Source organism: Faecalicatena sp. Marseille-Q4148, assembly GCA_018228665.1.
Classification (GTDB): domain Bacteria; phylum Bacillota; class Clostridia; order Lachnospirales; family Lachnospiraceae; genus UBA9414.
In genome coordinates this window covers 1,211,100-1,314,038 of record CP073692.1, presented here as the reverse complement: position 1 = coordinate 1,314,038, position 102,939 = coordinate 1,211,100, and the positions used below count along the sequence as shown (strand labels likewise).

87 protein-coding genes and 2 pseudogenes (1 of these 89 cut by a window edge) are annotated in these 102,939 nt (G+C 46.2%); 79 read left to right on the top strand and 10 right to left on the bottom strand.

Annotation, left to right across the window (positions count from 1 at the left end; translation table 11 throughout):
* Positions 1–491 precede the first annotated feature (491 nt).
* The 12 genes from nifJ to KFE17_06175 all read left to right on the top strand — a co-directional run bounded on the left by nifJ (position 492) and on the right by KFE17_06175 (position 20,532).
* Positions 492–4,031, top strand: a complete 3,540-nt coding sequence (nifJ, locus tag KFE17_06230; GenBank protein QUO33322.1) for a pyruvate:ferredoxin (flavodoxin) oxidoreductase — start codon at positions 492–494, stop codon at positions 4,029–4,031.
* Between the two features lie 154 nt (positions 4,032–4,185).
* On the top strand, positions 4,186–7,110 hold the full coding sequence (locus KFE17_06225) for an insulinase family protein (GenBank protein ID QUO33646.1): 2,925 nt from the start codon (positions 4,186–4,188) through the stop codon (positions 7,108–7,110).
* Between the two features lie 10 nt (positions 7,111–7,120).
* A complete protein-coding gene (era, locus tag KFE17_06220) occupies positions 7,121–8,020 on the top strand; it encodes a GTPase Era (GenBank protein QUO33321.1) in 900 nt (299 codons plus the stop codon).
* 280 nt (positions 8,021–8,300) lie between these two features.
* Complete coding sequence (gene recO, locus KFE17_06215) at positions 8,301–9,026, top strand: DNA repair protein RecO (GenBank protein QUO33645.1); 726 nt, start codon at positions 8,301–8,303, stop codon at positions 9,024–9,026.
* A gap of 155 nt (positions 9,027–9,181) precedes the next feature.
* Positions 9,182–10,570, top strand: coding sequence for a glycine--tRNA ligase (locus KFE17_06210; GenBank protein ID QUO33320.1), 1,389 nt, complete (start codon positions 9,182–9,184; stop codon positions 10,568–10,570).
* 176 nt (positions 10,571–10,746) lie between these two features.
* The gene (locus KFE17_06205) at positions 10,747–11,445 is read left to right on the top strand and encodes a response regulator transcription factor (GenBank protein QUO33319.1); all 699 of its coding nucleotides are present in this window, start codon (positions 10,747–10,749) and stop codon (positions 11,443–11,445) included.
* 81 nt (positions 11,446–11,526) lie between these two features.
* Positions 11,527–12,192, top strand: coding sequence for a GHKL domain-containing protein (locus tag KFE17_06200; GenBank protein ID QUO33318.1), 666 nt, complete (start codon positions 11,527–11,529; stop codon positions 12,190–12,192).
* A gap of 140 nt (positions 12,193–12,332) precedes the next feature.
* Positions 12,333–14,180, top strand: a complete 1,848-nt coding sequence (locus KFE17_06195) for an ABC transporter ATP-binding protein (protein ID QUO33317.1) — start codon at positions 12,333–12,335, stop codon at positions 14,178–14,180.
* Complete coding sequence (locus KFE17_06190) at positions 14,161–16,026, top strand: ABC transporter ATP-binding protein (GenBank protein QUO33316.1); 1,866 nt, start codon at positions 14,161–14,163, stop codon at positions 16,024–16,026. Before KFE17_06195 ends, KFE17_06190 begins: the two co-directional genes overlap by 20 nt.
* Before the next feature lie 147 nt (positions 16,027–16,173).
* Positions 16,174–17,568, top strand: a complete 1,395-nt coding sequence (locus KFE17_06185) for an aminopeptidase (protein QUO33315.1) — start codon at positions 16,174–16,176, stop codon at positions 17,566–17,568.
* 149 nt (positions 17,569–17,717) lie between these two features.
* A complete protein-coding gene (gene trkA, locus KFE17_06180) occupies positions 17,718–19,097 on the top strand; it encodes a Trk system potassium transporter TrkA (GenBank protein ID QUO33314.1) in 1,380 nt (459 codons plus the stop codon).
* Entirely contained in the window at positions 19,087–20,532 is a 1,446-nt protein-coding gene (locus KFE17_06175; protein QUO33313.1) for a TrkH family potassium uptake protein, read from the top strand. The genes trkA and KFE17_06175 overlap by 11 nt, the downstream gene beginning before the upstream one ends.
* Positions 20,533–20,558: 26 nt before the next feature.
* Here KFE17_06175 and KFE17_06170 read toward each other — a convergent pair whose 3' ends face one another.
* Positions 20,559–21,515 carry a helix-turn-helix transcriptional regulator gene (locus KFE17_06170; protein QUO33312.1) on the bottom strand — a complete coding sequence of 319 codons (957 nt, stop codon included), beginning with the start codon at positions 21,513–21,515 and terminating at the stop codon, positions 20,559–20,561.
* Positions 21,516–21,740: 225 nt separating this feature from the next.
* Between KFE17_06170 and KFE17_06165 the strand changes: the two genes are divergently transcribed.
* From KFE17_06165 to KFE17_06150, 4 genes are all read left to right on the top strand, one after another.
* A complete protein-coding gene (locus KFE17_06165; protein ID QUO33311.1) occupies positions 21,741–23,627 on the top strand; it encodes a hypothetical protein in 1,887 nt (628 codons plus the stop codon).
* A gap of 327 nt (positions 23,628–23,954) precedes the next feature.
* Positions 23,955–25,253 (top strand): extracellular solute-binding protein, encoded by a 1,299-nt coding sequence (locus KFE17_06160; GenBank protein ID QUO33310.1) that lies wholly within the window; start codon positions 23,955–23,957, stop codon positions 25,251–25,253.
* 23 nt (positions 25,254–25,276) lie between these two features.
* Positions 25,277–26,203 (top strand): sugar ABC transporter permease, encoded by a 927-nt coding sequence (locus tag KFE17_06155; protein ID QUO33309.1) that lies wholly within the window; start codon positions 25,277–25,279, stop codon positions 26,201–26,203.
* Between the two features lie 20 nt (positions 26,204–26,223).
* Positions 26,224–27,042, top strand: a complete 819-nt coding sequence (locus KFE17_06150) for a carbohydrate ABC transporter permease (GenBank protein QUO33308.1) — start codon at positions 26,224–26,226, stop codon at positions 27,040–27,042.
* 145 nt (positions 27,043–27,187) lie between these two features.
* Here the strand turns inward: KFE17_06150 and KFE17_06145 are convergent, their stop codons facing one another.
* From KFE17_06145 to KFE17_06135, 3 genes are read right to left on the bottom strand one after another with little or no spacing between them, the layout of a single operon-like run.
* Positions 27,188–28,015, bottom strand: coding sequence for a carbohydrate ABC transporter permease (locus KFE17_06145; protein QUO33307.1), 828 nt, complete (start codon positions 28,013–28,015; stop codon positions 27,188–27,190).
* A gap of 18 nt (positions 28,016–28,033) precedes the next feature.
* Positions 28,034–28,963 carry a sugar ABC transporter permease gene (locus tag KFE17_06140; GenBank protein QUO33306.1) on the bottom strand — a complete coding sequence of 310 codons (930 nt, stop codon included), beginning with the start codon at positions 28,961–28,963 and terminating at the stop codon, positions 28,034–28,036.
* A 30-nt stretch (positions 28,964–28,993) separates the two neighbouring features.
* Entirely contained in the window at positions 28,994–30,277 is a 1,284-nt protein-coding gene (locus tag KFE17_06135) for an extracellular solute-binding protein (GenBank protein QUO33305.1), read from the bottom strand.
* 649 nt (positions 30,278–30,926) lie between these two features.
* Here KFE17_06135 and KFE17_06130 point away from each other — a divergent pair.
* The 28 genes and pseudogenes from KFE17_06130 (at position 30,927) to KFE17_05995 (ending at position 61,869) form a co-directional block, all read left to right on the top strand.
* A complete protein-coding gene (locus KFE17_06130) occupies positions 30,927–31,448 on the top strand; it encodes an addiction module toxin RelE (GenBank protein ID QUO33304.1) in 522 nt (173 codons plus the stop codon).
* A gap of 29 nt (positions 31,449–31,477) precedes the next feature.
* On the top strand, positions 31,478–32,359 hold the full coding sequence (locus tag KFE17_06125; GenBank protein QUO33303.1) for a helix-turn-helix domain-containing protein: 882 nt from the start codon (positions 31,478–31,480) through the stop codon (positions 32,357–32,359).
* A 77-nt stretch (positions 32,360–32,436) separates the two neighbouring features.
* Entirely contained in the window at positions 32,437–33,417 is a 981-nt protein-coding gene (locus tag KFE17_06120) for a toprim domain-containing protein (protein QUO33302.1), read from the top strand.
* Between the two features lie 14 nt (positions 33,418–33,431).
* Positions 33,432–33,713 (top strand): XRE family transcriptional regulator, encoded by a 282-nt coding sequence (locus tag KFE17_06115; GenBank protein ID QUO33301.1) that lies wholly within the window; start codon positions 33,432–33,434, stop codon positions 33,711–33,713.
* A 15-nt stretch (positions 33,714–33,728) separates the two neighbouring features.
* Complete coding sequence (locus KFE17_06110; protein ID QUO33644.1) at positions 33,729–34,631, top strand: hypothetical protein; 903 nt, start codon at positions 33,729–33,731, stop codon at positions 34,629–34,631.
* 30 nt (positions 34,632–34,661) lie between these two features.
* Complete coding sequence (locus KFE17_06105; GenBank protein QUO33300.1) at positions 34,662–36,686, top strand: hypothetical protein; 2,025 nt, start codon at positions 34,662–34,664, stop codon at positions 36,684–36,686.
* 11 nt (positions 36,687–36,697) lie between these two features.
* Positions 36,698–37,528, top strand: a complete 831-nt coding sequence (locus KFE17_06100; protein QUO33299.1) for a hypothetical protein — start codon at positions 36,698–36,700, stop codon at positions 37,526–37,528.
* Positions 37,525–38,637 (top strand): DUF3846 domain-containing protein, encoded by a 1,113-nt coding sequence (locus KFE17_06095; GenBank protein ID QUO33298.1) that lies wholly within the window; start codon positions 37,525–37,527, stop codon positions 38,635–38,637. The genes KFE17_06100 and KFE17_06095 overlap by 4 nt, the downstream gene beginning before the upstream one ends.
* Before the next feature lie 5 nt (positions 38,638–38,642).
* Entirely contained in the window at positions 38,643–39,443 is an 801-nt protein-coding gene (locus KFE17_06090) for a hypothetical protein (GenBank protein ID QUO33297.1), read from the top strand.
* A gap of 50 nt (positions 39,444–39,493) precedes the next feature.
* Positions 39,494–39,964, top strand: a complete 471-nt coding sequence (locus tag KFE17_06085; GenBank protein ID QUO33296.1) for a PcfB family protein — start codon at positions 39,494–39,496, stop codon at positions 39,962–39,964.
* Positions 39,961–41,805 carry a type IV secretory system conjugative DNA transfer family protein gene (locus KFE17_06080; GenBank protein QUO33295.1) on the top strand — a complete coding sequence of 615 codons (1,845 nt, stop codon included), beginning with the start codon at positions 39,961–39,963 and terminating at the stop codon, positions 41,803–41,805. Before KFE17_06085 ends, KFE17_06080 begins: the two co-directional genes overlap by 4 nt.
* A 239-nt stretch (positions 41,806–42,044) precedes the next feature.
* Positions 42,045–42,260, top strand: a complete 216-nt coding sequence (locus tag KFE17_06075) for a Maff2 family protein (GenBank protein ID QUO33294.1) — start codon at positions 42,045–42,047, stop codon at positions 42,258–42,260.
* Positions 42,261–42,270: 10 nt separating this feature from the next.
* A complete protein-coding gene (locus KFE17_06070; GenBank protein ID QUO33293.1) occupies positions 42,271–43,134 on the top strand; it encodes a hypothetical protein in 864 nt (287 codons plus the stop codon).
* 36 nt (positions 43,135–43,170) lie between these two features.
* On the top strand, positions 43,171–43,623 hold the full coding sequence (locus KFE17_06065) for a SpoVG family protein (GenBank protein QUO33292.1): 453 nt from the start codon (positions 43,171–43,173) through the stop codon (positions 43,621–43,623).
* Complete coding sequence (locus KFE17_06060) at positions 43,623–44,180, top strand: DNA methyltransferase (GenBank protein QUO33291.1); 558 nt, start codon at positions 43,623–43,625, stop codon at positions 44,178–44,180. Before KFE17_06065 ends, KFE17_06060 begins: the two co-directional genes overlap by 1 nt.
* Before the next feature lie 32 nt (positions 44,181–44,212).
* Positions 44,213–44,911 (top strand): hypothetical protein, encoded by a 699-nt coding sequence (locus tag KFE17_06055; GenBank protein QUO33643.1) that lies wholly within the window; start codon positions 44,213–44,215, stop codon positions 44,909–44,911.
* A 31-nt stretch (positions 44,912–44,942) separates the two neighbouring features.
* Positions 44,943–45,377 carry a PrgI family protein gene (locus tag KFE17_06050; GenBank protein ID QUO33290.1) on the top strand — a complete coding sequence of 145 codons (435 nt, stop codon included), beginning with the start codon at positions 44,943–44,945 and terminating at the stop codon, positions 45,375–45,377.
* Positions 45,277–47,514, top strand: a pseudogene (locus KFE17_06045) (ATP-binding protein). Before KFE17_06050 ends, KFE17_06045 begins: the two are co-directional and overlap by 101 nt.
* Positions 47,515–48,261: 747 nt before the next feature.
* Positions 48,262–50,145: a group II intron reverse transcriptase/maturase gene (gene ltrA / locus KFE17_06040; GenBank protein ID QUO33289.1), complete on the top strand. Its 1,884-nt coding sequence runs from the start codon at positions 48,262–48,264 to the stop codon at positions 50,143–50,145.
* Positions 50,146–50,306: 161 nt separating this feature from the next.
* A pseudogene (locus KFE17_06035) lies at positions 50,307–50,540 on the top strand (conjugal transfer protein TraE).
* A gap of 84 nt (positions 50,541–50,624) precedes the next feature.
* The gene (locus KFE17_06030) at positions 50,625–53,225 is read left to right on the top strand and encodes a peptidoglycan DD-metalloendopeptidase family protein (protein ID QUO33288.1); all 2,601 of its coding nucleotides are present in this window, start codon (positions 50,625–50,627) and stop codon (positions 53,223–53,225) included.
* Between the two features lie 18 nt (positions 53,226–53,243).
* On the top strand, positions 53,244–53,489 hold the full coding sequence (locus KFE17_06025; protein ID QUO33287.1) for a DUF4315 family protein: 246 nt from the start codon (positions 53,244–53,246) through the stop codon (positions 53,487–53,489).
* Positions 53,479–54,768, top strand: a complete 1,290-nt coding sequence (locus tag KFE17_06020; GenBank protein QUO33286.1) for a DUF4366 domain-containing protein — start codon at positions 53,479–53,481, stop codon at positions 54,766–54,768. The genes KFE17_06025 and KFE17_06020 overlap by 11 nt, the downstream gene beginning before the upstream one ends.
* A gap of 50 nt (positions 54,769–54,818) precedes the next feature.
* Entirely contained in the window at positions 54,819–59,738 is a 4,920-nt protein-coding gene (gene srtB / locus KFE17_06015; GenBank protein QUO33285.1) for a class B sortase, read from the top strand.
* 70 nt (positions 59,739–59,808) lie between these two features.
* On the top strand, positions 59,809–60,291 hold the full coding sequence (locus KFE17_06010; GenBank protein ID QUO33284.1) for a hypothetical protein: 483 nt from the start codon (positions 59,809–59,811) through the stop codon (positions 60,289–60,291).
* Between the two features lie 87 nt (positions 60,292–60,378).
* The gene (locus KFE17_06005; GenBank protein ID QUO33642.1) at positions 60,379–60,705 is read left to right on the top strand and encodes a hypothetical protein; all 327 of its coding nucleotides are present in this window, start codon (positions 60,379–60,381) and stop codon (positions 60,703–60,705) included.
* A gap of 46 nt (positions 60,706–60,751) precedes the next feature.
* Positions 60,752–61,459: an FAD-dependent thymidylate synthase gene (locus tag KFE17_06000; protein QUO33641.1), complete on the top strand. Its 708-nt coding sequence runs from the start codon at positions 60,752–60,754 to the stop codon at positions 61,457–61,459.
* A complete protein-coding gene (locus KFE17_05995; GenBank protein ID QUO33640.1) occupies positions 61,456–61,869 on the top strand; it encodes a deoxyuridine 5'-triphosphate nucleotidohydrolase in 414 nt (137 codons plus the stop codon). The genes KFE17_06000 and KFE17_05995 overlap by 4 nt, the downstream gene beginning before the upstream one ends.
* A 131-nt stretch (positions 61,870–62,000) precedes the next feature.
* On the opposite strand, the gene KFE17_05990 is transcribed toward KFE17_05995, so the two are convergent.
* From KFE17_05990 to KFE17_05980, 3 genes are all read right to left on the bottom strand, one after another.
* The gene (locus KFE17_05990) at positions 62,001–62,267 is read right to left on the bottom strand and encodes a type II toxin-antitoxin system mRNA interferase toxin, RelE/StbE family (GenBank protein QUO33283.1); all 267 of its coding nucleotides are present in this window, start codon (positions 62,265–62,267) and stop codon (positions 62,001–62,003) included.
* Complete coding sequence (locus KFE17_05985) at positions 62,267–62,527, bottom strand: AbrB/MazE/SpoVT family DNA-binding domain-containing protein (protein ID QUO33282.1); 261 nt, start codon at positions 62,525–62,527, stop codon at positions 62,267–62,269. Before KFE17_05985 ends, KFE17_05990 begins: the two co-directional genes overlap by 1 nt.
* Positions 62,528–62,667: 140 nt before the next feature.
* Positions 62,668–62,982 carry a helix-turn-helix transcriptional regulator gene (locus KFE17_05980; protein ID QUO33281.1) on the bottom strand — a complete coding sequence of 105 codons (315 nt, stop codon included), beginning with the start codon at positions 62,980–62,982 and terminating at the stop codon, positions 62,668–62,670.
* A gap of 149 nt (positions 62,983–63,131) precedes the next feature.
* Here KFE17_05980 and KFE17_05975 point away from each other — a divergent pair, with 149 nt between their 5' ends.
* From KFE17_05975 to KFE17_05875, 21 genes are all read left to right on the top strand, one after another.
* Complete coding sequence (locus KFE17_05975) at positions 63,132–63,617, top strand: DUF1273 family protein (protein QUO33280.1); 486 nt, start codon at positions 63,132–63,134, stop codon at positions 63,615–63,617.
* A gap of 32 nt (positions 63,618–63,649) precedes the next feature.
* Positions 63,650–63,790 (top strand): hypothetical protein, encoded by a 141-nt coding sequence (locus KFE17_05970; GenBank protein ID QUO33639.1) that lies wholly within the window; start codon positions 63,650–63,652, stop codon positions 63,788–63,790.
* A gap of 4 nt (positions 63,791–63,794) precedes the next feature.
* Positions 63,795–64,793: a 23S rRNA (adenine(2503)-C(2))-methyltransferase RlmN gene (locus KFE17_05965; GenBank protein ID QUO33279.1), complete on the top strand. Its 999-nt coding sequence runs from the start codon at positions 63,795–63,797 to the stop codon at positions 64,791–64,793.
* Between the two features lie 317 nt (positions 64,794–65,110).
* Positions 65,111–65,245: a DUF3789 domain-containing protein gene (locus KFE17_05960; protein QUO33278.1), complete on the top strand. Its 135-nt coding sequence runs from the start codon at positions 65,111–65,113 to the stop codon at positions 65,243–65,245.
* Positions 65,242–67,350, top strand: a complete 2,109-nt coding sequence (locus KFE17_05955) for a DNA topoisomerase 3 (protein QUO33277.1) — start codon at positions 65,242–65,244, stop codon at positions 67,348–67,350. The genes KFE17_05960 and KFE17_05955 overlap by 4 nt, the downstream gene beginning before the upstream one ends.
* Complete coding sequence (locus KFE17_05950; GenBank protein ID QUO33276.1) at positions 67,347–67,721, top strand: cysteine-rich VLP protein; 375 nt, start codon at positions 67,347–67,349, stop codon at positions 67,719–67,721. The genes KFE17_05955 and KFE17_05950 overlap by 4 nt, the downstream gene beginning before the upstream one ends.
* Before the next feature lie 139 nt (positions 67,722–67,860).
* On the top strand, positions 67,861–68,385 hold the full coding sequence (locus KFE17_05945) for a hypothetical protein (protein ID QUO33275.1): 525 nt from the start codon (positions 67,861–67,863) through the stop codon (positions 68,383–68,385).
* A 12-nt stretch (positions 68,386–68,397) separates the two neighbouring features.
* Positions 68,398–69,036: a hypothetical protein gene (locus tag KFE17_05940; GenBank protein QUO33274.1), complete on the top strand. Its 639-nt coding sequence runs from the start codon at positions 68,398–68,400 to the stop codon at positions 69,034–69,036.
* Positions 69,037–69,047: 11 nt separating this feature from the next.
* On the top strand, positions 69,048–69,980 hold the full coding sequence (locus tag KFE17_05935) for a DUF4316 domain-containing protein (GenBank protein QUO33273.1): 933 nt from the start codon (positions 69,048–69,050) through the stop codon (positions 69,978–69,980).
* The gene (locus tag KFE17_05930) at positions 69,980–70,681 is read left to right on the top strand and encodes a hypothetical protein (GenBank protein QUO33272.1); all 702 of its coding nucleotides are present in this window, start codon (positions 69,980–69,982) and stop codon (positions 70,679–70,681) included. Before KFE17_05935 ends, KFE17_05930 begins: the two co-directional genes overlap by 1 nt.
* On the top strand, positions 70,678–71,022 hold the full coding sequence (gene mobC, locus KFE17_05925) for a plasmid mobilization relaxosome protein MobC (protein QUO33271.1): 345 nt from the start codon (positions 70,678–70,680) through the stop codon (positions 71,020–71,022). Before KFE17_05930 ends, mobC begins: the two co-directional genes overlap by 4 nt.
* A gap of 87 nt (positions 71,023–71,109) precedes the next feature.
* Positions 71,110–71,400: a hypothetical protein gene (locus tag KFE17_05920; GenBank protein ID QUO33270.1), complete on the top strand. Its 291-nt coding sequence runs from the start codon at positions 71,110–71,112 to the stop codon at positions 71,398–71,400.
* 89 nt (positions 71,401–71,489) lie between these two features.
* A complete protein-coding gene (locus KFE17_05915) occupies positions 71,490–72,002 on the top strand; it encodes a DUF3849 domain-containing protein (GenBank protein ID QUO33269.1) in 513 nt (170 codons plus the stop codon).
* A 32-nt stretch (positions 72,003–72,034) separates the two neighbouring features.
* On the top strand, positions 72,035–73,444 hold the full coding sequence (locus KFE17_05910) for a relaxase/mobilization nuclease domain-containing protein (GenBank protein ID QUO33268.1): 1,410 nt from the start codon (positions 72,035–72,037) through the stop codon (positions 73,442–73,444).
* 506 nt (positions 73,445–73,950) lie between these two features.
* Positions 73,951–75,171: an MFS transporter gene (locus tag KFE17_05905; GenBank protein ID QUO33267.1), complete on the top strand. Its 1,221-nt coding sequence runs from the start codon at positions 73,951–73,953 to the stop codon at positions 75,169–75,171.
* Positions 75,172–75,366: 195 nt separating this feature from the next.
* Entirely contained in the window at positions 75,367–75,831 is a 465-nt protein-coding gene (locus tag KFE17_05900; GenBank protein ID QUO33638.1) for a response regulator transcription factor, read from the top strand.
* 521 nt (positions 75,832–76,352) lie between these two features.
* On the top strand, positions 76,353–76,775 hold the full coding sequence (locus tag KFE17_05895) for a sigma-70 family RNA polymerase sigma factor (protein ID QUO33266.1): 423 nt from the start codon (positions 76,353–76,355) through the stop codon (positions 76,773–76,775).
* A 596-nt stretch (positions 76,776–77,371) separates the two neighbouring features.
* The gene (locus tag KFE17_05890; protein QUO33637.1) at positions 77,372–77,587 is read left to right on the top strand and encodes a hypothetical protein; all 216 of its coding nucleotides are present in this window, start codon (positions 77,372–77,374) and stop codon (positions 77,585–77,587) included.
* A gap of 139 nt (positions 77,588–77,726) precedes the next feature.
* Complete coding sequence (locus KFE17_05885; GenBank protein ID QUO33636.1) at positions 77,727–79,355, top strand: recombinase family protein; 1,629 nt, start codon at positions 77,727–77,729, stop codon at positions 79,353–79,355.
* Positions 79,356–81,008, top strand: coding sequence for a recombinase family protein (locus tag KFE17_05880; GenBank protein QUO33265.1), 1,653 nt, complete (start codon positions 79,356–79,358; stop codon positions 81,006–81,008).
* Positions 80,990–82,534, top strand: a complete 1,545-nt coding sequence (locus KFE17_05875; protein ID QUO33264.1) for a recombinase family protein — start codon at positions 80,990–80,992, stop codon at positions 82,532–82,534. The genes KFE17_05880 and KFE17_05875 overlap by 19 nt, the downstream gene beginning before the upstream one ends.
* A 26-nt stretch (positions 82,535–82,560) precedes the next feature.
* Here the strand turns inward: KFE17_05875 and KFE17_05870 are convergent, their stop codons facing one another.
* Positions 82,561–83,535 carry a site-specific integrase gene (locus KFE17_05870; protein ID QUO33263.1) on the bottom strand — a complete coding sequence of 325 codons (975 nt, stop codon included), beginning with the start codon at positions 83,533–83,535 and terminating at the stop codon, positions 82,561–82,563.
* Positions 83,536–83,786: 251 nt separating this feature from the next.
* Here KFE17_05870 and KFE17_05865 point away from each other — a divergent pair, with 251 nt between their 5' ends.
* Genes KFE17_05865 through KFE17_05855 form a run of 3 tightly spaced genes read left to right on the top strand, consistent with a single transcriptional unit; the run spans position 83,787 to position 89,082 of the window.
* A complete protein-coding gene (locus tag KFE17_05865) occupies positions 83,787–85,877 on the top strand; it encodes a diguanylate cyclase (GenBank protein QUO33262.1) in 2,091 nt (696 codons plus the stop codon).
* Positions 85,878–85,907: 30 nt separating this feature from the next.
* On the top strand, positions 85,908–86,273 hold the full coding sequence (locus tag KFE17_05860; protein QUO33261.1) for an Hpt domain-containing protein: 366 nt from the start codon (positions 85,908–85,910) through the stop codon (positions 86,271–86,273).
* Positions 86,263–89,082, top strand: coding sequence for a response regulator (locus tag KFE17_05855; GenBank protein ID QUO33260.1), 2,820 nt, complete (start codon positions 86,263–86,265; stop codon positions 89,080–89,082). Before KFE17_05860 ends, KFE17_05855 begins: the two co-directional genes overlap by 11 nt.
* A gap of 95 nt (positions 89,083–89,177) precedes the next feature.
* On the opposite strand, the gene KFE17_05850 is transcribed toward KFE17_05855, so the two are convergent.
* A complete protein-coding gene (locus KFE17_05850; protein ID QUO33259.1) occupies positions 89,178–89,849 on the bottom strand; it encodes a YesL family protein in 672 nt (223 codons plus the stop codon).
* A 282-nt stretch (positions 89,850–90,131) separates the two neighbouring features.
* Here KFE17_05850 and ppdK point away from each other — a divergent pair, with 282 nt between their 5' ends.
* From ppdK to KFE17_05835, 3 genes are all read left to right on the top strand, one after another.
* Entirely contained in the window at positions 90,132–92,765 is a 2,634-nt protein-coding gene (gene ppdK, locus KFE17_05845; protein QUO33258.1) for a pyruvate, phosphate dikinase, read from the top strand.
* 155 nt (positions 92,766–92,920) lie between these two features.
* A complete protein-coding gene (locus tag KFE17_05840) occupies positions 92,921–93,799 on the top strand; it encodes an MBL fold metallo-hydrolase (GenBank protein ID QUO33257.1) in 879 nt (292 codons plus the stop codon).
* Positions 93,800–93,811: 12 nt separating this feature from the next.
* The gene (locus tag KFE17_05835; protein ID QUO33256.1) at positions 93,812–94,522 is read left to right on the top strand and encodes a polyphosphate polymerase domain-containing protein; all 711 of its coding nucleotides are present in this window, start codon (positions 93,812–93,814) and stop codon (positions 94,520–94,522) included.
* Between the two features lie 111 nt (positions 94,523–94,633).
* Here KFE17_05835 and KFE17_05830 read toward each other — a convergent pair whose 3' ends face one another.
* A complete protein-coding gene (locus tag KFE17_05830) occupies positions 94,634–96,106 on the bottom strand; it encodes a transposase (GenBank protein ID QUO33255.1) in 1,473 nt (490 codons plus the stop codon).
* Positions 96,107–96,193: 87 nt separating this feature from the next.
* Here KFE17_05830 and KFE17_05825 point away from each other — a divergent pair, with 87 nt between their 5' ends.
* The 8 genes from KFE17_05825 to KFE17_05790 form a co-directional block, all read left to right on the top strand.
* Positions 96,194–96,343, top strand: coding sequence for a hypothetical protein (locus KFE17_05825; protein ID QUO33254.1), 150 nt, complete (start codon positions 96,194–96,196; stop codon positions 96,341–96,343).
* Positions 96,337–97,005, top strand: a complete 669-nt coding sequence (locus KFE17_05820) for a DUF4956 domain-containing protein (GenBank protein ID QUO33253.1) — start codon at positions 96,337–96,339, stop codon at positions 97,003–97,005. The genes KFE17_05825 and KFE17_05820 overlap by 7 nt, the downstream gene beginning before the upstream one ends.
* Before the next feature lie 33 nt (positions 97,006–97,038).
* Positions 97,039–97,614 carry an RNA polymerase sigma factor gene (locus tag KFE17_05815; GenBank protein QUO33252.1) on the top strand — a complete coding sequence of 192 codons (576 nt, stop codon included), beginning with the start codon at positions 97,039–97,041 and terminating at the stop codon, positions 97,612–97,614.
* Complete coding sequence (locus tag KFE17_05810) at positions 97,611–98,582, top strand: hypothetical protein (protein QUO33251.1); 972 nt, start codon at positions 97,611–97,613, stop codon at positions 98,580–98,582. Before KFE17_05815 ends, KFE17_05810 begins: the two co-directional genes overlap by 4 nt.
* A gap of 148 nt (positions 98,583–98,730) precedes the next feature.
* Positions 98,731–100,464: an ABC transporter ATP-binding protein/permease gene (locus KFE17_05805; protein QUO33250.1), complete on the top strand. Its 1,734-nt coding sequence runs from the start codon at positions 98,731–98,733 to the stop codon at positions 100,462–100,464.
* A gap of 31 nt (positions 100,465–100,495) precedes the next feature.
* Positions 100,496–102,133, top strand: a complete 1,638-nt coding sequence (gene cydC, locus KFE17_05800) for a thiol reductant ABC exporter subunit CydC (protein ID QUO33635.1) — start codon at positions 100,496–100,498, stop codon at positions 102,131–102,133.
* Positions 102,134–102,514 carry a YbaN family protein gene (locus KFE17_05795; GenBank protein ID QUO33249.1) on the top strand — a complete coding sequence of 127 codons (381 nt, stop codon included), beginning with the start codon at positions 102,134–102,136 and terminating at the stop codon, positions 102,512–102,514.
* Between the two features lie 74 nt (positions 102,515–102,588).
* A protein-coding gene (locus KFE17_05790; GenBank protein ID QUO33248.1) for a cation transporter crosses the window boundary here: on the top strand, positions 102,589–102,939 show its start. It continues 537 nt past the right edge of the window; only the first 351 of its 888 coding nucleotides appear in the window; its start codon is at positions 102,589–102,591; its stop codon lies off the right edge, out of view.

The window sequence follows — 102,939 nt, the reverse complement described above, 5'->3', positions numbered from 1 at the left end:
ATATTCAATTATCAAAAAAGTTTTTTGTCAAGTTTTTAAAAAACAAAAAAAGCCAGCATTTATGCTGACTGTGGCTGTTCCAAAACGGAATAAACTCCCAAATATTATAGTGCTAACTCCCAAAGACGGGATTTGTGAGGCTTCAGAGCAGAAAATACTCCTAAAGATTTCTAGTGCTAACTTCTAAAGACGGGAGCGAAGGAAAAAACGAAAGAAAAGAAGACAGGAAGAAGAAAGAGAGTTTCAGGAAACAGAAAAGATCTTAGAAGAAATCGAAAAATGGAAATAAACAGAGAGAAGAAGATGTGCAGAAAAGATGTACATCTTCTTTTGTTTGTAAAAAGGAACAAGATTTTTATGGACTTTTAAAAACGTAGGATATATAATATGATATATATGTAACAATATATAAAGTTATGACATGAACCGGCGGCGTTTGAGGAAGGACCGATCTCTCTGTCCGGTTTAGATAAAAAGGAGGACAAAAACCAATGGGAAGAAAAATGAAAACCATGGACGGTAATCATGCTGCAGCTCATGCATCATATGCATTTACAGATGTCGCAGCTATTTACCCAATTACACCATCATCTGTTATGGCTGAAGCTACAGATGAATGGGCAACACAAGGCAGAACTAACATTTTCGGACGTACAGTTCAGGTAACAGAGATGCAGTCAGAAGCTGGTGCAGCCGGTACTGTACACGGATCACTGGCAGCAGGTGCTCTTACAACAACTTACACAGCATCTCAGGGATTATTATTAATGATTCCTAACTTATACAAAGTTGCTGGTGAGCAGTTACCGGGTGTATTCAACGTATCTGCTCGTGCGATTGCAAGCCATGCATTATCAATCTTTGGTGATCACTCTGACGTTTATGCATGCCGCCAGACAGGATGCGCTATGCTTTGTGAATCAAGCGTACAGGAAGTTATGGACTTAACACCGGTTGCACATCTTGCTGCAATCAAAGGAAAAGTTCCATTTATCAACTTCTTTGATGGATTCCGTACATCTCATGAGATTCAGAAGATCGAGACATGGGATTACGAAGATTTAAAGGATATGGCAGATTTCGACGCAATCGCTGAATTCCGCAGACATGCCCTGAATCCTAACCATCCTTGCCAGAGAGGTTCAGCTCAGAACCCTGACATCTTCTTCCAGGCAAGAGAAGCATGTAACCCATACTACGATGCTCTTCCGGCAATCGTTCAGGAATACATGGACAAAGTCAATGCTAAAATTGGTACAGATTATAAATTATTCAACTACCATGGTGCTGCTGACGCTGAGAGCGTTATCGTTGCTATGGGATCTGCTTGTGATACAATCGATGAGACAATCGACTACCTGTTAGTACAGGGCAAGAAAGTCGGTGTTGTTAAAGTTCGTCTTTACAGACCATTCTGCGCACAGGCATTAGTTGATGTGATTCCGGATTCTGTAAAACGTATCTCTGTATTAGACAGAACAAAAGAGCCGGGAGCACTTGGCGAACCATTATACTTAGATGTAGTGGCAGCATTAAAAGGAACAAAATTCGATGCAGTTCCGATCTTCTCCGGACGTTACGGATTAGGTTCTAAAGATACAACACCTGCACAGATCGTAGCAGTATTCGAGAACGAAGACAGAGCTAAATTCACAATCGGTATCGAAGATGATGTTACACATCTGTCATTACCAGTAGGTGCACCGCTTGTTACAACACCGGAAGGAACAATTAACTGTAAATTCTGGGGATTAGGCGCTGATGGTACTGTTGGTGCTAACAAGAACTCTATCAAGATTATCGGTGATAATACAGATATGTATGCTCAGGCATACTTTGATTATGACTCTAAGAAATCAGGCGGTGTGACAATGTCTCACTTACGTTTCGGTAAGAGCCCGATCAAATCAACATACCTGATCAAGAAAGCTAACTTTGTAGCATGCCACAATCCGTCTTATATTGACAAATACAACATGGTTCAGGAATTAGTTGACGGTGGTACATTCCTTCTGAACTGCCCATGGGATGCAGAAGGACTTGAGAAACATTTACCAGGACAGGTAAAAGCATTCATCGCTAACCACAACATCAAATTCTATGTAATCGATGGTGTTAAGATCGGTATCGAGACAGGTATGGGACCTACACGTATCAACACAATTCTTCAGTCTGCATTCTTCAAACTGGCTGATATTATTCCGGAAGAGCAGGCAATCGAATTAATGAAAGCTGCTGCAAAAGCAACTTACGGAAGAAAAGGTGATGATATCGTTCAGAAGAACTGGGCAGCTATCGAAGCCGGTGCAAAACAGGTTGTAGAAGTTACAGTTCCGGAAAGCTGGAAAGATGCTGAAGATGAAGGATTATTCACACCAGAAGTGAAAGGCGGAAGAGAAGATGCTGTAAACTTCGTTAAAAATATTCAGTCTAAAGTAAATGCTCAGGAAGGTAACTCTTTACCGGTATCTGCATTTACAGAATATGTTGACGGTTCTACACCATCAGGAACATCTGCATTTGAGAAACGTGGTATTGCAGTAAATATTCCAGTATGGAAAGCAGAAAACTGTATCCAGTGTAACCGTTGTGCATACGTATGTCCGCACGCAGTTATCCGTCCGGTAGCTCTTACAGAAGAAGAAGCTGCTAACGCACCGGAAGGTATCGAAACACTTGATATGATTGGTATGCCGGGACTGAAATTCACAATGACTGTATCAGCTCTTGACTGTACAGGATGTGGATCTTGTGCTAACGTATGTCCAGGTAAGAAGGGTGAGAAAGCTCTTGTTATGGAGAACATGGAAGCAAATGTCGGAACTCAGAAATACTTTGATTTCGGACGTGAGATTCCGGTTAAACCAGAAGTTGTTGCTAAATTCAAAGAAACAACAGTTAAGGGAAGCCAGTTCAAACAGCCTCTTCTTGAGTTCTCAGGAGCTTGTGCAGGTTGTGGTGAAACACCTTACGCAAAATTAATCACACAGTTATTCGGTGACAGAATGTACATTGCTAACGCAACAGGATGTTCTTCTATCTGGGGTAACTCTTCACCATCTACACCATACACAGTAACACCGGAAGGAAAAGGACCGGCTTGGTCTAACTCTCTGTTTGAAGATAACGCTGAGTTTGGTTATGGTATGTTACTTGCTCAGAATGCAATCCGCGACGGCTTAAAAGCAAAAGTGGAATACCTTGCAGAAAATGCTAAGAATGAAGCAGTTGTTGCAGCAGCAAAAGAATATCTTGAAACATTTGGATGCGGCGCTACAAACGGAACAGCTACAGATAACTTAGTAGCAGCTCTGGAAGCATGTGATTGTGACTGTGAAGCTAAGAAAGAACTTCTTGAGAATAAAGACTTCCTTGCTAAGAAATCTCAGTGGATCTTCGGTGGTGACGGATGGGCTTACGACATCGGATTCGGCGGTGTTGACCATGTATTAGCAAGTGGTAAAGACATCAACATCATGGTATTTGATACAGAGGTTTACTCTAATACAGGTGGACAGTCTTCTAAAGCTACTAAGACTGGTGCAATCGCTCAGTTTGCAGCTGGCGGTAAAGAAGTGAAGAAGAAAGACCTTGCAAGTATCGCAATGAGCTACGGTTATGTATATGTAGCACAGATCGCTATGGGTGCTGACTTCAACCAGACAGTGAAAGCAATCGCAGAGGCAGAGGCATATCCGGGACCATCACTGATCATCGCTTATGCTCCATGTATCAACCATGGTATTAAGAAAGGTATGAGCAAAGCTCAGACAGAGGAACAGTTAGCAGTAGAATGTGGATACTGGAATAACTTCAGATTCAATCCGGCTGCAGAGAACAAGTTCACTCTTGACAGCAAAGCTCCTACAGGAGATTATCAGGAATTCTTAAATGGTGAAGTTCGTTACAATTCACTTGTAAGACAGAATCCTGAAAAAGCAAAAGTATTATTTGCTAAGAACGAGCAGGAAGCAAAAGAGAGATACGAATACCTCAGCAAACTTGTTGCTCTGTACGGAAAAACAGAATAAGATTCTTCGGGATTTTTGAAAATATTTTAGAAAGGGCGTCTTTGGACGCTCTTTCTTTTTTAATGCACTCATGTTATACTATACTGTGTTGAAAATGCAGATTCTGGAAAAGATATAGATACAGAAAAAATAAACAGAACAGGAGTGTGACATGATGAATTTGAATAATGTACCGGCATATGAATTAATCCAGAAAGAAACACTGGAGGGACTGAAGTCAGAAGGATATCTTCTGCGTCATAAGAAAAGCGGAGCAAGAGTGGTACTTGTGAAGAATGATGACGATAATAAAGTATTTACAATCGGATTCCGTACGCCTCCGAAGGACAGTACAGGAGTTCCTCATATTATTGAACATACAGTACTGTGCGGTTCCAGAGAATTTCCGGTCAAAGATCCTTTTGTAGAGTTGGTAAAGGGATCTTTGAATACATTTTTAAATGCCATTACTTATCCGGATAAGACGGTGTATCCGGTTGCAAGCTGCAATGAAAAAGATTTTAAGAATCTGATGCATGTGTATATGGATGCAGTATTCTATCCGGCAATTTATGAACACGAAGAGATTTTCCGGCAGGAGGGCTGGAGTTATCAATTGGAAGCTGCCGATGATAAGCTTACTTATAATGGGGTTGTATACAATGAAATGAAAGGTGCATTTTCTTCACCGGAAGATGTGCTTTACCGCGTAGTTATGAACACACTGTTTCCGGATACAACTTATGCAAATGAATCCGGTGGAGACCCGGAATATATCCCGGATCTGACGTATGAACAATTTTTAAATTTCCATAGAAAGTTTTATCATCCTTCTAACAGTTATATTTATCTTTATGGTGATATGGATATGGAAGAACGGCTGAACTGGATGGATGCCCATTATCTTTCCGCATTTACGGTACAGGAAGTAGATTCGCAGATTTCTTTCCAGAAGCCGTTTACACAGATGACGGAAAAGGTAACGTCTTATTCGATTACGAATGCAGAATCAGAAGAAGATAATACCTATCTTTCTTACAATAAAGTGATCGGAGACAGCCTGGACAGAGAATTATACCAGGCATTCCAGATTCTTGATTATGCACTGTTATCTGCACCGGGAGCGCCGCTGAAGAAAGCGCTTGTAGATGCAGGAATCGGTAAAGACATTATGGGCTCTTATGAAAATGGAACGCTGCAGCCTATGATGTCAATTATTGCAAAGAATGCCAATGCGTGCCAGAAAGATGAATTTGTGAAAGTTATCGAAGATACTTTAAAATCAATTGTGGCAAATGGATTGTCTAAAAAAGCGTTGGAGGCTGGAATCAATTATCATGAGTTCCGCTATCGTGAAGCAGATTTCGGAAGTTTTCCAAAGGGACTGATGTACGGACTTCAGATTTTTGACAGCTGGCTGTATGACGATACAAAGCCATTTATCCATGTAGAAGCCCTTGATACATTTGAAACACTGAAGGCAAAGGCAGATACAGGATATTTCGAAGAACTGATCCAGAAATATCTGCTTGACAATCAGCATGGCGCTATTGTAATCGTAAAACCGGAAAAAGGTCTGACAGCAAAGACAGAAGCGGCTCTGGAAGAGAAACTGCAGGCATATAAAGACAGTCTGACAGCAGAAGAAGTAGAAGAACTTGTTCAGAAAACAAAAGCGCTGACAGCTTATCAGGAAGAACCGTCAGAGAAAGAAGACCTGGAAAAGATCCCGGTTCTGCAGCGAGAAGATATCAGCAGAGAGATTGCACCGATTTATAATGAAGAGATCAAAGCCGGAAATACGACCGTTGTGTTCCATGATATTGAAACGAATGGCATCGGCTATGTGAACTTGATTTTTGATATGAGTGGAATTGAAGAGGAACTGCTTCCATATACAGGAATTTTGCAGTCTGTACTTGGTGTGATTGACACAGAGAACTATGAATACGGAGAACTTTTTAATGAGATCAATGCTCAGACAGGAGGAATCGGTACTTCTCTGGAACTGTATACAGATGTAACAAAAGTAAAAGAAAAAGAGTTCCGGCCGACATTTGAAATGCGTGCAAAAGCACTGTATCATCAGCTGCCGGTTGCATTTTGCATGATGGAGGAAATCCTGCTTCGTTCAAAACTGGACGATGATAAACGTCTGAAAGAGATTGTTGCCCAGACAAAATCAAGACTTCAGATGCGGATTCAGTCGTCAGGTCACATTTCTGCTGCAATGCGCGCTATGGCATACCATTCTCCGACTGCAAGAATGAAAGATATGACGGCCGGAATTGAATACTATGAGTTAATCTGCGATCTTGCAGCTCATTTTGATGAAAAGAAGGAAATGCTGATCAAGACATTGAAACATCTTGCAGAGGAAATTTTCAGTCCATCTCGCCTGATCGTAAGTTATACCGCAGCGAAGGAAGGACTTGCACAGGCATGTGATCTTGTAAAAGCGCTGGAAGAAAAGCTTACAGAGTATGGAAAGGAAAAACACCAGGTAGAAATTGTCTGTGAGAAGAAGAATGAAGGATTTAAGACCGCATCAAAGGTACAGTATGTGGCAACTGCGGGCAACTTTATTGATGCCGGATATGAATATACAGGAGCGCTGCAGATTCTGAAAGTGATCTTAAGTTATGAATATCTGTGGCAGAACATCCGCGTAAAAGGCGGTGCGTACGGTTGTATGAGCAGTTTTAATCGTCTCGGAGACAGTTACCTTGTGTCATTTAGAGATCCGCATCTGAAAAATACATTAGAGGTATATGAGGGAGTGGCAGAGTATCTGCGCCGGTTTGATATTGATGAAAGAGATATGACGAAATATATTATTGGAACGATCAGCAATATCGATCAGCCGATGACACCGGCAATCAAAGGAAGCCGCTCGATGAATCTGTATCTCAATCATGTTACTGCAGAGATGATTCAGAAAGAGCGTCAACAGATTCTTGAGGCGACACAGGAAGATATCCGAAAGCTTGCAGACATTGTGGAGGCAGTCGTTTCCCAGAAAAATATCTGTGTGATCGGCGGCGAGGAGAAGATTGCAGGTGCGCAGGATCTCTTTATGGAAACAAAAGAATTAAATTAATGGAGGAACTATGGAAGCAAACTTTAAATCAGGATTTGTAACGCTGATCGGAAGACCGAATGTGGGAAAATCTACACTAATGAATTATCTGATCGGACAGAAGATTGCAATCACATCGAAGAAGCCTCAGACAACAAGAAACCGGATTCAGACGGTACTTACAACGGAGGCAGGACAGATTGTATTTGTCGATACACCGGGAATTCATAAAGCCAAAAATAAATTGGGAGAATATATGGTAAATGTGGCAGAGCGCACATTGAATGAAGTCGATGTAGTGCTCTGGCTCGTAGAGCCGACTACGTTTATCGGAGCAGGGGAAAAGCATATTGCAGATCAGCTTCGCAGAACAAAGACACCTGTCATACTTGTTATCAATAAAGTAGATATGGTAAAGAAAGAAGAAATCCTTCCGGTTATTGAAGCCTATCGTCATATCTGTGATTTTGCAGAGATTGTTCCGGTGTCAGCAAGAAACGGAGACAATACAGAGGAGCTTGTAAAGACGATTTTTCAGTATCTTCCATATGGACCTCAGTTTTATGACGAAGATACTGTGACAGATCAGCCGGAACGGCAGATCGTGGCAGAACTTATCCGGGAAAAAGCGCTCCATTGTCTCAATGAAGAGATTCCGCATGGGATTGCTGTTTGTATTGACCGCATGAAAGCCAGAAAAAATATTATGGATATCGATGCGACAATTATTTGTGAGAGAGATTCCCACAAAGGAATTATCATCGGGAAACAGGGCGCTATGCTGAAGAAGATTGGCAGCCGCGCAAGATATGAGATCGAACAGCTTCTGGATTGTAAAGTGAATCTGCAGCTCTGGGTAAAAGTGAAAAAAGACTGGAGAGACAGTGAGTTTCTGATGAAGAATTTCGGATATCGGGAAGAAGAGGAATAAATATACAGTATAGTTCGAGGAAGAATCGGAGACGATACTCTTATACCGCCAAAGCAGCAAAGGAATAAGAAGAACTGAATTGGAGGCGGAAATAAAAATATAAGAGGGTGCGTCAGGATGAAATCGGATTATTGGAATGAATTTATGCATACCGGACGGATAGAAGATTACTTGTGCTATAAAAACAAATCAGAGGCAGTAGTTTCTGCGGACCGGAACGAAAACAATATCAAACAGGCAGGAGTCGAAAAACGTGAGAGAAACGATAACCGTGACAGGGATGGTGCTTTCAGCAGCGCCAATCGGGGAATATGACAGAAGAATCGTACTTCTGACAAAAGAACGGGGAAAGATTGCTGCCTTTGCGAAAGGAGCACGAAAGACAGGAAGCTCTCTTTTGACGGCAGTCAATCCGTTCGCCTTCGGAACATTTCTTCTCTATGAAGGAAAGAATTCCTATAATATGATGCAGGCAGATATCTCCAATTATTTTTCTGAATTGCGTACAGATGTGGAAGGAGCATATTATGGTTTCTACTTTCTTGATCTGGCGGGTTACTATACAAGAGAAGGAAATGATGAGACAGATATGCTGAAACTGCTTTATCAGACAATGCGGGCGCTGACAAGTCCCAAAATTCCGAAAGAACTGATCCGTTACATATTTGAGCTAAAAAGCATTACGATCAATGGAGAAGGACCGGAAGTCTTTCAATGTGCAGAATGTGGCGAGAAAGAGAATCTGGCAGTGTTTTCAGTAAAAAAAGGCGGGCTGCTCTGCAAAAACTGCAGAGAGCAAGACCGCTATGGAGTGGGGCTTGATAATTCTACATTATATACGCTTCAATATATTGTCGGAGCGCCTCCGGAACGGATGTACAACTTTATTGTCAACGAAGAAGTTCTTAGTAAACTTCGCAAAATCGTGACGCGCTATATGGAGCATTATGTTGGCCGGGAATTTAAGTCTTTAGAAATTTTAAAGCAGATTACATCCTGCTCATAACATGCTTAAAAACAGAATGATTTGATGAAATGTGTCATAACAGTTGCAAAAAATCACTGCAGAATATATAATAATTAACAATAATCACCTTGAATCTGGCGTCAGATGCCGTTTTCAAGACAATGTGAAAAACCAGGAAGGTGAGGTAAGGGAATATGGAAAAAACAATGGAAAAAATCGTTGCCCTGGCAAAATCAAGAGGATTTGTTTATCCGGGTTCAGAAATTTACGGAGGATTAGCGAATACATGGGATTACGGTAATCTGGGAGTTGAATTAAAGAATAACGTAAAAAGAGCGTGGTGGAAGAAATTTATTCAGGAAAGCCCATATAATGTAGGTGTTGACTGTGCGATTCTGATGAATCCGCAGACATGGATTGCATCCGGACATCTCGGAGGATTCAGTGATCCTTTGATGGACTGTAAAGAATGTAAAGAACGCTTCCGTGCAGATAAGCTGATCGAAGATTTTGCAGCAGCGAACGGAATTGAATTACATGAGAGCGTAGATGCGTGGTCACAGGAGAAAATGATGGAATTCATCAACGAACACGAAGTTCCGTGTCCATCCTGCGGAAAACATAATTTCACAGACATCCGTCAGTTTAATTTAATGTTTAAGACATTCCAGGGTGTAACAGAAGATGCAAAGAATGTTGTATATCTCCGTCCGGAGACAGCACAGGGTATTTTTGTTAACTTTAAGAATGTACAGCGTACATCCAGAAAGAAGATTCCGTTTGGAATCGGTCAGATTGGTAAATCTTTCCGAAATGAAATTACGCCTGGTAACTTTACATTCCGTACAAGAGAATTTGAGCAGATGGAACTGGAATTCTTCTGTGAACCGGATACAGACCTTGAGTGGTTTGCATACTGGAAGCAGTTCTGTCAGGATTGGCTGTTAGGTCTTGGAATGAAGGCGGAAGAACTTCGTGCAAGAGACCATGAGAAAGAAGAACTTTCTTTCTACAGTAAGGCTACAACAGACCTGGAATTCTTATTCCCGTTCGGATGGGGAGAACTGTGGGGAATTGCAGACCGTACAGATTATGACTTAACACAGCATCAGAATGTTTCCAAAGAAGATATGAGCTACTTTGATGACGAGAAGAAGATCAAATATGTTCCATATGTTATTGAACCGTCACTGGGAGCAGACCGTGTTGTACTTGCATTCCTTTGCAGCGCATATGACGAAGAAGAATTAGAAGGCGGAGATACTCGTACTGTGCTTCATTTCCATCCGGCACTTGCACCGGTAAAAGTCGGAGTGCTTCCACTGTCTAAGAAATTGAATGAGGGCGCTGAGAAAGTTTACGCAGAATTATCCAAATACTATAACTGTGAATTTGATGACCGCGGTAATATCGGTAAACGTTATCGCCGTCAGGATGAGATCGGTACTCCGTTCTGTATCACTTATGATTTTGATTCTGAAGAAGATGGTGCAGTAACTGTCCGTGATCGTGATACAATGGAGCAGGAAAGAATCAAGATTGAAGATCTGAAAGCATATCTGGATGAGAAACTTGCTTACTAATTTGTTTATGAATTAACTTGTTTACAAATAAAGATGCTTACTGATTGAACAAGAGGATCCCCGCTGGAGCGTTTAGAAGCTCCGGCGGGGATTTTTCAATTTCAGGCTATCGTTCTGGAATGCCTGGTGCTATAATAGAAAACATATGACAGAGAAGAAGAGGAGGGGCAGACAGTATGGAAATTAGAGTTGCCCTGTGCGATGATGAGGAGACGGTGCGGGAATATCTCGGCAGGCTTTTGGAGGAGTGGAAAGAGAGACAGAACGATCAGCTTCAGATCGAATATTTTGAGAGTGCGGAGAGCTTTCTCTTTCAATATGAAGAAGACAAGAGATGGCAGCTTCTCATTCTTGATATCGAGATGGGGAAGATGAACGGGGTAGAGCTTGCGAAAAAAGTGAGGGAACATAATAAAGAAGTGCAGATTTTATTTGTGACGGGCTATATGGACTATATTTCTGACGGATATGAGGTGGAGGCGCTTCACTATCTGCTGAAGCCGGTGACAAAAGAGAAGTTGTTTTCGGTGCTTGACAGGGCGAGAGAGCGGATGAAGAAGAGCGAGAAAGCGCTCTTTCTTCAGGGAAGTGATGAGACGGTCAGGATCCCGTATTATGAGATCCGCTATGTGGAAGTGCAGCACAACTATGTGACAATCCATGCGGCAGAGGATTATACGGTAAAGAAGACGTTAAGTGAGCTGGAAGAGGAGCTTGGGGATGGATTTTTCCGGACAGGAAGATCTTTCCTTGTGAACTTGAAATGTGTAAAGCGGATTACAAAGAAGGAAGTTTCTCTGAAAGATGGGATGGTAATCCCACTCTCGAGAGGGATGTATGAGAAGATTAACCGGGCAATGATCCGATATTTTTAAAGAAATATATTTCTTATGGAAAGCGATTTACAAAAAACATGATTCCGTATCTTGCGGAAGAAGGCAGATTTGGAGGAAACGATGTCATTTATTTCAAAAATGATCGACAAACGCTTGGCAGCCTATCAAAATGAGCTGCTTCAGACACATTATGAAGAGGTGGAAAATATGTACCGGCAGATTCGTGGCTGGCGGCATGATTACCGGAATCATATCCAGATGATGAAAAGCTATGCCGCTATGGGTGACCTTGACGCAATCCGGGCATATCTGGATGAGCTGGATGAAGATCTGGCGACGGTGGATACAGTCATTAAGACAGGCAATAAGATGACGGACGCTATTTTAAACAGCAAGATCTCGCTGGCGAAGTCGCGGGAGATTACTGTGATTGCAGACGCCCATGTGCCGGTGGCACTTACCACTTCGGAGATCGATCTCTGTATCATTATCGGCAATCTGTTTGACAATGCGATCGAGGCTAGCATGGAACTTCCGCCGGATGAGCGGATCATCCGTATCTATATGGATATGAAAAATACGCAGCTTTACATGTCTTTTACGAACTTTACCGCCACGAAGAAACAGAAGAAGATCAGTGGACTGTTTCGCACGACAAAGGGGGAAGGGCATGGGTTTGGTCTGGTAAGGATTGATACGATTGTAGAGCGTTATGGTGGCTATTTGAGCCGAAATAGTGAAGATGGTGCGTTTACGACAGAGATCCTTTTGCCACAAGAAACATAGTGTTCGACATCCGGTGCAAACAGGTGCGCGGAATATTCAAAATACAGATGATGCAATTCGTCCCCAGGAGATGCAATTCGTCCCCTAGGGAGTTTTTGTTTGGATATTTGTGATATTGTTACAGCAGGAGGGATGAAAGCATGACAGAAAAGAAAAAAGAAAAAACAATATCAGAAAAGCCACGGTACGGAATGTGGAACAATGCATGGTTCATGATTGGAAAGGCGTGGAAATATGAAAAATCCGTTCTTGCTGTTTTGGTTATGTCCATTATTTTGGAAGTGATAATGAATTTGCTAAACCTCTATATCGGTCCGGTTGTGTTAAGAGGGCTGGAAGAGGGATGGACGTTAAGAATACTATTCCGGAGTATTCTTATTTTTGCAGGAGGTATGATGCTTGTCGGTGCAGCACAGGGCTATCTGGTATTGAACCAACAGTATGGACGGATTAGCGTACGGATCAAGCTGCTGTTAGGTCAGTATAATAAGTATGCGACAGTTTCTTATTCAAAATTGGATGACCAGATATTTACACAGATGCAGAAAAAGGGGATGGAAGCGTTAAAGCAAAACAGTGCTGCCGGAGAACATATCTGGATAACGCTGACAACTCTCGGACAGAGCGTTTGCGGTATTGTGATCTACCTGATGCTTCTGTCGGTAATGAATCCATTTCTTATGTTTCTCATAGCAGCGATGACGGCGTTAAGTTTTTTCTTTAACCGAAGGATCTATAACTGGGGTTATCGAAACCGACAAGAAGAAGCTGAATATATAAAGAAATGGAATTATCTGACAGAGCGATACAAAGACCGGGAATGTGCGAAAGATATCAGAATGTTTGGAATGGGGGCTTGGCTTCGCAGTATCCATGCGGGAGTGAGAAATTCTTACGAAACATTTCAGGTGAAAAAGAACCGAAAATATTTTCTTGCAAATGCAATCGATACACTGTTTATCTTACTGAGAAATGGCGTTGTTTATGTATATCTCCTTCAGATGGTACTTAACAATCATATGGGTGCGGCAGAGTTTCTTCTGTATTTTAGTGCAGTGAATGGATTTTCTTCCTGGATGGAGCAGCTTCTTACACAGATGTCAAAGTTGTATCAGGAAAGTATAGCGCTGTCAACCTATCGGGAATATCTTGATATCGAAGATGATTATAAAATAGCAGAGGGAATGGAAATTCCTACGGCGGATACTTATGAGATTGTATTAAAACATGTTTCATTCCGGTATCCGCAGGCAGAGAAAAATACGCTCACGGACATTAACTTGACACTCCGTCCGGGAGAAAAACTGGCGGTTGTCGGTTTAAATGGTGCGGGCAAGACGACGCTTGTCAAGCTAATCTGTGGTTTTTATGATCCGACAGAGGGAGAAATCCTGTTAAACGGGGTAAATATCCGAAACTACCGGAGAGATTCTTATTATGAAATGTTTACGGCAGTGTTTCAGCAGTTTGCAATTTTGCCGATTACTATTGCAGAAAATGTATCGCAGACAGGCGAAGGGTATGACGATGAGCGTGTTAAGGAATGTCTAAAGCAGGCAGAATTATGGGAACGTATCAAGGAACTGAAACAGGGATATCATGCGCTGATGGAGCGATCTGTTTACACAGAAGGGGTTGAATTGTCCGGTGGTGAGACACAGCGGCTTATGCTTGCACGTGCACTCTATAAAAAAGGCGTATTTATGATACTTGATGAGCCGACAGCGGCGCTTGACCCGATTGCAGAGAGTGATATTTATGAGAAATACAATAAATTGACAGAACATAAGACATCGGTATTTATTTCCCACAGACTTGCATCGACAAGATTTTGTGACCGGATCTTATTTATGGAGCAGGGAGAGCTTGCAGAAGAAGGTACTCATGAGACACTGCTTGCAAAGCGCGGAAAATACGCGGAGCTTTTTGAAGTACAGAGCCGCTATTACCGAGAAGGAGGTGATCATCATGAAGAAGGATGTGAATAAGATGTCACTGAAAGAGGCGTTTTGTTATACGATAAAAGGCATAAAAATCTGGTGGGAGTATGATCCGGCAATACTCATTGCGACCTTTTGCTCGGCAGCAGCCGGCGCGTTATTTCCATATGCAAATATTTATCTGTCTGCGCGGATTCTTTCCGAACTGTCCGGCAGCAGAGAGAAAGAAATACTTATGAAGCTTGCATTTATTACAATCTTTGTCAATGCAGTGCTTGCTCTTTTGAAGGCGGCAGCAGATAGATGGAAAGAGTGTAAGCGGGCAGGAGAATGGTTGGGTACCAATGATATTTATGCTAATAAAATGCTGCAGATGGATTTTTCTGTACTGGATGACACAAGTACCCACAAAAAACTGTCCCAGATTCAGCAGGTTCAAAACTGGAGCGGTATGGGATTGGTTGTAATACCTGATTATATGCAGGAATTTGTAGGGGAAATCGTGAAGATTTTGGGTGCGGTTACGCTGACGGTCACGTTGTTTCTCTGTGAAGTTCCGGCTTCGGCAGGAAATCTGACGATTTTGAATCACCCGCTTACGACGGTACTTGTGATTGGAAGTTTTCTGATCGTTGCGGTGCTTGGACCGATACTTGAGACAAAAGTGGATGAGAAGTGGGCACAGTGTTCAGAAGAGGCAACATTCGGAAACCGGTTATTTAATTTTTGGGGAGAATATTTTCTTGATAAGAAAAATGCGATGGATATCAGATTGTATGGCCAGAACAAAATCGGACTCGAAGCAATAAAAAGTGATGACAGTTTTTTGCCGGATGGTCCGATCGCATCTGTGATGAAAGGAAAGTACGGACTGTTGTATGCGGTTGGACAATCGCTCACCTATCTCTTGATGGGAGGTATCTATCTCTTTGTTGTTGTGAAAGCATGGGCAGGGGCATTTGGCATAGGCGAGTCGTCCCAGTATGTGGGGGCTCTGACGATGATGGCAGCAGCGGTGTCAGCTTTATTTGCAACGGTTGGAAAAATCCGGGTGAATGCTGTTTTTGTGAAGAAGTCAATTGAATTTCTCGATATTCCAAATCGGATGTATCAGGGATCTCTCACTGTTGAGAAACGAACAGATGGAAAATATGAAGTAGAATTCCGAGATGTATCTTTTAAATATCCGGGCAGCGAAGCGTGGGCATTGCACCATGTGAATGTGAAGTTTAAGATTGGAAATAAGATGGCAGTTGTTGGACAAAACGGAAGTGGGAAAACAACATTTATTAAATTACTTTGTCGGCTGTATGATCCGACAGAAGGAGTTATTTTATTGAATGGAATTGATATCCGTAAATATAATTATCAAGAATATATGTCAATTTTTTCTGTTGTTTTTCAGGACTTTTCTCTTTTTGCATTTCCTCTTGGGGAGAATGTTGCAGTGGCGAGAGAGTATGACCGGGAAAAAGTGGAACGGATGCTTAAAGAGGCAGGATTTGGTGAACGGCTTGACAAAATGCCAAGAGGACTTGATACGTGGCTTTATAATAAATTTGACAAGAGCGGCATAGAGATTTCCGGTGGGGAAGCACAGAAGATTGCCATTGCAAGAGCGCTTTATAGAGATGCGGCATTTATTATTTTGGATGAACCTACGGCAGCACTGGATCCAATTGCAGAAGCAGAAATCTATGCAAAATTCAATGATATTGTAGGAGATAAAACGGCAATTTACATCTCCCACAGACTATCCTCCTGCAGATTTTGTGATGAGATTATGGTGTTTCATCAGGGAGCTGTCGTACAAAAAGGACGACATGAAGAGTTGGTGGAGACTGTGGGGGAATATGCCGACCTCTGGAATGCACAGGCACAGTATTATGTATAAAAAAGATTTGCATTATTGTCCGTGATTTGCACGATTGTGTATAATAAAGTAATAAATTTGGACAATAGTATAAAGACATATTTTGTAAAAAGTATATAATGAGAGTATTGAATCATTCTGAAAAGTATAAAGGAGGCACAAACAGTTATGAACAAAGAGAACATCTGGAACTCATACAGTGCGGAAGAACTGGAAAAATTAAACAAAGTGAATGAACTTTACAAAGAATGTCTGGATGCCGGAAAGACAGAAAGAGAATGTGTTCGTATTTCTATCGAGATGGCAGAGAAAGCCGGATATAAGAATTTGAATGACGTAATCAAAGCCGGAGAGACATTAAAAGCCGGAGATAAAGTATATGCAGCTTATAACGAGAAAGAACTTCTGATGTTTGAGATCGGAACAGAGCCGATGGAAAAAGGTATGAACATTTTAGGAGCTCACGTTGACTCTCCTCGTATTGATATCAAACAGCAGCCGGTATTCGAAGAAGAAGGTTTTGCTTATCTTGATACACATTACTATGGCGGAATTAAGAAATATCAGTGGCTGACACTTCCGCTGGCATTACACGGAGTTATGATCAAGAAAGACGGAACAAAAGTTGACGTTGTGATCGGCGAGAAGGAAGATGATCCGGTATTTGTTATTACAGATATCCTTGTACATCTTGCAGGAGAGCAGATGGGCAAGAAAGCGAGCGAAGTGATCAATGGCGAGAAGCTTGACCTGATGATCGGTAATATTCCGTTAGAAGGCGAAGAAAAAGATGCGATCAAAGCAAATGTATTGAAGATTCTTGCAGAACGCTACAATGTAGAAGAAGATGATTTCGTATCTGCTGAGTTAGAAATTGTTCCTGCCGGAAAAGCAAGAGACTGCGGTCTTGACAGAAGTATGGTAATCGGATACGGACATGATGACAGAATCTGTGCATTCACATCTTTATTTGCGCTGTTAAAAGGCGGAAACGGCAATGTGAAGAGAACATCCTGCTGTATCCTTGTTGACAAAGAAGAAATCGGAAGTGTTGGAGCAAGCGGTATGACATCCCGTTTCTTTGAGAACACAGTTGCAGAATTAATGGCAGTTCTCGGAGAAGAAGGAGATCTGAAGCTTCGCCGTGCATTAGCTAATTCTAAGATGCTTTCTTCTGACGTAAGTGCATGTCTTGATCCGATGTTTGCATCTTGTTTTGAGAAGAAGAACGCAGCTTACTTCTCAAGAGGACTTGTATTTAACAAATACACAGGAAGCCGCGGAAAAGGCGGAACAAGTGATGCAAATGCAGAATATGTTGCAGAGATCAGAAGAATTATGGAAGACAACAATGTTTCTTACCAGACAGCAGAACTTGGTGCAGTTGACGTAGGAGGCGGTGGAACAATCGCTTACATTATGGCTGTTTACGGAATGGATGTTATTGACAGTGGTATCGCAGTATTATGTATGCATGCACCGCATGAAGTTGCAAGCAAAGCAGATATTTACGAGGCAGTGAAGGGATACAGAGCATTCCTTGACGATGCGTTTGAAAACTAATTAGCCTTTAGAAGAGGACACCGGAGGTATTTCTGATATTTTCGGTGTCCTTTTTTTCAGAAGAGTCTTTACATTTGGGAAAAATGGCGTATACTGTGTAATTGCGTACTACTAAAAGAAAAGAATGTGTAAAAACGAGGGTAATGAAAATGAAGATCGTAATTATTGGTGACGGTAAAGTCGGTCATAAGCTGGCGAAGCAGTTATCAGAAGAAAACTATGATGTTGTTATGATTGATCATAACCAGGGACGGTTACAGGAATCGGTCAACTCTTTGGATGTGCTGTGTCTGACAGGAGATGGAGTAGATGTAGAGACACAGAAGGAAGCAGATGTGCAGCACTCAGATCTTGTTATTGCATGTACTTCAACAGATGAATTAAATATGTTGAGCTGCCTGATTGCAAGAAGGCTTGGAGCGAAGCATACGATTGCGCGTGTGCGTAATCCGATTTACTTTAAGCAGATTGATCTTTTAAAAGAAGATCTGCATTTAAGTATGACAGTAAATCCGGAGCTGACAGTGGCAAATGAAATCAGCCGTGTGTTGATTTTTCCGGCAGCAACAAAAGTAGAGACTTTTGCAAAAGGCCGTGTAGAACTTGTAGAATTTATCCTGAACGAACAGAATCCGATTGTTGGTATGTCATTAAAAGAGATCTACCAGAAATATCAGATTAAAGTGCTTGTCTGTGCGGTGCAAAGAGGAAAAGAAGTGTTTATTCCGGACGGAGATTTTGTTGTTCGGTCAGGCGATAAACTGAATATTGCCGCATCCCATAAGGAGATTGAAGATTTCTTCAAAGCATTGGGCAATCGAAAAGCAAAAACTAAAAATATTATTATCTGCGGCGGCGGCCGGATCAGTTATTACCTTGCAAAACAGCTTTGCGTGCTTGGAATGCATGTGAAGATTATTGAAAAAGATATGGAGAAATGTGAGCGTCTCTGCGAACAGCTCTCAGATGCAACGATCATTTGCGGAAATGCAGGAGATCATGAGCTTCTAATCGAAGAAGGACTGGAATCTGCCGATGCACTTGTGGCTTTGACAGGGATTGATGAAGAGAATATTATTATGGCTCTGTTTGCAAAGCAGCAGGGAGTGAAAAAGATTGTGGCAAAAGTAAATGAGGACAGCCGCGCCAATATGGTGGAAGATATGGGAATTGACTCAATTGTTTCTGTAAAATCTTCCACAGCAGATGTGATTATGGCATATGTGCGTGCGCGTCACAATTCTATTAAGAGCGCTAATATTGAAACATTATATTATTTGGTAGGCGGCAAAGTAGAGGCGTTGGAATTTATCGTAAAGCAGGAAACAGAATATACCAATATTCCATTGAAAGACTTGAATATGAAACCAAATAATCTGATCGCCACGATTGTCCGGGATCGTAGAATTATCATTCCGGGAGGAAATGATGTACTTATGCCGAAAGACAGCGTAATTATTGTGACGAAAAATAAAAAAATACAGGACATCAGAGATATCTTTGAGAGCAGGGGGACTTATGAATCATAAAATGACAGTTTATATGCTCGGAAAGATTCTGGGGATTGAAGGCGTTGTAATGTTTCTCCCGGCGATTGTAGCGTTGATCTATCGGGAAGACAGTTATATGCATTTTGTCATTCCGGGAGTAATTTTGATTCTGGTACATATTCTGTTTGGAAGAAAGAAACCAAAGAATACAAAACTATACGGAAGAGACGGACTTGTGATCGTTGCATTATCATGGCTTCTGTGGTCACTGATCGGCGCAATACCATTTTATACATCAGGTGCGATCCCTCAGTTTATCGATGCATTTTTTGAGACGGTATCCGGATTTACGACAACAGGCTCCACGATTCTGACAGATATTGAAGCATTGCCGAAGGGAATGGCTTTCTGGAGATCGCTGACACATTGGATCGGCGGTATGGGAGTGCTTGTTTTCGTTATGGTAATTACATCGCTGGAAAATGATCGTTCGATGCACTTGATGAAAGCAGAGATGCCGGGGCCGGAAATTGAAAAGCTTGTGCCGAAGGCGAGAACAACAGCTCAGATTTTGTATGCAATGTATTTTGTTCTTACTTTTGCGGAAGTAATTTTCCTTTTATTTGGCGGAATGAATCTGTATGACAGTATTTTGCATGCGTTTAGTACGGCCGGTACCGGAGGATTCTCAAACAGAAATGCAAGTATTGCATATTATGACAGCGCATATATTGACGGGGTAATTACGGTATTTATGATTCTGTTCGGAATCAATTTTAATATGTATTTCCTGTTGATTTTGAAGCGTTTTAGAAATATCTGGGAAAACGAAGAAGTAAAAGCATATTTTGGGATCATTTTGGCAGCAATCGTGATGATTACAATTAATATCAGCAATTATTATGGAGGATTTCTGAAAGCGTTCCGCTACGCTTCGTTCCAGGTTTCATCTATCATTACAACAACCGGTTTTATTACAGCAGATTTCAATCAGTGGCCGGAATTTTCAAAAGCAATTTTATTGCTTCTCATTATGATAGGAGCCTGTGCCGGTTCTACCGGAGGCGGTATGAAAGTATCCCGTATCCTGATTCTTATGAAACACGCTAAGAGAGAAATTAAGAAATTAATCCATCCAAAGAGTGTATCGATTATCACATTGAATAAAAAACGTCTTCAGGACGAGACTGTGAATGGAGTTATCGGATATACAGTTATTTACTTTTTGATCATGGTTGTATCAATTCTGATCGTATCATTAAATAATTTTGATTTTGCTACGACATTCAGTTCTGTTTTGACGACACTGAATAATACCGGACCCGGAATTGCAGGTGTTGGACCGGTAGAGAACTTTTCTTCTTTTTCTGTGTTGTCAAAGTTAGTATTTTGTTTTGATATGCTGGCAGGAAGACTGGAGTTATTCCCATTTTTGATGTTGATGGCGCCATCCGTATGGAGAAAGAAATTTTAATAAAGATGCAAATGCCGGAGATGCGTTTAATTCTCCGGCGTTTTTAATGGGCGGTCAATCCGAAGAGAAGGATTGGATACCCGGTTTGTGATAAGACGTATCGAGGAAGCATATTCAAGGGGCGACATAGAGGTCGCCTTTTTAAATTGTTTTGAAAAATACTGGAGCGAGCTGTAAGAAAGAAAGTGGGCGATTTCTGTAAAATTCATGGAACCGTCCCGGATCAGTTCTTTGGCACGCTCTATTTTCATACTGTTAAAAAATTCAATGGGACCACAATGCTTTTCGTCCTGAAACAGTGCATGGAGAGCAGAACGGCTTAGAGAAAACTCGTCACAGAGTGTCTGGATCTTCAATGGTTCATAAAGGTGTTCCTCCATATAGTGAACAATGTTATCCAGGCGATTATTTTTCGTCAGAGAACTGATGGGAGTATCAATCTTTTGATGCGTGATCATAACACCATTATCACAGAGGTGGCAGCGCTTTGCAGTCAGAAGAAAAAGTTCAAGAAAAAGCAAAATGAGCTGCTCTGAACCAAAGGAAGCATCTTCGGAAATCAAAACCTGTTCCACTGACGGAATATTTAACGGTGTCGAGAAGGTCTCACGCGCCGTAGCAATGATCTGGGAAATCAAAGAACGCTCCTCCATATTCAGAGTAAAGCATTTATCGGAGAAATCCAACATTGCCGGAGATTGCGTAGAGAAGGAAATTGCAACCAGGTTCAGCGAATGTTTCAGACCGGAAGAACGCATTGCATGGAAGCAGTTCGGCTGATGGAAAATAATGTCTCCTGCGTGAAGCGTGTACAATTTATTCTCAGAGCGCACATCTACTGTTCCGGCATCCACATATAAGAATTCCCAAAAGTTATGTGCTTCACCGGAAAAAGAAAAATCTTTGGAATATTCAAAATAGTGGATTGTAATAATGGAATCAATAACGATTTCTTTTTTGAGTACAGTTTTTACATAAGTCATAAACAAATGCTCCTTTCTGGAATCGCCTGGATCATTTATACAAGAGGGAGTGATTCCCGTCAAAATCAATTATTTACTCGGAATCATTTTAGCAGAAAATAGACAATTGGACAAGAAGGATAGATGATATGGCAAGCAAAACTGTATCAAAAAAGCTATAATGTATATAAATAAGGCAGAATTTTGCTGAAAGTTAGCTAATTTGCCGGAAATGGAGGAAGGAAAATGAAAACAGTGATTAGCAATGGCATCACACTTGGACTGGATGAGCAGACGCTTCATGTATCGATCAAAAAAGCAGATACATGTTGGGACTGGTGCAGCGATTATGAACCACATATTGAAACTGCACAGGGAACCGTATATTTCAAAGATGCAGCAGTTATCTCTCATAAAGAGTGGAAGACTGGAATTGGAGAAGGATTTATCAGCCATTACGAAGGATTTGAGGCAGAAGGAAAGAAAGTAGATTTTGCTTTCGAGACGATCGTATGGGTGGAAGCTGTGACAGGTCATGTGTATTTTGAATTTGTGCCGCTTTGCGAAGATGGATTTGACGTAAAGGCAATCTACTGGCCGGGAAAAATGGCATTTGAAGAAAAGAAAGACAGCTGGTATACACTTCTTAACTGGGAGCAGGGAATTCTGATCCCGAATACATGGGAAGTAGAGACAATGAATACATCTTTTGATGGTTTCCTCGGAACAGCAGGAGCTTATATGCCGTGGTTCGGACAGGTCAAAGACCGCGAAGGGTATCTGGCAGTTGCAGTGACACCGTGGAATGCAGGATATGATGTAGAACATCCGGCAGAAGGTCCGTATACACATATGAACATCCGCTGGGAGCCAAGCCTTGGAAAAATTGACTATCGCCGCGTTATGAGATATACATTCCTGAGCGACTGCGATTATAATGATATTTGTAAAGCATACAGAGCATACGTGAAAGAAAAAGGCTTATTCCGCTCATTGGAAGAAAAAGCAGCGAAAACTCCTTCCGTTAATGATCTGATCGGATGTTCTTTTGTACATACAGGAATTAAGACAAAGGTTCAGCCAAACTCTGACTTCTTTGATCCGGAAGCTCCTGATAAAAATGACAACCTGACACCATTCAAAGCCCGCACAGAAGAAATAAAACGCTACCATGAACTTGGCGTGGAAAAAATGTATCTTCATCTGGACGGATGGGCAGAACCGGGATACGACAACAATCATCCGGATTATTCACCGGCTTGTAAAGAAGCAGGCGGATGGGAAGATATGAAAGAACTGGCTGATACAATGCATGAATGCGGTTATATGTTCGGTATCCATGATCAGTACAGAGATTATTACAAATCAGCAGAAAGCTTTGATGAGAACTTTGCATGCCGTCTCACAGACGGAACAATTCCGGAGCATCAGAGATGGGCAGGCGGTCCGCAGTCATACTTATGTGCAACACAGGCTCCATTTTATGTAAAGAGAAACTTCAAGGCAATCGAAGATGCCGGAATCAAACTGGACGGCGCATATCTTGATGTATTTACCTGTAATGAAGGAGACGAATGTAATCATCCGTGGCATAAGATGACAAGAAGAGATTGCTATGATTACAGAAATGCATGCTTCGAATTTTTATTATCTAAGGGAATCCTGCCAAGTTCTGAAGAAGTAAATGACTGGGCAATTCCAAGCCTTGTATTCTGCCATTATGCACCGTATGATTTCATGCTGGCACATCCGGGTTCTCCAAGACATGGTATTGCGGTTCCGTTATTTAACCTTGTATATCATGACTGTCTGATTGAGCCGTGGATGATGGAGAAATTAAGTGAAACAGAAGACTATATGCTGTATGCACTGTTAAACGGCGGAGCACCATATTTAAAGAGAGATGGAGCATATCCGAACTTTGACGGTTCTTTCGATGACTATATCAGATTCAGTGTAGAGGAAGATATTGAGCGCTGTAAAGTCGTAGCAGGCTTACACGAAAAAGTAGCAAAATGCGAGATGGTACGTCATGAAATGGTAGACGGAAATCCACAGGTGCAGAGAACAACATTCAGCAATGGAACAACAGTTACTGTTAATTTCGACACACTGGAATATGAAATCATTTAGTATGTTAGCGTATTGAATTAGTCATTTTGTATGTGAAAACTGAAAAAACCTTATTTTGTTAGTGGTTTTATATAAGTTTAAAGACAATATGACAATAGAAGTGGATAATACAACAAGCAAAATGAATTTATTGGTTGTATAATACTGCTTAACAGAGAGAAAACAAGTTAAAATTGTGAAAAAGATACAATTCAGACTCAATGGTAGAAAATTCCCTGCCGTTTTGTCTGCACGATTTAACGAACTTCTCACAATGTATGTGATACCGATGCTGAATTGGTATTATATATAGCAACTCAAATACATAGTAAAAAGGAGAGATGTATTATGAAGAAAAATCTTACAAAACTCATGGCACTCGGACTTGTAGTTGTTATGGGAGCAACAGCAGCTGTTGGATGTGGAAGCAAAGATGGTGACGGCGGTTCTAAGACAAAAGACGGCAAGACAAAATTAACAATGGCTCTTTGGGATGAAACACAGCAGAAGGTTATGCAGAAAATGATCGACAAATACGAGGAAGAAAATCCAAATGTAACAGTCGAGACACAGTTATCTACATGGTCTGAATACTGGACAAAATTAGAGGCTTCTGCTACAGGTAATGACGCTTGCGATATCATGTGGATGAATATTCTTCATGTAGAAGAATATGTTGAAGCCGGAATCCTGAAAGATCTTTCTAAAGTAGGAGAAAATCTTGATATGGAAACAAACTTCCCGGCAGCTCTTGCAGACGGTTACACAATCGACGGAAAACTTTATGCGATTCCGAAAGATTTTGATACAAATGGTTTATTCTACAACAAAGAATTATTCGACAAAGCAGGACTTGCTTACCCGACAGATGATTGGACAATGGAAGATTTCTGGGCAGCTTGTGAAGCTTTAGACGCTGCTGATCTTGGCGAAGGCGTTTATCCTACAGCAGTAAACTACAACTCAGGACAGACAAACTTCAATCCAACTATTATCGCTAATGGTGGATATGTCTACAATGATGATTATACAGCTACAGGATATTCTGATCCTAAGACAGTAGAAGGTATCACAATCTGGTCTGATCTTGTAAAAGAAGGATATTCTCCAACTCTTCAGCAGATGACAGATACAACACCGGACGCAATGTTCGAAGCTGGTAAAATTGCTATGTACATGTCTGGTAACTACATGATTGCAGAATATGAGCAGAATGAAAATATTGCCGGAAAATATGATATTGTTTCCAGACCTTCTTTCAACGGTAAGAAAACAGATATCATCAACGGTCTTGGATACGCTGTATACGAAGGTACAAAGAACGAAGAAGAAGCTCTTAAATTCGTAGAATGGCTTGGTGGAAAAGAAGCTATGGATATTCAGGGATCTGCCGGAAGTGTTATCTCTGCAAGAAATGAATCTCAGGAATTATATCTTGAAACAAGACCAGAGTTAAATCTTCAGGTATTCTTAGCAAATCTTGAAGAAACACATGTGTTACCACATTGCAAAGCTACTTCTGAAATCGGAACAGTAACAAGTGAATACATGCAGAAAGTATGGTCAGGTGAAATGACTATGGAAGACGCAGGTAAGAAGATTGACGAAGAGACAAAGCCTATTCTTGAAAAAATGAACAGCAAATAATTTCAGATAAAGCAGGTGTTTCTATGAGTAAAGAAAAAGAAAAAAAGGTCGTAGTTAAGCACAAAGCAAGTAAACGCGAGAAAAAAGACTGGTTTGCTGCTTATGTATTTATTGCACCGGTTACAATTGGTTTAGCAATTTTCTACATATGGCCATTTTTCCAGAACTTCTGGTTTAGTTTTAATGATGTAAACAAATTTAATATGGCAACTTTTGTCGGACTTGAGAACTACAAAAATCTGGCAAAAGAGCCTGAACTCGGCCGCGCATTATGGAATACAGTTAAGTATGCGTTAATTACAACGCCAATCGGATTATTCCTTTCTGTAGCAATAGCAGCGCTTTTGAACTCAGATATCAAAGGAAAATCTTTCTACCGTACAATTTATTTCCTTCCTTCTGTAACAATGGCAGTAGCTGTATCATTGGTGTGGAAATGGATTTTTAATGGTGATTACGGAATTTTAAATGAAGTATTATCTATCTTTGGAATCCAGGGCAGAAGTTGGCTTTCAGATCCAAGTACGGCGCTTTATTGTGTTATGATTGTTGCAATCTGGGGCAGTGTTGGTTATAACGTAATCATTTTGCTGGCAGGTATGCAGGGAATTTCAAAGAGCTACTATGAAGCTGCTTCTATTGATGGAGCAGGTCCTATTCAGAAGTTCTTTAAAATTACATTCCCACTTGTAACACCAAGTATTTTCTTCTTGTTAGTAACAGGATTAATTGGTGCATTCCAGGTATTTGACAGCATTTATATGATGATTGGACCTGACAATCCGGCATATAAACCTTCTTACACAATGAACGTTCTCTTTTATCAGAATGCGTTTAGTTATGGCTACAAAGGATATGCCGCTGCGATCTCCATCTTTATGTTTGTCATCATTATGGCAATTACAGCAGTCCAGATGTGGGGTCAGAAAAAGTGGGTTAATTACGATTAAAATAAGGAGGAACAGAACGAATGAAATCAAGAAAAAACTGGTTAATTCATTTAATCTTAATTCTTGGTATCGGTATTACAGTATTCCCATTTCTTTGGATGGTACTTTCTTCCTTCAAGACAATCGGTGAATCCATGCAGATACCACCAACAATCTTCCCGGCACATTTCCAGTTAGATGCATACACGAAGATTTTTGAAACACTGGACTTTGGTACAGTATATACTAACACAATTATTACAACAATTATTACGACAGCTGTTCAAGTAGCATTCTGTACAATGGCAGGATATGCATTTGGACGCCTGGAATTTCCAGGAAAGAATGTCATTTTCGTAGTAATTCTTTCTATTTTGATGGTGCCTGGACAGATTTTCCTCGTACCACAGTATTTAATCATCCAGAAACTTGGATTGATCAACACGATACCTGCGTTGTTCTTACCAAACTTATTCAGTGCATTCGGTACCTTCCTGCTAAGACAGTTCTTTATGTCTCTGCCGAAGGAACTTGAAGAAGCTGCGCTGTTAGATGGATGTAATCGTTTCCAGATTTTTGGAAAAATCATGTTGCCACTTGTAAAGGCTGGTATCGTATCACTTGTCATCTTCACTGCAAAATTTGCATGGAATGACTTCATGTGGCCATTGATTGTTAATACGGATCCAAGCAAAATGACATTGGCACCAGCATTATCACTTTTAAAGGGGCAATACGCTACAAACTTCCCAGGTCAGATGGCCGGTGCAGTTATGGCAGTTATCCCAATGGTTGTACTGTTCTTTATTTTCCAGAAACAGTTCATCGAGGGCGTTGCTCAATCCGGTATTAAAGGATAATTTTATAACAAAAGCTGCTTTAATAAGTGCAAAAAAACCGCTATTCTATGAGATAACAAACTCATAGAACAGCGGTTTATTTTTTTGTTACTAATGATTTTGATACTGCAAATGTATAAGTTTACAGCGTTCTTTAAAACACTTACTAACCTTTGATACCTGACTGTGCCACACCTTCAATAAACTGCTTCTGGAAGATGAAGAACAAGATGATGATTGGAAGTACGGCCATTACCGCTCCTGCCATCTGCATTGGATATCTTGTTCCGTACTGTCCCTGCAATGTAGAAAGAGCAGGAGCCAGAGTCATTTTTGTCGGTGATGTATTTACGATCATCGGCCACATGAAGTCATTCCATGCAAACTTCGCTGTGAAGATTACAAGAGAAACAATTCCTGGTTTTACTAACGGAAGCATAATCTTTCCGAAAATCTGGAAACGATTACATCCATCCAGAATTGCGGCTTCTTCTAACTCTTTTGGAAGTGACATGAAGAACTGTCTCATTAAGAAAGTACCAAATGCACTGAATAAGTTTGGAATAAATACCGCCGGAATTGTGTCAAGCAATCCCATTTTCATAATGATTAAGTACTGTGGAATCAGGAAAATCTGTCCAGGTACCATCAATACTGATAATACAATCAGGAAAATTGTGTTTTTGAACGGGAAGTCAATACGTCCGAATCCATATGCTGCCATTGTACAGAATGCAACCTGTACAACCACCGTTACTACTGCTGAAATAATTGTGTTGATGTATACCTGAGCAAACGGAATGGATGTGAAAATTGTCTTGTATGCGTCCAATTGAAAATGTTTCGGGAAAATCGTTGGTGGAATTGCCATTGATTCTCCAAGTGTTTTAAATGATGTAAATACCATCCAGAGGAACGGAGTGATTGTGATCGTAACGCCGGCCAACAAGATAATATGTACAATCAGATGTCTGATATTTTTTGACTTTTGCATAATCAAATCCTCCTTCCTTTAGTCGTAATTAACCCATTTCTTCTGTCCCCACATCTGAATAGCGGTTACAATCATGATTAACAGGAATACAAAGATGGAAATTGCAGCAGCATATCCTTTCTGTCCGTATTCGAAACCATTTCGATAGAACATAGCGATCAATGTCTGTGTGCTTTCAAATGCCATACTTGTTTTTCCTACCATCATGTAGATTGTATCGAATACCTGGAATCCACTGATGATAGAAGTAATCATAACGAAGAAAATTGTTGGTGATAACATTGGTACTGTTACATGGAAAAACTGAGCTTTCGGGCCAGCTCCGTCGATGGCAGCCGCTTCATAAAGTGATTTGGAAATTCCCTGCATTCCTGCAAGAAGAATGATCATATTATAGCCGACGCTGCACCAGATACCTACAAGCATAATGCAGTAGAATGCTGTTTTTGGATCTGACAGCCAGTTCTGTCCTTTTCCGCCAAATACTTTAATTACCGCGTTTAAAATACCATATTCACCATTGTAAATCCATTTCCAGATCAAAGCTACTGCAACAGACATTGTTACAGACGGCAGGAAATAAATCGTACGGTAAATAGATTTTCCGCGAATCTGAGTATTCAGTAATGCTGCCAGCAGGATTGATAAAAACAATCCTACCGGAACAGTAATCAGAACATATTTTAATGTGTTCCAAAGTGTGTGATATAATTCTTTATCTACAATCAGGTTCTTGTAGTTTTCAATACCACAGAATGTAGCCATATTAAATTTATTTACATCGTTAAAACTAAACCAGAAGTTCTGGATAAATGGGAAGATGTAAAATACAAGCAAACCAATTACTACCGGAGCAATAAAGAGATACCCTGCTACCCAGTCTTTCTTTTCACGGTTAGTTGCTTTCTTTTTCGGCACCTGCACCTGTTGTTTTTTCTCTCTTGCCATATAGTCACCTACTTTATAACGCTAACAGAATTATTTGCTGATTAGCGCATCTGCCTCTTCTTTCAGAGTCTTACATACTTCTTCTAATGATTTAGAACCATCATAAGCATGTTTTAACTGCTCTGCTTCTAAGTCATATAATTCAGCAGCTTTTTCACATACCGGAAGTGCAACTGCATCATCAACGTGGTTTGTGTAAGCAGCAATATTTAATTCCGGGAAAGAATCTGCGAAGCAGTGCTGAGCATCGTTTCTTGCCGGGAATACTGTTGCATTCTGTCCCTGGATTTCCATAGCTTCGGAGCTTCCCATCCATACAGCAAATTTCTTAGCTTCTTCTAAGTTTTTAGAGTTTGCGTATACGGAGTAAGAAAGACCGTTGATACAGTTAGGTTCTTTGCCGTTGAAAGCCGGTACTTCGACACAGTCGATTTTTCCGATAATTGCATCGTTCTGAAGATACTCAGCAACCATATAGGAACCAGCAAGGTTCATTGCAAGGTGACCGGACTGGAATCTTGCATCTGCATTAGTGTCGTTGATATCATTGAGGCTTGGAGCATATCCTTTTTCAATCATATCGATCCAGCACTGAATACCTTCCTGTGTTTCCGGAAGATCATAACCTGTTTCTGTTGCGTCTTCATTTAAAATGTATCCGCCATTTGCGTATACTGTCTGATAGTACCATGTCTGGAAGTCAACCGGACAAGCAAATGGATATACACCTTCGCCTAATCCTTTGTCGATCAATTCCTGACAGCATGCTAACAGGTCATCATATGTCCAGTCATCTGTTGGATATGCAACGCCTGCGTTGTCAAAGATCTCTTTGTTGTAGAATAATGCATTTGTATCGAAGTCTTTCGGAATACCGTACATTTTTCCATCGCGAGTATAAGCATCGATCAGAGCTGAAGGGAAATTGCCTTCCAGTTCCAGTCCTCCGTCTTTAATTGCATCGTCAAGTTCTGCAAGAACGCCTGCATCTTTGTAGCTGTCAAGGTGAAGTACGTTCATCCACATTACGTCCGGTGCTGTTCCACCAGCTGCAGCAGCTTCGAATTTTGTCCAGTATTCTTTGTAAGAAGAAGACTGTAATTCAATTTCAACATTTGGATTCTGTTTTTCGTATTCATCGATCATAGCCTGCATGTTAGCCATCTGTGTTTCAGACCACATACCAAATGTTAATTTTGTCTTTCCGTCTTTTGTTTTAGAACCACTGTCTTTGCTTCCACATCCAACTGCTGCTGTTGCTCCCATAACAACTACAAGTCCGAGTGCCATGAGTTTTGTAAGATTTTTCTTCATAATACATTTCTCCTTTTTACTATGTATTTGAGTTGCTATATATAATACCAATTCAGCATCGGTATCACATACATTGTGAGAAGTTCGTTAAATCGTGCAGACAAAACGGCAGGGATTTTTCTACCATTGAGTCTGAATTGTAGAATTGAGAAAAATGTATGAAAAATATTCTGCGGATAGTATGTTGCTGAGAAGTAGTGTGAAAATGCTGGTACTTAAAAAGAACTATTTTGGTTAAGGGCTTCAAGTGACCGGGCAATTTCTAACTGCTTATCCGGATATAGATGTCCATAGATATTAAGTGTTGTTTCAATTTTCTCATGCCCAAGACGTTCCGCAATCAAGAGGGGAGGAAAACCAAGTTCAATGAGAAGGCTTGCATGAGAATGCCGTTACGGTATAATAACGACAAACGGAAAAAGCCTTTATTTTCAAGGGGTTCACGCGTTTGCCGTCATTTATTCAATTCCTTTTCCAAGTTGAAATCTGACGAGAAAAATATCAAAAAAAGGAGGCTGTTTCATTAACGACAAAATTTCATAGTGCCAGCGGCCCGGTGTATTGCCTGGCCGCTGATTGCCGTGGGCGTTTCACTTTAACAGGTGGACGCCCTTTTTTCATACCCATTTTTAAGAGGAAGGAGATTCACATGATATTAAATGCAATGGAAAAACGGCTGCTGTTCCAGGTCGAAGGTGACTGTCTTGCCAAAGTCCTGAACGAGCTTCACATGGTTGCCCGGTATACAAAGAGCCCCGAACAGGGGGATGCGGCAGAAAGCCTGATGGCGAAGCTGCGTCCCCTGACCGATGCCGAAGGCATGGATATGGTGCGGGACATTCAGAAGAATTACCGTCTGCCCTATCCGGCCCGGACGATTGGGGAAAAGATTGCGGAGGCCAGGCAGCAGTCCGGCGCGGAGAAATTAAAGGGGCATGACATCATGGCCCTGGAACGTTTTGACCCGGAGGTAAAGCACATGATCGTCTTTGACGTGCTTTCGGGTGATGCCCCTGTCGGGGATAAGGGCGATAAGATGCGCCTGTTCCTTACGGACGCCGGCTATCAGAAATTCTTAGACAGCCAGGACCGGGGCGAAGTGAAACTGAAAAACCATGCGAAGGTCTCCTGCGGCCATCTGCACTATGACCGCAGGGACCGCGCCTTGTAACGGAATGAGTAAAGAAAGGGGGCTTTGAAATGGCTGTATTCCGTGTAGAAAAAACAAAAGACTTTACCGTTATGAGCAACCACCACCTGCGCAATACGGAGCTGTCCTTAAAGGCAAAGGGGCTTCTTTCGCTCATGCTGTCCCTGCCGGAGGATTGGGATTATACCACCAAGGGGCTTGCCCATATCTGCAAGGACGGCGTGGATTCCATCACTACCGCCCTGAAAGAGCTGGAACGGCACGGGTACCTCACCAGACAGCGCCTCCGCTATGAAAACGGCCAGCTCGGAGACATTGAATATACGATCCACGAAAAGCCGGTAACTGCCGAAAAACCAGGCGTTCCACCTAAACGGGAAAATCCAAGACAGGTAAATCCAGGACAGGCAAAACCTGAACAGGGGGAACCTGGACAGGAAAATCCCGCACAATTAAATACTGATCCATTAAAAACGAAAAAATCAAAAACGGATATATCAAGGACGTATCAATCAATCTATCCGGCAGAACCGGAGGCGGCAGGCTGCCCCGATGGGTTGGATGGGATGGATCGGATAGGATTGGCAGAGGCATACCGTGAAATCATCAAAGAAAATATCGAGTATAACTTCCTGGTCCAGCAGTATGGCAGGGAGCGTATGGATGAAGCGGTTGAGCTTATGCTTGAAGTGATCCTGTCAAAACGCCCCTATATCCGTATCGCAGGGGATGATTTCCCCAGGGAGGTGGTAAAGGGACGTTTCCTGAAAATCAATTCCAGCCACTTAGAGTATGTCTTTGACTGTATCGACAGGAACACCACAAAGGTCGGGAACATCAAGGCTTACCTGCTGGCGGCGCTGTATAATGCCCCGGCGACAATGGACAGCTATTACCGTGCCGAGGTCAACCATGACCTGTACGGCTGTTAGGCGCTTTCGGGCGTCTTTTTTCATTTCATCACAGGAAGGAGGCGGAGCACGATGAAACGAAAATCTGTGCCGGCGCTATGCCCGGCGTAACCAAAGAGCAGATCCAGGAGGCACGGGAGGCGGACCTGTTCGCATACCTGCAGTTCCATGAACCGGGCGTGCTGAAGCGCGACGGGCCAAATTACCGGCATAAGGAACATGACAGCCTGGTCTATGTGACCGGGAAACGGTACTGGTACTGGAACAGCCGCGGGCGGAGCATTAACGCCCTGGATTACCTGATCCAGATCCGGGGCTACGGTCTGGTGGATGCGGTCCATGCGCTGGTGGGCGGGGAAATCCAGCAGGCGCCGGCTTACCGGAGTGCGGAGGCAAAACAGGAAAAGAAAGAACCGGAAAAGAAAACATTTTCCCTCCCCTGGGCCAGGCGGTGCGCCACCGCCGCCGTTTCCTATCTGCAAAAACGTGGGATCAGCAGCGAGGTTATCAGCCGGTGCTTCCGGGCAGGGCTGTTCTATGAGGCCCGGTATCATGGCGAGCCGGTCTGTGTGTTTGTTGGGAAAGACGATACAGGAAAAGCGAAGTTTGCCTGTATGCGCAGTATCACCGGAAGCCTTAGAAAAGATGTGTATGGCAGCGATAAGGAATACAGCTTCTGTTTCCCGCCGGAGAATCCGGGCAGCCGCAATGTGGCGGTCTTTGAGGCTCCCATCGACGCCCTCTCCCACGCCACGCTGCAGGAATTAGAAGGCTGGAAATGGGACGGCTACCGCCTTTCCCTGGGCGGAACTTCCCATGTTGCGCTGACGGCATTTCTAAAACGCCACCCGGAAATCCGGCGCGTCAACCTCTACATGGACAATGATTTAGGAGGACTTAAAAATGCCAGAAGAATCAAAGCCATGCTCCGTGAGGATCCGTGTTTTAAGCATATCCGGGTCGGCATTAACCCGCCCCGGACAGGAAAGGATTACAACGAAAAATTGCAGCGGACCAGACAACAGATGCAGGACCGCCAGCAGCCATGCCGCCCAAAAGAGGCGGCTGTTTCAATTTAAGGAGGATTTCAAACATGATGAACAAAGAAAATACCGCTTTACAGATGATTGCCGAAGCTGCCCGGTGCCCGGACTACGGCCCCGACATGGTTAAGGCGCTGATGGAAAAACTGGACATGAACGAAAAGGGCTTTGCGCTCCTGATGAACGTTTCCCCTTCCACGGTCCGGCTCTGGACCAGCGGCGCGGCGCAGCCATGCGGAACGGCCAAACGGCTCATGCAGATTTATGAGACCGGCCCGGAGATTGTAGGCAAGATTGCCGGCGGGCAGCCCCCGGCAGGCGGGAGGGATTAAATGCCGGAGAACATGATACAGCAGACAGAACTTCCGCAGATCCATTTGATCCGTGATACGGATTTAGGCGTATTCGCCTATGAGCTCCATATCCTTGCCGGTGATTTCCTGCGGGAAAGTGAATTTAATTTACGCACGCTGGCGACAAACACCGGGGTGGATTCTATTGCCATCATGGGGAAACGCCACATGTGGCTCTCCGACGCCGTATTTGCCTACTGTTCCACGGGGGATTTACGCCAGATGGCCCTCACGACAGAATATATCGGGGCAAGGGCCTTTCTGTTCCATGCAGACCGGAAAGAGGACGGCCATTTATACGGCGACGTCCTGATGATGGATCTGGACACGCTGCGGCAGGACATGAAAGAAAATACCCTCTATCCCGGCGGCGTCAGCATGGAACGCAAAGACGGTTCAAGAGTTACCGTCAGCCTGGAAGAATGGAACGCAATGGAACTTTACGAAAAAGACGCCCTGAAAAGCTGGGGATTTGCCTATGAACCGGAACAGGTGGCGGAATGGCAGAACCATTATTCCATCATGTTCAGCCAGTGGAAAGACCAGGCTTTTTCCTATATGCCCCAGGATCTGGAGGAACGGCTGAACATGGGATATATGGAGGATGCCCAGAACCCGGACATGGATAAGTACCGCATACCGCTGGGCACCGCCCGGCAGATGCTTCTTGACGGAGAGGCCCCGGTCTACCGCCTCCTGCCTTCCGGGCCGGAAAAGCTGGCTCCCATTGCGGCGGTCACTACGGGCCTCTGGTATGAAAATTACCGGGAATTTGCCATTGCACCGGAGGACCTGGGCGCTTTGGATAAGCTGGTCCGCAGGGAGACAGACCGGCTCATGGGAAACCGGCCGCAGCTTCACAAAAACGAAGAACGGCGCCCTGCCCCGGAGCGGTAAAGATATTACATTGACTGGAGGTGATGATGATTGGCAGGAGTACATGAAGATTTTGGCGAAAAGATCGGCGGTGCAAAAAAAGATTTATGGAAGGACCGGGGCCTGTATGTGGACGATCTTGACGCCATGAACGACCGCGAGGCCGAGAAATTTGTAAAAAAGGATAACATTTGGAAAAAGCCGGATTACCAAGCCATGCTTGATGAAGGGGTTCCCCTTGGGGTGGTGTATTTCATCAAAAAGGCAAGGGACAGCCTGAACGCTTCCCCGCAGTATTACCGCACGGACGACACGCCGGAAAAACGGCTTGCCAGACAGAAAGAATATATCCAGACCGTCCGGGAGTTACAGGAGGTGGTTTCAGGGATCCGCACCATGGAGGACGCCATGAGGGCCTATGACCGCTTCTTTGTAGAAAACGGGTATCTGGAACAGGTGCAGGGCTGGGGCGGCGGCGCCCACTACCGGGCAACGAAGAAAGGACAGGACAACCCGGTGATCACCAATAAGCTGTCCAAAAACCTGATGGCCTACTCCGCTTCCTATTTTGAACGGAACTTCACACAGAAAGCGCAGAAGGAACAGTTTGGCGTTTCCAAAGGCCAGAAGGTGCCGAAAGGATATGCAATCCATTTCAACGACGGAAAGAATACCTATTCCAAAAATAATGACTGGAAACCGGGTACTTACTATGTGACAAAGGGCTATGCCATTTTGCAGGCCAACTTTGAAACAAGGGAGGCTGCCCTGAAATGGGTGCAGGAGCTGGCAAAGGGCCAAACCAAAAGCGGAAAGACCCGGTTTGTGCCACCCCAGCTTGCGCATGTAAAGCGCACCGGGCCGGATTACCGCAGCGGCGCAGAGATTACCGGGCAGCATTATCTTGATACCTTCGGGTTCCGGGGTGGCGAGTTCGGCAACTGGATGAACCAGAACGACCGGCAGACGTCCCTTAACATGGGATTTGAGGCACTCAAAGATTTGGCATCTGTCCTAAAGGTCAGCGATCAGGATATTGCTTATCAGGGAACACTTGCTATCGCTTTCGGCGCCAGGGGCAGCGGCAACGCGGCGGCCCATTATGAACCTCTCCGTAAAGTAATCAATCTTACCAAAATGCACGGGGCAGGTTCCCTGGCACATGAATGGTGGCACGGGCTTGACGACTACCTGGGCACAAAGATGGGCGCGAAAGGGATGCTATCGGAGCAGCCCCGCCTCTATGCCCCATTCCAAAAGCTGATTGATACCATGAAGTATAAGCCGGAGACGCCGGAGCAGGCGGCAAAGCGGACCGAAGCGCAGACAGAACGCACCCGGAAGAATGCGGCCGGCTGGCTGGATTCCGCAGTGCTCGGCTCCCTGAAACGGTATGGGAATGAGCAGCAGATGGAGGCCTATGCATCCCTGAAAGAAGCGTTCCTTTCCGGTGAGGACGGATCCGTGGAAAAGATCAGCTCCTTCAAGAAATCCGTCACCGGCCGGGTGATCCCCAAAAGCGAGCGGGAACGCCTGGAAATATTCGAGCACATGCTGTCCGGGATGCAGTCGCAGGAGGCACCCCAGATTGGGCGGGTGGAAACGGACTTTTACCGGAACTCCCTACGCATGGGAAAGGAATGTGAGAAAGACGGCGGCTATTGGGAAAGCAATACGGAAATGACGGCCAGGGCATTTGCCTGTTATGTGAAGGACCGGCTGCCCTATGCTTCGGATTACCTTGCGGGCCATGCCGACTGCGCCCTTACGCTGGCTGCTGGGAAAAACGGGGAAATGGAGGTCATAAAAGCCTTCCCGGAGGGCGAGGAACGAAAAGCCATCAATGCAGTGTTTGACGAGATCGTGGCAGATTTGAAACGGGAGCAGATACTGACCCATGCAGATGTAACGCTGCCCCTTCCGGCCTCAGGGATAAAGGAGGCGCCGGACGGCCAGCTCTCCATATTTGGCGGCGGCCGTCCTTCGGTGATGGAGCAGCTTGCAGCAAAGAAACCGGCAGAAAAAACAGCCCCGGCACAGCAGATCCCGAAAAAGAGCCATGCGCCGGAGATTTAGGAGGTGGAAAGTTGGAAGAAAATAAAGATTACCGTGCTTACCGGTACGGCGACCATTTAGAGCCGGGATATGAGTTGAAGGTCGAGCACAGCGTTTCCTGTGAAGATGTTGATATTTCTGCCCTGATTGCAATGGGAACAGAAAGCCTTGCGGCTATGCGCCAGGGAAGTATCGACGGTGAGCAGAAAGCCTATGACATTGTGGTAGCCGCAGCGAAACAATGGGAACAGCAGGCTGCCGCCACGCAGATGATTGACCGGGCGATTTCCTACCTGCGGACCCCGGAGGTGGAACATACGGGTAACCAGTGGAAGGACACAGACAACTGGCGGAGCGCCCAGGAGATCAGCAACCGGGTCTATAAGATGACCTGCAGTGTCCGGGAAGATACCAAGTATGACCGGGAAACAAAACAGAGTGTGCCGGTTGCCTGGTATGTGACCTGGGATCTGTATATAAATTCCCCGAAAGATGGTTATGGCAAGAAGATCGCCGGGCAGAACCAGAAGCGCTATACGGACAAGGCTGCTGCTATGAAATACCTGGAGGGGCGCAAGAAATCCTATTCCCATTTGTTTACGGAGGTTTCGCCGCCAGTCCCGAAGGAATATGAACGCCATTTTACCGTATATGGCGCCCTCCTGCCGGGCTATACGGTTGAGGGGCAGGAACCTGTCAAATCAGAACACACCGCCGCCGAAGTTTCGGATGGTGGTATTTCTACGCCTGAAAAGGAAGAAAAGCCTTCTGTGCTGGGAAAGCTGTCTGCGGCGAAATTGCAGGAAAAAGCCGGTGCGGAACCGAAGGCGGCAAATAAAAAGAAGGAGGATATACAGTTATGAAGGTGCTGATGGTTGAGCCGGGGAAAACACCCTACGAGGCAGAGATTGAAGGCGGGCTGAACTCCTTGCAGGCGGCAGTCGGCGGGATTATTCAACCGGTTTATCCCTATGAGGATCCGGTTGCGCTGATCTGCAACGATGAAGGAAAACTCATGGGGCTGCCCTTAAACCGGGCGCTCTATGATGAAGATGGGAACATCTATGATATTGTTGCCGGGAACTTCCTGATCGTTGGCCTGGGGGAGGAAAATTTTGCAACCCTTCCCGCGGACCTCATGGAGAAATACCGGCAGCAGTTTGAACACCCGGAGCAGTTTATCCGCATTGCCGGAAAAATCCTGGCGGTCAAGCAGCCGGTTCCTTCCCTTGAAGAACAGGAGGCACAGCGGGCGCAGATGGCGGCACAGGAGGCGCTGCAGGAAGAAATACGGCTGGAAGATTCCACGGATCTGGCCTTCGACCTGGATGTATTCTTCCGGCAGTACAGCGGCGATTATGCGGATCTGTACCCGGATTCCCACGAAGAAAAAGAACGCATGGCGGAGGAACTTCTTTCCGGGCAGACCGGAAAGATACGCATGAGGCTGGCAGCCGTCATTCAGGAGGAACATCTGGACAATGAGGCCGGAGCACTGCTGGCGCGCATTGCCTCTTATGAAAAGGAATATGAAATCCGCACCTGCTCTATTTACCAGCTTGACTTATCGGACAGCACGGACGGGCTGCAGTTTATGTCTCTTGACTGGCTGGAAAAGAAAGGGTTCCCGGTAGACAGGGACAATTACCAGATGGTTTATGCAACGGAACTTTTGCCCGGTGAAACATTGGAAGATATTTACAGACGTTTCAACATCGACCACCCGGAAGATTTTAAGGGGCACTCCCTTTCCGTTTCCGATGTGGTAGTCCTCCATGAAAATGGATCCGATACCGCCTGGTACGTGGACAGTATCGGTTTTAAGGAACTGCCGGATTTTATCGTTACGGGAGCGCCGGAGGCAAAAAAAGACCTTTCGGTAAGGGAGCAGCTTGACAGCGCAAAGAAACAGGCGGCACAGACGGCGGCCAAAGCACCGGATAAAAAGCCAAAGGAACCGGAAAGGAGCTGATATTTATGCTGATGGCAGTACAGGATTCCTATGTGCTTATGGTGCAGCCGGACGACATTCTGATTTCGCCCCGTGAGGTAGACGAACATTTCGGGACGATGGTATGCTTCCACTCCCGCTATGCCCTGGGTGACAGCCACAATTACATGGATAAAGATGATTTCCTGCGGGAGATGTACCTGAATACCGTTGGCCATGACGAGCCCGGCATGGACCGGTATGAACGGATGGTAAACATTGTGAGCAGCCGGTTCCGGCACGGGCCAAAGACGGAAGAACGGGCGGTGGACGACGCCATGCTGAATGTAATCTCTGAAAAATACATTATGATGCCCCTCTATCTTATGGATCATAGCGGGCTTGCCATGCAGACCGAGAGCTTCCACGATCCCTGGGACAGCGGGCAGGTCGGCTGGATCTATGTTTCCAAAGAGGACGCCCTAAAAGAGTTTGACACTGAAAAAATGACCGGGGCTGTCCGAAAAAAAGCGGAGGATCTGATGAAAAGCGAGGTGGCCGTTTATGACTCCTACCTCCGGGGCGAATGTTACGGCTTTGAGCTTTACAAAAACGGCGAGCTGTCGGATAGCTGCTGGGGTTTTATCGGGAGCCTGGAGGATGCCTGCAAAGCAATGGCGGATTACCTCCCGGACGGCTGTGAGGATATGGTAAATCACCTGGAGGAACATAACCAGCCGGCGACCATCATCAAGACGCTTCTGAAACACGCAAAGATCCAGGTGGACCAGGCGGTAAAAGCCTTTGAACATGCGCCCCGCCAGCAGGTGATCGGGGATGCCAGATAAACCGTTATTTCCTATTATAAATACAGATTCTATCAGGAAGGAGGATGCCAATGCAGGAAGATCTGGAACAGCGGACCGTATCGGTCTCCATACAGGCGGCAAAGCTGTCCGGGCGGCTTCTGCGTGCGGCGGTTGCCGCCGTGCTTCAAAAGATGGAGCAGGAACGCACCACCCCGAAGGTCGGGCGTAACAGCATGAAGCGGCTGACCTATAAAGACCCCGGTGCCAACACCATTGAAGTGTCCGGCAGGATCCGCTCGTTTGAACGGTACGCCAGGAAACACCAAGTCCGCTACCACATAGAAAAAGAGCTGGGGACTAATCCGCCGAAGTGGACGGTCTATTTCAAGGCGAACCAGGCGGATGCGCTGACGGCGGCTTTCAAGGAATATACACAGAAAGACCTCACCCGCAGCACCAGGCCGTCGCTGCTTACCCAGCTTCATAAATTCAAAGAGCTGGCACAGGCCCTTGGCCGCGACCGGGTGAAAAACAAGGAGCACGGAGGGCCGGAACGATGAAGATAGACAAAGATGCCCTGAAAAAACAGGTGATCTTACATCTGCCCTATCTTTTGTTCCTTCTGGTATTCGCTAAGCTGGGCGAGGCGGTGCGCCTTGCCCCAGGGGCGGACGCTTCACAGAAATTATTGGGGCTGTCGGAAGGATTCGCGCTTGCCTTTCAGAGCATGTGGCCGGGCGCCGCACTGGACTGGCTGGTGGGATTATGCGGCGCTGCCGCTGTCCGTCTGGCGGTCTATCTCAAAGGAAAGGATGCGAAAAAATACCGCAAAAATGTAGAGTACGGTTCCGCACGCTGGGGAAATAAAACGGACATAGCACCGTTCATGGATCCAAAGCCGGAAAACAATGTTATCCTCACCCAGAGCGAGGGCTTAATGTTAAACGGCAGGCCGAAAAACCCGGCCCATGCCAGGAATAAAAACGTGCTGGTAGTCGGAGGTTCAGGTTCCGGTAAGACAAGATTTTTTATCAAGCCCAACTTAATGCAGATGCACTCAAGCTATGTTGTCACCGACCCGAAAGGCACCGTCTTGGTCGAGTGCGGGAAAATGCTGCAAAGAGGCACACCAAAGCTGGATAAAGACGGGAAACCGGTGCGGAACGCAAAGGGCAAGATCGTGTATGAGCCTTATAAAATCCGGGTATTCAATACCATTAACTTCCAGAAAAGTATGCACTTTAACCCCTTTGCGTATATCCATTCGGAAAAGGATATTTTGAAGATTGTTACCACCTTAATCGCCAACACCAAAGGCGAGGGAAAAGCCGGGGATGATTTCTGGGTCAAGGCGGAAACCCTGCTCTACACGGCGCTGATCGGCTATATCTACTACGAGGCCCCGACCAACGAACAGAATTTTGCCACGCTGGTAGAAATGCTGAACGCTATGGAGGTGCGGGAGGATGACGAGAGTTTCAAAAACGCTGTTGACCTTCTCTTTGACGCCCTGGAGCAGAAAGACCCGGACCACTTCGCCCTGCGGCAGTATAAAAAATACAAGCTGGCGGCGGGCAAGACAGCAAAATCCATATTGATTAGCTGTGCTTCCAGGCTGGCGCCATTTGACATCCGGGAGGTCCGGGAGATCACCATGTATGACGAGCTGGACCTGGATATGCTGGGGGATGAACGGACCGCCCTGTTCCTCATTATGAGCGACACGGACGGCACCTTTGCCTTCCTTATCAGCCTGATCTATTCCATCCTGTTCAACCGTCTGTGCGAGCGGGCGGATGATGTGTATGGCGGGCGGCTCCCGGTTCATGTGCGGTGCCTCATTGACGAGGCGGCCAATATCGGCCAGATCCCCAACCTGGAGCGGCTGATGGCTACTATCCGAAGCCGTGAGATTTCCGCGTGCCTGGTGCTGCAGGCCCAGAGCCAGCTAAAGGCGCTTTATAAGGACAACATGGACACCATCATAGGGAATTGTGACGCTTCCCTGTTCCTGGGAGGCAAGGAGGAAACCACCTTAAAAAGCTGGAACTCCCTTTTAGGAAAAGAGACCATCGACCTGTATAACACCAGCGTCACCAAAGGCAACCAGGAATCCCACGGGCAGAACTTCCAGAAGTTAGGCAAGGATCTGATGTCCGTGGACGAGCTGGCGGTCATGGACGGCGGGAAATGCTTACTGCAGATCAGGGGTGTGCGCCCCTTCCTTTCCCGGAAGTATGATATAACGAAACACCCGAACTATAAGCTGCTCTCCGATTACAATGAGAAGAACGCTTTTGATATTGAGAAATTCTTATCCACCCGGATGCCGATGCGTCCCGGAGAGCTGTACCGCAATTATGAGGTCACAGCCGAAGATCTGGAACCGCAGACCACATAACGTTGTTCCTGCCTGTCAAAGCATTACGCTCTGGCAGGCTTTTGTTTTGTCACCCGGAAAGGAGGTCTTTTTTGAGGATCCGCGATTCTCCCTGAAAACTGAATACCATGCAGGTTTTACCCTGCCCCATGCCGCCGTGCTGTTTGAAGCAGATTTTCCAAAACAGTGCGGCGGCTTTTTTCGTTTCCGGCCGTCTGCGGCCGCTTCACAAAATCATTTCAAAAATAAGGAGGAACTATATGGCATTTTTTGCGAGCGCGATTGACACTTTGAAGATTCTGGTAATTGCCCTGGGAGCGGGCCTTGGAGCATGGGGCGTCATCAACCTTCTGGAAGGTTACGGCAATGACAATCCGGGAGCCAAAAGCCAGGGTATGAAACAGCTTATGGCGGGCGGCGGTATCGCCCTGGTAGGCGCAACCCTGATCCCGCTGCTGGCCGGCCTGTTCGGTTAAGGGCTGACCTATGGGCAGTCTGTTTGAAAGGATAACAGACTGGATTAAGGAGGGCCTGATTGAAGCCATCACCGGGCAGTACACCGGCATTTTCGATTCGGTCAACAGCCAGGTTGCGGATGTGGCCGGGCAGGTCGGGCAGACCCCGCAGGGCTGGAATGGCGGCGTGTTTTCCATGATACAGAACCTTTCGGAAACCGTCGTCATTCCCATTGCGGGCATGATCCTGACCTTTGTCCTTGTGTATGAGCTGATTCAGATGATTTTGGAGAAGAACAACATGCACGACTTTGACACATTCAACATCTTCAAGTGGATTTTTAAGACCTTCGTTGCCACTTACCTGCTCACCAACTGTTTTACGATTGTCATGGCGGTGTTCGACGTCGCCCAGAACGTGGTATCGCAGAGCGCGGGCGTGATAAACGGCAGCCTTGATGTGGAGGCCGCCCTTGCGGACCTTTCCACGCAGCTTGAAGCAATGGGGATGTGGGAGCTTATCGGCCTCTGGCTGGAGACCAACATCATCAACCTGTGCATGTGGGTGCTGTCCATTGTGATCTTCGTCATTGTCTACGGCAGGATGATAGAAATTTATTTGACCGTGAGCCTTGCACCGATCCCCTTCTCCACGATGGCTAACCGGGAATGGGGGCAGATGGGGACGGGGTACCTCCGTTCCCTCTTTGCGCTGGGGTTCCAGGGATTTTTGATCCTGGTCTGCGTCGCCATTTATGCGGTGCTGGTCCAGTCGATCCCGGCCTCCGGCGACATCCACGGCGCAATCTGGGGCACGGCGGGCTATACGGTCCTGCTGGCCTTTGCCCTGTTTAAGACAGGTTCGTTATCCAAATCCATATTTAACGCAAGATAGCATAATTCAGATTCAGAATAAGGAGGATTTCATTTTATGAGTAAAACAAATACAGAAAATACAATCCCGGAAATGCAGGCGCCGGAAACAGCGGGCGGTCTGCCGCTGGACGTGAGGGTGCGGCCAATCGCGCCGATGGGGAACCTGCTAGCCTTTGCCAACGTGACCATCGGCGGATGCTTCAAGATTGACGGCTTCCGTATCTGTTCCGGCGAAAAGGGGCTGTATGTGAACATGCCTTCCACCCAGGACAAAAACGGGAACTGGAAGGATGTCTGCTGGCCGGTGACGGCGGAGTTCAGAAAGCAGTTAAACGACGCCCTGCTTGACGGGTACGGGCAGGCCATTGAAAACTTGCAGGCCACCCTTGAAGCCACAAAGGGCGCGGCGGAGAAGCCTTCCCTGTCCGGCGCCTTAAAAGAAAATGCCGGGAAAGTCAAAAGCCAGCCGGTGAAAGACGCCCCGGCTAAGAACGGGCAGGAACGCTGATGCCGGAAACAAAGAAATACAGCGTGATCTATGCGGACCCGCCCTGGCGCTACGATATGAAGCGCGGCAACGGCGTGGCGGAAAACCATTACCCCACCATGAGCATGGAGGATATATGTGCGCTGCCGGTGGCGGAACTTGCCGCTAAAGACAGCGCACTTTTCCTGTGGGCGACCTTCCCGCAGCTTAATGAGGCGTTCCGGGTGATGGAGGCATGGGGATTCAGATATAAGACTTTAGCCTTCCTCTGGCTCAAACAGAACCGGAAAGCGGATTCCTGGTTTTACGGGATGGGGTTCTGGACCCGCTCAAATGCCGAGGTCTGCCTGCTGGCGACCAGAGGCCACCCGAAACGCCAGTGCGCGGGGATCCACCAGTTTGTGATCTCCCATATCGAGCAGCACAGCAAAAAGCCGGACGAGGTGCGGGAAAAAATCGTAAAGCTCATGGGCGACCAGCCCAGGCTGGAGCTGTTCGCAAGGCAGCAGACGCCGGGCTGGGATGTGTGGGGAAATGAAGTGGAATCCAGTATTACAATGCCAGGGAGGAAGGAGTGATTTTTATAGAACAGGATGCAAAACGGCTGTTGATGGAACGGCTGGACAAGTGCCTGAAGATCCATGCAGATATGCTGGACGCACAGAATATCGGCAGCATTTACGAATTGCAGGGGTTTTCGGAGCTTCATTATTACCTGAAGGCGGAACATGAATTTACCCCGGCAGAGGTGGAGGCGCTTCTTTCCTTTCAGGATCCGTTAGATGTGGCCCGGTGGTGCTGGGAAGAAAATACCCATGCTCATAGCTTTCCTATCTGTGAACTTTTGGAGGAAATCCAAGCGGATCGGAAATTTCCAAAAGAACTAAGCGAACCGGAAGAACAGAATCGGAAATATCTGGAGTTGATGTCCTTGGTCGGCAAGGATTATTACATTTACAGGGAAAAGCTGGAGGATTGCTCTAACAGGGAACTGATAGACCGGTCGGAAGAAATTGCCTCCGTGATGGCCGCTTACCGTTATCTGACAGGAGAAAATTCGTTGACAGCAGAAGAAATTGATTATCTGCTACGTTTCGACCGTCCATTAGTGGAAGTTGTCAAATATTGTCCAGCAGCCGACACAAACGCTTGTATTGCCGTGGAGTTGTTGGTTCAAGATATTTCCTCTCCTCAGGAGGAACGGGCAGAGCAGCCAAGATCTCTGCGGGAACGGCTGCAGGATGCGATTCAGAAGGTGCAGAGACCACCGGCCGCGGAGGAAATGATCCATGATTCCGGCGCACGATAATGAAATTCTATCACGATGGGAGGTGAAATAAATGCCCTATGTACCCGTACCCAAAGACTTAACGAAAGTCAAGACAAAAGTGGCGGCGGGCCTTACCAAGCGCCAGCTCATCTGTTTCAGCCTGGGCGGTCTTGTGGGCCTGCCGGCCTATTTCCTGACGAGGGGCGCCATCGGCAATTCCGCGTCGGTGCTTTTGATGATCGGCCTGATGATGCCCTTTTTCTTCTTCGCCATGTATGAGCGGGACGGGCAGCCGGCGGAGAAACTTCTGAAAAACCGGCTGCGCTATAAGCTCTGGCCGAAGGAACGCCCCTACCGGACGGAAAACCTATATAAAACCATGTCAAAAAAGGAGGTTACAAGGATTGCCAAAAACAAAACAGCAAGAGGCCCAGGAAAAACGTCTGCAAAGGAACATCAGGCAGGCAGAAAAGACCAGGGCCGACGCAGCAAAAGGCAGAAATAAAACTGCCTCTAACAAGCCGCCGAAAAAAGGCGGCTTTCTCGCCGGGCTTAGGGCGGATGCCCCGCAGACGGCCCAGCAGAGTATTCCCTACCGGGAAATGTATAAGGATGGGATCTGCCGGCTGACGGACACGCTTTACACCAAGACCGTGCAGTTTTTCGATATTAACTACCAGCTCGCCCAGGCGGAGGACAAAGCGCAGATTTTTGAGGGGTACTGTGATTTCTTAAATTACTTTGACGCCTCCATCCATGTGCAGCTTACTTTTATCAACCAGCGGGCGAATATGCAGGATTTCGCAAAGAGCATTGAGATCCCCGCCCGCGGCGACGAATATGACGGGATCCGTAAAGAATACGCGGATATGTTAAAGGGGCAGCTCCAAAAGGGCAACAACGGCCTTACCAAACGCAAATATATCACCTTCGGCATTGAGGCGGACGACCTTAGGACCGCAAAAATGCGGCTGGAACGGATTGAAACAGATGTGCTGGCGAACTTTAAGACCCTGGGAGTCCAGGCAAGGCCCTTAAACGGCCTGGAGCGTCTGGAACTTCTGCACAGCCAGCTCCACCCGGACGGGCAGGAAAAGTTCCGCTTTACCTGGGCGGACCTGCCAAAGACCGGGCTTTCCACCAAAGATTTTATCGCGCCCTCCGGCATGTCGTTTTCCAGGGATGGAAAGACCTTCCGGGTGGCCGACCATTCCGGGGCAGTGTCTTTCTTACAGATTTTAGCCCCGGAGCTGACAGACCGGCTGCTGGCAGAGCTTCTGGATCTGGACGATGCCGTGACGGTCAACCTGCATATCCAGTCCATCGACCAGACCCAGGCGATTAAAAATATCAAGCGCAAGATGTCGGACTTACAGAAAATGACCATTGAGGAACAGAAAAAAGCGGTCCGGGCTGGGTACGACATGGACATCATACCTACGGACCTTGCCACCTATGGGGAAGAAGCGAAAAATCTCTTGCAGGATTTACAGAGCCGGAATGAAAGGATGTTCCTGGTGACGGTGCTGGTGGAGAATCTTGCACCGAAGCGCCAGAAATTGTTTAACGATATTCTCTCCGCTTCCGGTATCGCCCAGAAATATAACTGTGCCTTAAAGCGGCTGGACTTCCAGCAGGAACAGGGGCTTATATCCTCCCTTGCGCTGGGTTTGAACCAGGTGGAGATTGAACGGGGGCTTACCACAAGCAGCACCGCCATTTTTGTGCCTTTCACCACCTGTGAGCTGTTCCAGGAGGGGGAGGCGCTTTATTATGGCCTGAACGCCCTTTCCAACAACCTGATTATGGCGAACCGCAAGAACTTAAAGAATCCAAATGGACTGTTCCTGGGGACGCCGGGCAGCGGCAAGTCGTTCTCTGCCAAGCGTGAGATCGTCAACGTGTTCCTTCTGACGGAGGATGACATCATCATTGCGGATCCCGAAAATGAGTACGGCCCATTGGTGGAACAGTTTGGGGAGCAGGGGCAGGTCATTGATATTTCCCCCACTTCCACCAACTATATCAATCCGATGGATATTAACCTGGACTATTCGGACGACGAGAACCCTATCACCTTAAAAAGTGACTTTATCCTGTCTCTGTGCGATTTGATTATCGGCGGCAAGGAGGGGCTTTCCCCGATTGAGCGTACCATCATTGACCGCTGCACTAGGCTGGTGTACCGGGATTACCTGCAGGATCCCTGCCCGGAGAAAATGCCGGTTTTGGGCGACCTTTACGACCTGCTTTTGAAGCAGGCGGAGCCGGAGGCGCAGAATATCGCCACGGCGCTGGAAATCTATGTCAACGGTTCCTTAAATGTATTCAACCACCGTTCCAATATCCAGATGGACAAACACCGGGTACTCTGCTTCCAGCTCAAATCCCTGGGAAAAGCGTTAAAGGAGATCGGGCTTTTGATTATGCAGGATGCGGTCTGGAACCGTGTCACCGCCAACCGTTCCAAACACAAGACTACCTGGTTCTATATTGACGAATTCCATCTCCTTTTGAAAGGCCAGACCGGAAGTTTCAGCGTGGAAATCTGGAAACGCTTCCGTAAATGGGGCGGGATCCCGTCAGGGCTGACCCAGAACGTAAAGGATCTTCTGGCTTCCCGTGAGATTGAGAATATTTTCGGTGCGACACGTTGACGCACAAACATCGCTCTATGAGGGTAAAACTTCATGGACTTATGGCCATGCGATGCTAAAATCGTCGGACTTACCTTCTTACGAGGTAAGTAACAACTGATAATTCGAAAGGTAGAATGATGGGGTAACGCCTTGAAATGCCTTCTCTGATACTTCGACCGGCTCCGACTGTAATGGTTGGGGTCTGGAGCTCGATAAAGTCGGCGGAAGTCTGCCGAAACAGTGTAGAAATACAGCTGTCGAAAGTGCGGTAGAGGTACTGTATGCAGATGACACGTCGGGAGTCTATAAAATATCTATGGTGAGAATGTCCACGACGGACTGACGAAAACCGCGAATGTACGGGTCTAGATGTTTACCATATAGAAATGTATGGACACTTAATTGTGGGTCAGTGCGGTGTAGTAAGAATCGAAAATATGAAACTCCGTATTGTGTTACAGGCACAATCAAGCTGACAGGACTATAGCGAACACCTAAGGATATATGCACAGATAGAATTATCGGAACGTGGAAAGGTACAGAGTTGCTCATAAGCAATCTGCGGACGAATCATATAAGCCGCCTAATCTGTGCTGAAAAGCGAAGCTCGAACCTACGACAGCCCTACGAAAAAGGCGGGCTCGAGGAATGGGCTTTAGTCGGTTAGAAACAATTGTTGTCATTCAATCTTATAAGGATTACGAGTATGACAAAAAGGGACACTTTCCCAAGAAAGGAGAGTGATGCCTTATGACCATGAAAAAGAAAAAGCAACTGCTCTGTGAGGATAATCTGCGTCACAATGAGTATTACGGAATGCAGAATACGATTGATAATCTATACCAGGCAAGTTTGAACGGAGAAGTTTTTACAGATTTAATGTCTGTCATTCTTCAACGGGAAAACATTCTTCTAGCGTACAGAAATATCAAGAAAAATACGGGAAGTAAAACAAGTGGCACAGACAATCTCACAATCGAGGACATTGGAAGATGTTCCCCCGATGAGGTTGTTGAAAAAGTTAGATTTATTATTAATGGAAGTGAACATGGGTATCGCCCAAAACCTGTAAGGCGTAAGGAGATACCAAAACCATACGACCCAAGTAAAATGAGACCCTTAGGGATTCCGTGTATATGGGATAGACTTGTTCAACAATGTATCAAACAGGTATTGGAACCTGTTTGTGAGGCTAAGTTCAGCAAAAACAGCTATGGATTCAGACCGAACCATTCGGTTGAGAACGCTATAGCAAGAAGTTATCAGCTACTTCAACATGCCAATCTTCACTATGTCATTGAATTCGATATAAAAGGGTTCTTTGATAACGTGAATCATGCCAAGCTGATACGACAGATATGGGCTATGGGTATTCATGACAAGCAACTGATATTTGTCATAAGACGAATTCTCAAAGCACCAATCAAACTGGAAGATGGGACTTTTATCACACCCGACAAAGGAACCCCACAGGGAGGTATTATATCGCCACTTCTGGCTAATATCGTGCTTAACGAATTAGACCACTGGGTAGAAAGTCAATGGCAATGGTGTCCGATTTGCAAACGGAATGCTAGACCTGAAAACGGCTTTCGACAGGCTAAGAAATCTAACCTGAAGGAAATGTTCATTGTTCGCTATGCAGATGATTTTCGAATCTTTTGTAGGACAAAGGACTCCGCTGAACGCACCAAATGTGCAGTCACTCTGTGGCTGAAAGAAAGGCTCAAACTGGAAATTTCTGAAAAGAAAACGAGGATTGTCAATGTAAGAAATCATTACTCTGATTTTCTCGGATTCAAAATGAAAGTTCACAGAAAAGGCAACAAACTCGTGGTTATATCTCATATCGCAGATAAAAATCTCGAGCACAAAAGGGAGAAGCTTAAAGAACAGGCAAAGAGAATCGTTCACCCTCGCAAAATATATGGCGAACAGGGGGAAATCAGACTCTATAACAGTATGGTTACTGGCATGCAGAATTATTACTGTATCGCCACACATGTTAATCATGATTGTGCTTCCCTAAACCGCACAGTCATGACCTTGCTGACAAACAGGCTTAGCACTCGCACAGGCAACCGTCTTGTGAAAACAGGGCGAGAGCTTACGGAGTTTGAAAAAGCCCGTTTTGGTAAATCCAAAATGATGCGATATGTCGCTGGTACGAATGAGCCCGTGTATCCAATAGGATACACACAGCACAAAAACCCACTTTTCCGTAAGAAGAGCTGGAATTATTACACTCCCGAAGGACGAGAAGGTATTCACAACTGTCTGAGAATCAACATCCCTATGATGTTGGCTCTCATGCGTCAACCAGCCTATTCCAATAGTGCGGAATACGCAGACAATCGAATATCTCTCTTCTCAGCCCAATGGGGAAAATGTGCTATAACAGGTGTTGAATTCTCCTCTGTTGGGGAAATTCATTGCCATCATAAGTTACCCCGACATTTAGGCGGTACGGATGCCTATGAGAATCTTATTCTCATAAAGAATTCCGTACATAAACTCATTCATGCTTCAAAAGCGGAAACTATTTACAAATATATGGATTTACTACAGCTAGATATCAAACAGCTTATAAAGGTTAACCACCTTCGTGAGTTGGCTTCCATGCAACCTATTTAATCTTATTTCAACTACTACAGTTTTTATTCTATTCAAAGGTTGATTGTTTAGACAATGAAAAATACTAACCGATGGAACGCCGTGTGCGGTGAAAGTCGCATGCACGGTGTGGAGTGGGGGAAAAGCCCGAGATGATATCAGAGGCTTACCTATCACTATAGAACTCGGATTTTATCTACATGCTCAACCAGGCTCAGGGGGACCGACAGATTTTGGCAAAGCAGCTTGGGATTTCCCCGCACCAGCTTTCCTATGTGACCCATTCCGGCCCCGGCGAAGGGCTTCTGTTCTTTGGAAATGTGATTATCCCATTTGTGGATCACTTCCCGAAGGATACTTTGCTGTACAGCGTCTTAACGACCAGGCCCGATGAAGTGGCGGGGACAAAGGCGTGAGGAAATGCAGCTTATTAAACATGACTGGAGGTGAGGATAACGGAACGTGACGGGGAATTTCAGAGAAAACAGAAAGATGCCCGGATGCCGGCGCGGGATTCCCATAAGGAGGAACGCATGACGCCGCGGCAGGGCGGGCAGGATTTTGACCTGCGCCGGGCAAGGGATGCCCCTTCTCCCGGTGCTTCAAGAAGCCATCGGCAGGCGGTCCCGCTTCCGATGGAGGCGGACCCTTTGCAGGCCACGCCGGAAGTAACACAGCAGGCGAAAACTTACGGATCGGAACCTGTTGCCGGAAATAACAACGGTTATATAACGGCACAGGAATTTTCCTCCCAGGACACTTCCGGGCGGATGCCGTTTTCAGAGGATGCTCTGCGGCATGGCTCCGGGCATGATCCCGGAGAACCTGTTCCTTTGGAGGCTGGCACATCAGCGGCAAAAAGGGATTCTGGGCGGACAGAGCACAAAAGCCGGACACGCCAGCGCGGAAACCAATACTATCAGCGTTTCCATGAGGCTGCAAAAGCCGAGGAACAGGCGGTGCAGACAGAAGGCGGAGGCGTTGAGCCGAAAAAACCTTCCAAGCTGGAATTTACCGCCGACGAGCTGCCGCCGGAGGCCAAAGACAACAAGCTGACGCAGGCAAGGCGGAAAGCGGAGCGGACTACGGAGAAGTTAGAACAGGCCGAAGCGTGTCTGCCCTCCCGCCGTAAATTGCGGATTGAGACCGCTTCCGACCCGGAAACCGGGAAAGCGAAAAAACACCTGAAATTTGAACAGGAGGTGAAATCCCAGCGGGCCCATGTCAAAGGCTCCCTTCCCATGCGCCCGGTGAAAGCCGGCGCAAATACAGCCATTGGCTATGCCCATAAAAAGATTTACCAGGCGGAGGATGAAAATATCGGCATTAAGGCGGCCCACCGGACCGAGCTTGTGGGGGAGGCAGGACTTCGCACAGCATACCACCGGCACAAAACAGCGCCTTACCGGAGGGTATCAAAGTTACAGCAAAAGTCTGTGAGGGCAAATGCGGGCCTGTCTTACCGGCAGGCGTTATATGACAACCCGGAATTAAAGAAGAATGTCCTGGCGCGGATGTGGCAGAAACAGAAATTGAAACGCCAGTACGCCAAAGCAGCGCGGGAGGCAAAAAAAGCCGGCACACGGGCAAAGGACGCCGCTGTCACTACGGAAAAGATTGTCGTCAGCATTGGCAGGACGATCCGGCGGCACCCGGTAGCCTGTGCCATTATCATTCTCCTGCTTTTGGTATTCTTCCTGATTGCTTCTGTGCTGTCCTCATTTTCCAATATTGGTACCGGAGGCCTGGGGAGCCTGGCGGCTTCCACCTATCTGGCGGAGGACCAGGACATCAACCAGGCAGAGCTTTCCTATACCGAATGGGAAACGGATTTACAGATGGAGATTGGCCGGGTGGAATCCGACCGCCCCGGCTATGACGAGTACCGTTATAACATTGGCGCCATCGAGCATGACCCTTACGTGCTGATGGGCTACTTAACCGCTGTCTATCAGGACTTTTCTTACAGTGAAGCGGAGGGCGTGCTGCGGCAGCTATTTCAGGAGCAGTATTCCCTATCTTTCAGCGAGGAAACGGAAATCCGCTACCGGACGGAAACCACCATTGACCCGGAGACCGGCGAGGAAACCGAGGAAGAAGTGCCGTATGAGTGGCGCATCCTGAATGTGAAACTTACGGCCACGCCGCTGGAAAACCTGGCCGTCTCCCGCATGAATGAAGAACAGAAGGAAATCTGCGAGATTTTATTGCAGACCAAAGGGAACCGCCAGTATGTGGAAAATGTATTCGGCACCAACTGGCTCCCCTATGTTACCAGCTACTACGGCTACCGGGTCCACCCCATCAGCGGGGGAAAGGATTACCATACCGGCGTTGACATCGGCATGGCACAGGGCACGGATATTTTAGCCGGGCATGACGGCAGGGTCACGCTGGCCGGGAACGCTGGCGGCTATGGCCTGTGCATCGCTATTGAGGGAGAGGCTTACGAGGGGCATACCCTTACCACCAAGTACGGCCACTGCTCACAGCTTCTCGTTTCCGCAGGCCAGGAAGTCAAGGCCGGGGATGTGATCGCAAAGGTCGGCAGCACCGGCAATTCCACCGGGCCGCACCTTCATCTGGAGGTACTGGTGGACGGGCAATACTTAAATCCCCTCTACTTTGCCGACACCGGAGATACCAGCGAGCGGCATTTGCCGGAAGTGGGCGCAGGAGGCGGAGGGAATTATTTTGACTATGACGTACCGCCGGAGGCCCTTGCGGATGAACGGTTTGCGGCCATGCTTGCGGAGGCGGAAAAGTATTTAGGTTATCCGTATGTATGGGGCGGCGCAAGCCCTTCCACTTCCTTTGACTGTTCCGGGTATGTTTCCTGGGTAGTCAACCACAGCGGCTGGAATTTCGGGCGTCTGACCGCGGACGGGCTCTTAGGGGTCTGTACCCCGGTATCAAGCGCCGACGCAAAACCGGGCGACCTGATTTTCTTCCAGGGGACCTACAATACCAGCGGCGCAAGCCATGTGGGGATTTATGTGGGGAACGGAATGATGATCCATTGCGGCGACCCGATCTCTTACGCAAACATCAACACAAGTTACTGGCAGCAGCATTTTTATACATTTGGGCGTCTGCCTTAAACAGATTGGAGGTAAAATTTGAACCCTAAAATAGAAAAACTGGAAAAGGAAATCGACAAGACCAAAGCGAAGATCGCAGAAATGCAGGGCAAACTCCGCAAGCTGGAGGAACAGAAAACGGAGCTTGAAAATACCGACTATGTGGCGGTGGCAAGAAGCTATAAGCTGACGCCCCAGCAGCTTGCGGATTTCTTAAAATCGCAGCAGGCTTCCCCTCTGGGGGAGGCGCTGCCGCAGAAACAGGAGGATGGGAATGAGGATTAAAAAACTTTCTTTGTTTCTGGCGCTTATGCTCGCCATAGGTGCCACCGTCCTGCCCCTGACGGCTTATGCCGCCGGGGGAAAGGACACCACGCCGCCGGAGCTCACCGCTTCCCTGGACGGCGGTACGCTGAAAGTGGAAAGCAGCGACGACAATTCCGGCGTGGAGGCGGTCTTTGTGGACGGGAACCGGATCAACTCGTTAACCAACGGGGCGGCAAAGGTCACGCTGAAGGACTATGCCGGAACGGAGAAGCAGGTAATCGTGTACGCCCAGGATTATGCCGGGAACCGCTCGGAGGCCGTGAAATTTGATAACCCCTATTATGAGGAACCAAAGGAAACGGAAAAGCCTTCCGCTGCACCGGCACAGACTGGCACGGTAAAACCAACCCAGGCGCCGGCAGCTTCTTCCGGCAGCCAGGGCGCGGCCACACAGAACAACGGAGGCGGCAGCACTTCCAATAAAGGGATTTCTTCTGCCGGCGCTTCCACGGGAGGCAGTACATCATCAGGCAATCATTCCGGCAATTCCGGCAGTAATAATTCCGGGAACAGTTCCAATGCGGGTACAAACACAGGCCAGGCAGACAGCTCCGGGGGAACATCAGGCGGCAGTACATCATCAGGCGGCAGTTCTTCGGAGAGTTCCACTTCCTCTGTCCCGGAGGGCGCGTTTACCCCGGAGGGCACCGGCACGGTCTTAGATACAGCCACCGGCGCGGATGGGGATAAACAGTTTTATACCATTACTACCGAGGACGGGAATGTATTCTATCTCATTGTGGACGGAAAGCGTGACAGCAACAATGTTTACTTCTTAAACGGCGTCACCGAATCTGACCTGATGGCCCTGGCGGAAAAAAGTGACGGCAGCATGAGCGTGATCCCGGCAGAGGATGTCTGTACCTGCACGGAAAAGTGTGCTGCAGGGGAAGTCAATACCTCCTGCCCGGTCTGCAAGAATGACTTAAAGGGCTGTATTGGGAAAGAAAAACCGGAGGAAACAGAGAAACCGGAGGAACCAGAACCGTCAAAGAAAAATACAGGCAGCGCCGGAACGATTATCTTTGTCATCGTTGCCCTGCTTGCAGTAGGCGGCGCCGGCTACTATGTGAAAATCGTGCGCCCGAAGCAGCTTGCAGAGGATGACGAGGATTTCGAGGATGGCGGGTATGGCGAGGGCTTTGACCCGGACGAGGCTTTCGGGGAAACAGAATATCTCTCCGAGGATGATTTTGACGACAGAATGGATGATAACGAACCTGAGGACGGCGAATAACGCTGTCCTTTCTTTATGCAATCAACAATGAAGAAAGTGAGGATTATTTCATGGGAAAGACAAATATCCACCACCGCAGCGGCTTCATGCGGCTGCTGGCGGCGCTTCTCTGCGCGGTATGCGTCTTTGGCCTGGTTCCCACACAGGCATTTGCCCTTTCGCCGGGGCAGAAAGCAAGCTCCTGGCTGGGTGACAACTATGTGGGGTCTGACGGACAGTATTATTACGCGCCGGCGCCTTACACTTACCTGGTCTATCATTCCGATGGGACAATGGACGTGAAAAGCAGTTCCGGTGGCAGTGCCTACCGCCACTATATGCTGACCGCTTCGGACGGGAGCAGCCAGCAGGTCTACTGTGTGGAGAGCGGGGTGCCTTACCACACTTCCGAAAATACCTACACATCGGAAAGCGGGACCAACAGCAATTACCTGAACCTGCTCCCCGCCGAGGCAAGACGGGGCATTACCCTGACGGCAATCTACGGCTGGAAACCGGGGGCAAGGCTTCCGGTTCCCGGTATCAACGAGGACGATTATAAGATCGCGACCCAGGTGATCCTCTGGGAATACCAGCAGCAGCTAAGAAGCGACCCGTACAGCCGGCATGGGAACGGCCATGCGGACGCCAACCAGTATTTCAGTATCATTGCCGGACGCCCGGCAGAGAAAGCCTACAACTGGATTCTTTCACAGGTTGCCTCCCACTCAACGGTTCCCTCCTTCACCTCCACCAGAAAAAGCGAGGCGCCGGAGCTGGAACTGAAATGGGATACGGAAAAGAAAATCTATACCCTGACGGTCACAGACACCAATAACCTGAACATCAACCTGGAGACCGTAAAAGGCAGCGGCGTTTCTGTTTCAAGAAGCGGGAACAAGTATACCTTTACCAGTAAGAACATGATTATGGATCCTGTGACCTTTGAATTCCGAAAGGATATTCCGGTTGCAAACGATATGCTGATCTGGGGAAGGCCCGGCTACCAGACCATGATGACCGGCGCCAGCGACCCGGTTTCCTTCTTTGTGAAGATCAAGACGGAAACCTATGGCACGGGAAAGATTGTTAAGACCAGCGAGGACGGCATTGTGTCCGGGATTTCTTTCAATATTTCCGGCACGGACATTCTGGGGAATAAAGTCAATGAGACTGTCACCACCGGGGAAAACGGGCAGGTCAAGAAAAGGCTGTTCCCCGGCACCTACCTGGTAACGGAGATCCCGGTGGACCGCTATGTGACCCCTCCGGCGCAGTATGTCACCATTGAGAGCGGCCAGACCGCTGCGGTCCATTTCAGCAACATCTTAAAGAAGTTCCGCGTCCATGTGGTAAAGACGGACGCCGAGACCGGGACCGCCCAGGGCGACGCTACCCTTGCAGGGGCAACCTACGGCATTTTCAATAATGGCGAGCTGGTAGACACCTACACCACCGGGTCGGACGGCAGCTTTATGACCCGCTACTATGTATGCGGCGATAGCTGGACCGTGCGGGAGATCGAGCCAAGCACCGGCTATCTTTTGAATGATACGGTCTATGAGGTTGGCGCTTCCCCGACCCTTTATGAAGTGGAACTGAATACCACCGAGAACCAGGTTACGGAGACGGTGATCTACGGCAATATCCAGCTTGTGAAGCATACGGACGACTTAGACCCGGATGTTTCCGAAGGTGAGAATACGGACGAACCCAATGAGGGTATCGTGGAACGCCCGGAGGCCGACGCAGTCTTTGAGGTTTACTTAAAGGCGGCGGGCAGCTATGAAAACGCAAAGGAAAGCGAGCGCGACCTGCTCACCACGGACGGGGATGGATTTGCCGCCTCTAAAATGCTCCCTTACGGCCGTTACACCGTCCACCAGACAGCCGGCGAGGAAGGCAAGGCGTTGATCCCGGACTTTACCGTGTTTATTTCCTCTAACGGACAGACTTACAGCTATATCTTAAATAACCGCACCATTACGGCGCGTCTCAAAGTGGAAAAATGCGACGCCGAGACCGGAAACATCATCCCTGTACCCGGCACGGGATTTCAGGTAAAAGACCTCTCCACCGGGGAATTTGTCACCCAGGAGATTTATTACCCGAACCCGGAGACCCTTGATACCTTCTATGTTTCCGATGAAGGATGGCTCATGCTGCCGGAACCTCTGCACACCGGGGATTATGAACTTTACGAGGTGGCGGCGCCTTACGGGTATGTATTATCCAGTGAGCCGGTGCCCTTTACTATTGACGGCAGCGAATCTGTCGTGACCGTCACCCAGCACAACATGCCGCAGAAAGGCCAGCTTACCATTACAAAGACCGGTGAAGTATTCGCTTCCGTCCAGGAGAACGACGGCCTGTACCAGCCGGTGTATGAGGTCATGGGGCTTCCAGGCGCGGTCTATGACGTGATTGCGGATGAAGATATTTATACCGGAGACGGGACCTTACGGGCTGCGAAAGACACCGTTGTGGAAACCCTTACCACCGGGGAGGACGGAACCGCGGCAAGCGGCCTTCTCTACCTGGGGCGCTACCGTCTGGAGGAACGCCAGGCGCCGGCAGGGATGGTCTTAAACTCCCAGCCGGAATATGCGGAGCTTACCTATGCGGGCGAGACCGTGGAAGTGACACAGATCGTCGTCGGCCTGTATGACGAGCGGCAAAAAGTGGCGGTCAGCCTGTCAAAAGAATTAGAAACAGATGAACTGTTCGGCCTTGGCATGAATGAGGAATACAAAGATATTTCTTTTGGTCTGTATGCTTCCGCTGACCTGACGGCCCTTGATGGCAGCGTGATCCCGGCAGGCGGCCTTCTGGAAGTGGTTTCCGTTGACCCGGATGAGGCGGGCGGCTATGACGCTTCCTTTGCTTCCGATCTGCCTTTTGGCAGCTACTATGTGAAGGAACGCACCACAAACAGCGCTTACATTCTTTCTGATACGGAATATCCGGTTGTGTTTGAGTACGCGGGCCAGGATGCGGCGCTGGTGCAGATCCTTGTGAATGAGGGGGAACCCATTTCCAATGACCTGCTTCGCGGGCGTGTGGACGGTGTAAAGGTTGGTGAGAACCCGGAGGGCGGCGACGATGTGAAGCTGTCCGGCGCACTCATTGGATTGTTTCAGCCGGACACAGAGGAATTTACCGAGGAAAACGCCCTGCTTACCGTAACCACGGGCGAGGACGGCAGCTTTGCTTTTGAAAATATCCCTTACGGCCATTGGATCGTAAAGGAAATTTCTGCCCCGGCGCTTTACACGGTAAGCCAGGAACAGCACCATATCTATATTGGTGTGGACGGGCAAAGCATTGAAATCAGGGTGGAAAATACCCTAATCCGGGGTAGCGTGCAGGTGATGAAAACCGAGGCGGTGGACGAGCCTTCCCCTGTGGAAAAAGAGAATGAAGATAAGAACACCTTCCTGCGGTTCCTCTCCGGCGCGGTATTCGATTTGTATGAGGACACCAACGGCAGCAAGGAACTGGATTCCGAGGATAAGAAGCTGGGGACGCTGAAAGAGGCGGACGCAGGGTATCACACCGCGGAGAACCTTCTGGCGGGCGGTTACTTCATCAAAGAAAGCAAAGCGCCGGAGGGCTATCAGCTTGACGAAAACGCTTACTACTTTGAGATTACCGAGGACGGCCAGACAGTGGTTGTGGAAAACGGCGAAGCCGGGCGCGGCTTCACCAATGAGGCCTACCGGGGGAACTTAAAAATCACAAAGGATTCCAGCGACGGACGAAAGGACGGCTTTGCTTTTGAAGTAAAAAGCGCGGACGGCTCCTACTGTGAGACCTTCACCACACCAAAATCCGGCGTGATTGAGGTAACAGGGCTTAGGGTCGGCATTTATACCGTAACGGAGATTAATAACCGGGCAAGCAAAGATTATATCATTCCTGACGCTGCCACGGTGGAGATCAAGGCAGAGGAAACGGCAACGGTCCAGTTCTTCAACGAAAAGCCGGAGAAGCCGGAGGAACCCAAAAACCCGGACAATCCCAAGACCCCGGACAATCCTTCTAATCCGTCAACGCCTTCCAATCCCGGAAAGCCGGTACCGCAGACTGGGGATGATGCTTTCATCTTTTTGTACGGCTGTCTGCTGGCGCTGGCTGTGATTGGCGGCGGTGTATTCACGGTATTTTATTTCAAAAAGGGGAAGTATGAGAAAACTTCCCCGAAAAAGAAAGCTGTCGGCATTACGGTGGTTTCCCTCTGCGTATTACTGGCCTTTGGCAGCGGATTTCTGATGGTCCGCGACCTGAACCAGTATACTAAGAGCGCCGGAGCCTATGACGAACTGGCGGAAAACGTGGAACTGCCGGAGCCAGCCGAAGCGTCGGAAGAAACAGCAGGCGGAGCTGAAACGGATGGGGAGGATTCTGGTGTAATCCTCCCTGTTGTGGATTTTGAGGCCCTTAAGAAAAACGGGCCGGACATTATCGGATGGATCACCCTTCCTGATTCGGCCATCAACTACCCGGTGACGCAGACGGACAATAACGAGTATTACCTGCGCCACCTCTATGATGGGACCTATAACAAGGCAGGCTGCCTGTTTGCGGATTATGAGAACCAGGCGGATTTTTCAGACCGCAATACCATTATCTACGGCCACAATATGCGGGATGGCTCCATGTTCGCCGTGCTCAATCAATATGACGGACAGCCTTATTTTGATACCCACAGGCAGATGTACCTTGTGACCCCAACGGGCGGTTATGTGATGGAGATTTTTTCTGCGTTTGCGGCAAAACCGGCAGAGTCCGGCAGCGACACCTCCCCCTGGAGGCTTAACTGGAAAGACGACGGGGCTTATACCACCTGGCTTCGCGCTATGGCAGAGCGTTCCGTCGTTGAAACGGATGTTTCGGTGACGTCCAGTGACAAGGTGCTGACGCTCTCCACCTGTACGCCGGGTGGCGCCAGCCGGTTCATTGTCATGGGGAAACTTGTTGAGGTGCAATAACAGAATATTTCAGAAACCGGTGCGGGGGTGAAAACTCCCGCACTGACCATTTACAAGGAGGATTTACTTTATGGTGAACGCCATTCTTTCCATACCCGGCTATGTCCATTTGTACCGCTCCCTTCTGCGGTTCTACGACATGCCGGAAAATGAGGTCCGGGAAATGCTCTACCTTCTCAATACGGCAAACCTGAACTGCTACGAGTATTACCACCCGGAGCGGGCGGTGGTCCAGAGCGGACCGGTGGCCTTTAGCGGCTGGCTGGAAACCAAAGACTGCCGCCCTTACCGGACGGAAGTACAGCTTTACAAGTCTCTCTTATGCCTGAAGCGGAGCATTGACCGGGAGCTCATCGTCACCGCCCAGCGGGAGGCATTGCAGACCTTACGCTGTATTATCTCCAACCTGGAATACCGCTTCTATAAGGCCTATGGCATGGAGATTGAGGACAAGCGGACCGTGTACGGGGAATGTACCTACCGGCTGGTTCCCAGGGAGGACGAGCCAAGCGTGTGCCTGATGCACGACTGGATCTATCTGCCGAGCGCTTAACAGGCAGCGGATAACATAGAAAACTGTCCCGGATCTTATACCATATTCGGGACAATCCATTTTTCAGATTCAAAGGAGGGATGCCATATCACACAAAAGGAAGTCAATGCCGTATTTGACGAGCAGGTGCGGCTCTGTGCCGACACCCTGAAACAAAAAACCAAAGAATATACCGGGGACGATACGGACCGGCTGGGAGCATTTAAGGCGGCTGCCGCTTTGCAGCACACTACGCCGGAACGTGCCCTTGCCGGTATGCTGGCAAAGCATATCGTCTCCCTGTATGACATGTGCTTTGATAACAGCGCAGACTACGGCATGAGTACATGGGACGAAAAGATCACGGACAGCTTAAACTATCTGTTTCTGCTGAAAGCCATTGTAAAGGAGGGACATAGCAATCAACCGGATTGAAGTAAAGATTTTGAACTGCCAGGCGATTGCAGAGGCCGAGAAGAACATGGTCTTTGCGGCAAGGCTCACCCAGCGGGGGCATAAAATCGCCACAATGGAGGACCTGCTGGCACTCTATGAACAATCGTTCAGTGAGAAAACCGTGGAGGCCATCGGGAACCTTCCCCACCCCACGGTACAGAAATTCGCAGTCATAACCGTGGCCGTCGTGGGGGCAAGCAGGCGGTTCCTCTCCCAGATCACGCGCCACCAGAACGAAGTAAAATTTATGAGCGCGTCCTTACAGTACAGCAATTACACGGGGCAGGCGGATTTTTCCGTGCCCTATGAGATTCTGACCGCCCCGGCAAAGATCCGGGAGCTGTACTTAACAAGCTGCCGGGAAGGCATGGGGTGTTATGAAAAACTCTGCCATGAGGGAATCGGCCATGACGCGGCGGGTTACGCCACGCCCCAAGGGCTTCGGAATGTGCTGATTATCAGCGCCACGCCCTACCAGTGGAAACATATCATCGGCCAGCGGGTGTGCCGCAGGAACACGGACGAGACAAGGATTGTGCTTCTGAAAATCTGGAAGGAGCTTTATGCACTCAGCCCCGTTCTATTTGCACCTTCCCTTGTCGGTCCGTTCTGCCAGATGGATAAATGCCTGGAGGGGAAAATGACCTGCGGGCGGAAACTGGCGGCAGATATGACGCCGGAAGATATTTTAAGGGCGGACTACCCGGCGATCTTGGAAGGAGGCAGCGCATGAAGATTAAACTGATCGACTTTGGCGTGCCGGAGAGCCGGCGCCCCTTCCGGCCGCATGGCAACGATGCCGGGGCAGATGTGTATATGCCCTATGACTGCACCTTACAGCCGGGCGGGATTGCCAAAATACCGCTTGGGTTCGGGATTGAGATACCGGACGGGTACGCGGGCTATATCTTCCCCCGCACCAGCATGGCGGTAAAGGGCCTGGTCTGCGAGCTGCCCCCTGTGGATTCCGGCTACCGCGGGGAGATCCATGCCATCATCAGCAATGTAAGCAGCACCCCCCAGGAGCTTTCCAAAGGGGCACGGATCGGGCAGCTTGTGATTACTCCGGTTGTGATTGCGGACTTTGTGACAGATCTGGGCGCGCAGCGGGGAACCGGAGGCTTTGGAAGTACCGGAACATAAAAAATGTTATTTCGGGAGTGATTCTTGGATAATCGCCGGTAGTGGAAATGAGCATACCGGGAAGATTGCAGGTTACACTAATAGAAGGGCAGGAAAAGGCGGCACGCCCAAAAGACGCGCCGCCCTGCCGTTTAGAATTGTTTTAGTATGTCGTGGTGCCCCACGTCCACCAGGATGATCATTTTATCGCCTTCGTAATACCAGATAATGCGGATGTCCATGTTGACGCTGCACTCAAAAAGGTCTGTGGTGCCCTGGATGCGCTTGGTGCGCAGCGACGGGTGGGAAGGATTTTCAGCCAGAAGTTCCAGCTTGTTTTTTAACTGCTTCTTCTCCTGGGCGTTCAGGCCCTTAAAGTGCTTTTGGAAACGGGGCGTAAAGGTAAATTCATACGCCATCACTCCGCCTCCAATTTGTCAAACAGGGCGTCCACGCTGTCAAAGACAGGCTGCTCCCCGGATGCGAGTTTTGCTTTTACATCGCTGATTTCTTCTTTAAGTTCATTCAGGTAATGTTTCGGGTAGACAACCACCGGCATGATGCAGATGGAGCCGTCCTTCTCGAAGATGTCCAGCTTGTCGCCCTCTGACAGGCCGAGCTTGACAATGATCTCCCTTGGGATCGTGACCTGGGCTTTCTGACGTAATTCGGCCAGCATAATATCATCTCCTTCTATTTGAGTTTGAAAGTAGGAAGTTCTTACTTTCTTACTTATAGTATATCCACTTTGGGGCATTTATGCAAGGGGGCACGAAAAAAATTTACAGAATAGCAAAAGCGGCCAACACCGTGGCCGTCTTAACGCTTGCTGTTCAGCTCTTTCATAATGCCGAGGATATAGCTCATTGACCGGGAATCCAGTTTCCTTGCTTCTTCGATAAACTCCTGAAGGGCTTCCGGGCAGGCGTTCCCCTCGTCAAAAAATTCCTGCGGCGTCACGCCCAGGTATTCACAGATATAGAAGAAGGACTGCATGGCAGGAAGTGATTTTTTGTTTTCGATGTTGTTGATATAGTTGTTTGCCTGTCCTAACGACAAGGACATATCGCGTGCAGATACGCCTTTCTGTGTCCGCAACTTTGCCAGCCGTTCCGGGACAAAATCTTCATACACCGCCTTCACCTCCCATTCTGTAATAGATTGTACCTCACGCCTCGTCCTTATTCGCAAAATAAAAAAGGGTGTTTCCGTTGAAATATTAAAATAAATCTATTATAATTTGAGAAATGAAGAATACAGACTATCGGACGGAGGAAAAACAGATGGAAGGAAAGACATGCTGTGTCACCGGGCACAGGGATATACCCCAGAAAGAGATCAATAAGGTCAAGGCCGCCTTGCGGCGTGAGGTTGACCTTGCGGTCAAAGAAGGGTTTACCCGGTTTATGAGCGGGTTTGCGGAAGGCGTGGACCAGTATTTTGCCGAGATTGTACTGGAAAAGAAAAAGAAAAATCCGGCGTTGGAACTGATTGCAGTTATCCCCTACCAAAAGCGCCTGGATAATCTGATGGAAAAAAGGCGGACCTATGAAATGCTGGAGGCATGTGCGGATGTTGTCGTCATGCAGGAGAAATACCACCCCAGCGTCTATTCCCACCGAAACCGCTACATGGCCGAACACTCGGACCGGGTGATCGCCGTGTATGATGGGAGGGAAAAAGGCGGCACGGTCAGGACGATCCGGTTTGCACACCAGATGAAAAAGGAGTTTAGAGAGATCCCGGTTGGGGAAATATTTTTATCTTAGTGATTCAATCATGATGTAATGGAAAGACGAGGATTCAAGTATTTTATAATACGATATTAAGAGATTTTCCTCTTTTCTGCCCTAAATGTAAATTGACGCATATCGTTAATGTTGAAAAATTAGAAATTAAAAATTCTGAAAACGAACTTATTGATTTTGAGAAGAAAGGATAGAAAAATGAAACACATACCTAAATATACACCAACAGAAGTACTGAATGACCCCTACGGATTTACTTACAAAGAAATGTCGGAAGTCATTGGAGAGGATAAAGCAAAAGCCTTATATACCGAATTGTATAAACAATCCCCTCGCAAAAAAAATTTATCAATATCAGTTGAAAAAATCTATAAAAGTAACGATACTGAAAAGTATGTTTATGAATTGAAAGACAACAAATATATTGAAACGGTCTTTATCAAGCGGCGGGATGGTGGTACTGTTTGTGTAAGTACACAAGTTGGTTGTCCTGTTGGCTGTATTTTTTGTGAGTCTGGGCGCAATGGTTTTGTTCGTAATCTAACACCGTCTGAAATTGTGCAGCAGGTCATATTGATACGTCAAAAGGTAAATCGTATTGTTTTTATGGGTATGGGAGAGCCTTTATTCAATTACGACAACTTGATTGCGGCAATCCATATTCTTCGAGATAGAAATGGGCTTAACTTTCCAACCGATGGCATTACCATATCAACAGTTGGCCCAGTCAATCAATTAAAAAATTTACGCGAAGAACATCTAAAAATTCAGTTGACAATATCTTTACACGCAGCAACACAGGCTGCAAGAAACTGTATCATTCCTCATTTGCACATGTATTCTATTGAAGATGTTGTTAAGCAAGCCTTGTCCTATTCTCAAAGGCATAATCGAAAAGTTGTATTTGCGTATTTACTTTTACCAGGTATAAATGACCGCCTTTCAGATGTAAGGCAACTTGCAAAATGGTTTAAGGGCAAAAATGTTATGATTAACGTATTGCAATACAACCCGACAAGTAATTCAAAAATTAGAGCGCCACAAAAACGGGAAATGGTTGCGTTCAAACGCCAATTAGAACAAACAGGGCTTGAAGTTACCATGAGAGTTTCTCATGGTAGAGAAATTAAAGCAGCTTGTGGGCAGCTAGCTAATACATACAATAAAGCAGAAAAACAAAAGAACAAATTTAATTAAAGAGCTAGATACAGATGAATAATTTGAAAATGACAGATGGAAAAGTTAAACAAAATAATAATTGTACATTGTGTTATCGTTGTGTAAATATATGTCCAAAACAAAGTTGTACTGTATATATTCATAATAAGCCTAAAAAACAATATAAAAATTTTGTGGACAAATAGGTAAATTCCTGTTTGTAGTATTAAAAAATAAAGAGCGAGTTTCACTGTGGGTATTTCTTTTACCCGCTACTATAATTGAATATCTGAAATAAAGAGCGAAGACTGAAAATGCCCTCGCTCTTTTTATATCCAAATTTAGGAGGGATTTTTATGTGGAACATACTTATACACTTCCTGACATTCACAGGAGGGATGTCTGCCGGCGTTGTGCTGATGTGCCTTTTACAGTCCGGAAAACAGGCGGACGAAGAATTTGAACAACTGCAAAGGAGGACGGAACAATGAAGTTGGTAATTGCGGAAAAGCCCTCTGTCGCCATGTCGCTGGCGGCGGTATTAGGTGCGAATGAGAAAAAAGACGGCTATCTGGAGGGCGGCGGCTATCTGGTGAGCTGGTGCATAGGGCACCTTCTGGAACTGGCACAGCCGGAGGCTTACGGGGAACAGTATGCCAGATGGCGTTACGCTGACCTGCCTATCCTGCCGGAAACATGGAAATATGAGGTCCCAAAGGATAAAAAGAAACAGCTTGCCCTTCTGTGCCGGCTGATGAAGGACAAAGGGGTGGATTCCGTGGTGTGCGCAACAGACGCCGGGCGTGAGGGTGAGCTGATCTTCCGTCTGGTCTACGAACACGCTGGATGTAAGAAACCAATGGAACGCCTCTGGATTTCCAGTATGGAGGATGCTGCGATCCGGGACGGCTTTGAACACCTGCGCCCCGGAAGTGATTACGATACACTCTATGATGTGGCGGTCTGCCGGGCCGGGGCTGACTGGCTGGTTGGGATTAACGCTACCCGGCTTTTCTCTGTCCTGTACGGGGTCACGCTGAATGTGGGCCGTGTGATGTCGCCCACCCTGGCGCTGCTGGTACAGCGGGAGGCGGATATTGGGGCATTTGTAAGCAGGCCGTTCTATGTGCCGGAGATTACCTGCGGCGGGTTTACCGCCTCCGGTGAAAAGCTGGCTGAAAAAGCCGAAGCCGACACAATCCGTATAGAGTGCGATAAACAGGCCACTTCGGTACAGTCCGTGGAAAAGCAGGTCAAGACCGTGCAGACGCCCCACCTCTATGACCTGACGACTTTACAGCGGGAATGTAACCGTATCTATGGCTATACCGCCCAACAGACCCTTGACTATGTGCAGTCCCTTTATGAGAAAAAGCTGGCAACCTATCCCCGGACGGACAGCCAGTATCTCTCCGAGGATATGCAGGCAACCGCCGCTTCCCTGGTCCTCTGGCTGCGGGGAAATATGCCTTTTGGAAAGGGATGCGCCGGGGAGCCGGATATTGACCGTGTAACGGATGGCAGCAAAGTGACCGACCACCACGCGATCATCCCTACAGTGGAGATTGCCCGGACGGATCTATCGGAGCTTCCTTCCGGGGAGCGGGATGTGCTGACGCTGATTGCTGCAAGGCTCCTTTCTGCCACGGCACAGACGCACCGGTTCGAGGCGGTGACGGCGGTTCTGGACTGCCAGGGGTATTTGTTTACGGCAAAGGGAAAAACCGTTTTACAGGCCGGATGGAAAGAGGTGGAACGCCTCTACCGCATGGGATTGAAAGAATCCGGGCCGGAGGATGGCGGCGACACGGACGCTTCCCTCCCTATGCTGCAGGAAGGACAGATTTTTGAAACGGTCTCTGCCGGCGTCCGGGAGGGCAAGACTTCCCCGCCGAAACACTATACCGAAGATTCCCTTCTGGCGGCAATGGAGACAGCCGGTGCGGAAGATATGCCGGAAGATGCCGAGCGAAAAGGTTTAGGCACCCCGGCCACCCGTGCGGCCACGCTGGAAAAGCTGGTCTCCACCGGATTTGTGCAGCGGAAGAAAAAGCAGCTTATCCCCACGGAGAAAGGCACAAACCTGATTGCTGTACTGCCGGACAACATCAAATCACCGATTCTGACCGCAGAATGGGAATCCAGGCTGAAACAGGTGGAACGGGGCGAACTTTCCGCAGAATCATTCATGGAAGGGATTGCAGATATGAGCCGTGCGCTGGTAAAGGAGCATACCGCCCCGGAGGAACGCTTTGCTTCCCTGTTTCCCGACGCAAAGGGAAAAGCGCATGAGGCTGTCGGCGTCTGCCCCCGCTGCGGCGCCCCGGTATATGAGGGCAAAAAGGGATTCTTCTGTGATAACCGGGAATGCTCTTTTGCCCTCTGGAAAGACAATAAATTCTTTTCCAGTAAGAAAAAATCCATTACAAAATCTGTGGCGGCGGCTCTTTTGAAAGAGGGCCGCGTTTCCATGTCCGGGCTTTACAGCGAAAAAACGGGGAAAACCTATGACGCGGTAGTGATCCTGGATGATACCGGGGATAAGTATGTGAATTTCAAGTTGGAATTTCCGGCAAAGAAAGGCAGGCGCAAATGAGCAGCCGGCCGCCACGGGAACTGACACGCGACCAGCGGGCGGCGATCCGAAAGCAGGTAACAAAATGCTGCGCCAACTATGACAATCAGGACCAGCTCTGTCTGCCTTTGGACTGCCCCTGTTACATGCTGCAGAAATGGTGGACCGGTTCTTACTGCCGGTATTTCCGGGAGGCGGTGCTGCCGGCTGACCCGGCGCTGGAATCCGCTATTACCGGGGAGGACACGTCCATGAGGCAGAAAACCTGTCCGGTCTGCGGCAGGGCGTATCTTCCCACCACCAGCCAGGCGTATTGTTCCGATATGTGCCGGGTATCTGCCAGGCGGAAGTATGAGCGGGAACGAAAGCGGCGGGAACGCCGGAATAAGTAGTGATATGTCCGCAAGTTAGCCAAAAAAGAGCTTGATTTCAAAGGCTTTCCGGCCCTTGTCATTTAGGTAGCTGTATTAGAATACTCTGGTGCTCTGAAATAGGGTTAAGTTGCGGACAGATTCAAAACAGACAGGAGGGATGCAGATAAAGGATATAGCGATTACAAAGGAAATCATGCGGATCGACACACGGACACAGGCCATTGACATGCAGCAGATTGACAACCGGCGCTTTCTGTATAACCCGGACACGGGGGTGCTGGTCTTAGGCAGGCAATATGCGGCAGCAAGCCTGACGGATTCCAGCCATGCGGTGGAACTGGCCGATGCCGGGATCACAAAGGATTTTGATGATTTTGTAAGGGGATGGATTGGAACCGGTGGCAATTATCCCTATGGGGTGATCCACTTTGCCCCCAACGTGGATGAACGGTGTGCGGATTTGTTTGACCGGGCATACAGTACCTTAGAAATGTTCCGGGAGAACGGCGCACTGGCGGACACGGTACTCCGGGGATTTGGGAACCGCTGGGAGCGGCCCATGTCAGATATTTTTGCGGATATGAGGAAAGCGGAACAGAAGCCCTCTGTCCGCAGGCAGCTAAAGAAACAGCCGGAGGCAGAAACCATCCGGCCGAAAACCAACCATCAACAGGAACGATAGGAGGCGGTTTATTTGAGTATCAATACAATCACAACAGAGGACCTTCGCCGTATGGAAGGCAAAGACGGACTGATTTTGCAGGGGTGTGGCGGAGACGCACAGGAATGGGTGGACGGGATCAATGAGATGTTCACCGAGGCAGGTATTTTGAAGGACGGCAGCAAATTTAAGGACGTTTCCACTTTCCAGTACGGAGAGCTTACCTGTCTGCTCTATCCTTTCGAGGATGTGAAGCTGGAAATCGGGAAACTTGCCATGTGGCGGTTGCAGACCCATGAGACTTTCGGCGGCACCTGGCTTTCAGACTTTGTGCCGAACCGCCTGGGCGGATTTATCGGGGAGCCTGCGCCGGAGCCGGAGAAGCCCGACTGTGCGCTGATCGGCCAGGATGGGAATATCTTTAACCTGGTAGGGATTGCCGCCCGCATCCTGCGGGAGCATGACCTGAAGAAACAGGCACAGGAAATGAAGGACCGTGTATTTGCTTCCGGCAGTTATAGCGAGGCCCTTTGTATCATCGGCGAGTATGTCAATATCACGGATTCCGAAGCGGAGCCGGAACGAAAGCTTTCCCTCCGGCAGCAGCTAAAGGAAACAAAACCGGCAGAACCGGCAAGGAGCCAGAAACAGCCAAAGCAGCCGGAACGGTAAGGAGGATTGGAATGGAAAAAGAAAAAATTTATGGCGTATGGGCGGTCCGCAGCGGCGCGTCCATTTTCGGCCGGGCAGAGGCCTGGTGCAAGGAGGACGGAAAACCTTTGGAATTTACCTCCAAAGAGGCAGCCGAGGACTACGCAAAAAAAGCAGGCAGCCATACTACGGCAAACGTCCACTATTATGTAAAAGAAAAGGAACCGGAACCCGGCGCTGTTCGGAAAGGAACGGCACAGCCGGATTTAGATGCCCGCGCCCAGGAGGAAGTGACACCTAAAAATGCGGCGACGGAGAAACAAAATGAGATTCCCGGCAGGCAGATCACGCCAGAGCCGGACCCGCTGGTAGAAATCCGTTCTGCGGTCCACAGCAATTATGCTGGCATGGTGGCTATGCTGGGTGCGGATAACCGGGTGTATCTTGGAAAGGAAGAACGTTATCACTCTGACGGGGAGCTTCCAGGTTATTATGACAATCAGGACGGATCCCTGTGCTTTGTCTGCGACCAGCCGGATATGTATTATTTTCTCTATGGGGAGGGCTGGGCGCACACCCAGGCGGAAATGCTGGAGCGAGGCCTTACCCTGCGCCAGTATGAAGATTTTGCAAGGCTCCGGGAGGGTGTGCTTTCACAGTTTACGCCCCGCAGGGAAATCCTGTTTGCCGGGCAGCCTTTTAAGCCCCAGGAAAGCTACCTGTATAATGCGGAGCTTTACGAGGAAGGACAGACCGGCAACTACAATATGCTGGATGGCAGGCTGAATAATGAACCGCCGGAACGCCCGGATCTGACGGACGGCCAGACCTATGAGGAAATCCGGGAACTGGCACCGGAAACATTACCGGAGGAAAAGCCTTCCCTAATGGAACGACTGAAAGCCGACCGTCCGGAGCATGAGGCAAGGCAGGCCGCACCGCCTCTGCCGGAGAGGGAACGCTGATGGGCGCGGCAAGGTTTGAAGGTGTGGACATACTGGACAGCCTGGGGCAGATCATGGAGCTGCATACGCAGCACTATAAAGACGATTTCGACATGGATAAGGAACTGATCCAAAACCTGGTCCTGTCAGGGGAGCCGGAGGACCGCCGCCTCCTGTGGATGTCAAGACCCTGCGGCACCTATACCCTGCGGGAATGGGAAGTCTACCTGGAGGGCAGCCATGCAAATAAAGTGTGGCGGTTCTACCACGAGCAGACGAAAGACCCGATCCTGGCCTATGCCCTCTCTGTCAAAGATGTCAAGGACGGAAAAGTGACTGGAACTATTTATCCGCTGGATTATGGGACGCATGTGGAACGGGTGAAATCGCTGACCTGCCCCATTGGGAAAGTCGCTGTTGCTTTTGAGGATGGAACCAATTTCACGCTTCCCTACCAGGAGCGGAGGCGGCTTATGAATGAGCTTATGCCGCTGCATGGGAATCCAAAGTCAATGACGGATTTACCGGAAAGCGAAACGGAGCTTGCCATGATCCTGAGACGGGAACGGTTCAAACGTTCCTACCATGCTGTGAACGGCGATATAAAAGAATACATTGACAGCCTGAAGAAAAGCACCATGCGGGGAAGGCTCAAAGAGGCGCAGACGGCGGCAGCTTCTTCCCATAAACCGCCCTCCCGCAAAAGGGAGACAGAACGATGAAGGCCGGGCAGAACAAAAAAACTGTCCGGGTGGAGTTCGTCATGTCCGAGCAGGATGCGGAGCTAGTAAAGGGGCGCATGGCGGAGCTTGGCATTACCAACCTCTCCGCTTACCTTCGGAAGATGGCGGTGGACGGCTACATTATTCACCTTGACATGGGCGATATTCAGGAAATGGTGCGCCTCCTTCGTATCTGTTCCAATAACTTGAACCAGTATGCAAAGCGGGCCAATGAAACCGGCAGCGTTTACGCCGCCGATGTGGAGGATCTGCGTACCCGGTTGGACGGCCTCTGGGATGGCATGGATAAGCTGCTGCGGGGATTTGCGAACATTTCGTAAACAGGAAGAAACACCGTTGCTTTCCGTGGTCCGGCACGGTAGAATTTTTATAGGGAATAAACTTCCCTATCGAAAGGAGGCGGGCGTATGCGTCTGATTGGTAAACTGTTGGCACTCCCCTTTGTCCTGGTTATGGGGATCCTTTATTTGGTTTGTAAATTTCTTGTTGTGATTTCCGGCGCTGTGCTGGGAATTTTATCAGGAATTGTTTTTCTGGCGGCGCTGGTGCTGTTCTTCATTGCCGGATTCTGGCCGGGGCTGTCCTGGCTGGTGGTTGCATTTCTTTTAAGTCCTTACGGTCTGCCGATGGCGGCGGCCTGGCTTGTTGGCATGATCGGTGGCGTAAATGGCTCCCTGAAAGATTTTATATTTGGTTAAACAGGTTCGGCGGGGCGCATTGGCAGCCCCGCCCTTTTTCTATAATTACGGCTGTCTGTCAAGGCAGCTTTTTGATTGGAGGGATTTCATTGAAAGATACAACGCCAATTTATTTCCATTCTGCCACCTATGCGTATGAGCATGGGGAGCTGGATCAGTACCACGCTTCCCACAAGGCAAACATTGCGTGCAGGGAGGCAATCGAACAGGCCATAACGGACAACTACCGGGATAACCGTTTAGGTACGGCATGTGTGCAGCAGGTCTTACAGCAGTTTGATCCTGGCCGGATTTTTTATGTCCTTGCCAACACGGTCCGGCAGAAAGATTATGACGGGCGCATTTCACGGGACAATAAAGCATGGGCGCAGACGGTTCCGGTCTGTGAGGATAAGGACGGTTTCGGATATGACCGGAATGTTTGCTTTGCCGTGGACCGCTGCAATCCCGGACTTACCGACCTGTTTCTCTCCCAGGCCAGGCGGGAATGTCCGCTTACTCAGGAACAAAAGCCCTCTGTCCGAGACAGCCTAAATCAACATGCCGGACGGCAGGCAGCGCATAAGGATAAACCAAAAACGAAAAAAGAACACGCACGATAACATAATGATTTTCAGACTAAGGAGGTGACGATATGGCGACCACACGGCTGATGCCTCTGCACATTGGAAAAGGCCGGGATATTTCCACGGCCATTGCAGACATCATTGACTACGTGGAGAATCCACAGAAAACCGATTTTGGGAAATTTATTTATGGCTATGAGTGTGATACCCGGATTGCCGACGCGGAGTTTCTTCTATCCAAGCGGCAGTATGCGAACCTGACCGGACGAAACCAGGGCGCGGACGATGTGATCGCCTACCATCTCCGGCAGGCTTTCAAGCCCGGCGAGGTCACGCCGGAAGAAGCGAACCAGATTGGGCGGGAGCTTGCTCTGAAACTGACAAAAGGCAATCACGCTTTTGTTGTCTGTACCCATGTAGACAAGCACCATGTCCATAACCACATCATCATAAATTCCACAACGCTGGACTGTCAGAAAAAGTTCCGCAACTTCTGGGGATCCACCTGGGCAATCCGGCGCATGAATGACAAGCTGTGCTTAGAGCATGGTCTTTCCATTGTAGAGGATCCGAAGCCCAGCCGGGATCACTATGGTACATGGCTGGGAAATAAAAAACAGCCCTCCCACCAGGAACAGATCCGCTGTGCCATTGACGCGGCCCTGGAAGAAAAGCCGAAGGACTTTGAAGAACTGTTGAAGAAGCTGGAGGCGGCCGGGATTGAAGTCAACCGGGAGCGAAAGTACCTTCGTTTTCGCTTGTCGCCGGAAGATAGATATACCCGGTGTGACACGCTGAAAGGCGACTATACCGAGCAGGCTATCAAAGAACGGATCACAGGCGCCCGGATAGTAAAGCCGCGCCGTACCTCTCCCCAAAAGCCGGTTTCCAAAGTCGGGCTGCTAGTGGATATTGAGGCGGCAATCCGTTCCGGCAAAGGTCCGGGGTATGAACGCTGGGCGAAGGTGTTTAACTTAAAACAGCTCTCCCAGGCGGTAATTTATCTCAAAGAGCATGGCGATATGAGTTATGAGGATTTGCAGGAAAAATCAGATGCCGTCACCGCCAGCTTTAATGCGTTGTCAGTACAGATCAAGGAACTGGAATCGCAGATGGCCGCCAACGGGGAGCTGCAGAAACAGATCGTAAACTACGCCAAGACGCGAGCGGTCTATGTGGAATACCGAAAAGCTGGGTACAGCAAAAAATTCCGTGCGGCACATGAGGCGGAAATCCTTCTGCACCAAACAGCGAAGAAATATTTTGACGAGGTGGGAATCACAAAGCTGCCCTCCGTCAAAGCTCTGCGAGAGGAATATGCCGGGCTTCTGGAACAGAAACGGAAAGCCTACTCTGCTTATAAGCAGGCCAGGGCTGATATGAAAGAGCTTTATAATGTCCGGGCGAATGTGGAGCATTTGCTGGATATTCCCACCGGGCGGGAACCGCAGAGGGAATCGCAGAAGTCACGGCAATAGGTTTCTTCCTGCTTTTGTTTTTTCAGCGTTCCAACGGAACGCGCAGCCATCACCGCAGGTGATGATCTCAGGGGTTTGGGGACATGTCACCAACAAGCATTTAGCAGAAATTCCGGGTACGGGATTTCTGCTAAATACGCAATCTTACGGAAGATTGCATTGCTTGCCAATTTTGTTTTACATCTCAAAATAATTTCAGAAGACTATTGACAATCCATCTGATACATGGTATAGTATCGAAAGTTTGAAAATGGAAGGAGGCTTACGTGTGTTAATTTGTGTACGCTAATATGCAATAAAAAGTAGAGGTATTTTTCCACTCAGTGGGCTTTTTTTGTGTGCGTATACATAATAAACACGTAAGTCTGACACGAACGGTCTTTGAACTGTATCGTGTAGCTTTTGTGCTTTATTCTTATGCAGGCGTTTGCCCTCTTTGTGGGGCAGCGCCTGTTTTTTATTGCAAAAAACAAAGGAACAATGCAATAAAAAAGGAGGTTTATATTATGACTCAAAACAACAATTCATGGAAGAGAAATTATTTTACACTTCTCATTGGACAGGGTGTATCTTTTATCAGTAGCGGCATCCTGCAAATGGCTATTATCTTTTATTTGGTTGCGAAAACGAATTCCGCAATTATATTGACGATTGCAACTTTAATCGGCTTTTTACCACAGGCCTGTTTAGGGCCGTTTGCGGGGGTTTTCGTTGACCGTCACAGCCGTAAAGGTGTAATGATTGGAGCGGATTTGATGATTGCCGCCGCAGGTGGACTTTTGGCTTTGGCCGCACTATACACGGAATTGCCTGTATGGGCAATTATGGTCGTGCTGTTTATTCGCAGTACGGGAACCGCATTCCATTCTCCTGCATTTAGTGCGACAACGCCTATGATTGTACCGAAAGATGAGCTGACAAAATGTGCTGGTTACGCACAGACAATACAAGCGGTAAGCTCTATCATCAGTCCAGCCGCCGCCGCATTTTTATATGCCGTCTGGCCGCTTAACGCAATTATTATGTTGGATATTGTGGGGGCAATCCTGGCTTGCGTGACGGTCGCGATCTCTGCCATCCCAACTCCCGATGTATGCACAGAACAGAAAAGTCAGCAGTTTATGCAGGATATAAAAGAAGGCTACATGGTGTTAAAGCGAAACAGAGGGCTTTTTGCCTTGTTGTGGATTGGCGTAATTTATATGTTTTTCTATATGCCGATTAGTTCACTTTATCCACTTATCAGTATGTCCTATTTTGGAGGAACACCAGCCCATGCTTCTGCCGCAGAAATTGCTTTTGCTGTTGGTATGCTGTTGGGCGGTATCATCTTGAGCATTTGGGGCGGCTTCAAGAGGCGCACGCACACCATCTGCTTTTCCGTCCTTCTTATGGGCATTAGCATTACCGTCTCTGGCCTCTTACCGTCAGGTGCATTTCTCATATTTATCGTATGTTGTACGGCTATGGGAATTGCTGCTCCGTTTTACGGTGTACAAAATGCAATTTTTCAAGAAACTATCAAGCCTGAATATTTGGGGAGAGTTTTTTCGTTGCTAACAAGTGCCGCATCTTTTGCTATGCCGTTGGGTCTTCTCATTTCCGGACCTTTGGCCGAGAAGTTTGGAGTTGAGAAATGGTTTGTGATTTGTGGAGTAGGTATCATAATAGTTGCCCTCACTGCATTTTTGCTACCCAGTTTGCGGAAAATTGATGATACGAAATAAGTAGTAAATTTATTCAAAACAACATGCGTTCAATATAATCAAGTCTTCATATAGGTAAAAAGTCCATTCAATACTGGTAGTTGTTTTTACTTCTATCTTTAGGACTATGTTATTTCAGAAAAGATAATTTGCTAAATGTAATAAATTTAAGTGAAGGAATGAGTGTGGAGGTGGTAGTATGGGAAATTAGTTGTTCTGGATATATCCGAATCCGGCAGACAGATAGGTGAGAAGTTATTTGCAGTTCTTAACGCTGATAAGAAAAAAGATTTGACAGAGTTTGTCCAAGAGTATGAGAAAATCTGCGTACCATGTTTCACTTCATATATCCGAGGGCACAATAACAGCCAACTGCTAACTGAGATTCAGGAGGGCAATCTGTATGTATGCCTGGAGCAAAGACTTGTACGGGTTCAAAATCAGGTTGTCGATCTGACGGCTAAAGAATTTGATATACTGGCATTGCTGATCCAAAATCCCAAGCGGGTATTCACCTATGAGATGATTATTGAGATTGTGTGGAATGAGGATTATTCCTACTACTCACGAAAAGCTGTCAACAACCACATCAGTAATATGCGGAAAAAGTTGAAAATCTCGCCGGATGTGCCGGATTACATTAAAAGTGTGACTGGCGTAGGATATAAATTTGATACTTAATGAGCAAAGCTGCAAGGTATGTTTTATCTTGTGGCTTTGTTCTTTTTTGTCCTAATTACACAAATACTATCTACTAATGCCAAAACTTGCGGTCATCTTGGTTGGAAATAGGATAAAACAGGTAAGGATATGGAATTTCCCCATATATAATGCCCTCAAAGAAAGGGGACCTGCTGTAAGTAAGCTTGCTTACTTCCTCCTTTCGGGGAGGGAGAATCTGGAATGCTATGGAAAGTACCTTACGGGCTCAGTCCGCGTCTTTATTCGAGAATTCAATTATTAGACCCTGCAATTCGTCAAAGAACTGCGGGGTTTTTTGGTTCGACAGAAAAATACAAATTCCGGCATATTCCAGTATGCTTTTACAATGCTCTGTTTTGGTGCGCGTCTGTGTTTTTGCAGGCGCGTTTTTTTGTACCCTGTTTTAGAAAATGCGAGTGTGACAGTCCCGGCTGCCGTTCCCCACCCTCTGATTTCGATTTTGCCTGTCAACTAAAAAATCGAAATTGGAGGAATTTACTATGAAGAAAATCAATCTTAAAGATTACTATCCCTATTATATACAGGATACTGTTGTTGAAGTGCCTGACGAAGTGGCGGATCTGCTTCGGGAATACAAACTGGCGGAGGCTTCCTATATTCTGCGTACATACCGGCATAAGGCATATTTTTCTCTGGACTACGATGCCAGTGTGGAACGTGATGCGCTGGTGATCGTCCTGACGCCGGCTGAAATTCTGGAACAAAAAGAGGAAAATGCCCGGCTATATCAGGCGCTTGCCTCTCTGCCTGAAAAACAGCGGAACCGGATTTACGCACACTTTTTTCTCGGTATGAGCAAGTCGGAAATTGCAAAAGCGGAAGGCACTCATAAGAGCAGAATCACCCGCTCTATCAATGCCGGTCTGCGGAGTCTGGAAAAATTTCTGAAAGAAATATCCTGACAGACGGCAACTTTGCCCCCGAAAATGAAATGTATAGTAGAGGGACATAATTCGGCGGGACAAGCCTGGCGGGTGTGGCGGCGCACATGCAGCCGCCCGCCCCAACTGAAAAACTGTCATAACTGCCACGCCCCTCGCTTGCTCCTTGACAACCGAATACACGCTGTTACAGGTACTTCATTCTGTGTTCCGAGCGGCAATGGGGCGGCGCGGTGACAGGCAGCCTAAGGAGGTGATGGATTCAGGCTGTCCGAGCGATAAACGCAACCCACGAAACCGGCTGTGGCAGGCCGGACGCGACGACGGCACAGATCATAATGGTACTTCCTCACGGCTCCCTAAAGACTTGGGGAGAGTTCCTGCGGCGTTTGCTTGCTTTGGCAAAGCGGCGGCGTATGCGGGGCTATGATGCGGCGACGCTATCCGCAGCCTGTAACAGTCCCGCCCTGTTTATTCAGGGCTTGCCGGGGGGCGTGGCAAATACGGCAGCTAATCGAAATCAGATACAATGGGCCGGGTCTGTGACTGTAAGAGCGCAGGCCCGACTTATTCATGTGGTTTTGATAATCAGAAATTTTCAGGAAGGAGTTGGTATCATGGAAAATATGACTGCTGCCGGAGGTACCGGCGCACTGGTTGACATCCGGGAAGTTTCCGTCAATAAGGAACTTTCCCGTGAGGAACGGATCACGGAATTTGTACGGCAGATCAAGGATCCCTACCGCTTTAAATGCGGACGTTTTACTGTACAGGCCAGCTTTGCAGCAGGAGGCGCCACCCTGGAGGAATGTATCAAAGGGATTCTGCGGTAGGCCAGATTTTTTTCAGGAAAGGGGCTGACTTTCCCGCAATGGCGTGGTAGAATAAGAATCGGAAAAGGAATTGAATACGGCACAGCCACACTTCTTGAATTGCGGGGATTTTTCTGCGCAAAGAAAGGAGTGTTTTTTTATGCAGGTTTACAAAGCAATCAAGTACATCCGTCTTTCTTATACCGATGACAAGACGACGGAAAGCGACAGCGTCGCCAACCAGCGGCGGCTGATCGATGATTACATTGCCCGGCACCCGGAGATTGAGGTCGTGGCAGAAAAGATTGACGACGGTTACAGCGGTGTCCTTTTTGACCGCCCGGCATTTCAGGAAATGATGCGTATGATTGAACAGGGCGAGGCCAACTGTGTAATTGTCAAGGATCTCTCCCGCCTGGGACGTGAATACATAGAGACCGGCCGCTATATGCGCCGGGTATTTCCGGCCTACGGTGTGCGCTTTATCGCCATCAACGATAACGTGGACACGGAAAACGATGCTGCCGATGACCTCACGGTTTCCGTGAAAAACATTATGAACGAGGCTTACTGCCGGGATATTTCCGTCAAGACCCGGAGCGCCCTGGAAGTGAAACGGCGCAGCGGCGATTTTGTAGGAGCCTTTACGATTTACGGCTATATAAAAGTCGGTGATAAGCATAAGAGCCTGGAAGTTGACGAATATGCCGCCAATGTGGTGCGGGATATTTTCAGAAAGCGTCTGGAGGGGTTCAGCGCTTCCCATATCGCAGACGAGCTGAACTGGATGGGCGTACTCTCCCCGCTGGCATATAAGCGGAACAATGGGATGCCACATGCAAAAGGCGGCTATACGGATCGCAAGGACTGTAAATGGTCCGCTACTACTATTATCCGTATCTTGCAGGATGAAACCTATACCGGAACGCTGGTTCAGGGAAAGCAGACCACGCCTCACTTCAAACTGAAAGAGCGTGAGGATAAGCCTTCCTCTGAATGGATCCGGGTAGAGGGCGCCCATGAAGCCATCATACAGAAGCATGATTTTGACCTGGTGCAGCGGCTCCGCAGGATTGACACCCGGACCTCCCCGAAGTCAGACAAAGTATATCTGTTCTCCGGCATTTTAATCTGTGGCTGCTGCGGCTGCCGCATGACCCGCAAGACCAACCGCTATAAGGATAAGGAATACCATTATTACTATTGCCCGACCGGGAAAAAGAACGGCTGCACATCCTCTGTCATGGTAAAGGAATCTGACCTGATCGAGTGCGTGCAGGACAGCTTAAAAGGCCATATTGAGAATGTCGCCTCCCTGGATGCTCTGCTGTCCAGTATCAGCCAGGAACGTATCAACCGGGAGCTGGCCCAGGAATACGCCGCGCAGATCAGGGTAAATGAAAAACGTGTGGCACAGACGGAAGGCTTCAAAGCCAAGCTCTATGAAAACCTGGTGAGCGGGATCCTTACCAAAGAAGAATTTCTTTCTTATAAGCGGAAATACAATGCGGATATTGAGCTGCTGCAGAAAGCAATCGCCGAGTGGAACGAAAAGCTGACGGACGTACTGGAGAACCGCAGCGAGCGGAACCGCTGGATCAACCATTTCATGCAATTCTCCACAATGGAGGATATTGACCGCAGGGCGGTCATGCAGCTTATCCGCAGCATACGGGTCATGGGCAAGGACGAGCTGCACATTGAATTTAACTATCAGGACGAATACCAGAAAGCGGTTTCCCTGGCGGAACAGATTGCCGCGCATAATGAAGAAAGGAAGGTGGGCTAAATGGCAAGAAAGAGCAGGAAACAGGCGGTGGTTTCCATGCCGGCCCCGTCCTTATATGTGCATGTGGCGCTGTATATCCGTCTTTCTGTGGAAGATAACAAGAAACGCGGCTGTTCCGTGGAGAACCAGAAGCTGGTGCTGAATGACTTCCTGGCGGACAAGCCGGATTTCGTTGTCTACGATACCTATATCGACAACGGGGCGACAGGCACGAATTTCCACCGCCCCGGTTTCCAGCAGATGCTTTCGGATATTGAGGCAGGTCATATTGACTGTGTGATCGTCAAGGATCTCTCCCGGTTAGGGCGTAATTCCATTGACACCGGCTACTACATTGAACAGTATTTTTATTCCCACAATGTCCGTTTTATCGCGGTGACGGACCAGTTTGATACGGCAGACCCCGGCAATCTCCACGGCGGCATTATGCTCCCGCTGAAGAATATGATAAACGAGGCATACGCTTTGGATATTGGCCGGAAGATCAAAGCCCAGGCACGGCAGGCCATGAAAGACGGCGATTACATCGGCGGGCGGGCGCCCTACGGCTACCGGAAAGACCCGGATAACTGCCATAAGCTACTGGTTGATGAAACTGCTGCCCCTGTGGTGAAGCAGATTTTTGAATGGGCACATGACAGGGTTTCGCTGAATCGGATTGTCCTTAACTTAAACGAGATGGGGATTCCGGCGCCTAGCCATTACAAAAAATCCACCGGTGAGATTACCAGCCCCGGCCTAATCGGGAGCGGTAAATGGCAGACCCGCACAGTGATGAAGATTCTGGAAAGCGAAGTCTATACCGGTGATTTAGTGCAGGGCAAGACAAAGATTGTAGACCACCAGCAGGTTAAAGCCGGCGAGGACAACCTGATTGTTGCGAAAGGCACCCATGAACCAATCATTAGCCGGGAACTTTTTACAGCGGTGCAGGAATACCGGAAACAGGTATGTGAGGAAAGCCGGGCGGTTTCCAAACAACCCTATACCCCGAATATTTTCAAAGGAAAGGTATTCTGTGCAGACTGCGGCAGGAGCCTTCACCGGCAGCGGGAGAAACGCAAAAAAGGCCCGGATGTTTACCATTTTCATTGCCTTACCAACAGCCGGGTACAGCAAAAAGGCTGTAAAGGCGTGAGGATGCCGGAAACGGAACTGATCGCTACGGTTACATCTATTCTGGAAAAAGAGCTGGCCGTTGCCCTTGGGATGTCCCTCCCTCTCTTTCAGTTGGAGGCAAGACAGAAACAGGAAAAAGATAAGCTGAAAGCTCAGATGTCAACCCAAAGGCAGGAAATCGAGAAAAAGCGTTTGCTGATCCAAGGACTGTATGAAAATTTTGTACAGGGCATTTTGACAGGCGAGGAATATTTTGAATTAAAAACAGGTTATGAACAATCCATCCATGAGCTGTCCGGTGGGATTGAAGCGCTCGAAAAATCTATGGATGTTCTGGACAGCCAGCTTATACGCTACCGGGAAATGGAAAAAGATGCCAAGTCGCTGGCACAGGACCATGTGCTGACGGCAGAGCTGATTGAACGGCTCATCGAGCGGATCGAGATCGACCATGAGCGGAATATCCATGTAATGTTCCGGTTCAAAAATGAATTTCAGGGAAAGGCGGTGGAACCATGCACAAAAAATATGTGATCGCCCTTTATATCCGTCTGTCCGTGGAGGACTTTAAGACTGAAAGTTTGAGTATTCCCAACCAAAAACTGATCCTCCGGGAAAAGGCCATGTCGCTGCCGGAATGGGATAACGGCGAAGTGCTGGAATTTGTTGATAACGGCCATACAGGTACGAATTTTGAGCGCCCTGCGGTACAGGAACTTTTGACGATGGTCCAGGCCGGGAAGATTGACTGCATTATCGTAAAAGACCTCTCCCGGTTTGGCCGTAACAGCATTGAAACCGGATATTTCATTGAGCGGGTATTTCCCCTCTACCACACCCGGTTTATCTCTGTCAGTGATGATTTTGACACCGCCAATTTCAAAGGCGATACCGGCGGGATTGACGTTGCCTTTAAGTACCTTATCAGCGAATGTTACAGCCGGGATATGTCCATGAAAACGAAAAGCGCCAAATATGCGAAAATGCGCCGGGGAGAATATCAGAGTGTTATCTGTCCTTATGGCTACCGCAAGAGCGCAGACGGGCGTATGGAGCCGGACGAGGACGCTGCAGGGATTGTCCGGCAGATATTTGAATGGGCGGCTGACGGAAATACAGCCGCCGAGATTACAAGAAAACTGTATGCCATGAACATCCCTACGCCTGGAGAATACCGGAAAAGTAAAGGCAAGGATCACTATAATGTTTCCCGGACGCATGGCGTCTGGAGCAGCTCAACAGTCCTTCGGATGCTGGAGGATCAGCGGTATATCGGTACCTATGTAATCGGGAAACGCAAGGTCAGGGAAATCGGCAGCCGGCGTGTCCAGCTAAAAGATGAAAGCGAGTGGTTCAAAATCCCAGACCACCACCCGGCAATCGTAAGCATGGAGCTGTTTGAGAAAGCCAATGCTTCGATCAGGCGTTTTTCCCTTCCGAATAAAAAGCGGCGTGACTACCTTCTCCGCGGGAAAGTATTCTGCGGCTGCTGCGACCATGCCATGTCACTTAGAAACGGGGCATGGTTTTACTGCCGTCATTCCGAGGTAGCAAAAGAACTTCCCTGTTATGGCGTAAAGGTCAAAATGTCGGAGTTGGAGCAGGTGGTCTTTGATACGACCCGTGCACAGATGGGGCCGGCATTGGGGATTGACAGCAGCAAGGACAAGCTGGATTTGCAGACGATCCAGCAGGCCGAGCATGAAGAAAAGCTGCACTCTATCCAGGACAGCAAACGGCAGCTTTATGAACAGTATGCGCTTGGAGAGATTGACCTGGAAACCTATCAGGAGCGCAAGGCGGTATATGATGCGGAGCTGGTGCAGGCAAAAAATGTCCATGCTGCTATTACCGCACAGACCAAACAGATACAGAGTGATTATGAGGCAAAGCTGAAACAGCGGGAAATTGTCCGGGAAGTAGGCAGCGCCGACACCCTGACACAAGCCCTGATTGACAGGCTTATTAGTAAGGTTTATATTTTTCCGGGGAATCGGATTGAGATTGAATATGTGACGCAGGATTTCTTGGGAATAGACGAATCGGGAAAGGAGGCATGAGTGCCGTATGAAAGAGCTGCGGGTGGCTATATGGCTGCCCGGAAAGCCTCAAAAAAAGTTATAAATTTTTTTGTCGTGGGCTTGACATACGGGTGCCGAAGGTCATGAAGCCGGATTTTAGGCACACCGGAGAGGTCAGCGTACTGTTTGAGACGTTTGCCGAGCAGAGATTTGGTAAAAGGAAAAATAAAGTCTTGCTCGGAAATATGGGAATTCTCAATATATTCTTGAATTCGAAGCAACAAAAATGAAGGCAGAGCAATGAAACGAATGCTTTTTGGTGTTTTGGGAGAAGTGATCAGAGTTTCGCCGTGCAGTCGCTGGAGAGATTTACAGATATAAAGTTGTTTATTCTGAAAATGAAAATCGCCGGGGGTCAGGGCAAGAAGTTCTCCTATACGGATACCGGTATGATATAGAAGAAGAAAGGCAAGTCGAAACCGTTCTTTGTCGATAACAGCTAAGAAAGAATTAAATTCCTGATAAGTCCAGAAATGCATTTCTTCAGCAGAACTCTTACCGAGAGAACCGGCGCGCAGACATGGATTTTCAGAGAGATGATAATAGCGGACAGCATAGTTAAACACTGCGGACAATTGATTTTGAATTGTTTTTAGATAAGTGGATGAATAGCCTGTGCCATCGTTCTTTTGCAGGGTAAGAAGTTCATTTTGCCAGGAACGGATCTGGGCAGAGGTAATTGAAGAGAGTGTTTGTTTGGCAAAATAAGGCAGAATCTTATCGCGAAAAATGTATTGCTTTGTATTCATGGTTGTCTGGCGCAGGCGCTTCTCCATATCGGACAGATAAAGATCTGTAAGTTGCTGGAATGTCATTTCATTAGAAGAAAACGTAGAAGATAAATAAGAACGTTCCCATGCTTTTGCATCCCGCTGGCGTTTGAACCCACGTTTCTTTTTCTGACGGCGCATTCCCTGTGCATCCGTGTAATAAAATTTGCAGAACCAAGTGTGAGCTTTTTGGTCATAATAAGTTGGCATATGATATCCTCCTTGCATAAAAAATAAGTAGCTGTAGCTGCAGAATTATCATAACAAAAAGCGGTACGAAAGCGGAACTGGAAAAAAGAAGAAAAGAAATTAATCTGACATCTAATCTATAATTTATGCTATACTAGAATAAATATATAAATTTAGGAAGATTTCACACATTTATTCTAAGGAAAGGGGAAAATCCGGGCTGCAAAACTCTGGTGAGATGTGGTCAGAGGATAAACGAAAATAAAGAGAAGATGTCTAACAGGAAAAAGAGTAATAAAATTCTAATTGTAGATGATTCTGCGATTAACAGAGCCATTCTTGCGGATATGCTGGAAGAACGATATGAGATCCTGGAAGCGGAAAATGGAGTAGAGGCAGTGGAACTGCTCCACAACTATGGAACGAAGATTTCACTTGTTTTACTGGATGTTGTTATGCCGAAGATGGATGGATTTGAAGTGCTGGCAATGATGAATCGCTATCACTGGATAGAAGAGATCCCGGTGATTATGATTTCAGCAGAAAACTCCCACTCTGTTGTGGAACGGGCATATGAACTCGGTGCAGCTGATTATATCAGCAGACCATTTGATGAAGTAATTGTCTGCCGCAGGGTAGTCAATACAATGATGCTGTATTCCAAACAAAAACGACTGATTTCTATGATCGCAGATCAGATGTATGAGAGTGAGAAAAACAGTACATTGATGATTTCGATTTTAAGTCACATTGTGGAATTCCGGAATGGTGAGAGCGGTCTTCACGTGTTGCATATCGGGACAGTAACGGAGATGCTTTTGAAGCGCCTGCGGGAAAAGACAGATAAATATAATCTGAGTCCGGAAAGAATCTCGCTGATCAGTAAGGCGGCAGCTTTCCATGATATTGGAAAGATTTCGATTTCAGAAGAAATTCTGAACAAACCAGGCAGGCTGACAGAGGAAGAATTTGAGATTATGAAGACACATTCGCTGATTGGAGCAAATATGCTGGAGGACCTTCCACTTCACAAAGAAGAACCGTTGGTGGAAGTGGCTTACGAGATTTGCAGGTGGCATCATGAGCGTTATGACGGCAGAGGGTATCCGGACGGACTGAAAGGAGAGGAAATACCAATTTCGGCTCAGGCAGTTTCGATTGCGGACGCCTATGATGCGCTGACGAGTGAACGTGTGTATAAAAAAGCATTTTCACATGAAAAATCACTTCAAATGATTCTAAATGGCGAGTGCGGCTGTTTTCATCCGCTGCTTTTGGAATGTCTGAGTGATATTTCTGATCGGATTCAGGAAGAGTTAACGCTGCGTTCCTTTGGACAGGAGAGCAGAAAGGAAATCCGGACGATCACAGAACAGCTGTTGTCACAGAAAGAAATTACAGCATCTAACCGTACACTGAACCTTTTGGAAGAAGAGCGGATTAAGTTTCAGTTCTTTTCTTCGTTATCATCAGAGATTCAGTTTGAGTATACAAATATCCCATCAATGCTGACATTGTCAGAATGGGGAGCCAAACAGTTAAAATTACCGCAGGTAATGCTGAATCCAATGGAACAGGAGCAGCTTTTACGAATGATACGAAAAGAGGATTTGAGCTGTCTGGAACAGCTGTTAAAAGCAGCAGATGAGGAACATCCGGTTGTAGAATTTGAGTGTGATCTGTTTATCGAAGGGATACACAGGCGAAAACGATTGATCTGCAGAACGATGTGGGGCAATGCAGGAAAATCAACATATGAAGGTGTGATAGGTAAGGTGCTTGATTCCGGAGGCGGTGCAGAAGAATTGAATCGGCTGCAGCAGTTGGTAATGCTGGATCCGTTAACCGGTTTGTACAATCGGGCATATGCAAGGAAAAAAGTAGAAAGCTGCTTGCAGAAGCATCCGGAAGAAGAATTTGCAATGATGATTTTTGACCTGGATTATTTTAAAAATGTAAACAGGCAGAGAGGCCACAGTTTTGGCAATCGGCTGCTCAAGTATATGGCAGAATTGCTCCGAAGCAATGTGGAGGAAGGGGCACTTATCGCCAGAATCGGAGGAGATGAATTCCTCGTATTTCAGCGGTGTCATTCTAAGCAGGAAGATACAGTGGAGAAGATATTTGAGTCGCTCACAGGAGAGTATGACGGAGTACATATTTCAGTGAGCATGGGGATTGCGGAAACACCTTTTGTAGACCGTTCTTATGATATGCTGTATCGCTGTGCAGACCGGGCGCTCTATGAGGCAAAATGCCAGGGGCCGGGAAATTCTTCTAATTTTAAAATGAGTATGCAGACGGATTTGGTTCCGACTGCTATTTCAGAAATTGAGGAGACGGTGAAAGATAATTTCGTATAAGCTTGTTAGAAACTGTTGGAGGGAAAGCATATGACATTGCAGGAGTTATATGAGAAACTAGGCGGAAACTATGAGGGGATTTTGGAACGATTTGGAAAAGAAGAGCGAATTCAGCGTTTTGTTCTTTTATTCTTAAAAGATGACAGCTATGATTTATTCCTTAGTGAATTTGAAAAGCAGAATATTTCAGAAGCTTTTCGGGCAATTCATACACTCAAAGGCGTCTGTATGAATCTGGGATTTGAAGCGCTCTTTGCTCCGGTAAACGAGATAACGGAAGCGCTGCGGCGGGAAGATCTTCAGAAAGGAGAAGAATGGAAAGAATCGCTTGTCAGCGAGTATAAACGTCACATAGAACTGATTCGTAAGTATGAGAGGGAATGTCATGGATGTTAAGGGAAATAGAATTGCAGATGCACTTCACGAAGAAGATGCGGTCTGTGATGAAAAAACAGGGAGAGCTGCATTTGGATATTGTTCTCCGGAGATACAACTGCTCCAGGACATTGCGAGTGAGACGGTAGATGATATTTATGTGATTGATAAGAGTAATTATAATCTCCTTTATGCAAATGATCTGAAAAGAACGTATGAAGCAGAGAAAGCCCCATCAGGGTGTAAATGTTATGAATTTTTGTACGGGAAAACAGAGCCTTGTAAGTATTGTACGTTGAATTCACATGATCCGGATGATAGAATACATGAGATGAATTTTGAAGAAGAAGGGCGATTCTACACAACGCGATTCCGGGAGACAAACTGGAATGGAATCCCGGCCTACATCAAGTATGTAAGAGATATTACAGAAGAAATGGAGATGAAAAAGGAAAAAGAGCGGTTAGAACAATATTTTCAGACGGTATTAAAATATCTTCCGGGCGGTGTCGCAGTGGTCCGGCATGAGCTGGACGGCGCTTTGACTCCGGAGTATCTGTCAAATGGATTTGCAGAGATGGTTGACATGCCGATGGAAGAAGCCTGGAATATGTATAAAGAAGATGCACTTTCAGGGGTACATCCGGATGATCAGGGGTATGTGAAAGAAACACTGGATCAGTGTATTCGGGAGCAGAAAGAGAGATATGAGCTGCAATATCGACTCCGAACCGGTCGCGGAGATTATATCTGGGTTAACGTAAAGTTCTCTTTAATTCAAAGTGATGGTGGAAATGCAAGAGTATATGCGGATTATCATGACATTACAGTGGAGAAGAAGATGCAGGAACAGCTGCGTCAGCAGTATAAAGAACAGATTTTTCAGCATTATCTAATGACAGGACCGGACACACTGATTTTGGGACACTGCAATATTACACAGGATAGAATTATAGAGATTGTAGATCATACACATTCCGAACTGCTTGCGAACTTTGGATATGTAAGAGAAGATTTTTTTAAAGGAATCGGAACACTGATTGTTGATGAGAAGGAACGAGAGCAGTTTTATGCAAAATATTTAAACGAACCGTCAATACAGGCATTTGAAAATGGGATTACAGAAGTAGTAATGCCTTGTTATGTACAGTTGCCAAAGAATCAGGAAGGCCGCTATGTGCAGTTTAAAGTGAATCTGGTGGAGACACCGGATACAGGAGATATTACGGGAATCTTAACGGTTACAGACATTACGGAAAAAACGATTCGGGAGAAGATTCTTCTTCAACTGTCATCTATAAGTTATGACCTTGTTGCAGATGTGGATTTGTTGGATGATCACTATCAGATTGTCAGCGGCGGTGACGATAATATTAACGAGGAAAGCGGAGCTTATACGAAACGTTTGGAACGGATCTTCCAAAGTCTTGTCATCGATGCAGATCAGGAACGGACAAAATCTATGCTGGATGGAAAATTGATCATGGAACGGCTGAAAAAGCAGCCGACATATTCTTTTACCTACTCCATTCGAAATGCACAGGGAAGTATTGCAACGAAAAATATGATTATTTCTGCGATTGATCTGCGTCTGGGACGAGTTTGCTTTGTGCGTTCAGATGTGACGGAGATGCTGGAGGCAGAGCTCAAAGCTAAAAATGAATTGGAAAAAGCATTGTCAGAGGCAGAAAAAGCAAGCCGTGTTAAGAGTGATTTTCTGTCCTCTATGAGTCACGACATCCGTACGCCGATGAATGCCATTGTAGGAATGACAACACTTGCGTTGGCAAATCTAAACCAAAAAGAAAAGGTGCATGATTATTTACATAAAATTTCTGTGTCATCACAGCATCTGCTGAGTCTGATCAATGATGTGCTGGATATGAGCCAGATTGAGCAGTCTAAAATTCACTTGAATTGTGCGTCTGTTCATGTAGAAGAGTTGATCGATCAAATTGCATCTATTATGGTATCCCAGTCAAAAGATGCAGGCTTGCACTTTGTGATTGAAAAAAGTGTATTTGCACATCCGCAGTTTATGGGAGATTTGCTGCGTATAAAACAGATTTTGATTAATCTGTTAAGTAATGCATTCAAATTTACAATGGAAGGCGGCAAAGTTACTTTTCGAACAGAAGAGATTCCGGCAGTTGTTCCGGGGAAAGTCCGCTACCGTTTTTGCGTGGCAGACACAGGGATTGGCATGAGTCAGGAGTTTCAGGAACGATTATTTGAACCATTTATCAGAAGTGAGAGTGTTGTACGCGTAGAAGGAACAGGTCTTGGGCTTAGTATTACAAAAGGACTTGTGGAGCTGATGGGAGGAAATATCTCTGTTGAGAGCAAGTTACATCAGGGAAGTACGTTCACAGTTGAATTAGAATTTGAAGAGATTGCTGAAGAAGAGAAACATACCGTGCTTGCAGACGGCGAAGCTGTCAAAGAAATATTAAGTGGAAAACACTTCCTTTTGGTAGAAGATAATGCAATTAATTCAGAAATTTTAGGAGAACTGCTTCAGATGAGAGGCGCGACGTATACCTTGAAAGAGAATGGACAAGAGGCAGTGGAAGCATTTGCCGCGTGTGCTCCCGGAACATATGATGCGATATTTATGGACATTCAGATGCCGGTTATGGACGGTTATGAAGCGACAAGAAGAATTCGCAGTCTGTCTCATGCAGAGGCAAAAGATATTATAATCCTTGCGATGACTGCAAATGCATTTGCAGAAGATGTTCAGAAATCCATCGAAGCGGGTATGAATGGGCATATTGCAAAGCCGGTTGATATGGATCTTCTGTGCAAGACACTGGAAAAGTTACTGTAATGATTGAATGAATATAAAAACACACTGGAACTTCAGGATACATGTAAGAGGTATCATAAAGCTTCCAGTGTGTTTTACTGTTTGGAGTATGCGGCTTAATTGTCTTCGGCTATGTAGTCAGATGTTTCAGAAAGCTCTGCTTCTTCCGGTTCATATCGTTTGAAAATCTTGCGGAAAAATACGGACTGAATGTAAGCAACACCTGCAGTACCGCCGATCATGCTGACAAAAAGTGTTGTATAAAGGGCATAACCGGATCTTGTAGCAATAAAAATAATTAAAACATCGATGAGAATAAACAATACGGTAAAAGGAAGATGGGCAATACTCATCAATAATGAATTTTTGATCGTAACTTTTACGCTGTTGACAAATCTTGCGAGAATCGGAAATACATAAATAAACATACAGAAAATAATGAGTGAAATAGAAAAAATTCCGATTCGGAACGGTTTCGTCCAGCTTCCCGTCATGGTTTTTACAATCTGTGTATCCGCATACAGAATCCATCCGATCAGCAGAAAAAGAATCCAGATGATCGTTCCCTGCTTGAAATTCATTCGGAAAGACTTGAAAAAGTCTTTTCCAATATAAGTTTCTTCATTTTTGACCATTTTTAATGCAACACTGTACATGGCAGTCAGAGAAGCGCCAATCGTAACAATCGGGATGCTGCACAAAAGAAATAAAAGGTTTAAATACATTAAGTCGAACAACTTCCCGAGAAAACGCATTATGGGATTGTCCAAATCAAAAAGTCTGTTCATAAATACCCTCCTAAAAAGCAATCTGATTAAGATTATAGTAGATAAATGTCGGAAAAGCAAGTCGGAGTACTGTGAAGATTTATAAAAATATTATAAGAAATTTATAAAATGTTGATGATTCTCGGCAAAAAAGCAGTTCTCACTTGACGAACCTTGTTAAAACATTTACAATATGATTGCGGTGAAAATCGCGAAATTTGTTAGTAATATGAGACATTTCAAAGATGGCTCATATTCCAAAATACCAAATATTTACAAAAAATACGAGGAGGTCGTAAAGACATGGCAAAATGGGTTTATATGTTCACTGAAGGTGACGCTTCTATGCGTAACACTCTTGGTGGAAAAGGTGCTAACCTTGCTGAGATGACAAAATTAGGTCTTCCGGTACCACAGGGATTCACAATCACAACAGATGCTTGTACACAGTACTATGAAGACGGAAGAAAGATTAACGATGAGATCATGGAACAGATCATGGATGCAATCGTTAAAATGGAAGAAGTTACTGGAAAGAAATTTGGTGACAAAGAGAATCCACTTCTTGTATCTGTTCGTTCAGGAGCAAGAGCTTCTATGCCTGGTATGATGGATACAATCCTTAACCTTGGTCTGAACGAAGAGGTTGTTGAGACATTAGCTTCTGCATCAGGAAATGCTCGTTGGGCTTGGGACTGCTACAGAAGATTTATCCAGATGTACTCTGACGTAGTTATGGAAGTAGGTAAGAAATACTTCGAAGAGCTGATCGACAAGATGAAAGAAGAAAGAGGCGTAAAACAGGACGTAGAACTGACAGCTGAAGATCTTCATGAACTTGCAGAACAGTTCAAAGCTGAATATAAAGAAAAAATCGGCGAAGAATTCCCTACAGATCCAAAGGAACAGTTAATGGGAGCTATCAAAGCTGTATTCCGTTCTTGGGACAATCCACGTGCTAACGTATACCGTCGTGACAACGATATCCCATATTCTTGGGGAACAGCTGTTAACGTACAGATGATGGCATTCGGTAACATGGGAGATGACTGTGGTACAGGTGTTGCATTTACTCGTGACCCAGCTACAGGAAATAACGGTCTGTTCGGTGAATTCCTGACAAATGCTCAGGGTGAAGACGTTGTTGCCGGTGTTCGTACACCAATGCACATTTCTGAAATGGAACAGAAATTCCCGGAAGCTTTCGTACAGTTCAAAGAAGTATGTCAGATTCTTGAAAAACACTACAGAGATATGCAGGATATGGAGTTTACAGTAGAGCACGGTAAACTTTACATGTTACAGACACGTAACGGTAAGAGAACAGCTCAGGCTGCTCTTAAAATCGCTTGCGATTTAGTAGATGAAGGAATGAGAACAGAGGAAGAAGCAGTAGCTATGATCGATCCTCGTAACCTTGATACATTACTTCACCCACAGTTTGATGCAGCTGCAATCAAAAAAGCTGTACCGGTTGGAAAAGCTTTAGGAGCATCTCCGGGAGCTGCTTGCGGTAAGATCGTTTTCACAGCTGAAGACGCAAAAGAATGGGCTGCAAGAGGAGAGAAAGTTGTTCTTGTTCGTCTTGAGACATCACCGGAAGATATCGAAGGTATGAAAGCTGCTCAGGGTATCCTGACAGTTCGTGGTGGTATGACATCTCACGCAGCAGTTGTTGCTCGTGGTATGGGTACATGCTGTGTATCCGGATGTGGAGACATCACAATGGACGAAGCTAATAAGAAATTCACATTAGCAGGAAAAGAATACCATGAAGGAGATTTCTTATCTCTTGATGGATCAACAGGTAACATCTATGATGGTCTGATTCCTACAGTTGATGCTACAATCGCTGGAGAATTCGGAAGAATCATGGGATGGGCTGACAAATACAGAACATTAAAAGTTAGAACAAATGCAGATACACCGGCAGACGCTAGAAAAGCTCGTGAGCTTGGCGCTGAAGGTATCGGTCTTTGCCGTACAGAGCATATGTTCTTTGAAGGAAACAGAATTGATGCATTCCGTGAAATGATCTGTTCTGAGACAGTAGAAGAAAGAGAAGCTGCTCTTGAGAAGATTCTTCCGGAACAGCAGGGAGACTTCGAAAAATTATACGAAGCACTGGAAGGAAATCCGGTTACAATCCGTTTCTTAGATCCGCCGCTTCATGAATTCGTTCCTACAACAGAGGAAGATATCAAGAAACTTGCTGATACACAGGGCAAAACAGTTGAACAGATTAAAGCAATCATTGATTCTTTACATGAGTTCAACCCAATGATGGGACATCGTGGACTTCGTCTTGCTGTAACATATCCGGAAATCGCTAAGATGCAGACAAAAGCTGTTATCCGTGCAGCAATCAATGTACAGAAAGCACATGCAGACTGGGCAGTAAAACCGGAAATCATGATTCCATTATCTTGTGATGCAAAAGAATTAAAATACGTTAGAGATATGGTAGTAGAGACAGCTGATGCTGAAATCGCAGCAGCAGGCGTTGAGTTAAAATACGAAGTTGGTACAATGATCGAGATCCCAAGAGCTGCTCTTACAGCTGATGAGATCGCTAAACAGGCAGACTTCTTCTGCTTCGGTACAAACGATTTAACTCAGATGACATACGGATTCTCCCGTGATGATGCTGGTAAATTCTTAGAAGCTTACTACGATGCTAAGATCTTCGAGAACGATCCATTTGCAAAATTAGACCAGATCGGTGTAGGTAAGCTTATGGAAACAGCTATCAAATTAGGAAAACCGGTTAACCCGAATCTGCATGTAGGTATCTGTGGAGAACACGGTGGAGATCCAAGTTCTGTAGAATTCTGCCATAAGATTGGTTTAGACTACGTTTCTTGCTCACCATTCCGTGTGCCGATCGCAAGACTTGCAGCAGCACAGGCAGCTATTAGTGAAAAGAACGCAAACTAATTGCGAACCTTATAGTAAATATAGCATTTTAACATAAGAAAATGTCTTATTCTCAGGTAAAACTGAGAGTAAGGCATTTTTTTTGATTTTTTTACTTTTTTATGCAATAAAAGGACAGGTTCAAACATTGTTATAGTAGAAAAGGAGGAAGAGAGATGGAAAAAAGAAAAAAAATAGGACTGTATGTAATGCTGCTTTGGATTCTTTTGATAGGAATGATAGCGGGTGTATGGTGGAAGAAAAGAGAACCCCAAATGTCGGAACAAGATAATCTGGCAGTCAAAATCACTTTATTCAAAGTAGGGAAAGCAGATGCCATTCTCTTAGAAAAAGAAAACTATACAATGGTAATTGATGCGGGAGAGGAGGAAGATGGCGATGAGATTGTTGCTTATTTAAACCAGCAGGGAAAAGAGACGATAAATGATCTTGTAATTACACATTTTGACAAGGATCATGTGGGCGGAGCAGATACATTGGTGGAAAAACTGCATGTCCAAAGAGCGATCATTCCTTCCTATCAAGGGCAGAATGTGGAATTCAGTGATTTCATGCATGCACTTCAGCAAAGGAAGGTAGAAACAAAATCGCTTAAAGAGGATATGAGTTTTGCTGTGCAGGATTTAGAAATACTGATCGAGCCGCCAAGTTCTTATGAAGCCCCGGCAAACATTACAGAGATGGATAATAATTTTTCCTTAATTACGACAGTTACACATGGGGCAAATCGATTTGTATTTTTAGGGGATGCAGAAAAACAGCGTATACGGGAATGGATGCAGGACGGTACGACTGAAGCCTGCGATTTTCTGAAAGTGGCGCATCATGGTGTGTATGAAACAGAATTACCGGCGCTCCTTGATCGATTGCAGCCGGAATACGCTGCAATCTGCACTTCCTACAAGCATCCGGCAGACAAGGAAACATTAGAAGAATTGAAAAAAAGAAATGTATATTATTTGGAAACAAAAGATGGGAATATTACAGTGATCAGTGATGGGAAAAAGTTGGAACTGCATCAGCAGTTGGAATAAAGGAGAAAACATATGGCACAGACAGTATTTAATCGGTATGAAAAAAAGTATCTTATGCCGGAGACGGTTTACGAAGAGTTAAGGACTCAATTAAAGCCGTATATGGAAGAGGATCAATATGGTTTACATACGATATGTAATATTTACTATGATACGCCGGATGACCTGCTGATCAGACGTTCGATTGAAAAACCGAAATATAAAGAAAAGTTAAGGCTTAGAAGTTACGGAATTCCGGGATTAGATTCGAAGGTATTTTTGGAAATCAAAAAGAAATACAGGAAAGTAGTCAATAAGCGAAGAATAGAACTGACATTACAAGAGGCTTATGACTATGTGGAGAAAGGGATACACCCGAATATGGAGGGGCAAATCATTAACGAAATTGATTTTTTTCTTAAGCGTTATCCGTTAGAGAAAAGCCTGTACCTTGCCTATGACAGAATTGCATTGTTCGGTAAAGAAGACAGTCAATTTCGGATTACGTTTGATCAGAATATCAGGAGTCGGAGAAATTTTGTGGGGTTGGAAAATGGAGATTGGGGCGAGCTTCTTTTGCCTAAAGGGTTTTATTTGATGGAAAGTAAGATTATGGGAGCAACGCCGCTGTGGTTTACAAAACTTTTATCGGATCTTGATATTTATTCTACTTCATTTTCTAAATATGGAAATATTTATAAAATAGGTAATTGCGAAACTCACGAAGTTTGTTTGCAATCTTGAACAAGAAAAGGGATGAATTCATGCTCTGCACGAGTTCTGGAATAAAATGTGGGTAAGCGGACAGTTTAGGCGCACTTTAATAAGCCTTAGGCTTTATAGAGTTGGTAAGTCCTATGCTATGAGAGGTTTTAAACTTCGAATGTATTCGTGATGTTTGATTTTATCTGCAAGAACGACACTGATGAGTTGTGTAATACCTGCAAGAATTAAATCCACATACAAAGTCCTCTCATTCTGGGTTCGGCGTCCTGCAAGACAAAGATTATCCTTGATGTGATTGATGTTTCTTTCCACAACAGTCCTGATTTTGTAGGTATTATCCCATTCTTCGGTTCCGCGAATCGTTCCGGGATAAGCACGCAGATTCTTTTCAGGATAGATATAAACCATACGACCACCTCTTGATGTGGTACAGGGAGTTTTGCAACAGCATTGCCGATAGGATTTTCTGGTAGATTTATCGTAAGCCCACTTCATTTTGGGACAGACAAACTTGAATCTGGTAATACCGTTTCTTAGTTTAGAAGTGCATTCGTACTTCATAGAAAGCGAAGGGTCATGAGGACAGCAGGGGATACCATCTTCATTGATGGTATAGTCTGGATGTTCAAGTCCGGATCTTGCATTCAGTGGAATATAAGCTTTGGCGAAATGTTTGTCATTACCAAAAGTGTTACCAGTAAGAAGGCTCTTATAGAGCTGTGTGGTATCGAAAGCTGCATCTCCAAGGAAAGTTTTCGGATTAATCAGTGGATGTTTGGAAAAGAAGTCTTTGAGTGTCGGAATCAAAAGCTTTGAATCATGAACACTTTTATCCTCATCAGGGGAGTCGGATTTCTTTTCGATAATAATATCAGGATGTGCATACATAAAGTCTTTATTATAAAAAGAGATATGACGAATAATTCCCAGCCCATTGGTAACAATGCCAAATTTGAAAACATAGCAAAAATGGCCATTGATATAAAGTTGTTTGATTTCAGGGTTAGCAGAAGCATGGGAAGGCATGGAACCATAAGCAGCTTTGTAGGGGTCGTAAGATTTATCAAATCCCTGAGTTTTTGCATAAGCTTTAAGCTGTTTGATAATTCTGTTAGCATACTTTGGATTATTTTCTGTAACGAATGCTTCAATACCGGAAGAATCAAAGATAGTCATATCCGCTTTTGCAGAGTCAATTGCCTGACAGATAGGCTCAGTAACATCAACAAGTTTATCGAAAACAAGCTGCAGGTCACCTAAAAAGTCCTGTTTGAAGCGGGTTATTTTGGAAGCGTCTGGGACTTTGGTAAAACCACAAAATTCACGAAGAGGTTTTGAGTAAGTGAGAAAAGTCAAAAGAAGTTGATCCGTAGGGATGGAGAAAATACGTTGGATGATCAAAGCCCACAAAAAAGCTTGTAAAGGGTATTTACGGGTTCGTCCCGTTGATGCATAAAAATGATTTCTGAAAGAAATCGGAATAAACTCATCCAAATCGATATGAGTTTCCAATAGAGAAAGAAATGCAGGTTTGTCATTTTCAAATTTATCTTGGCAATCCGAAAAAATATCTGCCAAAGAAAGCTGTTTATATGGTATCATAGGTATTAGAATAACTCCTTTCTTGGATTGCGGATTTTAGTTTTTGGCAACTCTATTATACCATATCCAGTGAGGAGTTATTTGCTTTTGAGCAACAAAAAATGCCGTATTTATGCGGCTTGCGGCGTTTCGCAAACGCCTATTTATAAAAAAGAAAGAGGAGCATTTCATTTTGAAGAAATGATGGTGCACAGAATGGAAAATTGGAATGAAATAAGGAGGAAAGAAGTATGTTAAGAAGTATTTTTCATGTGGGAACATTTTCAATAGAAGCAGTGATCGTTTCAATGATAACAGCGTTGGTACTCGGAATGGGAATTGCATGTTTGTATAAAAGAGAGGATTCTTTTCATAGCCATTTTACAGTCATTTTAGCAGTGCTGCCGCTGCTTGTACAGTCAGTTATTATGATTGTAAATGGCAATTTGGGAACATCCGTTGCAGTGTTAGGTGCATTTGGACTGGTAAGATTCAGGAGCGCGACAGGAACTGCAAGAGAAATTGGATTTATCTTTTTTGCGATGGCAATTGGTTTAGCGACCGGCATGGGATTTTTGACGTTGGCAGTTGGAATAACGGTATTCGTGGGAAGCGTTATATTTCTTCTTGAAAAACTGCATTTTGGGACTGGTTCATCAAAAGAAAGACAGCTTCGTATTACGATTCCGGAAGATTTGGATTATGCGGGAATTTTTGACGATTTATTTATGGAATATACAAAACAGCATCGACTGGAACGGGTAAAAACAACCAATATGGGAACGATGTATGAATTATCCTATTGTGTTGAACTTCGGGATGTAAAGAAAGAAAAAGAATTTATTGATCAGCTGCGCTGCAGAAATGGAAACTTGTGTATTATTATGGGGCTTGTCCAGCGAGAGAAAAACGAGCTATAATGATAGCAAGAGAGAAAGACTGAGGGGATTACTATGCTTTTATTTGCTGAAATTGCTGATCAGGAAGCAAAACAAAAAGAAACGTTGAAAATTGATGAAACACTATTTTCTAAAATAGGAGCAGGGGATCAAAATGCATTTTGTACATTATACTGTCAAACGAAAAGCGCAGTATATGCGTATTCACTGTCGATTCTGCATAATCAAATGGATGCAGAAGATGCAATGCAGGAGACTTATCTGAAAATCAGAGGAGCGGCTCATTTGTATCAGATGCAGGGGAAGCCGCTGGCATGGATTTTGACGATTACGAGAAATATCTGTTTGATGAAATATCGGCAGCAGAGGAGGCAGTTTACCTGTCCGGAAGAAGAGCTGAAGGAGGCAATTGATTTTGGACAGATAACCGACAGAGAAGACAGGATTGTTTTAGAGACGGCATTTGAAGTTCTGTCAAAAGAAGAATGTCAGATTATTGTGCTGCATGCAGTATCAGGAATGAAGCACAGAGAAATCAGTGCATTGCTGGATATGCCTGTGTCTACGATTTTATCAAAATATAACAGAGGTCTCAAGAAATTGCGGGGACAACTGGAGGGGAGACTATGAAAAAAAAGATAGAAGACCATTTAAGAGATGCAATTCAGGAGATGGTGCCGGATCGCGCAGAAGAAATTTGGAACAGACCGGTAGAAAAAGCATGTGGAAATGAATGGTATCTGGATGATGTACCGATAAGAAAGCAGCATAGAAAAATAAATATGACGATGCTGTCTGCGGTTGCTGCCTGTTTCGCAGTGTGTATTGCCCTGTATTGTTATCAGAATATTTTTGTGGAATCAATTATTTATTTGGATGTAAATCCAAGTATAGAGCTGCAGACCAATCGAAAACAAAAAATTGTGAAAGCAGAAGCCCACAATGATGATGGTGCTGAAGTTTTAAAAGAAATGAAACTAACTCATGCGGATATTGAAGATGCACTCAATGCCATCTTGGACTCTATGACGGAAAAAGGATATCTAAATAAAGACAAACATATGATTTTGCTTTCTGTTGAGGGAAAGAACAAGAAAAAAACAGATGAGATGTGCAGAAAACTGGAAAGAGAGGCAGATCAGTATTTGCAAGCTCATATTGGCGCCGGGAAAGTATATGCACAGCAAATGCAGCAAGATACACAATTGGAAGAGGAAGCAAAAGTACATGGAATTAGCCCGGGGAAAGCGGCATTCGTTCGGCAGCTCCTGAAGAAATATCCGCAGATGAAATTTGAAGACCTCGCGAACAAGACTTTAGATGAGCTGAAAGAATATTTGTATCCTGAAGAGAGAGAGGAATTTGAAGACGAAGAAGAGGAGGAAGAAGAAAGCCCGGATCAGGAGACACAAGACCGGGAAGAAGAGGAAAAATCAGACGAGCGTATACAAGAATCTGAAGATGAGGCAGCAGCGGAAGAATATGAGGAGAGCAGAAGTGAAGAAGAAAACACGGTTGAAGTGGTAGAAGAGGATCATGATGAGGATGCAGATGAGGAATACGAGGAGTATGAGGAAGAAGATGATGAGGAGGAATAAAAAAGAATAACGGAATAATGGGGTGGAGCCAAGAGTGGTATCCACCCCATATGTATTTTAACAATAAATATTTTTTTTCTTGACAAATCCCAACGAGGTAGTTTATACTAACCAAAGATTAGCTAAAGCTAACTTAAAGGAGAACGAAATGATTAAGAAGAGATTAATTCAACTGTCAAAAGATTCTATGAAACATATTAAAAGAAATGTATTTTATCAATGGCTGGCGTTGTGTGCGAATATCATTCTTATTTTGTATCTCAGCAGTTTGATAGAACGCTTGTATGATAACAGAATGAGCGGGATTGGTGTTGGAGCGCTTGTGATGGGGTTGGCTGTTGGGCTGCGGTTTATTTGTACGAGAGCGGCATCTAAGGAAAGTTTTCTTGCCAGCCGGGATGTGAAAAAAATCTTGCGGGCGAAGATTTATGATAAGCTTTTGCGGCTTGGACCGTCTTATTCCGGGAGGGTATCTACCGCAGAAGTGATTCAGGTAACGGTGGAAGGGGTAGATCAGTTGGAAACCTATTTTGGACAGTATCTGCCACAGCTTTTTTACAGTCTCCTTGCTCCGGTTACACTCTTTGGCGTATTGGCATTTATTCATCTGAAGGCAGCTTTTGTACTGCTTCTTTGTGTTCCGCTCATTCCGATCGCGATTATATGCGTACAAAAGGTTGCGAAGCGGCTGCTTGGAAAGTACTGGGGGCAGTATGCGAAACTTGGCGATAGTTTTTTGGAAAACCTTCAGGGACTTACCACACTGAAAATCTATGAGGCGGATGCGAAACGGCATCAGCAGATGAACGAAGAGGCAGAGCAGTTTCGGATTGTGACAATGAAGGTATTGAAGATGCAGCTGAATTCCATTATCGTAATGGATATTGTGGCGCTTGGAGGGGCGGCAGCGGGAATTATTACCGGTTTGAAAGCATTTCAGGCGGGAGCTGTCGGAATCGGAGGAATGTTTGCTATTCTGCTGCTTTCTGCCGATTTCTTTATTCCGATGCGTCAGCTTGGATCTTTCTTTCATGTGGCAATGAACGGCATGGCAGCCAGCGATAAGATTTTTGGACTGCTGGATCTGGAAGAAGAGATGAGCAAAGCGAAAATGGTGCAGGAAGATCGATTTGATATTTCGGCAGAAAATCTTACATTTGCATATGAGGCGGAGCGACCGGTTCTTGACGGGATTCATTTTCAGATGAAACCGGGACAGTTTACAGCGCTTGTCGGAAAGAGCGGGTGCGGAAAGAGTACGATTGCAGCACTTCTGTGTAAGCGTATATCTGGATATGAGGGCAATCTGAACTTTGGCGGACAGGAAATCTGTGAATTATCAGAAGAGGGACTGCAGAAAAAGATTACGCTTGTTTCTATGAATAGTTATCTATTCGGCGGAACAGTCCGGGAGAATCTCTGCATGGCTAAGGCAGATGCAGGAGAAGAAGAATTGTGGCGTGTGCTTGAAATCGTTCAGCTTTCAGAGTTTTTGAAGACGCAAAATGGACTGGATACGATATTAAAAGAGCGGGGAGAGAATCTTTCCGGAGGTCAAAGACAGCGTTTGGCGCTGGCGAGAGCCTTGCTCCATGACAGTCCGGTATATGTGTTTGATGAGGCAACGAGTAATATTGATGTGGAAAGTGAAGAACGGATTATGGAAGTGATTCGGGAACTGGCGAAGCAGAAAATGGTACTTATGATTTCACACAGGCTTGCTAATACAGTTTGTGCAGACCAGATTTATATGTTGGAGCATGGGAAGATAGTAGGAAGCGGTACCCATGAAGCACTGTTGGATTCGTGCAGTCCATATGCGAAGATGTGGAACAGTCAGAAAGAACTGGAACAATATGCAGGAGGAAAAGGATATGTATAAAACAATACAAAAGAAGACGAATTTTCAGATTATGCTGCAGTTGACAGGGCTTGTAAAACCGCTTGGAGGAACGATGGCAATGGCAGTCATCTGTGGCGTGACAGGATTTCTGTGTGCCAACTTTATTACAATTTTAGGCGCATACGGGGTGCTGTCAGCAATTGGGGAGACAGCAGTCTCTCTGAAAATGGTTATGCTCTTACTTCCGATACTGGCAATCCTTCGCGGGATTCTTCACTATGCAGAACAGACGTGTAATCATTATATTGCATTTAAAATTCTTGCCATGATTCGAGATCGGGTATTTACAGTGCTTCGTAAATTATGTCCGGCTAAACTGGAAGGGAAAGAAAAGGGGAATTTGATTTCAGTCATTACATCAGATATTGAATTGTTGGAAGTGTTTTTTGCCCATACGATTTCTCCGGTGTTGATTGCAGTTTTGATGACAGTAATTATGACAGGATATATTGGAATGCTTCATCCGCTGCTTGGGATGTATGCGATGGGAGCATATCTTTTGATCGGAGCGGTGCTTCCGGTATGGATTTCCAGAACAAGCAGGGATTGGGGAAAGAAACTTCGGAATCTATCCGGAACTTTGAGCAGCTATGTATTAGAAAATCTGAGAGGACTTCGGGAAGTACTTCAGTATGGCTGCGGAGAAGCGCGAAAGAAAGGCATGGGAGAGCGAACCGAAAAAATGCTGGAGGCGGATTGGTATGTGAAACGCGCAGCGGGCTTTGGAATGGCAATGACCGGAGCGGGAATTTTTCTTCTCTCCCTTGGAATGTTCGGGCTGTCGGCTTATTTCTATCAGGCAGGAAAGATTGGATTTGGAGAAATGGTGTTGGCAGTAACGGCGATGTTCAGTTCTTTTGGGCCGGTGGTGGCGCTGGCAAATCTGGGAAGTACGCTTCAGGGAACGCTGGCAAGTGCAAGAAGGGTATTAGAACTTTTGGAAGAAGAGCCGGTTGTAACGGAGAATGTGGGAGATGGTTATACGGTACTTTCAGGCGAGGCAGAGATTGATTGCCGGGATGTGAGTTTTTCCTATGAAAAAGAGAAAATTCTTGATGGAGTAACATGGAAGATGAACCCAAATCATATTATCGGAATTGTCGGAAAGAGCGGAAGCGGCAAGTCAACACTTCTGAAATTGTTAATGAGGTTTTGGAATGCAGATGCGGGTAAAATAGAGATTGCCGGAGAAGAGATTTCTAACATCCAAACGTCATCTCTGCGGGCATATGAGAGTTATGTTACCCAGGATACGCATTTGTTTAAAGACAGTATCGCAGAGAATTTAAGAATTGCAGCTCCGGATGCTACGATGGAAGAACTGAAAGAAGCTTGTCAAAAGGCAGCAGTCCATGATTTTATCGAGACACTTCCGGAGGGATATGATACAAAGGTAGGAGAACTTGGCGACACGCTGTCCGGCGGAGAACGGCAGAGATTAGGAATTGCCCGTGCATTTCTTCACAGAGCGCCGATCATGCTTCTGGATGAACCGACGAGTAATCTGGACAGCCTGAATGAGGGGGTAATCTTAAAGGCGCTTCACCAGGAGAGAAAAGACCGTACAGTAGTTCTTGTATCTCACAGATTATCAACGATGTCTATTGCAGATGAAGTGATTCAAATGGAAAGCGGGAGGATGAGCTAAATGAAAACAACAAAATTCTTATGGGCTGCGGCAGGATTTCTTTTGACAGGAATTGGCGCGGCAGGGGCAATGATTCCATTAGTTCCCTGTGTCGTATTTCTGCTCGGGGCAGCGTTTTGTTTTGCGAAAAGCAGCAGGAAACTGGAAAACTGGTTTTGTGGAACAAAGCTCTATAAAAATAATCTGGAAACTTATGCAAAAGGTGAAGGGATGACAAGAAAAACAAAGGTTGGGATTATGGCAGGTGTTACCATTACAATGGGAATTGGATTTGCCATGATGGGAGCTGTACCGATTGGCAGAGCAGTTTTGGTGATTGTATGGATATTCCATATCATATACTTTGGATTCCGGGTGAAAACGGTGGAAGCTTCGGTGTAGAGAAGGGAAACGGCTTTACTTTTATAACCAGTAGCGTTATAATCTCACTTATATTTCAAAAATGAGGTGACAACATGATAACCGAAAAAAAAGAAAAACAGATTCTGCTGATGTCGTTTTTCTCAGGATTGATGTTTGCTGTTGTAGAATTTATTTTTTCTATATACAGTCATTCACAGTCTGCATTGACCGATGCAGTATACGATGCATCAGAACTTGTCTTTATTGCGCTGCTGTTGTTTTTGACACCGTTGTTTCATAAGCCTGTATCAGAAAAACATCCTTACGGATATTTTCAGATTGAATCAATATTTGTCATAATTAAAGGGGTTATGATGCTTTCGGTAACGATGGGAGTATCGGCAGAAGTGTTGGATTCTGCTTTGTCAGGAGGAAATCCGGTAGACCATGCACAAGTTTCGCTG

What these genes read in the sequence shown, in the direction of transcription:
- nifJ (QUO33322.1), top strand. Translation starts at nt 492, where the DNA reads ATGGGAAGAAAAATGAAAACCATGGACGGTAATCATGCTGCAGCTCAT.
- KFE17_06225 (QUO33646.1), top strand. Translation starts at nt 4,186, where the DNA reads ATGAATTTGAATAATGTACCGGCATATGAATTAATCCAGAAAGAAACA.
- era (QUO33321.1), top strand. Translation starts at nt 7,121, where the DNA reads ATGGAAGCAAACTTTAAATCAGGATTTGTAACGCTGATCGGAAGACCG.
- recO (QUO33645.1), top strand. Translation starts at nt 8,301, where the DNA reads ATGGTGCTTTCAGCAGCGCCAATCGGGGAATATGACAGAAGAATCGTA.
- KFE17_06210 (QUO33320.1), top strand. Translation starts at nt 9,182, where the DNA reads ATGGAAAAAACAATGGAAAAAATCGTTGCCCTGGCAAAATCAAGAGGA.
- KFE17_06205 (QUO33319.1), top strand. Translation starts at nt 10,747, where the DNA reads ATGGAAATTAGAGTTGCCCTGTGCGATGATGAGGAGACGGTGCGGGAA.
- KFE17_06200 (QUO33318.1), top strand. Translation starts at nt 11,527, where the DNA reads ATGTCATTTATTTCAAAAATGATCGACAAACGCTTGGCAGCCTATCAA.
- KFE17_06195 (QUO33317.1), top strand. Translation starts at nt 12,333, where the DNA reads ATGACAGAAAAGAAAAAAGAAAAAACAATATCAGAAAAGCCACGGTAC.
- KFE17_06190 (QUO33316.1), top strand. Translation starts at nt 14,161, where the DNA reads ATGAAGAAGGATGTGAATAAGATGTCACTGAAAGAGGCGTTTTGTTAT.
- KFE17_06185 (QUO33315.1), top strand. Translation starts at nt 16,174, where the DNA reads ATGAACAAAGAGAACATCTGGAACTCATACAGTGCGGAAGAACTGGAA.
- trkA (QUO33314.1), top strand. Translation starts at nt 17,718, where the DNA reads ATGAAGATCGTAATTATTGGTGACGGTAAAGTCGGTCATAAGCTGGCG.
- KFE17_06175 (QUO33313.1), top strand. Translation starts at nt 19,087, where the DNA reads ATGAATCATAAAATGACAGTTTATATGCTCGGAAAGATTCTGGGGATT.
- KFE17_06170 (QUO33312.1), bottom strand. Translation starts at nt 21,515, where the DNA reads ATGACTTATGTAAAAACTGTACTCAAAAAAGAAATCGTTATTGATTCC.
- KFE17_06165 (QUO33311.1), top strand. Translation starts at nt 21,741, where the DNA reads ATGAAAACAGTGATTAGCAATGGCATCACACTTGGACTGGATGAGCAG.
- KFE17_06160 (QUO33310.1), top strand. Translation starts at nt 23,955, where the DNA reads ATGAAGAAAAATCTTACAAAACTCATGGCACTCGGACTTGTAGTTGTT.
- KFE17_06155 (QUO33309.1), top strand. Translation starts at nt 25,277, where the DNA reads ATGAGTAAAGAAAAAGAAAAAAAGGTCGTAGTTAAGCACAAAGCAAGT.
- KFE17_06150 (QUO33308.1), top strand. Translation starts at nt 26,224, where the DNA reads ATGAAATCAAGAAAAAACTGGTTAATTCATTTAATCTTAATTCTTGGT.
- KFE17_06145 (QUO33307.1), bottom strand. Translation starts at nt 28,015, where the DNA reads ATGCAAAAGTCAAAAAATATCAGACATCTGATTGTACATATTATCTTG.
- KFE17_06140 (QUO33306.1), bottom strand. Translation starts at nt 28,963, where the DNA reads ATGGCAAGAGAGAAAAAACAACAGGTGCAGGTGCCGAAAAAGAAAGCA.
- KFE17_06135 (QUO33305.1), bottom strand. Translation starts at nt 30,277, where the DNA reads ATGAAGAAAAATCTTACAAAACTCATGGCACTCGGACTTGTAGTTGTT.
- KFE17_06130 (QUO33304.1), top strand. Translation starts at nt 30,927, where the DNA reads ATGATATTAAATGCAATGGAAAAACGGCTGCTGTTCCAGGTCGAAGGT.
- KFE17_06125 (QUO33303.1), top strand. Translation starts at nt 31,478, where the DNA reads ATGGCTGTATTCCGTGTAGAAAAAACAAAAGACTTTACCGTTATGAGC.
- KFE17_06120 (QUO33302.1), top strand. Translation starts at nt 32,437, where the DNA reads ATGCCCGGCGTAACCAAAGAGCAGATCCAGGAGGCACGGGAGGCGGAC.
- KFE17_06115 (QUO33301.1), top strand. Translation starts at nt 33,432, where the DNA reads ATGATGAACAAAGAAAATACCGCTTTACAGATGATTGCCGAAGCTGCC.
- KFE17_06095 (QUO33298.1), top strand. Translation starts at nt 37,525, where the DNA reads ATGAAGGTGCTGATGGTTGAGCCGGGGAAAACACCCTACGAGGCAGAG.
- KFE17_06090 (QUO33297.1), top strand. Translation starts at nt 38,643, where the DNA reads ATGCTGATGGCAGTACAGGATTCCTATGTGCTTATGGTGCAGCCGGAC.
- KFE17_06085 (QUO33296.1), top strand. Translation starts at nt 39,494, where the DNA reads ATGCAGGAAGATCTGGAACAGCGGACCGTATCGGTCTCCATACAGGCG.
- KFE17_06080 (QUO33295.1), top strand. Translation starts at nt 39,961, where the DNA reads ATGAAGATAGACAAAGATGCCCTGAAAAAACAGGTGATCTTACATCTG.
- KFE17_06075 (QUO33294.1), top strand. Translation starts at nt 42,045, where the DNA reads ATGGCATTTTTTGCGAGCGCGATTGACACTTTGAAGATTCTGGTAATT.
- KFE17_06070 (QUO33293.1), top strand. Translation starts at nt 42,271, where the DNA reads ATGGGCAGTCTGTTTGAAAGGATAACAGACTGGATTAAGGAGGGCCTG.
- KFE17_06065 (QUO33292.1), top strand. Translation starts at nt 43,171, where the DNA reads ATGAGTAAAACAAATACAGAAAATACAATCCCGGAAATGCAGGCGCCG.
- KFE17_06060 (QUO33291.1), top strand. Translation starts at nt 43,623, where the DNA reads ATGCCGGAAACAAAGAAATACAGCGTGATCTATGCGGACCCGCCCTGG.
- KFE17_06055 (QUO33643.1), top strand. Translation starts at nt 44,213, where the DNA reads ATGGAACGGCTGGACAAGTGCCTGAAGATCCATGCAGATATGCTGGAC.
- KFE17_06050 (QUO33290.1), top strand. Translation starts at nt 44,943, where the DNA reads ATGCCCTATGTACCCGTACCCAAAGACTTAACGAAAGTCAAGACAAAA.
- ltrA (QUO33289.1), top strand. Translation starts at nt 48,262, where the DNA reads ATGACCATGAAAAAGAAAAAGCAACTGCTCTGTGAGGATAATCTGCGT.
- KFE17_06030 (QUO33288.1), top strand. Translation starts at nt 50,625, where the DNA reads ATGCCGGCGCGGGATTCCCATAAGGAGGAACGCATGACGCCGCGGCAG.
- KFE17_06020 (QUO33286.1), top strand. Translation starts at nt 53,479, where the DNA reads ATGAGGATTAAAAAACTTTCTTTGTTTCTGGCGCTTATGCTCGCCATA.
- srtB (QUO33285.1), top strand. Translation starts at nt 54,819, where the DNA reads ATGGGAAAGACAAATATCCACCACCGCAGCGGCTTCATGCGGCTGCTG.
- KFE17_06010 (QUO33284.1), top strand. Translation starts at nt 59,809, where the DNA reads ATGGTGAACGCCATTCTTTCCATACCCGGCTATGTCCATTTGTACCGC.
- KFE17_06000 (QUO33641.1), top strand. Translation starts at nt 60,752, where the DNA reads ATGGTCTTTGCGGCAAGGCTCACCCAGCGGGGGCATAAAATCGCCACA.
- KFE17_05995 (QUO33640.1), top strand. Translation starts at nt 61,456, where the DNA reads ATGAAGATTAAACTGATCGACTTTGGCGTGCCGGAGAGCCGGCGCCCC.
- KFE17_05990 (QUO33283.1), bottom strand. Translation starts at nt 62,267, where the DNA reads ATGGCGTATGAATTTACCTTTACGCCCCGTTTCCAAAAGCACTTTAAG.
- KFE17_05985 (QUO33282.1), bottom strand. Translation starts at nt 62,527, where the DNA reads ATGCTGGCCGAATTACGTCAGAAAGCCCAGGTCACGATCCCAAGGGAG.
- KFE17_05975 (QUO33280.1), top strand. Translation starts at nt 63,132, where the DNA reads ATGGAAGGAAAGACATGCTGTGTCACCGGGCACAGGGATATACCCCAG.
- KFE17_05965 (QUO33279.1), top strand. Translation starts at nt 63,795, where the DNA reads ATGAAACACATACCTAAATATACACCAACAGAAGTACTGAATGACCCC.
- KFE17_05960 (QUO33278.1), top strand. Translation starts at nt 65,111, where the DNA reads ATGTGGAACATACTTATACACTTCCTGACATTCACAGGAGGGATGTCT.
- KFE17_05955 (QUO33277.1), top strand. Translation starts at nt 65,242, where the DNA reads ATGAAGTTGGTAATTGCGGAAAAGCCCTCTGTCGCCATGTCGCTGGCG.
- KFE17_05950 (QUO33276.1), top strand. Translation starts at nt 67,347, where the DNA reads ATGAGCAGCCGGCCGCCACGGGAACTGACACGCGACCAGCGGGCGGCG.
- KFE17_05945 (QUO33275.1), top strand. Translation starts at nt 67,861, where the DNA reads ATGCAGATAAAGGATATAGCGATTACAAAGGAAATCATGCGGATCGAC.
- KFE17_05935 (QUO33273.1), top strand. Translation starts at nt 69,048, where the DNA reads ATGGAAAAAGAAAAAATTTATGGCGTATGGGCGGTCCGCAGCGGCGCG.
- KFE17_05930 (QUO33272.1), top strand. Translation starts at nt 69,980, where the DNA reads ATGGGCGCGGCAAGGTTTGAAGGTGTGGACATACTGGACAGCCTGGGG.
- mobC (QUO33271.1), top strand. Translation starts at nt 70,678, where the DNA reads ATGAAGGCCGGGCAGAACAAAAAAACTGTCCGGGTGGAGTTCGTCATG.
- KFE17_05920 (QUO33270.1), top strand. Translation starts at nt 71,110, where the DNA reads ATGCGTCTGATTGGTAAACTGTTGGCACTCCCCTTTGTCCTGGTTATG.
- KFE17_05910 (QUO33268.1), top strand. Translation starts at nt 72,035, where the DNA reads ATGGCGACCACACGGCTGATGCCTCTGCACATTGGAAAAGGCCGGGAT.
- KFE17_05905 (QUO33267.1), top strand. Translation starts at nt 73,951, where the DNA reads ATGACTCAAAACAACAATTCATGGAAGAGAAATTATTTTACACTTCTC.
- KFE17_05895 (QUO33266.1), top strand. Translation starts at nt 76,353, where the DNA reads ATGAAGAAAATCAATCTTAAAGATTACTATCCCTATTATATACAGGAT.
- KFE17_05890 (QUO33637.1), top strand. Translation starts at nt 77,372, where the DNA reads ATGGAAAATATGACTGCTGCCGGAGGTACCGGCGCACTGGTTGACATC.
- KFE17_05885 (QUO33636.1), top strand. Translation starts at nt 77,727, where the DNA reads ATGCAGGTTTACAAAGCAATCAAGTACATCCGTCTTTCTTATACCGAT.
- KFE17_05880 (QUO33265.1), top strand. Translation starts at nt 79,356, where the DNA reads ATGGCAAGAAAGAGCAGGAAACAGGCGGTGGTTTCCATGCCGGCCCCG.
- KFE17_05875 (QUO33264.1), top strand. Translation starts at nt 80,990, where the DNA reads ATGCACAAAAAATATGTGATCGCCCTTTATATCCGTCTGTCCGTGGAG.
- KFE17_05870 (QUO33263.1), bottom strand. Translation starts at nt 83,535, where the DNA reads ATGCCAACTTATTATGACCAAAAAGCTCACACTTGGTTCTGCAAATTT.
- KFE17_05865 (QUO33262.1), top strand. Translation starts at nt 83,787, where the DNA reads ATGTCTAACAGGAAAAAGAGTAATAAAATTCTAATTGTAGATGATTCT.
- KFE17_05860 (QUO33261.1), top strand. Translation starts at nt 85,908, where the DNA reads ATGACATTGCAGGAGTTATATGAGAAACTAGGCGGAAACTATGAGGGG.
- KFE17_05855 (QUO33260.1), top strand. Translation starts at nt 86,263, where the DNA reads ATGGATGTTAAGGGAAATAGAATTGCAGATGCACTTCACGAAGAAGAT.
- KFE17_05850 (QUO33259.1), bottom strand. Translation starts at nt 89,849, where the DNA reads ATGAACAGACTTTTTGATTTGGACAATCCCATAATGCGTTTTCTCGGG.
- ppdK (QUO33258.1), top strand. Translation starts at nt 90,132, where the DNA reads ATGGCAAAATGGGTTTATATGTTCACTGAAGGTGACGCTTCTATGCGT.
- KFE17_05840 (QUO33257.1), top strand. Translation starts at nt 92,921, where the DNA reads ATGGAAAAAAGAAAAAAAATAGGACTGTATGTAATGCTGCTTTGGATT.
- KFE17_05835 (QUO33256.1), top strand. Translation starts at nt 93,812, where the DNA reads ATGGCACAGACAGTATTTAATCGGTATGAAAAAAAGTATCTTATGCCG.
- KFE17_05830 (QUO33255.1), bottom strand. Translation starts at nt 96,106, where the DNA reads ATGATACCATATAAACAGCTTTCTTTGGCAGATATTTTTTCGGATTGC.
- KFE17_05820 (QUO33253.1), top strand. Translation starts at nt 96,337, where the DNA reads ATGTTAAGAAGTATTTTTCATGTGGGAACATTTTCAATAGAAGCAGTG.
- KFE17_05815 (QUO33252.1), top strand. Translation starts at nt 97,039, where the DNA reads ATGCTTTTATTTGCTGAAATTGCTGATCAGGAAGCAAAACAAAAAGAA.
- KFE17_05810 (QUO33251.1), top strand. Translation starts at nt 97,611, where the DNA reads ATGAAAAAAAAGATAGAAGACCATTTAAGAGATGCAATTCAGGAGATG.
- KFE17_05805 (QUO33250.1), top strand. Translation starts at nt 98,731, where the DNA reads ATGATTAAGAAGAGATTAATTCAACTGTCAAAAGATTCTATGAAACAT.
- cydC (QUO33635.1), top strand. Translation starts at nt 100,496, where the DNA reads ATGCTGCAGTTGACAGGGCTTGTAAAACCGCTTGGAGGAACGATGGCA.
- KFE17_05795 (QUO33249.1), top strand. Translation starts at nt 102,134, where the DNA reads ATGAAAACAACAAAATTCTTATGGGCTGCGGCAGGATTTCTTTTGACA.